Below are 115,343 nucleotides of genomic sequence, written 5' to 3'. Positions count from 1 at the left end.
AAAATCTACAATTGGCTCAAGGTTAATACTCTGGGTCATTATACTTTCAATTGCTTGGTTATTGCTTTGGGCTAATAATGCACAAATAGATGAATTAGCAAGAGGTAATGGTAAAGTTATACCAACACATAAAACACAAGTTGTTCAAAATCTTGAGGGTGGTATAGTTTCAAAAGTTTTTGTGAAAGAAGGTGATATTGTAAAAGTTGATCAGCCTTTACTTAAATTACAAGATATTCGTTTTTCAAGCTCTTTTGAAGAAAATCAAATAAAAATAAATGAATTACAAGCCAAAATGGTTAGACTAAGTGCTGAAGCACAAAATAAAAATTTTATTCTTCCAGAAAAATCTGATAAAAGATTTATGGCTCTTTTAAAAGATGAAGAGAGTTTATATTACTCTGACATGAAACAGTTAGAAAGCTCTTTAGATGTCATTTCATCTCAGTTAAATCAAAGAAAAAGCGAATTACTTGAAGCCAATGCTAAAAAAGCTCAATTACAAAGAAGTTTAAATCTTATTGAAGAAGAAATCACTATGAAAAAACCTCTTGTTAAAAGAGGTGTTGTCCCTGAAATAGACTTTATTACACTTAAAAGAGAAAAAAATGATATTGAAGGTAATCTTGAAGCAGTAACTCTCTCAATACCTAGAATAAAATCAACAATTAATGAAGCAAGAAAAAAATATACGGAAGTAAAACAAATTTTTCAAAATAAAGCAAAAAAAGAATTTAATGATGTAAAAGCAGAATATTCTAGGATAAAAGAATCTATAACAGCTTTAAGTGATAGAGTATATAGAACAGTTGTTCGCTCTCCAGTAGCTGGAACAATACAGCAATTGTTTATAAATACGAGAGGAGGGGTTATTAAACCAGGGATGGATATTGTAGAGATAATTCCAATGAAAGATAATCTCATAATAGAAGCAAAGATTAAACCTTCAGATATTGCTTTTTTACATGTAGGACAAAAAGCTATTATAAAATTTACAGCATATGATTTTTCAATTTATGGTGGATTAGATGGAGAAGTAAATCATATAAGTGCAGATACTATTACAGATGAAGAAGATAATACTTTTTATCTTGTACATGTAAAGGCTAATAAAGATTACTTAAATTATCAAGATGAAAAACTTTATGTCAAAGTTGGTATGGTAACTAGTGTAGATATTATTACTGGAAAAAAGACAGTTTTGGATTATATTTTAAAACCAATATTAAAAGCTAAAAATAGAGCTTTGAGGGAGAGATAATGAGAACAATACTCTTTTGTACAAAATCAAAAACTCTTTTAGAACATTGGAGAGAATCATTAATCAATACATATGCAAATTTTATACAAATTGATTCTGAAAAAGGGCTTCTTAAATGTTTAGATAATAACGTTGATGTTACACTTTTGTTAGATAGTAATTTTTTTATAAATAGCAAAGATTATATACGTTCTATTTTAGACTCTTATTCTAGTGTAAAAATCCTTTATATGGATGATTGTCCTTCTTTTAAAGTAGGTAAAGAGTTACTTCCTTTTGGTATAAAAGGTTATGCCAATAGTAGACTCTCGTCGATACATCTTACTCAAGCAATAGATGTCATAAATGATAATAGTGTATGGTTATATCCAGAGTTTATTCAACAACTTATTAAAGATGTTTCCTTTGCAAAAGAATCTAAAGAGAAAAAAGAGTTAGCAATTTTGACTTCAAAAGAAAAAGAGATTTCAAAACTTGTAGCTAAAGGATATAGTAATAAAATTATTGCAATAAAATGTAATGTTACTGAGGCTACTATTAAAGTACATTTACGCTCAATTTTTAGAAAGTTAAATTTAACAGATAGATTATCTTTAGCTCTCATCTTTAATTAATAGATTAATATAGTATGAAATTTTATTTTATACTATACTAAAGAAGTAATCCTCCAAATAACGCATATATAGCTTTTAATTAACGCATAAATTTCATACGTGACTAAAACGTGATTTATCTAAATTTTTACTATTATTTCTACTCCTAAAGTTGTATATAAATAAAGATATTCTCTTGATATTATGGCAGTAATGATTAAAAATAAAGGATATCTTATGGCAAAGGTCGGAACAATAAAAGAGTTATCAGGGGTAGCTAAAGCAGTATCAACAGATGGTACTACTAGAGTTTTAGTTGTAGGTGATTCTATTAATGAAGGTGATGTTGTATCAACTGTTGGTAGTACAAGTAGCGTTAAGTTGAGTTTTGACAATGGTAAAGAATTAATTCTTAGTGGGGATGAAAGAGCTCTTTTAGACCAATCAGTCATTTCGAGCGAAACAGTTTCAGATCCAGATATTCAAGCTGCACAACAAGCCATTTTAGCTGGAGGAGAGTTACCAGATGAGGCAACAGCAGCTGGAGATGGTGGTGCACAAGGAGAAGGTGGTTTTACAGAAGCATATACAGCTGATAGAAGCGATGCAAGAGGGGATGTAAGTACATATAATTTAGGTACAGATGGACCAGTCACTCCACCAATACAAAGTGATGATATTGGTGCTAATCAACCACCTGAAGCAACAGATGATTTTGCAGAAGCATTTGAAAATGTTTTATATACAGGTAATTTACTAGATAATGATTTTGATGATGGATTACCAAATCCTCCAGGTGGATTAGATGTATTTTCTGTAAATGGTATAGGTGACACTAATGGAGATGGATTTATAGTTATAACAACAGAATTTGGTGAGCTTAGTGTAAATGTAGATACTGGTGATTATGAGTATATAAGCAACTATGATCCTTTAGCATATGGTGAAAACGTTATAGAAACTTTTGAATACGTTGTAACTGATGGACAGTTGACAGATACAGCAACATTAGAAATAACTCTTAATGGAACTAATGACCAACCAGAAGCAGATACACTTTTAGATACTGGATGGTTACTAAGTGTAGTTGGTGGAGATGAAGAAGGTTCTGGTGATAATGATGGACCATCAACACTTTCAGTATTAGCTGTAGAAAATAGTGTAGATTTAAGTGAAATAAATAATTTTATTGGAGGAAGTGTAGGTGCACAAGATGCAATAGACCCTTCAGAAGATCCGACAAATGGTTCCGCATTAAAATTAACAGTTTTAGTGGAAGCTGGAGAAACAGTAAACTTTAATTGGACATTTTATGATGCAGAAGAAGAAGGACAAAATGAGTACAGTGATTTTTCTTTTGTAGTAATTGATGGTCAAGAGATACAACTTTTAGCAAGTGCTTTTGATGCAGGAGCTATTAACAATGGAGTATTTAGTCATACTTTTGCAGATGCAGGAAATCATGAAATTGTTTTTGGTGTTATGAATGAAGATGATACAGCGGTAAGTCCAGCTTTACAAGTTGTTCATACATCTGGAGGTACAATTGTTGGTGAAGATTCTATAGGTGTTGTAGAAACAACAGGTGATATTTATGAAACTAGTGATTTAGATGAAGTGGATACAAGCGAAGATAATATAGTAGCTAATGATGAAGATATAAATGTACTTTCAGGAAGTCTTTTAGCAAATGATTTAGATGCAAGTGATACTCATATTTTTAGATTGATTGATATGGATGCAGAAAATACAGTATTAGTTGCTTATGATAGTGGTAATGATGAGACAAATGAAAATAGTCAAATTCAAATGGAAGTTAGCTCTACTGATATTGATACGGAAGCACTTGATATACAAAGCATAACACTATTTACAAATGATCAAGAAGATAGGGTTAGTGATTTTGAAATAAAAGGTGATTTTGGAGCTCTTGGTGTTGGAGAAAGTGCCACTATAACTTTTCAATTTGTTGCAGATGATATGCATGGATTTGGTGAAGGAGAGTTACCAAATGAGCCTTCTATAAGTGAACCAATGACTGTAACAATGACTGTTTTAGGAACAAATGATCAACCAGTAGTTTCAGATGTGCAAATTAATGTTACAGAAGCATCTCTTGACGATATTATGCCACCATCTGAAGGAGAATATGATAATTTTACTGACCAAGATATGATTAGCATGGAAGATTATAGTTATACAGGACAGCTTCTAGTAAGTGATGATGATGTAAATGATATGGGACTACATACATTTGAATGGAATCCAGAATCATTTAGCCTCTCTTTAAGTACATCAAATGCAATAATTTTAAACTTGATAGCAGAACATGATGTTAGCCCAGAAAATGTTGAGGAATTTATAGAAAATATGACAGAAGGTTTTATAGATTTCAGTTATGAAGATAATAATCCTACAGATGGGGTTATGGAATCAGCAACTTTGAGTACAGTTGATTTATCACCAGAGCTTATTGGTTATCTTTTAGAGAGTGGATTTTTAAACATAGATGTACAAGAAGATGGACAATTTAGTGTTTCAAGTCTACTATTTAATTTGCTAGGAGCAAATGATAGTATTTCTATCTCTTTTGATTACAGAGCTGATGATACAAGAGGTCAAAATGGAACAGATGGATATAATGAAGACTCAGTAAGTGAATGGGCAACGCTCACACTAACAATTGATGGTACAAATGATCAACCAGTGGCACAGCCATTTACAACAACTTTAAATGAAAGTTCATTAATCGATATAGGGGATAATGAAGACGTTAGATTTGAAGGAACTTTAGCTGGAGGACAAGAAGGTCCACATGATTTTTATCCTCTAATGGGAAGATTGTTTGGAGAGATGGATGAAGATTTACTAGACATTGCTACAATGAAATATTTTCAAGGAGAAGCGGAGGTTCTTACCGTACAACCTGCTGAAGGAAGATATGACCATGTAGTCGATACAATACAAACAACAGTACATGTAAATGAAAATGGAACTTTTAGTATTGAAAACCCTACTTTTGATAATTTAGCATATGGGGAAAGTGTAACAGTAACGTTTGATTATTATATAGATGATATGTCAGATAATGATGTAGGTGAAGCACATGATACTTCAGAAAATCCACATGAATTAACGCATAGTGAGCCTCAAAGTATAACTGTTACTATCATGGGGACAAATGATCAACCAGTAATACAAAGTGTTGCAACAACACAAGATAATTACTATGAAGCGATGGGTGTTCCAAGTGATAGTGAAGATGCACGAGAAATAACAGGTAGTTTAACTCAAGATTTTTTAGATGATGATACTAATGACATACCAAATTTACATTATGTAAGTATAGATGATGGTGTATTTAATGCAGCAGATAATGATGAGTTAAATGCAAGTGTAAATCTACAAGTAGTAAATGAAATCTATAATGGGTCAAATCTTAATATAAATGCATCTGATATCAATATTGATCTTGATGAAGACGGGAACTTTACGCTAATAAGTGATAAGTTTAATGATCTTGGAGAAGGAGAGTCATTAGATGTTACATTCTATGTAAAAATCACAGATGAATCAAATAGTACAAATGGTGAATCAATAGAGAGTGAAACAAAAGTAGTAACAGTTCATATTGAAGGAACTAATGACCAGCCAGTTGTGACTGCTGTGAACGCTAATGGGGAATCTATAGTTTATGAAGAACATAATGGTTTAAATACTTTTGAAAACACACTTCCAGATGCAGTAGATAATGATGTAAATGATACACATGAGTACTTCGGTGTTGAAGGAGATAATTCTGGTATTGATTATGAAGTTGATTCACCTGTACCGGTGAGCATTACAAATATAGTTGTAAATACTGATGGAACATATTCTGTAGTTGGAGATTTTAATAATTTAGCATTTGGAGAAGAGGCTGTTGTTACATTTGAGTATTATGCAGTAGATAGTAGTACAACTCAGCTAAATGGTGAACCAAATATCTCTGAACCAGAAACAGTTACATTAACTATTACAGGAACAAATGATGCACCAGTCATTACAACAGATAGTGGAACAGATGTGTTTTTTACAAGTGAAAGTGCAGGTTTTGATAATACGCTTATAGCTTATACTTTAAATTCAAATGGAGAACCAGAAAATCCAGTTGTAGTTGTGGCATCCTCAAAAGGTGGACATAGTAATGGTGACTTGATGGCTGAACTTGATGCATCTATAGATGATGTACATTTTGCAATCATAGCACAAGGTCATAATGTTTATGAAACTATAACGAGTTTAGCATTTGATAACAGTGGAGCTTACCCAGTACTACAAGTAAATGGATCTACTTCAACTGCAAATGTTTACTATGATATAAATGAATTTAATGTTGGTGGAAATGATCACTTTGATGTAACTGACAATGGTGATGGAACTTTTACAATTAGTATGGAAGATCTTGACTTAGGTGATAACGATAGAGTTGATTTGGTTGTTAAACTTGTTGGAGATAGTACAGAAGGATATGTAAAAGAATTGCCAGATGGGGATGAATATGAAAATGTAGCAATATTAAAAACTACAGGTTCGTTAACTTTCGATGATGTTGATTTGTCTGACAGCCATACTATAAGAGTTTCTTCTGATGTTTCAGGATATTTGGGAACATTTATTCCTATTATATCTGAAGCAGCAACTGGTTCTGCAGTAGGTGAAATACAGTGGAGTTTTGAAGTAAATGATGCTGATGTTGATTACTTGGCAGAAGGTCAGACTTTAACACAAACATATACTATAGAAGTAGACGATGGACATGGTGGAACTGACACTCAAGATGTTGCAATTACGATTGAGGGAACTAATGATGCTCCAGAAGTTGTTGGAACATCCGCTACTGGACTTGAAGATAGTACTGGAATTGAAGTTGTGTTAAGTGGAAGTGATGTTGATGGATATATTGATTTTTTTACTATTAGTTCAGAACCAGCTAATGGAACTCTATGGTTAGGCACAACGCAACTTTATACAGGAGATACAGTTGATGCTTCTGCTGATAATGCTACAGTGATATTTGTTCCAAATGAAAATTGGAGTGGTGATACATCATTTAACTATACTGCAACTGATAATACTGGTAGTACAGATACAACACCAGCTGTAGCAAATATAAATGTTGATCCAGTAGCAGATGCTCCAGAATTAAGTATAAGTATAAGCGAGGGAGTTTATACTGAAGCAGTTATGAATGAATTGGGTTTATCTGATTTTAATATATATGCATATAAAGATATAGATGATGCAGATTATAGAATTGCACATGGCCCAGATAAAGGCATATATTTAGAAAATGATGCTTTAAATGATAACAAAGCAGTGATATATGAAAATGGTGGAAATGGTATTGGAGTTACAAGTAAATACTGGTTTTTTGGACCATCTTATGAAAGTACAAATCAGGGAGCTAAGGTAATTGACGAAGGTGAAGGCGTATTGATTGACTTGAGTGTTTCTACAACTTCTGCTGAGGTTAGTTTTAAACATGCATTAGATGATGTAATCGGTTGGAAAGCATATAATTCTGATAATAAATTAGTTGCTTCAGGTGTGACACCTAAATACTCTAGTAATGATTCAATTTTTGAATATACAATTGATCCTATAGGTGATGTTGAATTTCAATATATTACAATTTATGCTACTTGTAAAAGTGGTAGTGGAAAATATGGATTCAACATTAAAAATGTAACTGTTGAAAATGGTGTTGCAGAGGCTGGTTATTATACTTATGCTTTAGCTTTAAGTGCTCAACTAACAGATAGTAATGAACTACTTTCAGATATTAGCATTGAAAATATGCCTGATAGTGCTATTTTATATGTAAATGGAGTTGAAGCTACGGCAGTAGATGGTGTTTATACAGTAAGCCAAAATGATACTATAGAAGTACGTAGTGAAAGTGATATTGATTTAAGTAGTATTGTTACTAGTGTTACTTCAACAGAACAATATAATATTGGTACACCAAATGATGTAGCAGATGATAGTGCTATTACAACAGTTGTTAACAATGATCTTGATGGTGATACTGAGGTAGTTATGGGTTTAGGTAACGATCAATTGATAGTTGGCGATGATATCGAAGGTCATGCAAGTGTTGATATGGGTGCAGGGAATGATCAATTGATAGTAGGTGATGATATTCAAGGTCATGCAACTGTTGATATGGGAGCAGGAAATGATATTGTTGAGTTTACCGGAGAAGATGACTCAAGTGATACAAATGGTCGTATTGAATCAGGTGCACATGTAGACTTTGGATTTGGCGAAGACACACTGATATTAGATTCTGGAGCTACAATGCTTAATCTTGAAAATATTGAAAATCTTGAGATTGTTGAGCTTAAGGGGGCTACTTTATCAGATGATATTAAAATCTCAGATGTATTTTCTGCAACAGATGAAGACAATGAATTAGTAATAACAGGAGAAGGAGAGGTTACTGTAGATATTGAATGGGGAACGGGTACAGTTGATGGAGATGTAACAGTATACTCTTCTATGTATAATTCAAATGGAACTGATTATGCAGTAACACTACAAGTTGATACTGATTTAATTATTTAAATCTCTTTACATGTAAGCCTTTGGGCTTACATGTAATAATAAGTCAAATGTCATTGCCTAATTTTTGCATATTCTTTACATGTAAAGAGTGCTATTATTTCATAGTTTCGCTTGGAACATGAACTACGCCATCCATAATGATTCTAGCACTTCTACTCATGCTAGCTTTTTCAACTATATTGTTTTTACCAATAACAGCACCAACTTTTAAAGTTCCAGATGGATGACCAAAAGTAACAGTGTCTTTTTCACCACCACCGCTAGCAATATTTACTAGAGTTCCAGGGATACAAGCAGCACAACCAATAGCGACTGAAGCAGTTCCCATCATAGCATGATGAAGTTGTCCCATAGAAAGAGCTCTTACATTTAAATCTATGTCATTTGTCGTGATTTTTTTACCACTTGAAGTGGTGTAGTTCTGTGCTTTTGAAATAAAAGCAATTTTAGGAGTATGTGCCCTTGTTTTAGCCTCATTAATATCTGTAATGAGACCCATTTTAATAGCTCCATAAGCACGAATAGCTTCAAATTTTTTAAGAGCTTCAGTATCAGAATTAATATCTGATTGTAACTCTGTACCTTTATATCCAAGCGCATCAGCATTTAAAAATATAGTAGGAATTCCAGCCATAATCATGGTTGTTTTAAATGTACCAATTCCTGGAACTTCTAAGTCATCTACTAAATTTCCAGTTGGAAACAGAGCTTCACTTGGGTCTACTGGAGCAACAAATTCTAATTTTAACTCTGCAGCAGGAAAAGCTATACCATCTATCTCATAATCGCCTATTTCTTGAATACATCCATTTTTCATAGGAACATAACATAGTATAGTTTTTTGGATATTTGCTTGCCAGATTTTTACGCATTGGATACCGTCTGTGACAAGATTGTCAACATAACCACTTTTTATTGCAAATGGACCAACTGCGGAAGATAAGTTACCACAATTTCCACTCCAATCCATAAAGGCTTTGTCAATTGCAACTTGACCAAAATAGTAATCTACATCATGATTTGGTTGTGAACTTTTTTCAATTAAAACAGTTTTACTTGTGCTTGAAGTTGCACCACCCATACCATCAATTTGCTTTCCATAAGGATCAGGACTTCCAACCACTCTTAAAAGTAATTTATCTCTAGCATCTCCAGGAATTTGCGCTTCTTTAGGCAAATCTTCAATTCTAAAAAAAGTTCCCTTACTAGTCCCCCCACGCATATATGTAGCAGGTACTTTCATTTGTGTTTTATAACTCATCTTATGCTCCAGCTACAAAGTCTTTAGCAAACTTTTGTAAAATTCCACCAGCATTATATACTTCAACTTCTGCAGTTGTATCTAGTCTACATGTAACAGGTATATTCACAATTTCGCTATTTTTTCTAGTCATAATAACATTGAGTGTAGTCCTTGGACTAATTTGCCCTTGTATATCATAAGTTTCACTTCCATCAATTTTATAAGTATGCCTAGTTTCACCATCTTTGAATTGTAGTGGTAAAACACCCATACCCACTAAATTAGTTCTGTGAATTCTCTCAATACTTTCAGCTACAAGTACTTCAACACCAGCAAGCCTTACACCTTTTGCAGCCCAGTCACGTGAACTTCCTTGCCCATAATTTGTACCAGCAATAATAATAAGAGGCTGTTTTCTTTTTTGATAAGCTTCAATCGCTTCCCACATTCTTGTAACTCTACCTTCAGGCTCAATACGTGCAAGTGAACCTTGTTTTACAGATCCATTTTCATTGATAACCATTTCATTAAAAAGTTTTGGATTTGCTAGTGTGGCACGAACTGCAGTATTATGATCACCACGATGTGTTGCATACGAGTTTAAATCCTCAACGGGAAGACTCATTTTCAGACAATACTCTCCTGATGCACTTGTTGGCAAAATAGCATTTGAAGGAGAGAGGTGATCAGTCGTTATATTATCAGGAAATACCCCTAATGCTCTCATCCCTTTAAGGGCAGGTTTTCCCATATATTCATCTTCCCAATAAGGTGGTTTTTGAATATAGGTACTTTTTGGGTTCCAATTATAAAATGGAGATATTTTAATACCACTTAGAGCATTTTTAGCAAACATAGGGTCATAAATTTCACCAAACATTTCAGGTTTTACAGATTGAGCTACTACAGCATCAATTTCATTATCACTTGGCCATAAATCTTTTAAGGTAATAGGATTTCCATTGTTGTCAGTGCCTAATATATCTTTTTCAATATCAAACCTAATAGATCCAGCCAGTGCATAAGCCACTACTAATGGAGGTGAAGCTAAAAATGCCTCTTTTACATAAGGATGTATTCTTCCATCAAAGTTTCGATTACCTGATAATACGGCAGTTGTATAGATATCATTATCAACAGCTTCTGTTTGTATTGCAGGATCTAGTGCACCACTCATACCATTACATGTAGTACATGCAAATCCAACAATCCCAAATCCAAGTTTTTCAAGCTCATGAAGTAAGTTTGAGTCTTTTAGATATGCTTCAACTACTTTTGATCCAGGTGCGAGTGAAGATTTTACCCATGGTTTTCTTTTTAAACCCAATTCATTGGCTTTTTTTGCCAATAAACCAGCAGCTACGACATTTCTAGGATTTGAGGTATTGGTACACGAGGTAATCGCTGCTATTAAAACAGCACCATCTGGCATTTTATCTCCATCTATCATATACTCTTTTGTAATGCCTTCATCTTTTAGAGTTGAAGTTGGAACTAATTTATGTGGTTTTGAAGGGCCTGCTAAACTTCTGCTTACTGTTGATAAATCAAATGTTAACTTTCTTGCATAGCTTGCATTTGCTAAAGAGTTAGCCCACAAACCATTTGCTTTTGCATACGTTTCAACAAGATTTACTTGTTTTGATTCTCTTCCTGTTAATGTTAGGTATTCCAATGTTTGCTCATCAATTCCAAACATAGCAGCACTTGCCCCATATTCAGGTGTCATATTTGAAATAGTAGCACGATCACCTAAAGTCAAATAGGATAATCCTTCTCCATAAAATTCTAAAAAAGAAGAAATAACATTGTTTTGTCTTAAAAAACTGGTTAAAGATAAGGCAATATCAGTAGCTGTAATACCTTCTTTTCTTTTTCCAATTATATTGACACCAATAATCTCAGGAACTCTCATATAAGAAGGATTCCCAAGCATTACATTTTCAGCTTCTAACCCACCTACACCAATAGCAATAATACCAAGTGAATCAACATGAGGAGTATGACTATCTGTTCCAACTAGTGTATCAGGAAATGCTACACCATCAACATTATGGATAACAGGAGACATTTTTTCTAAGTTTATTTGATGCATAATTCCATTGCCTGGAGGAATAACATCTACATTATCAAATGCTTCTTTTGTCCAGTTAATAAAATGAAATCTATCAGCGTTTCTTCTGTCTTCTATAGCTCTATTTTTAGAAAATGCATCAGGATCAAATCCTCCACATTCAACAGCTAAAGAGTGATCTACTATGAGTTGTGTTGGCACTACAGGATTGACTTTTTCAGGGTCACCACCTTGTGCTGCAATTGCTTCTCTAAGACCTGCAAGATCAACTAAAGCAGTAAGCCCAAGTATATCATGAGTAACAACTCGACTAGGAAACCAAGGAAAATCTCTGTCATCTCTTTGTTCAATAAGCTGAATAAGTGAGTTTTTTAAATCTTCCTCTGGACATTTTCTGATTAAGTTTTCAGCTAGTACACGAGAAGTATAGTTAAGTTTTTCAAAAGAATTTTTTTGAATTTCCTCAACAGCCATTTTTACATCATAATAGCTTGTATTAAAACCTTCTAACTTTTTGAGATATTTATCTTTTTTCATATTATTCTCTTTTATCTAAAGGAATAAATTCTAAGTTATTAGGACCAATATATTGTGCAGAAGGGCGAATAATCTTACCATCTTCACGTTGTTCAATGACATGAGCTCCCCAGCCTGATGTACGAGCAATTACAAATAATGGAGTAAACATATCTGTAGGAACTCCCATTTGATTGTAAGAAACGGCTGAAAACCAATCTAGATTAGGAAACATTTTTTTAGTATCCCACATAATAGATTCTATACGTGAAGCTACATCGTACATAAGCATATTGTTATTTTCTTGCGATAATTGTTTTGCCACTTTTTTAATGACAACATTTCTAGGATCACTTAGCGTATAAACAGGATGACCAAAACCAATAATAATCTCTTTTTTTGCCATTCTCTCTTTTATATCAATTTGGGCTTCATCTGGTGAAGAGTATCTTTGTTGAATTTTGAAAGCTTCTTCATTAGCCCCACCATGTTTTGGTCCTCTTAAAGCACCAATTCCACCAGTGATAGCTGAGTACATATCTGAATTAGTTCCAGCAATCACACGTGAGGTAAATGTAGAAGCATTAAATTCGTGTTCAGCATAAAGAATAAGAGATATATGCATAGCTCTTACCCATGATTCTTTAGGTTTTTCTCCATGAAGTAAATGTAAAAAATGAGCGGCAATAGTATCATCATCTGTTTGTAAATCAATTTTTTTGTTGTTATGAGTATAGTGGTACCAATATAATAGCATTGAACCAAATGATGCCATAAGTCTATCAACAATATCTTGTGCTTTGTCTTTTTGATGTTTTAAGTCTTCAGGCTCAATACATCCTAGTGCTGAACAACCAGTTCTCATGACATCCATAGGATGTGTAGATTTTGGTAATTGTTCTAATACAATTTTAACTGTATCTGGAAGATTACGATATGACTTTAGTTTTGTTTTATAGGCTGTAAGTTCTGTTTTATTTGGTAGCTTTTCATGGACAATTAAATACGCGATTTCTTCAAATTCTGCTTCTGTAGCAAATTCTAATATATCATATCCTCTATAGTGTAAATCATTTCCAGTAAGACCTACTGTACAAATAGCTGTATTTCCTGCAGCTGTACCTGATAGGGCAACAGATTTTTTAGGTTTAAATCCTGTTTTTTCAGTACTCATAATCTACTCCTTTTATTTGTTTTTAGAAAAAAGTGCATCTAGTTTATCTTCATACGAATGATAATCTAACATGTCATATAGTTCCATTCTTGTTTGCATTATGTCCAATGTACTACTTTGTGTTCCTTTGTTTATGATTGCATCAAAAACACTTAGCGCAGCTTTGTTCATAGCACGAAAACCTGATAAAGGATAAAGCACCATGCTTATTCCTACACTTGCTAACTCTTCTACTGTAAACATGGGAGTTGCGCCAAATTCGGTAATATTTGCTAATACAGGTACTTTGATGACATTTGTGAAGTCTTCGTATTCTTTTAGTGTATGAATAGCTTCAGCAAATATCATATCAGCTCCTGCGTCAACATAAGCCTGGGCACGTTTAAGTGCAGCTGCTTGTCCTTCACTTGCGTGAGCATCAGTTCTAGCCATAATTACAAAATCAAGATCAGTTTTGGCATCTACTGCTGCCTTTATTCGATCACACATTTCTTCAATACTGACTAATTCTTTATTAGGTCTATGCCCACATCTTTTTTGAGCTACTTGGTCTTCTATATGACATCCTGCTGCTCCAGCTTTCGTCATTTCTCTAACAGTACGAGCGATATTAAAAGCTCCTCCCCAACCAGTATCTGCATCAACTAAAAGAGGCAAGTCACAACGTCCAGTAATTCTTCTTATATCAATACAAACATCTTCTAACATTGTCATACCAAGGTCTGGTAATCCATAACTTGCATTTGCAACACCTGCACCTGATAGGTAAAGTGCTTTTGCTCCAGCACGTTTAGCTTGAATAGCACTATATGCATTAATAACACCCAATATTTGTAAAGGACTTTGCTTTTGTAATGCTTCTCTAAATTTTTTTCCTGCGCTCATATATTATCCTTTATTATTTTGTTTTTGGGTAACCAAGAGCTTTAATTGACTCTTGTATTTCTGGAAGAACAGTAGCATCTTCTATTGTTGAAGGCATATTCCATTCTTTTCCATCTGCCATACTTCTCATAGTTCCACGTAAGATTTTTCCACTTCTTGTTTTAGGGAGTCTTTGAACCACTGTAGCAATTCTAAAACTTGCCACTGGCCCAATTTCATCTCGAACAAGTTGAATAACTCCCTCAGCAAGAGAGCGTGGATCTCTTTCTATACCTTCTTTTAAAACAACAAACCCCATTGGAACTTCACCTTTAAGTTCATCATCAACACCAATTACTGCACACTCAGCAACATCAGGATGTTTTGCTACTACTTCTTCCATCTCTCCAGTTGATAGTCTATGACCTGCAACATTTATAACACCATCCATACGTCCCATCACCCAAACATAACCATCTTTATCAATATATCCAGAATCTCCAGTTAAGTAGTATCCATCGTAAAAGTTTAAATAAGAGCGTTTATATCTTGCATCATCCTCCCAAATTCCCATCAAACAACTAGGGGGAAGAGGGAGTTTGATAACTAAGTTTCCAAGTTTATCAGCTTTACACTGTTTACCATTTTCATCAAGAACTTGAAGATTAAATCCTGGCATCGGTTTAGTAGGACTTCCAGGTTTTACTTTCATAGGATCAAGACCCATTGGATTTGAAGCAATTGCCCAACCAGTTTCTGTTTGCCACCAGTGATCAATTACATCTTTACCTGTTACTTTTTGTGTCCATTCTAAAGTAGGAGAATCACAACGTTCACCTGCCATAAAAATATTTTTTAGATTACTCAAATCATATTTTTTAGCCCATTTCCCATCAGGATCTTCTTTTCTAATTGCTCTAAATGCAGTTGGAGCTGAAAAAAGTATATTTACTTTATATTCTTCACAAACTCTCCAAAAAGCACCAGGATTTGGTGTGCGAACAGGTTTTCCTTCATATACAACAGTAGTACAACCATTCATGAGTGGAGCGTATACTATATAAGAGTGTCCAACAACCCAACCAACATCACTAGCTGCCCAAAATACACTGCCTGGTTTTGCATTGTAAACATTATCCATAGACCATTTCATAGCTACAGAATGTCCACCATTACTTCTAATAACACCTTTTGGTTTCCCTGTAGTTCCAGAAGTATAAAGTATATAAAGAGGGTCAATTGCATCTACAGGAACACAATCAACACCATTTGTTTTTTCTTCTTCTAAAGCCCAATCAACATCTCTCCAAGGAAGCATATCAGCTCTTTTTTGTGCTCGTTGGTAAATAAAACAAGTAGTTGGTTTATGAGATGATTTTTTAATAGCTTCATCTAAAAGAGGCTTATAGTGTATAACACGGTTTACTTCAATACCACAACTTGCACTCATAATAACTCTTGGTTTAGCATCTTCTATCCTAGTAGCAAGTTCATGTGCTGCAAAACCTCCAAAAACGACAGAGTGAACTGCACCAATCCTAGCACATGCAAGCATTGCAATTACAGCTTCAGGAATCATAGGCATATAAATAACAACACGGTCACCTTTTACAACACCCTTATTTACGAGCATTCCAGCTGTTTTTGCAACACGATCACGTAATTCTACATATGAGTAAGTTTTTTTAGTATCTGTTACAGGGGAATCATATATGAGTGCAGCTTGACTTCCTCGACCATGGTCTACATGTAAATCTAGTGCGTTGTAACAAGTATTCATACATCCACCGACAAACCATCTATAATGACCATCAACGACATCTAAAACTTTATCCCATTGATGATACCAGTGAACTTTTGTAGCAGCTTCTGCCCAAAATTTTTCAGGATCTTTTATAGATTCGGCATAAACTTTATCATAGATTGCTCCCATTGAATTCTCCTTTAGTTAATTACTTAATTATACTTTATGGACAAAAAATGTGGTTGTACTAAAGTTAGTTTTTAAAAACAATTTATGTACAAGAGTATAAAAAATGTCATAATTTGTATTTTTTGTACAATAACTGTACAATAATGATAACCTTTTTGTGAGAGTTTAATATGTATAAAAGTAGTATCGAAAAAATTATAGAAATCTATAAACGTTCAGAACTTAGTATTTCTAAGTTTGCTAGTATTATTGGAAAAGATAGAAGAACAGTGACTTCTTGGATAGATAAAACGGTAATAAAAAACCCAAGTGAAGAAGTTTTGAAAAAAATTTCAACATTTTTTAGGTATCCAGATTCTATATGGGAAGATGATTGTCAAAATGATGACTTTATGGCATTATTGACTCAAATTCCAAAAGAAGAAATTAAAATTATTGATGAAGGATATTTAGGTGGTTTAAAATATATATTAGAACATGAAGATAAAGAAAGATTTGTCATTCATCCTCAATTTCCTGGACCAATGTACAGAGACACAACAGTTCCTAGAGTATACAGAACAAAAAGTAGTTTAGAAATAGAAGGTTTTAAAAAACAAAGAATATCTAAGATGTTATCATACTCTTTTGAAACAACTGAATGGTATAGTATAAAATCATTATTGAATTTTTGTTTTTCTCCTATTGGAAATTTTTATACCAAAGTACAAAAAATTCAAATATTAGATCTTATATATGATAATTTTCATGAAAATTATAACAAAAGACTCTATTTTTTTGATTCATTTTCAAGAAAAATTTATGGTCTTGATACTGCGTATACGTCTATTAATATAAAAAATGGAGTTATGTTTTTTAAAGCTCCTTTAGAATCAGTTTTTATAGAAGTACGAAATAAAAAACTTATTGAACGTATTCATAGACACTTCACTTTTGGAAGTGAAGCTCCAACACATGTAAATCCAAATGATGCAACATATATATTAAAAATTTTAAAAAATTGTGTTGAACTAGAATTAGGACTAAGTGGTGCTTATGAAGAGTTAAATAGAAAGACTTTTTATGGAGAACTTTTTAAAAACAATATTAGTGTTTCTCTACAAGAGAAACTCTCTCATCCAAGAGATGGTCAAAAAACAAATTAAGTAGGAATAATATGAATAATACAAGTAAACAATTTGCAATATATGGGGCAGTATTTATGGCTTTGGCTGTTAGTTTAGGAGCATTTGGTGCTCATGGTTTAAAAGCTATTGTGAGTAAAGAAATGTTGGTTATTTATCATACCGGAGTTGAGTATCAGTTTTATCATGCCCTTGGACTTTTTGCTGTCTCATTTATAGCTAGTTTTCAAGAAAGTACATTGGTAAAAAGAGCTGGTTATTTTATGATAGCAGGTATAGTTATATTTTCAGGAAGTTTATATGCTATAACATTAAGTGGTATAAAAATACTTGGAGCTATTACACCTATAGGTGGAGTATCTTTTATAGTAGCTTGGATTTTATTAGTTTTTAGTATCAAAAAAATATAAATCTTCAAAATACTCATTAAATAAATATTATTTAAAACTATTGACTATTTGGTCAATGGTTTGTTATACTTTTACTTGACTGATTAGTCAAGGAGAATAAATGATGTTAAAATTAAAATCTTATGCTGTGCCATTTGTTTTTATTGTGCTTTCTGGTGCTGGTTTTGTATTTATAAAAATGGGGTTAGCTTATTCTAGCAGTATGGCTTTTTTAGAGTTGAGATATGTACTTGCGTTTGTAGTTTTACTATTAGTTGCATTAATATTTAGAGTAAAGTTTCCAAAAAGTTTAAATGAGATATTTCATATAAGTGTTGCTGGAATTTTATCTGTAGGACTTTTTTCTATAGGTTGTTTTAATGCAATAGAGTATGGCTTATCACCTGCACTTTGTTCGTTGATTGTTTCTTTGCAACCTATTATTATTTCATTTTTTGCTATGAAGTTTTTAGATGAATCTGTAAGTTTGAAAGCATGGTTTGGTTTAATACTTGGCTTAGTTGGAGTAGGGCTTGTATTAGGACTTAATGGTGAAATCAATAACAATGAGTTAATAGGCTTTTTATTTGCAATGTTGGGGTTGTTTAGTATGAGTTTTGGAAATTTATATCAAAAGAAATATTGCTCAAACATGAATTTGATTACAGGAGGAGTTATTCAGATTTTTGCTTCTGCAATTGTTGTATTGCCTTTATTATATTTTGAAGATGTGAGGGTTTCTTTTAATAGTGAATTTATAGTTGCTTTATCTTATATGTCTGTGGTTGCTAGTATAGGAGTAATGTCTTTGTTATACTACATGATTAGACATGGGGAAGTATCAAAAGTATCTTCTTTATTTTATCTTTTGCCTGTTGCTTCAGCTGTAATAGCGTATTTTATTTTAAATAAGGATATAGAGTTAAATGTATTTATTGGGATTGGAATTGTTCTTATTGCTATGAACTTGATAAATAAAAAACAGCAAGTTCAAGTTGTATTAAAAAAATAAAGAGTATTAGATAAACTAACTAATATTTTAAATCAAAAAAGAATTCGAAAGGCTTTAGAATTAATTAAAGGATATCTTCGAGTTCTTTGGATCTTGTTCTATTCAAATAATTTAAATGGAGCTTGTATAGTTCTTTTTATAATATTAATTGGAGATAGAACGGTATCTGTGATAACTTGAGTTGATATATCAGGTTTATCTAGTGTTCCTTCTACTTTCACTTTCGTATATATTTTTCCATCTTTTCCTAAGAAGATAAAATTTACTAAAGGGATTTGATTAACTGCATTACTGAGACTTTTTAACATAGCAATTTGTAAGGTCATATCTATTTTTTTTGTTTCTAAATTAATACTTCCTTGACCTATTATATCAGCACTTTTTCCATCGATAGTAAGTTTCTCAATTTTTAATATATTACCATTTCTAGAAAAATCTATATAGGCTTGGTTTATTTCATATCCATCATCATTAAAACCAGGGTTTTTAAGTGTCATTAATGAAGGAATAGTATTTATAAATGCCATCAAATTGTTATAAAATGCCATACCTTTAAGAGTAGTTTTTTCTGCTGAAAAATAACCTTTATAATTTTTACTATCATGACCGTCAAGATAAACTATAAATGAGCCATTTTTAAATAACTCTTTGCCTATTATATTATTTATATAGGTGTTTTGTAAGTTTTGAGTTAAGAGTTGAAAAGTTTTCTTTGTTTGTTTTATATATATATGCTGAGTGTCTAAATTTGTATGCATTAACATATTATTTCCATGAAGTTCATATGAAAAGTAATCACTCGGGATTTTAAGAGTAGAATTTTTGTCAATTAAATTGGAGTGTATTCCTTCTACTTTGATATCTTCAATAGCAATTTTCTCATCAAGTTTTGATGAATCAAATTCTATATCTATATTATTTATCTTTATATCTAGCCCATTTTTATAGTGAGCTTTTATATTGTTATCTACACTTACGACTTCAAATGCATTGTCATCAACCATAACATTTACATTGAGTGATTTTATTGGTTGGTTATTTTTTCTTAATGGTAAATCAATATCTTTAATGGCAGCATTAACCGAATATTGCTTAAAATTTTCAGTATTTATTTTGATTTGACCATCTTTTAATTTTAATTGTTGCATTAATTTTGAATCATCATATATATTAGATAATTTTTTAATTTCTATAATGTTGTTTTTCTCTGTAAAAGTTAAAATTGCGTTGAGTTTATTTATATTGATTGTCGTATTATTATCGTTGATATTTAAAGTGGCAGAACTATTTATATCCTTTACATGTAAAAGGTCGGCATTTCCAAAGGTTACATGTACAGATTCTAAGATATTAGTACTTTCATAAATACCTTTTTTTATATCAAATGTCCCACTGGTATTAATATCAAATATTTTTTTATATTGCAAGTTTGAATTATATATATGTACTATATCATTGTCTAGTTTTACCGTTGCTTTTTTTGAGAACATAGGAAGACCAGATACTGACAAATTAGCATCTTCAACTTCAAAAAGACCTGTGTAGCTTGCAACATCTAAGGGGTCAAATTCAATATCTAAAAGAACATTTGCTTTTGTTTTACCAGATGTTTGTACTATGGGTACATGTATATGAAAAACTTTAAGAGTTTTATGGATAGATTCATCAAGTAAAGCATGAGTTTTTATATCTAATATAATTCCCGGACCTTTAGTCATGAGATTGTAGATATAAACTTCAGAGTCACTTACATCTTTACCTTCATAATTTGCTTGTTTTATATTAAATATTAATTTATTATCTTTGAGTATAACATCTAAATCTTTGACCAAAACTTGTGGAGCATTTTTATGAAATTTTACAGTTACATTTTTTGCACTTGCTGAGCCTTTCATAAGTTTAGGATAAAATTCATATGTTTTTAAATCAAATAAGCCTTCTAACGTATGAATTTGATATTCATTTGCGACAATTCTTTTATATATCCAACCGCTTATAATTGGGTCTAAATCAATTTTAGCAGAGAAAAAATCCATAAAAGGTTTGAGTGAATTTAATTTTTTAGTGTTAAGTCTATAATATAATTTATTTTTTTCTACTTTAAACTCAGCTCCACCATTGATATTAAAAGTATGAAAAGTTCCTCTAAAATTAAATAAATTTTTTCCTAAATTTGCTTGCAAGTTACCTTTTAACTTGATTTTATAATCTTTTAATTCCATTTGATTGATTTGGAATTCTATACTTTCACCCCATGTCCTAATCTTAGTGTCAAGCGTGAGAAAATCACTATCAATATAAAAAATCTCATTTTTAAATAAAAAGTGTATAGTTTTGTTATCCAAAATTAGGTTTTGTATAGAGATAGTGTCAAAAAAAGCGTAGAAGAAAGGCAGTTTATTGAATATGTCTTGTACTTCTGCAAGTGAAGTAGTTTTTTTACTCTCTTTTTCTATATTTAGCGTGTGTGCATATACAATAAGTTTTTTATCTAATTTTATGTACAATTGAGAAATTTTAATCTTTGGTAGTTCTAGACTATCTATTCTAATGCCATTTTTTAAAACAACAAATAAAAGAGTAATAAAAAGAAATATGACTAAAAAAAATTTCCAAATGTTTTTCATAGCATGTGATGTTGCGTTGATTATCATGTATTCACTTATTTTTCACTTATCAAAGCCTATGAGTTCAACAAAAGTAACTTATGTTCCACAAGGTTCAATTTCCCAAATTATAACATATTTAGAACAAAAAAACTTCTCTTTATCTCCTGTTATAGATAAATATTTACTTTATTTTATAGGTCTTCCTCAATCTGGTTGGATAGATATAGGAGAAACGCATTTAACTAGAGGAGATTTTTTATATAAACTATCACATTCTAAAGCTGCTATGAATTCTATTATTTTAGTTCCTGGGGAAACAATAGATGTATTTTTATATAAAATATCAAAAAAATACTCTCTTTCATATAATAAATTAATGAAATATTATCTTAAAACAACACCAATACGAGATGGTTTAATAATACCTGAAACATATAATATTCCTATGGGAATTGGAGAAAGACATCTTATACTATATCTTATAAATTATGCTTGGAAAGAACATAAAAAAATTTCAATGAAGATTTTTGGTGAATTTAATAAAAATAGTTGGTACAGATATCTTAATATTGCTTCTATTATTCAAAAAGAAGCAGCCAATGCAGATGAAATGCCTACAATTTCTTCAGTTATATATAATAGACTTAAAAAGCGTATGAAACTTCAAATGGATGGTACTTTAAATTATGGCAAATATTCTCATATAAGAGTTACTCCTAAAAGAATAAAAGAGGATAATAGTAAGTATAATACTTATAAGTATGTAGGTTTACCACCTTATCCTGTAAGTAGTGTATCTAATGAAGCAATATTTGCAGCAATTTTTCCTAAAAAAACAGAGTATTTATACTTTGTTAAATCCCCTCATGGAGGACATACCTTTTCGAGGACATATAAAGAACATATAAAAAATATAAAAAGATTAAGGTAAATATTCTTAACAAATAAGTATAATTTTGCACATTTGAAATTATTTAATTAAAAACTTGATAGTATCAAAAAAAATATAAATTTTAAGGAGATTGAATGGCAGCGTCAGTATCAAAGATAATATATACGAAGGTAGATGAAGCACCAGCTCTTGCAACATATTCATTTTTACCTATAATCAAAGCATTTACAAAAAGTAGTGGTATCGAAATGATAACTAAAGATATATCATTGGCTGGTAGAATTATTGCTAATTTTCCAGATAATTTAACTGATGCACAAAAAATCTCTGATGATTTAGCAGAGCTTGGTAAACTTACACAAGATCCAAGTGTAAATATTATAAAACTACCCAATGTTTCAGCTTCAATTCCTCAACTAAAAGCAGCAATTTCAGAACTACAAAGTAAAGGATATAATATTCCTAATTATGATCAAAGTGATGAGATAACTGCAAGATATTCAAAAATCTTAGGCTCAGCAGTAAATCCTGTTTTAAGAGAAGGGAATTCAGATAGAAGGGCTCCAAAAGCTGTTAAAAATTATGCAAAAAACAATCCTCATAAGATGGGGGCATGGGATAAAAACTCAAAAACAGACATAGCTTCTATGCAGGCAAATGATTTTTACGGTTCTGAAGTCTCTACAACCATGCAAAGTACAAATGATGTAAAAATTTCTTTTTTTGATAAAAATGGGAAAGAAAGTATTTTAAAAGCTTCTACTCCTTTAGAAGCTGGTGAAATTATAGATGCAACTTGCATGAGTGCAAAAGCTCTTCAAAATTTTTATCAAGAATCAATTGATGAAGCTAAAAAAAGAGATGTTCTTTTATCTCTGCATTTAAAAGCAACTATGATGAAAATCTCTGATCCAATTATGTTTGGATTTGCAGTAAAAGTATATTTTAAAGATTTAATTGCTAAACATGCAAAACTTTTTGATGAATTAGGAGTTAATTTTAATAATGGATTAGGTGATTTATATTCTAAAATAGAAAATATAGATTCTTCTAAAAAAGCAGAAATACAAAAAGATATTGCTGATATTTATGCATCACAACCTAAGCTTGCTATGGTTAATTCAGATAAGGGCATTACAAATCTTCATGTACCTTCAGATGTCATCATTGATGCATCATTGCCTGCTATGATTAAAGGTGGTGGTAAGATGTGGAATGCACAAAATAAAGAAGAAGATACTCTTGCTATGATTCCTGATCGTTGTTATGCTACAACATACCAAGCAGTGATTGATGATTGTAAAGCAAATGGAGCATTAGATCCAAAAACAATGGGGACAGTTCCAAATGTTGGACTTATGGCCAAAAAAGCTGAAGAGTATGGTTCTCATGATAAAACTTTTCAAGCTAAAGAAGATGGAGAGATAAAAGTAATAGATAAAGATGGAAATATTGTGTTTAGTTTTCATGTTGAAAAAGGCGATATTTTTAGAATGTGTCAAACTAAAGATGCTCCTATTCAAGATTGGGTGAAACTTGCAGTCAATAGATCAAGACTTTCAAATACGCCAGCAATTTTTTGGTTAGATGATAAAAGAGCACATGATGCCCAAATTATTAAGAAAGTAAATAAGTATTTAAAAGACCATGATACAAATGGACTTGATATTTCTATAATGACTCCACTTGAAGCTACAAAAATTTCTTTACAAAGAATGAGAGAAGGAAAAGATACTATTTCTGTGACCGGAAATGTACTTAGAGATTATAATACAGATTTATTTCCTATTTTAGAAGTAGGAACGAGTGCTAAAATGCTTTCAATTGTACCACTTATGAAAGGTGGAGGATTATTTGAAACTGGTGCTGGTGGATCTGCACCAAAACATGTTCAACAATTTCATGAAGAAGGATATTTAAGATGGGATTCCTTAGGTGAATTTATGGCACTTGCTGCATCTTTTGATCATCTTTCAAATACACAAAATAATCCTAAAGCAGCTGTACTCGCTAAGACTTTAGATGCTGCAACAGAGACTTTTCTTTTAAATGATAAGTCACCTGCAAGAAAAATTGGACAGATAGATAATAGAGGAAGTCATTTTTATCTAGCTATGTACTGGGCCCAAGAATTAGCTAAACAAAATGATGATATTAGTTTAAAAGAAGAATTTAAAGCTGTTGCAAGGGATATGACAGAAAACGAAGATAAAATACTGCAAGAGTTAAATGGTGCCCAAGGACAAAAAGTTGAAACTCAAGGGTATTATTTAGCAAATGAAGCTCTGACAGCAAAAGCTATGAGACCAAGTAATACTTTAAATAGTATTATCGATAACATATAAAATAAAATAGGGAGATTTTCTCCCTATAATAAGGAGGCCTTTTTGTTACAAGCAAAAAAAGTTTCAATAATTGGAGCTGGAAATGTTGGGGCTACTGTTTGTTATTGGTTAGCAATGAGAAAAAGTTGTCGGGAAATAGTGATGATAGATTTAGTGGAAGGATTAGCTAAAGGTAAAGCTTTAGATATTTCTCAAGCTACTAGTCCAGAAGGAAGTCATACACAAATATCTGCTTCAAGTAATTATGAAGCTATTAAAAAGAGTGATGTAGTTGTAATCACTGCTGGGATTCCACGTAAACCTGGTATGAGTAGAGATGACTTACTTTTAATAAATGCAAAAATAATTGTACAAATAGTAGAAGAAGTGAAAAAAAATGCTCCAGATGCTATTATTATTACAGTTACTAATCCTTTAGATGCAACCACTTATACAGCATTAAAAGCTGGAGGTTATCCAAGCAATCAAGTAGTTGGTATGGCTGGAATATTAGATAGTTCTAGAATGGAAACTTTAATATCAGGGAAACTTGGTTTTGGTTATGGACAAGTAACGGCAAGTGTTATGGGAGGTCATGGTGATGATATGGTACCACTACCTAGATATTCTTCTGTAAATGGAGTTGCTTTGCATGATCTTTTAACGGATTTAGAAATAGAAGATATTATAGAAAAAACACGACATGGTGGTGCTGAAATAGTAAGTTATATGAATACTTCTGCTTATTATGCACCTGCTAATGGTACAGTAAAAATGATAGAAGCAATTCTAGGAGATAAACAAGCAATTTTTCCGTGCGCTACACTTTTAAATGGTGAATATGGTTATGAAGATACTGTTAATGGTGTCCCTGTAATTTTAGGTGCAAATGGAGTAGAAAAGATAGTGGAATTGCCACTAAATTTAGCAGAACAACAATTATTCGCCAAAAGTGTTGAGTCTGTCAATAGGCTTTTAGGTACGTTAAGAGAAAATAATTTTTTTAAATAATAAATAAAAATGAAGGAAATTTAGAGAAGTTACGTAATAAAGTAACACATATTAGTTTTTGATTTATATGAAACTTAAATTATAAGTAAGAAATATATATAGTTGGCAATTTTATCAATTTGATAGAAATAATACTATAGAGTTTTTATTAAATTTATTTTAGAATTAAAAAAGTAGGAGAATCTATGAACGTTCATGAGTATCAAGCAAAAGAAATTTTTGCTAAGTATGGTGTGCCGGTTCCTCGCGGTTATGTAGCGACAACGGTTGAAGAAGCAGTTGAAAATGCAAAGAAGCTAGGTGGAAAGATTTGGGTGGTAAAAGCTCAAATTCACGCAGGTGGACGTGGATTAGGTGGTGGTGTAAAACTTGCAAAAAGTTTAGATGAAGTCAAAGAGTTAGCCAATGAAATTCTTGGTATGACATTGGTTACTCATCAAACAGGACCTGAAGGTAAATTAGTACAAAAAGTTTATATAGAAGAGGGTGCAGATATAGCTGATGAGTTATATTTAGGCGTTGTTCTAGATCGTGCTCAAGAGATGCCTGTTATCATGGCTTCTACTGAAGGTGGTATGGCGATTGAAGATGTTGCTGCTGCTACTCCAGAAAAAATTATAAAAGTTGCTGTTGATCCTGCTATAGGTTTTAAAGGTTATCATGGACGTGAACTTGCTTTTGGTTTAGGTCTTCCAAAAGAGCAAATTGGTAAATTTGTTAAATTTGCTTCAGCTTTATATCAAGTATATATGGAAAATGATGCAGAAATGATAGAGATAAATCCACTTGTAAAAACAGGTGCAGGCGATTTTGTTGCACTTGATGGAAAAATGGGATTTGATGATAGTGCATTAGGCCGTCATCCTGATATAGAAGCAATGAGAGATTTGAGTGAAGAAGATGCAGATGAGAGAGAAGCTGGTGAATATGGATTAAGCTATATTGCACTTGACGGTGAAATTGGTTGTATGGTAAATGGTGCTGGACTTGCTATGGGCACTATGGATACGATTAATTATATGGGTGGAACTCCTGCAAACTTTCTTGATGTTGGTGGAAAAGCAAATGCAGAAACCGTAGCAAAAGGTTTTGAAATAATCTTAAAGAATAAAAATGTAAAAGCTATTTTTGTAAATATCTTTGGTGGTATTGTAAGATGTGATAGAATTGCCAATGGTATTTTAGAAGCTACAAAACTTGTAGATGTACATGTTCCAGTTGTGGTAAGACTTGATGGAACAAATGCACCAGAAGCAGCCCAAATATTAAAAAATGCAGGAATTGCAAATGTTATAGCAGCAACTGACTTAGGTGACGGCGCTAAAAAAGCAGTTGCTGCTGCGAAAGGAGAGTTATAATGAGTATATTAGTAAATAAAGATACAAAAGTAATAGTACAAGGTTTTACTGGTAAGGAAGGAACTTTCCATGCTGAGCAATGTTTAGATTATGGTACTAAAATTGTTGGTGGTGTTACACCAAATAAAGGTGGTACAACTCATTTAGGACAACCAGTTTTTAATACAGTAAAAGAAGCAGTACTTAGTACAGGTGCAACTGTAAGTATGATTTTTGTTCCACCTGCATTTGTAAGTGATGCTGTTTTAGAAGCAGCTGATGCTGGAATTGAACTTGCTGTAATTATTACAGAAGGTGCTCCTGTCCGTGATATGCAAGAAGCAAAAGCTTATGCCATTAAGAAAAATATGTTAACTATTGGACCAAATTGTCCAGGTATTATAACAGCGGAAGAGTGTAAGATAGGAATTATGCCTGGATCAGTGTTTAAAAAAGGTAATATTGGCCTTATTTCAAAATCAGGAACATTAACTTATGAAGGAGCAAATCAAGTTTGTAATGAGGGATTTGGTATAACAACAGCTGTTGGCATTGGTGGTGATCCTATTATTGGTTTAAGTTATAAACAACTTCTTCCTCTATTTGAAGCTGATCCTGAAACGGAAGCTATAGTTATGATAGGTGAAATTGGTGGTGATTTGGAAATCCAAGCTGCAGCATATATTAAAGAAAATATTACGAAACCTGTTGTTGCTTTTATTGCTGGTCAAACAGCTCCAGCTGGTAAAAGAATGGGACATGCAGGTGCTATTATTAGTGGAAGTGCTGGAACAGCAGCGGAAAAAATGGCTGCACTAGAAGCAGCAGGTGTTTCAGTAGTAAAATCACCAGCTGATATTGGTAAAAAAGTATCAGAAGTTTTAAAGAAATAAATATTATATTGTAATTAAATTAGATAAAGGAGAACCATATGAGTTTAGTTAAAGCCCCGCAAGATACTCCTGTTTGGGTGAATATAAGCAGATGTAAAGCTTGTGATGTTTGTGTGAGTATGTGTCCTGCTGGCGTATTAGCTATGGTAGCAGCTCCAAGTTCAACACTTGGATCAATGATTGAAGTAGTTGAACCAGACGCATGTATTGGATGTAGAGACTGTGAATTACACTGTCCAGATTTTGCTATATACGTAGCAGACAGAAAAGAGTATAAATTTTCAAAGCTTACTGATCAGGCAAAAGAACGTGCTGAAGCAGTTAAAAATAATAAATTTAGAAAATTAAGTGCATAGGGAGCTATGAATGTCAAGAGAAGTAATTTCAAGTGGTAATGCACTTGCAGCAAAAGCAGCTATAGATTGTGGCTGTGAATTTTTTGGTGGATATCCTATTACTCCATCATCTGAAATAGCACATGATTTAAGTGTAAGTCTACCAAAAGTTGGTGGAAAATTTATTCAGATGGAAGATGAAATAGCAGGTATCTGTGTCGCTTTAGGTGCATCTATGAGTGGTAAAAAAGCTATGACTGCAACAAGTGGTCCTGGGATATCACTTAAATCAGAGCAAATTGGACTGAGTTTTATTGCTGAAGTTCCATTGGTTATAGTAAATGTTATGCGTGGTGGTCCATCAACTGGTCTTCCTACTCGTGTATCTCAAGCTGATATTGGACAAGCAAAGTATCCAACACATGGAGATTTTGCATCTATTACTTTATGTCCGGGGTCGTTAGAAGAGGCTTATACTGAAACTATTAGAGCATTTAATCTTGCTGAAAAATATATGACACCAGTATTTTTACTTTTAGATGAAACTTTAGGTCATATGCACGGTAAGGCAATTTTACCTGATTTAGAAGAAATTCAAAAAATTATTGTTAATCGTAAAAAATTTGAGGGTGATGCAAAAGATTATGAACCTTATGGTGTTGCTATGGATGAACCAGCAGTATTAAATCCTTTCTTTGAAGGATATAATTATCATGTTACTGGTTTACATCATGGACCAAAAGGTCATCCTACAGAAGATGAAGATCTGTGTCAATTTAATATAGAAAGATTGATGGGTAAAATCAATAACAATAAAGAAGATATGGTTGATTATGAAGAGTTTATGTTAGATGATGCTGAAGTTTGCCTTATAGCTTATGGTAGTATATCTCGTGGAGCTAAAGAAGCTGTTTCAAAACTAAGAAGTGAAGGTATTAAAGCAGGATTATTTAGACCTATTACATTGTGGCCAAGCCCAGAAGCTAAACTGAAAGAAATAGGTAAAAAATTCGATAAAATTTTTGTTACAGAATTAAATATGGGTCAATACCTTGAAGAGATTCAAAGAGTTATGAAGAGAGATGATTTTGCTACACTTCATAAAGCGAACGGTAGACCAATCGCACCACTAGAAATGGTAGCAAAAGTTAAGGAGATGTTATAAAATGGCTTTTGATTACGATAAATATCTTAGAGTTGATAAGATGCCAACACTATGGTGTTGGGGATGTGGAGATGGTGTTATACTAAAAGCAGTTATCCGTGCTATTGATAAAATGGGATGGGATATGAAAGATGTTTGTGTTGTTTCTGGTATTGGTTGTAGTGGACGTTTTAGTTCATACATTAATTGTAATACTGTTCATACTACGCATGGACGTGCAGTTGCATATGCTACTGGTATTAAACTAGCAAATCCTGATAAACATGTCATTGTTGTAACTGGTGATGGTGATGGTCTTGCTATTGGTGGAAATCACACAATTCACGGTTGTAGAAGAAATATTGATTTAAATCATATTTTAATTAATAACTTTATTTATGGTTTGACTAATTCTCAAACAAGTCCTACAACACCTCAAGGTATGTGGACTGTTACAGCTCAGTTTGGAAATATTGATCCGACATTTAATGCAGCTAAACTTGCATTTGGTGCTGGTGCTACATTTGTTTCTCGTGAAAGTGTACTTGATCCACAAAAAATGGAAAAAGTATTTGTGGCAGGGTTTAAACATAAAGGTTACTCTTTTATGGAAACACTCTCAAATTGTCATATTAACCTTGGTAGAAAAAATAAAATGGGTGAAGCTGTTCAAAATCTAAAATGGATTGAAGATATAACAATGCCATTGAAAAAGTATGATGCTCTTCCTGATGAAGAAAAACATGCACTTTTACCAACAGGAATTTTGAAACAGTATGAGAACCCTGAGTATTGTGAAAGTTACGATAAAGTTATCGAAGCTGCACAAAATAATACAACAGTAAAAATGTAAGGAGTGGCCGGTGAGAAATCAATTAAGATTTGTTGGAGTTGGCGGTCAGGGTGTTATCTTAGCAGGTGAAATTCTAGCAGCTGCAAAGATAAAAGAAGGTGGTTATGGAGTTAAAGCTTCAACATATACATCCCAAGTAAGAGGTGGAGCAACGAAAGTTGATATTTTACTTGATGAGAATGAAATTTTATATCCTTATGCAAATGAAGGTGAAATAGAATTTATGATTGCAACGGCTCAAATTAGTTTTGACCAGTTTAAAGATGGTGTAAAACCAGGTGCAATTATAGTAGTTGAACCAAATCTTGTTACTGCTAGTGATGAAGATAGAAAAAAATGGAGAATTATTGAAATTCCTATTATTACTATTGCTAAAGAAGAAGTAGGAAATGTAATTACTCAATCTGTTGTTGCTTTATCAATTACAGTAGAGATGACGAAAGTTCTTGCTGCTGATTTAGTAGAAGAAGTGATGCTTTCAAAAGTGCCACCAAAGGTACATAGTGCAAATAAACTTGCATATGAACTTGGTGCAAAATATGCCAAAGAAGCGTTAGCTTAAAAATCTATAGAGAGGGTAACTCCTCTCTATAATCCTAAAAAGTTTTTAATTCCTGTAAACATTATTTGTGCTGAAAGAGCTGCTACGATTAGCCCTGTTATCTTCATAAGGACAATAAGTCCAGTCCCTCCAACAAGTTTTTTCATATGTCCAGACATGTAGAGTAAAATCCCTACACATAAAATTGAGCATATAAGTGCAAAAGAACCTATAGCCAGTGAAGAAAAGCTTTTCATGTCTGCACCCATGACCATGAGTGTTCCTATAGTTCCTGGTCCTACTGTTATTGGAATAGCAAGAGGAACTACTGCATTTTTTGATATATCAACAGGACAACTAATTTTTTCATTAACATCTTTTTTTATTAAATCAACTGCTGTTAAGAACAGAAGTGCTCCAGCACCTATTCTAAAAGCATCTAAAGTGATACCAAATAAATCAAATATGTATTTACCAAAGTGTAAAATAATCATACATGAAACTATAATAGCTACTGTAACTTTGATTGCTATATTTTTTGTTTCTTTATCATCTAGATCTTTTGTCATTGATAAAAACATTGATAGTACAAAAAATGGGGTCATTATAAAAAAGAATTTTATAAAAACTGCAAGAAAAAATGACATGAACACTCCTTAAAAAGCGAAATTATATCACTTTTTTTGTACAATAGCTATATGAATAAAGAGATTAATTACCTAATAGAATATTTAGCAAAATCCAATGAACATGAGAATTCAGATTTTTATAAATCAATCTTAAGTTTTTTTCAAGATCACTTGATTTATAGTAGTTCAAAATATGAAATTAAAACACTCAAAGTTCTAGCGATTAAAGGTGGAATTATATTTCCTGAAAGTTTTGAAGATGCACTCACTAAGTTAGATAAACTTCTTGAATCAAATACGAATAATGAAATAATAGAGGCAAAAAAACAGCTTTTAGATACTATTGTTAGCTCAAACTTCAAAAAGAAAAAAGAGCACTTCGATAAAGTAGAGACAAGTATTTATAAAACGCTTATTGCTTATATAGCAGGACTTACAAGAGCATTAGAGATCTTTTACATGTACACAAAAAATGATGTAAAAGAACCTGAAGTATATATAGAGTTTTCAAATAAAATCCATGCAGAACTTATTGAAATGATTTTTAATAAAGAAGAAAAAGCATTATTAGCAGATAAGTTAAAAGAGATTATGAGTGTTTATCTTTCAGTGTATGCTAGATATCTTTACATGTAAAGGTTTTAATGAATTATGATGTTATAGTTATAGGCTCAGGCGCTGCTGGTATGATGAGTGCTATAACTGCTTCAATGAATGGTAACAAAGTTCTTCTTTTAGAAAAACTCTCAAAAGTAGGTTCAAAGCTCAAAGCGACTGGTGGAGGGCGTTGTAACCTTACTAATACCTTGTCCAATGAAGATTTTGTGGAACGTTTTGGCAGAGATGGACGTTTTATGAGAGATGCTTTACATCTTTTTGATTATAAAAATCTAATGCAATTTTTTGAAGATATTGGAGTAAAAACTCATGCTCCTGATGGATATAGAGTTTTTCCAATCTCTCATCAATCCACTACAATCATAACAGCACTTGAAGAAAAAATGCATAGTTTAGGTGTAGATGTAAGATGTTCAGAAAATGTAGAAGAGATTGATTGCACTAAAGAGAGTATAAAAAGTATAAGTACCAAAGAAAATAGATATATTGCACCTAACATCATCATTGCAACAGGAGGATTAGGTTATCCAACACTTGGGGCTACAGGGGATGGCTATAAGTTTGCAAGCTCAGTAGGGCATAGTATAAAAGAGTTAAGTCCTGCTATGATGCCTTTACATGTAAAGGAGAGTTGGGTAGCAAATTGTAGGGCCGATACAATCCCTAAAGCTCAAATAACAGTTAATATACCAAAACATAAAAAACTAAAAGCTAGTGGAGATTTGATATTTACCAAAAATGGTATTAGAGGACCAGTGGTTTTAGATTTTGCTAGAGAACTTACACCACTTTTAAAAAAGTATGGTGAAGTACCTTTATATGTAAATCTCATAAATGGTAAAAATGAAGAAGATATTCGTTTACATGTAAAAAATAATAATGATAAAAATATCTTAGAAATTATGGCTATTTTACTCCCTGAATCGATTGTTACTTCTTTTTTAAATGAGTGTAAAATAGAGCCCACATGTAAATACAAAGAGATAGATGGAATTAAACGCGATGCGCTGATTAAAATGATGGTGAAAACACCTTTAACTGTAATCGGACATGATGGTTTTAAAATGGCAATGATAACAAGAGGTGGAGTAAATCTTAAAGAGATAAACCCCAAAACTATGCAAAGTAAGTTGGTAAAAGGACTCTATTTTTGTGGTGAAGTAGTTGACCTTGATGGACCTTGTGGAGGTTACAATCTCCAATGGTCATTTTCAAGTGGATATTTAGCAGGACTTTTAAAAATTTATCCATAGCTAGTACCTTTAATTTAAAACTGTACAACTTTATACTAGATGATTTTATATTAATAACTAAGTGATAAACCAACACCTATATCTATGATATTTGAAAATTTTGATAATTTGATTTTATATTCTAAACTTGTACAATGACATGGATGAATGTTTTTTATAGGGTTTTGAGTAAAATAATGAAGAGTACCTTTAGATTGGAGCTCACTTGGATTGATAAGATGAAAACCACCAATGACATCTAAGATCCTATCATCCTTACAAACTTTTTTTGCATACTCTATAATATTACAAATTCCCGCATGAGAACATCCAGTGATTATAACTAAACCTTTTGAAGACTTATATACGAGAGCAGAGTCATCTTTAAGATAATCATCTATCATTTTCTCTGATTTTTCACATTGACCAACAGGGTCAATATTTTCAAAATCATTGATTCTTTCTATCTCACCTAAAAAGACTAAATTTTTTGTTAACCATAATGGAGTATCAGTTAATTTAGTATTAAAATACCGATTGATTTTTTTAGAATCTAAAGTAGATCCAATTTCATCACCATTATACTCTTTATAGGAAAAAGCATCAGGATGGGCAATAATAGTTGGACGAATATAATTTATATTTTCTGTTTTTGCTTCAGTATAAAATTTCGTAAGAGGAATGAACCCTCCAGTATGATCATTGTGTCCGTGTGATATAACAATGTAATTAATATCCATAAGTGATTCATTCATTTTTAATGCATTTTTTATAAATACATCTGAATATCCAACATCAAATAAAACCTTAGTATCTTCATCACAAATTAGATATGAAACAGCAGGCTCACCTATGTAATAACGATCAATAATAGTGTTATTATCTACTAAAATTTTAAATTCTATAATGATTCCCTTATATTGAAATTTCTATTATTGTAACAAATTTGTTTTTAAATATTTATTTGTGGTTTATTTTCTTATGTCCAAGGTTTCCTTTGCTATCTATTTTGTAAGCAGCTCCAAAACCTAAAACAAGACTTTTTTCACCTGGTATTAGTTTGATAATTTTAAAATCTTTCATGGTTCTTAAAAACGAAAGTGCATCGCCATATCTTTTATCATAAAGTTTAAAAATTTTCTCTTCATCATTTTGGAGTTCACAACTTGCACTAAAATATAATCTTTGTCTAGCATAGATATGAGAGGCTTTGCTTTCATCTTCTATTATCATGACGTGAGCTTTTTTTGTCTCCATTATATTATGAAAATGAGGCATGTTAGAGCTAACACATATATAATAATCTTCTTCAAGTTTTACAAAAGGAGAGTAATTTGTAAGGGGATCATTTTGCTGGTTTGTAGTTCCTACAATCATACTATATTTATCTAAATCAAATGTTTTAAACTTTTCTATTATTTCTTCATCCGTATATTTACTCATAATGTTCCTATTTTATTAAATTTATAATTAGAGACTATTTTACTCTTATTTGTCCTATAAATCTATAAAATATTTAGAGTTTGCTTTTTCCAAACCATTTTTGATCTATTTGTTTAATAATTGATTCTATTGTCCCATTATCTTTCATCTTTAGCAATATTTGCGTAAGGGGTTCTACTAAGTGTCTATTTTTTTTGTGAAGATAATGAAATAATGGAAGAGTCATAAGTGGGGGCTCAAGAAGTTTAATGTCTTTGAGACCTAATTCTTTAAGCGTTACTAAAGCTCTTTGTCGAGGAGCTATTAATATATCACTACGTCCTAAATTAAGCATTAAAAATGCTTGTTTTGTTGTTTTTACTGCATCAGAAAATATATTATCAGGCATACGGTCTTCAATAGCTTTAACACCACGCATATATACAACATGATAAGGTAAAAGGCTTTCCCAGCCTTTGATATCAATTTTTTCATTTTTACTAAAAGCCACAAACTCCAATGATATGATACTTACAGGAACAATGATAAGATTTGGATAAGACTTGTCAATATCTTTTACTCTATATAATTCTCCATCAACTTGACCACTATTTGCAATTTTTAAAGATCTTCTTGCTGGAAATTTTTTTATTTTCATAGTTAATTCAAGTTGTTTATAGGCTTCACTCATAATTTTTTCTGTTTTTTCTAGGATTATAGTTTGTGTATCAAGAGTTGTAATTTGTACCTCTTTAGTATATGATATATTAAAAGTTATAAATAGAAAGAAAACTATTTTGATGAGTAAATTTATTTTTTTCATTAAATACACCTTTTTATTAGGCTAGTTAATGTATTATACCTCAATTTTGATTTTTCAAAAATTAGGTTTAGTTACAATTTAATTATATAAAATATTTTTGGAGTATTGAATTGGCTGAATTATTCAAGGATTTATACAATAAAACTTACATAGAGTTACTCTGTAAAGAATTATCTTTATATGTAAATGAAAAAGAGTTTACATGTAAAGTTTTTAATGAGTCTTGGAGTCAATTAGAACTCAAATCGAGGATGAGACATATTTCTACTATTTTAGGGGAATTCTTACCCAAAGAGTATGAAAAAGCTATAGATATACTAAAAAGTGTTTTTTCAAAAATGCCTTCAAGTATGGGATTGGAAAATATGATATTTCAAGATTTTGTAGAAGTACATGGACTTGAGTATTTTGAAAAATCCATGGAAGCTTTAGAGTATTTTACAAAAAGTTCTAGTTCAGAGTTTGCCGTACGTAGATTTATCATAAAGTATCCACAAAAAAGTATGGAACAGATGCAGCTTTGGGCAACCTCTAATGATTTACATGTAAGAAGATTAGCAAGTGAGGGGTGTAGACCTCGTTTACCTTGGGCAGTGGCTATACCTCAGTTTAAAAAGAATCCTCAAAAAGTTTTAGAAATATTAGACACATTAAAAGATGATGAAAGTGAGTATGTACGAAAAAGTGTTGCAAATAATCTCAATGACATTTCAAAAGATAACCCTGAACTTGTAAAAGAGATAACAAAAGAATGGCTAGGCCAAAATGAAAAAAGAGATAAACTTTTGAAGCATGGGTGTAGAACTTTACTTAAAAAGAGTGATAGCAAGGTTTTAGAACTGTTTGGTTTTAGCAGAGTCAAAAATATTACAATTGATAATTTTAAAATAACTGAAAACGTAGAAAAAGACAGATCGTTAGAATTTTCTTTTTGTATTTGTGCACAAGAGAATCTAGGAAAACTTAGAATAGAATATGCTATAACTTTTGTAAGGCAAAACAATAAGTTATCAAAAAAAGTTTTTAAGATTTCAGAAGGTAATTGCAATAGTAAGAGAAAACAAGTTAGTAAAAAATACTCTTTTAGACCTATTAGTACAAGAAAGTATTATAGGGGAAAACATAAGTTAGAAATTATCGTAAATGGAGAGTATATTTTAGAGGAGGAGTTCTTTTACATGTAAGGAAAAATCCTTACATGTAAAGATATTATAAAACGCTTGATTTAATAACCATCATTTTTTCTTTTGACATCTCTTCCATGCCATTATGAATTCCACCCATGCCAAGACCTGAAGCATTCGCTCCACCAAATGGCATCCAATCAACTCTAAATGCAGTATGATCGTTTACCATAACAGCAGTACCGTTAAGTCTCTTCACTGCTCTTAACGCTGTATTTAGATTTTTTGTAAATACAGCTGCTTGAAAAGAGACTTCTAAAGCATTAGCTCTATCAAATGCTTCTTCAATATCACTATATGAATAAATGATTACTACTGGTCCAAAAACCTCTTTAGTAGATACTAAAGCATCATCAGAAGGGTTTAAAATAACTGTTGGTTCATAACAAGAATTTGAGATTCTTTTACCACCAGTTAAAATTTTTCCACCTTTGGTTACAGCTTCATTTACCCACTCTTCAACTCTATCTACTTCAGCATTGTTAATAAGTGGACCAACTTCAGTTTTTGGATCCATTTGATCACCAACTACCAATTTTGATGCATATTTAGAAAGCTTTGATGCTACTTCATCACAAATTGACTCATGAACATAAACTCTTTGAACCGATACACAAACTTGACCAGCATGGTAAAATCCACCTTTTCCTAAGTCGGGGATCATTGTATCAATATCTGCGTCAGCTTCTACAATCACTGGAGCAACACCACCATGTTCTAATGCAACCCTAGTTCCATCTGCTACTTTAGAGTTTAAGTACCAACCTACAGCACCCGAACCAATAAAAGTTAAGAAGTTGATTTTTGGAGATGTAGCAAGTAATTCACCACCTTTTCTATCACATACAACTGCTTGTGCCCAACCATGAGGAAGACCAGCCTCAGCTAAAATCTCAACTAATTTAATAGCTGACATTGGAGTTTGAGTAGCTGGTTTAATTATAACAGGACAGCCAACAGCAATTGCAGGAATAACCTGATGAATTGCAAGATTAAATGGATGGTTAAATGCAGAAATCGCAGCAACAACACCAATAGGTTCTTTAAAAGTATATGCCATTCTATTTGCACTTGTTGTAGTGTGCCCCATAGCAATCTCTTTACCTTCAAAAGCACCTAAATGCTCAATTGCTAATTTAACACCATTGATAGCTCTATTAACTTCTACTTTTGAATCAATATATGGTTTTCCACCTTCACTTGCACAAAGAAGAGTTAATTCTTCTACTTGTGAACTCATAATTTCCATAACTTTTTCTAAAATTTCAATACGCTTGTATTTTGGAAGTGCATTTGCGTGATCTAAAAAAGTAGCTTGTGCTAAGTCAATTGCTTTTTGAACTTGCTCTGTTGAGCTAAATGGAACTTTACCAACTACTTTTCCATCAAACGGTGATGTGACTTCTATTGTACTCATTTTTTTCCTTGTGTCTCTATTTATATATAAAAATTAATCTTCATCCAAACGTATAACAAATACTGAACATTCAGCATGACGAATTACTCTCTCAGCAGTGCTACTAATAAAATAGCTACCCATGCCAGGTTTTGTTGCCATCATAACAATTGCATCAGCTTTCATTTTTTCTGCTTGTTTTAGAATTTCTTGATGAACAGCACCATATTTTATTATAAATGATACTTTGTCCATTGGCACTAAATATTTATCAGAAATTTCTTTTAACTTTTCTAATGCACCATGTTTATATTCATGTTGATTATTCTCATCTATTGTAGGATATATTCCTGGATGAGCACTATTTTCATCTACATTGAACAAAGAAATTTTTCCATTTTCTTTTTCTAATACTTTTAATGCACCTTCAAAGAGTTTCTCATGATTTTTTTTGTATTCTAAGTGAATAGGTACTAAAATATTTTTAAACATTATATATCCCTTTTATCCCATTAGTAAGTTTGGTAGCCAAAGCACAATGTTAGGAAAAACCATACAAGTAATGAGAACTACTAAGTTGATCAATATAAAAGGTGTAACTGATTTATAAATTTCTCCCATTCCTACATCCGGAGGAGTAATACCTTTTAGATAAAATAGGGCAAAACCATAGGGAGGTGTTTGCACAGCAATCAAAATATTAATAATCATCAATACTCCAAACCAAATTGGATCATAACCTAATGTAACTGCTATTGGAGTAAACAGTGGTGCACACATCAATACAATTACATAATCATCAAGTATAAAACCTAATAACAACATAATAAATTGAAACATTAAAATAATTGCAAGTGGAGGTAAATCTAAATTGTGTATAAAACCCGCAATCATACTTTGGATTCCCATAAGTAACTGAAAATTACTAAATAATGAAGCACCTAAAATAATCCACATAGCAACACTGATTAATGAAGCTGCTTGAAAACCTGCTAGTTTAAATATTTCAAATTTAAAGCGTTTAAAGAGCATAGCAAGGAGCATAGCACCAGCAACACCTAAAGCACCAGATTCAGTTGGAGTAGCAATACCTGCGATAATACTTCCTAAAACAACAAAAATTAAACCTATAGATAAAAAACCATCTCTACCTATTTTAAATTTTTCCTTTTTTGTAAGAACTGGTAACCCTATAGTTTCACTTAATAAAGGAGCTCGTTTAGGATTTAACTTAGTACTTATTATTACATATAAAATAATAAGAGATATAGTTAATAAAGCTGGCATGAGAGCACCTATAAACATACGACCAACAGAATTATGTGTTGAAGCTGCAAACATTACCATAGGAATACTTGGAGGAATTAAAATACCTAAGGCACCACCAGCCATAATAGTCCCTAAAGCTAGTTTACGATCATATCCTGCTTCTAACATTGGTTTTAAAGCAATACTTCCAGAGCTCATAATACCAGCGCCAATAATTCCAACCATAGCACCAATCATAGAACAAATAAAAACAACACTAATTGCTAACGAACCACGAACTCTCCCAATCATCAGTTGGCTAGCTTTAAACATAGCATCACCAATACCAGTGTGAGAGAGAAGCTGCCCCATATATATGTATAAAGGAATAGCAAGTAAAATATAATTAAAAAATGTTCCTTCAATAGTAGTTGGAATAACATTGTAGATTCCAGTGCCCCAGCTAAAATAGCCAACTAACATGGCAATTCCACCGAGGGCTAATCCAACAGGAGAGCCGATGATAAAAAACGATAAAAGACAAATTAATAAAACAATAGAGAGTACTTCAATTCCCATTTTCATTCTCACTTTCAATTAGATCATGGCCTGTAATCAAAGTATAAAGTTCCATAATCTCATCTCTAATTAATTGAAGCGTAAAAAATACACCCGAGATGCTAAACATAAGCCAAAAATGCCACATAGGTGGAGCCCATTCACTTTGACGACGATAATTTAAATTTAAAGCTTCACGAAATTTAGTAACGCTTAAATAAACAACAAGAATAAGAAAGAAAATACCTAATGCGTAAGAAATAAGATCAAAAATAATTTTAACTTTAGGTGATACTCTTATATAAAAGATATCAACACTTATATGAGCTCTTCTTTTTTGGGCGTATGCGCCTCCTAGTGCTGCGATATAACCAAATAAAAACAAGGAAGTATCATAAGTCCAAATAGGAGGGGCATTAAATATATATCTAGCTACAGTTCCAAAAAAAACTACTGCTGCAAGAAGAGGCACCAATACAGATGCCCCTTTTCCTAACCAGATAACAATCTTATCTATAAATATACAATATAATTGTAAAACTTTTTTAAACATGATTAATCCTTAATTTACAACATTCCTTACTCAGCTGTTTTTCTAAGAATATCAATTAGTTGTTTAGAGTATTTATCTTTTGATGAGTATTCATCCCATAGTCCTGCACCTGCTTTTTTCCAAGCTTTTTTATCAGCTTCTGATGGTTCTGGACTCCATTTTAAACCTTTTTTTACCATTTCATCAATAGCTTCTTGTTCCCATTTTCTAGATTTTTCTAGTTGCTCTTTTGCATGATCTACAGTAGCTGCATAAACTGCTTTTTTTAGATCATCTGGTAATTTATTCCATGAGTTAGTATTAAAAAGAATTGGTAATACTTGTGCACCAGCTAGTGGTAATTTATACATATATTTTGCAACTTCAACATGATTACCATCTCTATGATCAATCATGTTACTACCAATTGAGCCATCAATAACACCTGTCGCTAAACTTGTATAAATTTCACTCCAAGCTAAAGATACTGGAGATGCACCTAAGTTTCTTAAGAATTTACCATAAGCACCAGGAGCTCTAATTTTAAGTCCTTGAAAATCTTTAATAGATTTAATTGGTTTTTTAGTGATAATATAAACAGCTGGTTGAATATATGGCTCTAACCATGTTAAACCTTGTGCTGCATAAGCTTTTTTAAGAATATCACCCCAACCTTGTTCATGAAAAAGTTTTTCTAATTTAACTGGGTCATTAGTTCCACCAGGTAGTCCAATTTCAACAATTCCAGCAGGCATTTCACCAGCATTCATTGCTTGAAAAGGTGCTATCATGTCAATTAATCCTGATTTTGCAGCTCCAAATAAACCTCCTGATCCAACACCTTCACCAGAGAATAGTACTTGAACTTTTATTTTACCATTACTTCTTTTTTCTATACCTTTTGCAAGATTCTCATATACTGCTCCAAATGCAGTTCCTCTTCCATAAAGATTTGCAAATCTCAAATTGTAATCAGCTGCCGAAGCAGTTTCTACCATTGTCATAACGCCTAGCAATGCAATTATAGCTGTTGCTATCATATTTTTCTTCATATTAAACATTTTTTTCCTTTGTTTATTTTTGATTTTTGTTTCATTCTAATTAAAATTTTGATCAAATAAATTACTTAAAAAGTAAAATAATTTATATCAAAAATTAATTACTTTAGACCTAATCTTATTAACAAGTATCTCCTTTAATAATTTAATTTTTTACTACACTTTCAAATAGTTTACTAAATTTATCTAGACCTTCATTAGCTAATTCATCACTGATTGTTAAAGCTGGTAAAAATCTAATAACATTACTGTTAAACCCACAAGATAATAGTATTAATCCATATTGAGCTGCATTTGCAATAATACTTTTAGTTAATACTGGATTTGGTTTTTCTGAATCACCATCACACATTAACTCAATTGCAATCATAGCTCCCTTGTTTCTAACATCACTAATTAAAGTTGGAAATTGTGATTGGAGTTTAGTAAGTCTTGTATTAAATATTTCACCAATTTTATTGGCACGATTAAGTAAATCTTCGTCTTCAATAATATCTAAGACTGTTAAAGCAGCAGCACAAGCAACCGGTGAACCTCCATAAGTTCCACCTAAGCCTCCAGGGACAGGAGCATCCATAATTTCTTGCTTACCTACAACTCCAGAAAGTGGATATCCTCCAGCAATACCTTTTGCCATAGTCATTAAATCTGGCTCAATTCCTGAATATTCGATATTGAACATTTTCCCAGTTCTACCAAATCCTGTTTGAATTTCATCTACAATCAATACAATTTTATGTTTATCACAAAGTCTACGTAATTCTTTTAATAATTCTACTGGAGCAGAATAAAATCCACCTTCACCTTGAACAGGTTCAATGATAATTGCGGCAACATCTTCCGGTGCAATATCATATTTGAATAAATTATTTATTGCTTTTAATGAATCTTCAACTGTGTATCCGTAAGAAACACCAGGAAAAGGAACATGATATATTTCACCTGGGAATGGTCCAAATGCAACCTTATACGGAGCAATTTTTCCTGTAAGTCCCATTGTTAAGTTAGTACGTCCATGAAAACCACCATTAAATGCAATTACACCACGTTTACCAGTATAAGCTCTAGCAATCTTTACACAATTTTCTACAGCTTCTGCACCAGTAGATACAAAAATAGCTTTTTTATCACTATCACCTGGAGCTAATTTGGTTAATTTTTCAGCTAATTCAACAGCAACTTCATATGGGTTAACCATTACACATGTATGGCTAAATTTTTCTACTTGTGCTTTTACAGTTTCAACAATTTTAGGATGACTATGTCCTGTATTACATACGGCAATTCCCATACCAAAATCTATATACCTGTTGCCTTCAACATCCCATACTTCAGAATTTTTTGCTTCTTTTACGAAAGCAGGGTAAACATTGCCTTGACCTCTAGCAAATACTTTGTCCTTACGGTCTTGCAAATCTTTATTTTTCATTCTTTCACCTCACATTATTTTGTATAAACTACCTAATAATTAACTAGTTAGACTTATTAATCATTGCATTATAGTCTATGTTTTTAGCAGAAATACACAATCCTGTAAAAATTTAAAATATTATACCCTTAACTTAGTTCATATTTTTAAAGTTACTGTATATTTTTTAATCACAAGTGTCGATATATTAAGCCGATAAAATTGTAGTAAATTATTGTTTAATAGTATTTAAATATATACTATTAAATCTTAAAATAAGAAGAGAACTAATCAAAGAAAAATTCTTAAAAAATAAAAAAGAAAAGCAGTACTTATTTAAAAAAAGTACTACCAATACGGAGCATATTTGAGCCACATTCAACTGCAAGCTCATAATCACTACTCATTCCCATGGAACAATATTTTGCCCCTTGAGTTTGTAGTTGAGTAAATATATTATGAGTTATTTTAAAACTTTTTCTTATAAGTGCTTTATCATCTGAGTGAGCGCCAATACTCATGACACCTTTTAGTTTAATATTTTTACATGTAGATAGTATTTCATCATAAACTTTAATGGCATCTTCAGGAAGTACACCAGCTTTTTGATCTTCATATGCACTATTTATTTGTAAAAGAACACTCATAGTTTTGCCTTTTACTTCCAAACGTTTATCTATCTCTTGAGCCATTTTTAAAGAACTACAACTGTGCATAAGGCTAGGGTTTAAATCTATAAGAGCATTGATTTTATTTGTTTGAAGTCTTCCTATAAAGTGCCATTCAATTGGAAGTTTATTGAGTGTTTCTACTTTTGATTTTAAATCTTGGATTCTATTTTCACCAAAAGCTCGCTGCCCAATATCATACATATTGGATATTTCACTAGAGCCAACACTTTTACTCACAGCAATTATTTTAATAATCTGATGTTGGTTTACTCTTAATCTAACTTTTTCTATATTTGTTAAAACTTCATCAAATTTACATTCGTATAAAGATATACTCATTAGTATCCTCCAGCAATTCTATATAAATCATTAAAAATGGTAAAAGCCATTAGTGAAAGTAACAATACCCATCCAGCTAAAGTTAAACGATAGAGCACTTTTTCACTAGGTCTTTTTTTCGTTATTATTTCATATATATTAAACATAATATGACCACCATCAAGTGCAGGAATAGGGAGTAAGTTTAAAACACCTAAATTCACTGAAATAAGAGCAGTAAGTGCAAAAAGAGCAATAATACCAGCTTCACTTGCTTGCGCTGTTACTTGTACTATAGAAACTACGCCACCTAAATCTTTTGCAGGAATTACACCTTGGACTAATTTTTTTAGACTGGTTAGTATAAGTGTAGTTGCTTGTAGTGTTTCTTCGTAGGCAAATACCAAAGAATCCAAAGGTGTATAATGAACAACCATGGTTTCTCCAAGAGGAGAGATACCTAAAATTCTTTTTTTAGTAGGCTCACCAAACATATTTTTTAATTCTTTTATATCGGGAGTAACTCTAAATTTTTTTATACTTCTATCTCTTTGTATACGTAAAAGAAGAGGGCCTTCACTTTTTTTTATAAGAATACTTAAATCGTTCCATGTTTGTACAGCGGTTTCATTTATTTGAATAACTTTGTCTTTTTTCATAAGACCTATTTTTTGAGCAGGAGAGTTTTCACTGACATTACCTATAATAGGAGAAAGTTTTGTTACACCTATATTAGCAATGAAAAAATAGAGTATAAATGCTAAAAGAAAGTTAGCAAAAGGACCTGCAAAAAGTATAATAACTCTTTGCCAAGGATTTTTTGTAGTATAGCTATCTTCATCATAACTTATTTTTGTAGGATCACTATCGTCTTGACCCTTCATTTGCACATAACCACCAAGTGGAATCATACTAAAACAATATTCTGTTTTTCCAATAATTTTGCTAAATACTTTTTTACCAAATCCAATACTAAATACTTCTACATGTACACCAAAAAAACGTGCAGCTAAAAAATGTCCAAGTTCATGGAAAAAAATTAAAAATGAAAGAACTAGTAGTGATGTTACAATCCCCATTATTTATCTTCCTTTTTTGTATAACCAATAATATATTCAAATCCTGAGTAAAGTGTCATACCTACAGCTAACCATAAAAGAAGAGTGGCATAAGGCCAATCCATAGTTAAAAAACCAATTGCTATCATTTGAAGAAAAGTTTTTATCTTTCCCCAAATAGAAGCAGCTATATCTTTGCCTTTACTCATAGCAGCAACTCTAAGCCCTGTTATAAAAAATTCTCTTGTTAAAATTAAATAAATTGCCCAAACATTAGCACGGTCTAACATCATAAGACCTAAAAAAGCACTTAGCATTAACATTTTATCAGCTAAGGGGTCTAGTATCGCTCCAAGAGTTGTTTGTTGTTTCCAAGCACGAGCTATGAAACCATCAAATCCATCAGTAAGACTAGCAATAACAAATACTAAAGCAGCACTATAGTCTAGCCAGCTTACATGTATACCTTCAAATAAGGAATTACTTCTATCTACAAGTAACCATAACATTAAAGGAGCTAGTAGTATCCTTAAAAGCGCCAAAAGATTTGGTACATTTAGTATCATCTAAAAGTAGTTCCGCCATCAATTAGAAGAGTATGTCCTGTCATCCAACTTGCCTTTGCTGAACAAACAAATAAACATGCTCCAGCAATATCCGTTGGTTGACCCATACGATTGAGTGGAGAAAGTTGCGCTGTTGTATCTCTGACTTCTTCATAGTTTGTAAAAGCTCTTAATGCATCAGTTTCAATTGGACCACCACTTACAACATTTACTCTAATACCTTTTTCACCAAGTTCAGTTGCAGCATATCTAGCCATCGCTTCAACAGCAGCTTTTGCAGTACCATGTCCTGAATAATGTTCTATATATTTTAAGTTACCAGTTGATGATAAAGAAACGATACTCCCACCACCAACTTTTTCCATACGTTTTGCAGCTTCTTGAGCTCCTACAACAAATGCATTTACAGTTGCTGTAAAAATATTGTTGATTCCTCTTGGTTTTAATTTCATAAATTTTGTATAGCCACCAACAACAGGACGACCTGAAATGATTGCATTTGAAATAAAATAATCGATTCTATCAAAATCTTCATCAATTAATTTGAATAAATCTTTATATGTTTCTGGTTCTAGAATGTTGAGTGGATATGCTTTTGCTTTAATGTTATAATTTTTTTCTAAATCTTTAACCTGTTCTTTTGCCATCTCTTCATTTGAATTATATGTAAAAGCAATATTAACACCTTGTTTTGCAAAATCATAAACAATTGCTTTTCCAATTCCTCTAGTTCCTCCACTTATAACAAGTGTTTTACCTTTCATTTCACTATAGCCCATTCTTAAAATCCCTTTATGTTGTATTGATTAATAACGTTTTCAATTTTTTTCATATTTTCTTTACTTGGTTCAGTTAGAGGAAGTCTGTACTCTAGCGTTTCAAGTAGGCCAGCTATATACATAGCAGCTTTTATTGGTATTGGATTACTCTCACAAAAGAGAATTTTATTTATAGTATAAAGTTCATCATTAATTCTTTTTGCTTCATGGTAATCACCATTAAGTGCAGCATGTGTTAAATCTGCTGTTTTATTTGGTAATATATTCGAAGTAACTGAAATTACACCACTTCCTCCATTAGAAAGAATAGGGTAATTTATAGCATCTTCTCCACTAATTACGCTAAGTTTTGGTTCATGTGCTAGTAAATCAACGCATCTCTCTATAGAACCAGTTGCTTCTTTTACACCAAATATATTTGAACAATCATTGAATAATCTATAAATTGTTTCAGGAAGCAAATCACATGCTGTACGACCTGGTACGTTATATAAAAGAACAGGAATTTCAACAGCATTAGCTATTGCTTTATAGTGTTGATATAATCCTTCTTGCATTGGTTTGTTGTAATACGGAGTTACTGAGAGAATACCATCAGCTCCATGTGATTGAGCAAATTCTGCAATACCCACAGCTTCCCATGTTGCATTACTTCCTGCTCCAGCCATAACTTTTGCATTAGTACCTTTACAAACATCAACAGCTATTTCTATACAACGTCTATGTTCTTCATGACTCAGCGTTGCACTCTCTCCAGTTGTACCAACAGGTACTACAACATCTATTTTATTATCTATTTGTCTTTTTACTAGTTTTGAAAAAGTTTCTTCATCTAATTTTCCATTTTTAAATGGTGTTATAAGAGCGGTCATTGCTCCTTTTAAATCTGCACTCATTTGTAGTCCTTTCTTAGTATAACTGTAGTTGAATGTTCTGCAACCAAATATTTTTTTGCAACGCTTATTATATCTTCTTTTTTTAATTTATTAATATTGTCTTCATAATGTAATAAAGGAGTGATATCACCTTTTGCATAATAACTTCCAAAAAGATTAGTTAAGCTTGATGCACTCTCTAAGGAAAAAATAAAATCAGTTTTTGTATTGGTTTTTATTTTTTCAACATCTTCGTCACTTACATCACCATTTTGAATACTTTTAATGATTTTAAGAAGTTCTTTTTCTATTGCTTCTGCTTTTATACCAGGATTTCCAACTGCTAAAAACATAAAAATAGAAGGGTCACGGTTTTCCATATTGTAGCCATAAATCTGGTTTACCATTTTTTTATCATCTACAAGTACTTTTTGCAGTTTAGAACTTTTTCCACTACTTAATAGTTCACTAAGTCCAGAAAGTGCAGTTTGGTCAATATGCAAAAAATTAGGTATTTTATAAGCTATTGCAACCATTTCTACTTCACTTTCTTTTTTAATATAAATTCTTTTTGCTCCATCTTGAATTGGTTCAACCTGATGTGCACTTGGGTATTTTACTTTTTTACCTTTAATTTTTCCAAAATATTTTTCTGTTTTTTGGAAAACTTCATCAGCGCTTATGTCACCAGCAACTACCACTATAGCATTAGATGGTTGATAATAGTTTGCATGAAACCTTTTTATATCTTTTATTGACCAGTTTTTTATATCATCTATAAAACCAATTGGTGTCCAGTGATAAGGATGATATGTAAAGGCATTGTTAAATAATCTAAAATAGAGATAACCAATAGGAGAGTTGTCTGTTCTCCAGCGTCTCTCTTCAAGAACTACATTACGTTCAGGTTGAAATTCTTTATCAGTGAGTTTTAGATTTTGCATAAGTTCTGCAAAAAGTTCTAATGATTTTGATAAATTTTTAGATGAACTTTTTATAAAATAATGAGTGAAATCAAATCCAGTAGAAGCATTATTTACGCCACCAAACCCTTTTACTATTTCATCAAATTCCCCACTTTTTAGGTTTTTAGTTGATTTAAAGTTAAGGTGCTCTAACATATGAGCTATTCCACTTTTACCCATAACTTCATTACCACTACCTACTTTATAGTAGATATCTGTAGATATAACATTGCTTTTATTATCCATAGGGATAACAACAATTTGTAGTCCATTTTCTAGCGTTTTTGTTTTATACTCAGGTAGTGAGTTTGCCATAAGGCCTCCTAAAAATATACATATAATTATTAAACATTTCATATTATTTTCTATCCGCACCGATTGCTTCACTGATATGGTGAAAACCATCAGCATCCATTAATTTCAATATACCTTTTGATATATCTGCGTTTAATCCTGGTCCTTTAAATATAAAAGCACTATAAATCTGAATTAAACTAGCACCTGCACGAATTCTTTTGTAGGCTATCTCAGCACTATCAATTCCACCTTCACTTATAAGTATAGTTTTTCCATAAAATTCACGTGCAAGCTCTTCGAAAAGTGCTGAACTTTTTGGTTCTAATACTTTGCCACTTATACCACCAAAATTTTGAGGGTTAGGAAGAAGAGAATAATCTATAGTTGTATTAGTAGCCATGATACCATCAGCACCATTTTCTAAAGCAACATTACAAATGTTGATAGCATCTTTGACTTCTAAATCAGGTGCAATTTTTAAAATAACAGCTTTATTTGTTTTACTTTTAGCCATAGTAAAAAGTTCTTTTATAAACTCTTCATTTTGTAAATCTCTTAGTCCTGGAGTATTTGGAGAAGAAATGTTTATAACAAGATAATCACTAATATCTTTAAAAGTATCAATAAGTTTTTCATAGTCACTCAGTGCATCTTCAACACTTGTTGTTTTATTTTTGCCAATATTTGCCCCAAGAGGTGTAGCAAATGGATAAAGTCTACTAACTCTTTTTTGAACTTTTTCCATACCGTCATTGTTAAACCCCATAGCGTTTTGAATACTTTCAAATTCAGGATAACGAAAAAGTCTTGGTTTAGGATTTCCTGGTTGTGCTTTTGGAGTAATTGTTCCAAATTCTATATGACCAAATCCAAGTGCAGTAAGCGTTTCAATCATAGTTGCATTTTTATCAAAACCAGCAGCAAGTCCAACAGGGTTTAAAAATTTTGCACCAAAGAGATTTTGTTCTAATCTTTTATCGGTTACAAAATATCTCTTAGCAAGTTCAGATGCAATAAAAGGAAAAAACTTTGCTCCATATTTAAATGAAAATTCAGATACTTTATGCGCATTTTCAGGGCTTAATAGAAAAAATATTTTTTTAATATGATCATATTTCAACATGGTGTATAATGTCCTTTTATATTTTGTATTCGCGATTATACTAAAAGTTTGATAAATATTTGTATAATCGAGTTAATCAAGGAGATTTTTTGGAAATAGTTTTAAATATATCAGTTTTAGTAGTTTTCGTTCCTACTTTCTTTTTTGTATCTTTGACTCCAGGTATGTGTATGACTCTTGCTATGAGTTTAGGTATGAGTATTGGTTTGAAAAGAACTTTTAATATGATGGCTGGAGAACTTATTGGTGTTGGTCTTGTTGCATGTGCTTCAGTAGTTGGTGTAGCTACAATTATGCTAAAGCATCCAGAAATATTTGCTATATTTAAATATATAGGAGGAGCATATTTGGGTTATCTTGGGGTACAAATGTGGTTAAGTCGTGGAAAAATGGCAGTCTCTACTTCAAGTGATACAAATGCTTTTAATGTTTCAAATTTTTCTTTAGCTTTTCAAGGGTTTATAACGGCAATTGCAAATCCAAAGGGATGGGCATTTTTTATAGCATTGTTACCACCATTTATAAATCAATCACAACCTCTTATTCCTCAAATATCTGTTTTACTTTTTATAATTTTATTTTTAGAATTTATTTGTTTGGTTATTTATGCAAGTGGTGGTAGTACTCTACGAAAGTTTTTGCAAAAAAAAGATAATGTTAAATTAATGAATAAAGTAGCTGGAACTCTTATGATAGGAGTTGGTATTTGGTTAGCATTTGGATAAAAGTTACATGTAAAGAAAATATCTTTACATGTAAATCTTTTTAGGCTTGTAAACCTTTTAGTTTGAGATACTCTTCACTACTAATTTTAAGTTCTTCATCTGTTCCAATAGCTGAAACTTTTCCGTGTTTTAATACTATAATTTTATCTGCTTTTTTTACAGTACTTAAACGATGAGCTATCACAAAAGTGATTTTGTCTTTAATTAAGTTTTCCATAGCTTCTGTAATTTTTTTCTCACTTTTACTATCTAAAGCACTTGTTGCTTCATCCATTATGAGAATTTTAGGATTTATATATATAGCTCTTGCTATTGCAATACGTTGTCTTTGTCCCCCTGAGAGATTTGTTCCAGACTCATCAAGTTTAGTATAAATACCTTCTGGTAATTCTTTTATAAACTCATAAGCATTGGCTCTTTTTAGTGCATCGATTACTTTTTCTTCATCAATTTCTTTTCCATAAGCAACATTCGCAGCTACACTTTCATTAAAAATATAGACTCTTTGGGTAACAATAGCAATAGAATCTCGAAGACTTTTAAGTGAAAATTCATTTATATTAGTACCATTTATACTAATAGTTCCTTCATTTGGATCAAAAAATCTTATTATCATATTTACTAAAGAACTTTTTCCACCACCACTATCTCCTACTAAAGCCATAAATTCACCATGGTTTGCTTTGAAACTTATCCCGTTAAGTGCTTTCTTCTCACCATATTGAAGTTTAACATTTGTAAATTCTAGATTTTTTATATATTGAGGAATTTCTTTTTCACCACCAGTTATAGTAGGTTTATAATCAAGTAAAAAGAAAATTCTTTCACTAGCTGCAATTGCTTCTTGGAGTTTATTATAGAGTGTTGAGAGTTTTTTAATTGGAGTATAAAGCATAAAAAGAGCCGTTAAAAATGAGAAAAAAGCTCCCATCGTCATAGTATCATTGATAACTTGTCTTCCACCAATTATAATAACAGTAGCAACACCAATAGAACCAAAAATTTCCATCATAGGGCTCACTAGTTGAGAAACTTTCACTGATTTCATAGTTAAATTAAAATAATTTTTATTTTCATTTGCAAAAATATCAGTTTCATATTTCATAGCTGAGTTTGCTTGAATAACTTCTATATTATTAAATATTTCACTTAATTTTGCTGTTATATCAGAAATTTTTTCTTGCGATTTTTTTGAAATATTTTTCATTTTTTTTGCTAGTTTACCAAGAGGAAGAATAGCCAATGGCAAAACGACAAGTGCATAAAAAGCTAAGGTAGAGTTTTGATAAATTACTACAGAGACAAGGCCTACAATGGTAAATGTATCTCGAAAAAACTCAGGAATTATATTTGAAACAACAGTTCTTACTCTTTCTACATCATTTGTATTTCTACTTATAAGCTCACCTGTTCTATATTTGTGGAAAAAAGATATATCTTGAATAAGTAAATTATTTAAAATTTTATTTCTAAATCTTCTAATAATATCATGCCCAATATAGCTAGTACAATAAGATTGCATGTATCTACCAGATTCCTTTGCAACATAAACAGCTATAATCGCATAAGGAAGGAGATTTAACATATCCATATCTTTAGCAACAAAAATATCGTCTAAAAGAGGTTTGACGAGATATGCAGAAGCAGCAGTTCCACTTGAAGCTAAAATCATACCTATAATTGCCAGGATAAAGTATGAAATATAATCTTTAAAATAAGGAGAAAATCGTTTAAGTACTAATTTAAGACCTTCCATACTATTGAACCTTTTCCCATTGAGTTCCACTTACTGTGTCCATGAGTTGAATTCCTTTACATGTAAGGATATCTCGTAGTTCATCTGCTTTGGCAAAATCTTTTGTTTTTTTAGCTTCAGCTCTTTGATTTATTAAGTCATTTATCTCTTCTTTTTCATTTTCACTAATGCCTATTTGAAAATACTCATAAGGGTCTTTATATCCTATGCCAAGTATCCCTTCAATCCATACTAAATTAGAATTTGTTTCAAATTTTGTAGGTTTGTCCTTAGGATTTAAATCAAGTTTTTCATTTGCATTTGCAACCATTTCATCAACTAGTGAAAGAGTTTTTGAGATATTTAAATCTTCACTCAATGAATCTAAAACAGCTTTTTTAAACTCTTTATTTACAGCAGATTTTTTACCTTCATAAACTCTTTTTTTAAGACGATAGAGTTTATCTAAACGCTTTTTACTCACAAGTAAATCTTCTTCAGAAAAGTTAAAATTTGCTCTATAGTGGCTTGAGAGAAGATAAAAACGAAGGATTTCTCCATCATAAACTTTTAATGCATCTTTGAGGAAAAAACTATTTCCCAAAGACTTACTCATTTTTTCGCCATTGATAGTTACAAAACCATTGTGCATCCAGTATTTTGACAACTCTTGTCCACTTTTGCATCTTGTTTGACTTGCTTCATTTTCATGGTGAGGAAAGAGTAAATCTGCTCCACCTGCATGAATATCTATTTGAAAATCTCCATCATAACTCATATGCTTTTCAATCATACAAGAACACTCTATATGCCAACCAGGACGACCATCTCCAAATGGAGCAGGATAGGTAGGTTCACCCTGTTTTGAAAACTTCCATAATGCAAAATCTTTTTGATCTCTTTTTTCACTATTTGCTTCAACTCTTGCTCTTGTATCATCCATTTTCATATGAGAAAGACCAAGATATTTACTATCTTTTGTTGTATCAAAATAGATACTATCACTTGTAATATATGCTTTATCTTCTTTTAAAAGAGCTTCAATAAAACTAACAATTTCTTCAATACTCTCAGTTGCTTTAGGCTCGATATCAGCATCACTTACCCCAAGTGTACGCATCTCATCTTTGTATCTTTGAATATAAAAAGAAGTTATTTCTTCAAGACTTTTTCCACTTTCATTCATCTTTTTAATGATTTTATCATCAATATCAGTGAAGTTTTTTACAAAAGTTACATCATAATTTAAGCCAATAAAAGTACGTCTAAGCAAATCAAATGCTAAAGCACTTCTTGCATGTCCTAAATGGGCATCATCATAAACAGTTGGTCCACAAACATATATTTTTACTTGATTCTCTTTAATTGGGATAAACGGTACTTTTTCCCTTTGTACCGAATCATAAATATTCATTAATTATTTCCTTGAAATATAGAAGTGTTGGTATGTAAAATAAGATCAATCCAACAAATATAGCTAATTTTTTGTCTATTATTATATCTAAAAACTTTTTTATACTAAATGAACGTATAGTAAAAATGAGTAAAACAAAGCCTGCACACGAGCTTGCAAGTGCCAAACCTTTTACTCCGAGTGGTTGCACAAACACTGCATATAAAATGACATTTGCACTTAATGCAAATAGGGATATTTTGGCAGCTTCTTTTTGTTTATGAGAAGCATATAACCAAAGTGAAAAGAGTTTTGAAAGGCCATAAGGCACTAATCCAATAAGATACATCTGTAAAACTTCTGCACTATTTTTTGTATCTTCTAAACTAAATGCACCTCTTTGAAATAAAATTTTGATAATCTCTTCACTAAGTATAAATCCACCAATAGCAGATAAAGAGAGTAAAAAAAATAAGAACCAAAAACCATTTTTAAAAAGTATTTGAGCATCATCAATATCATTGTTTTTGATTAATCGAGCGATTTTTGGAAAAATTCCTACACTCAGTGCTATTGCAAAAAGTGCTAAGGGAAGTTGAAATACCCTATTTGCATAATAGAGATAACTTATACTCCCAGTAAGTAAAAAACTCGCTATCCACGTATCCAAAAAAGCAGATATTTGTGGAGTTGAATTTCCTAGAATAGCATGAGAAAATGATTTAAAAAACAGTTTTTCTTCATCTTTTATTTTGTCTTGTTTTTTGGAACGACTTGTATAACCATATTGAAAAAGTTTCAATAAATTTCTATTTTTAATTGCAATGATATGAGTAAAAAGTTGCAAACAACCTCCAATGATAACGGCATAACTCATCGCATATACAATAGTTTTTTTGTCCATTCCATTTGTAAGTAGTAAAGAGCTAATTAAAGCAATATTTAATAGTGCAGTCGAAAATGCAGTTGTAGCAAAATGATTTTTGTACTGTAAAAGTGAACCTAAGAATGTTACAGAAAAAATAAGTGGTAAATAGTAGAAATTTATTGCAACCAGAGGAGATGCAAGTTTTAAAGTTTCATCATCAAATCCAAGAGCAATAAGTTTTGCAAAAAAACCGCTAAATATTGTCACTATAAATGACAAAAAGAGAAGAAAAAAGAGAAATTTTATAAACGTTTTATATGTAAATATTGATTTATTTGACGATTTGATAAAAGAGGGAATAAAACTTTGCGTAAAAGCTCCTTCTGCAAAAATACGTCTAAAAAGATTTGGTAGTTTAAAGGCAACAAAAAAAATATCACTATATATATTTGCTCCCAGTACAGATGCTGTGAGTAAATCTCGAATAAGACCGAAGATACGAGAAATGAGTATGCCTATGCTGTTAGTAAAAAAGTTTTTAAAAATCATGTCAAAATTTTAGCAAAATAACTGTTAAATAGGGCTGTTTTTGTCTAGATTAATATTTTTTTTGTATAATACAATTAATTCTTATATATCTAAAGGTTAAAGTGATGGGTTTATTTGACAAAATAATGGGTAATAATTCTGATGAAGAAAAAAGTAAGGATAATCAAGAAGAATTTAAATCTATGATAGTAGAGAGTGAAAATATACCTAGAGAAATTAAAGGTATAGCCATCGCACATAACCTTCCACTTCGTGAACTAGATTTTAAAATTATCAAAATTAAAACATCTTATATTTTAGGAAAAGAAGAAGGTTGGATTGAAGCTGACAAAGCAAAACTTGATCAATTTAAAGATAAAGATTTTTTACTTGATAGTAACCTAAAAATCAAACAAATTTATAAGGTTGATATTTTTAAGATACAAAAAGATGAACATACTCCTGTACTTCCTGAAATAGTATTAAGTGGTAATAAATCACTTACTAAAATAATAGTGACTATAAAAAAAGATTTAGAAGTTAAATATTTTTCAAAAATAGAAAATAGAATCATAGAAGAGATAAATAAAAAGAAAATAAGAGCAGGTATCCTTATTAGTTTACATGATGAAAAAATGTATAAAGAAGTTAAAAAAGTAGTTTCAGAGATAAGAGTAAATGGTATATTAGATAAAGACAGTGTTTTTGTTGCTTGTCAAGGTATAGATATCGTACCTCCAATTAATGATAAATTTGAATTTCACTACAAAAAGAATTTAAGTAAAGAAGATGAACATGGTAGGGTTGATTACTCAAAACGAGGTTATATTTTAGCGGTATCTAAGGGTGATTGTATTATTGAGTATACTAAACCTCAATTTGGAGTTGCCGGAAGAAACTGTAAAGGTAAATACTTAGCAGTAGAAGAGCCTGAATCAGATCATGAAATGCTTATTAATCATACAGAAAGTATAATTAAAAAAGAAGATGATGAAAGAATAAAATATGTTGCAAATAAAAATGGATATGTTACAGAAGATACTCCAGGTTCATATGATATAAAAGAAGATATGGACGTAGATGAAGTAAGTTTTAAAACTACTGGATCTATTGAAACAGAGATGAGTGCAAATGTAAAAATAAATATAAAAGAAGACGATGCTTTAAAAGACGCTATTGGTCCTGGTATGAGTGTTGAGACATATGAGCTTAATATTCAAGGGAACGTGGCAAGTGGAGCAAAGTTAAAAACAGAAATATTGATAGTAGGTGGACAAACGCATCAAACGTCAATTATGGAATCTAAAAAGGCTACTATTGCTACCCATAGAGGAACTATTACTGCTGATGAAGTAGAAATTGGAAGACTTGAAGGGGGAACAATAATAGGAAATACTGTTAATATAAAACAAGCTAGTGGTGGTGAAGTGATAGGAAAAAATGTTATTATTGAAGAGTTGTCTTCAAATGTAAGTATTACGGCTTCTGATACTATTGAAATAAAAAATTTAAAAGGAAGCAATAATAAATTTTTGATTGATCCTACTATGACAAAAGAGTTTAATGAAAACATTTCTAAGATAAATGGAGAAATAAAAGATTTAACTTTAAAGTTAAAAATAATACCAAAACAACTAGAAGAGAGACAAAGAGTTGTTAGAAAAAATAAGCCAACAGTTAATTTAGTAAAAGAAAAAATTATAGAACTTAAAAATGAGGGCAAAGAAGCTCCCTCAACACTTTTAGCAAAAGTAAAAGAGTTTCAAAAAAGTGTTGTTGATTATAATGAGTTTTTGAAAAAGTATAAAGATGATAAATTGAAATTGAAAAACTTGAAAGAAGATTTAGATCAAGTACAAATGAAAGTTTTTTCAGCAAAAATTATAAATCACTCTCCATGGAAAGAATATAATGAAATAAAATTTAAACTCATTTCCCCTGATATTGAAAAAGTTTATAATACGAAAGAACATGAAATTATAAGAGAAATATCTTTAAAAGAGACAAGTGAAGGTACGTATGAAATTAATAGATCAAGTGAGTATAGTAGTTAAATGATAATAGCAATAGAAGGTAAAATAGTAAAAAAAGAACCCACTTTTTTACATGTAAAAACAAATTCAGGGTTTACTTATAAAGTCCATGTATCTCTATTTTGTTCAAGTGAAGTAGAGTTAGGTGACATATCTTTATATGTAACACAAATTATCAGAGAAGATGCAAATAATCTGTATGGTTTTAAACATAGTAGTGAGAAAAAAGTTTTTGATACTTTAGTTAAAGTAAATGGAGTAGGGCCATCAACAGCACTTGCAGTTTGTTCTACTTTATCTCCTAGTGAGTTTGCAAATGCTTTAACATCAAATAGTATTGAAGCTTTTAAAAAAGTACCAGGTATTGGACCAAAGAGTGCTAAAAGAATTTTAGTAGAACTTAGTGACTTCTCACTCGAAAGTGATGATTTGGGTAGTACGAATGGTGCAGTTAATGAAACTATAATGGCATTAGAAAGTTTAGGATTCAAAAAGGATAGAATTAAAAAAGTACTTTCTACATGTATAGGTAGTGATACAAGTTCTCTTATTAAAGAAGCATTAAAAAAATTAGGATAAATGTTTATGAAAATTGGTATATTATTTGGGGCAAGTAGTTTTGAACATGAAATAAGTGTTGTAAGTGCAATAGCGTTAAAAAAAGTCTTAACAGCAGAAATAGTTTATATATTTTGTGATTATGATAGAAATTTTTATCATATACCAACTGATAAAATAAATTCAAAAAGATTTAGTAGTGGTGAGTATAAAAAAGATAAAAAATTAGAACTTAAAAATGGTGGTTTTTTTCAAAAAACACTTATGAGTGAAAAAAAATTAGATTTTGATGTGACTTTAAATGTTATTCATGGAAAAGATGGTGAAGATGGAAAAATAGCTTCTTTGCTTGATTTTTTTGGAGTACCGTATATTGGGCCAAGAGTAGAAGCTAGTGCTATTAGTTACAACAAGCTTTTTACTAAGATGTATGCGAAAGAGTTTGGAGTCAATACTTTAGATTATAAAACTCTTGAAAAAAGTTCATCTCGTGATATTGAGTTAGAGTATCCAGTGATTATAAAACCAACAAGACTTGGAAGTTCTATTGGAATCAGTATTGTTAAAAGTCAAAAAGAGTTAGATTATGCACTTGATGTTGCTTTTGAGTTTGATACACAAGTGATTATTGAACCTTTTATAGATGGTATCAAAGAGTACAATTTAGCAGGTTGTAAAACAGATAAATATAATTTTTCTATAGTAGAAGAGCCACAAAAAGAAGAATTTTTAGATTTTGATAAAAAATATTTAGACTTTTCAAGAACCAAAAGAGTTAATGAGGCAGAACTAAGTAACGAAGTTGTAAAAAAATTACAAGAAGCTTTTATAAAACTTTATGAGCCACTTTTTGCTGGTGCTCTGATAAGATGTGATTTTTTTATTTTAAATAATGAAATATATATAAATGAAATTAATCCAGTACCAGGAAGTATGGCAAACTATCTTTTTGATGATTTTAATACATGTATATTAGATTTATCAAAATTTTTACCTACAAGTGTTAATGTAAATAAAGAGTATAAGTATATAAATTCTATTCAAGCTGCAAAAGGTAAATAAATGACTACATTTACTCAAGATGAAATAGTTTCCGCTACAGAGGTAGTACGTAATTTTAGTCAAGAGTTAAAGAGCCTAACGAGTGGAGAAAAAGAAAAACTTGTGATTGTAAAAAATAATCGTTTTGAAGCAGTTATGATTCCCTTGGAAAAGTATGAAAAAATGAGTGAAGCTGTAAAAATTTTAGAAAAAATATATGAAAAAACAAAGATAAAACCTGATGGCAATTAGAAATGTTTTATATAACAACCAAAATTATTCTATTAGTTATGAAATCTCAAATCAAGATATGTCAGAAAGTATAGTTTTTTTACATGGTTGGGGAAGTAATAAAGAAATAATGAAACAAGCTTTTGGAAATGAATTTGAGAATTATAAGCATATTTACATAGATTTACCTGGTTTTGGCAGTTCGTCTATAAATACTCCTATTACAACGCAAGATTATGCAGATATAATAGGTGTTTTTTTAGATTCTTTACATGTAAAGCCTTTAATAATAGCTGGACACTCCTATGGTGGCAAAGTTGCAGCACTTTTAAATCCAAAAAATCTAATACTTTTAAGTAGTGCTGGAATTGTTGTTCCAAAAGCATTTAAAATAAAAATGAAAATAAAAATATTTAAAATGTTTAAAAATATTGTTCCAAAATGTATGTATAAGTTGTTTGCTTCTGATGATGTAAAGGGAATGAGCCAAACAATGTATGAAATATTTAAAAGTGTTGTTGACGAAGATTATAGATCAGTTTTTGCACAAGTTACATCTAATACATTTATTTTTTGGGGAAAAGAAGATAGTGCTACACCTCTGAGTAGTGGTGTTCAGATTTCTCAAATTATAAAAGGAAGTAAGTTTTATCCACTAGAGGGTGATCATTTCTTTTTTATAAAAAATGCAAAATTTATTTCAAAGAGTATAAATGAACAGTTATAAATTTATCATTTTTGGTAAAGTTCAGGGTGTTTGGTATAGAAAATATGTTATGCAAATTGCTAAAGCACTTGGCTATGTAGGATATGTTAAAAACTTAAAAGATGGAAGTGTTGAAGTAGTTGTTAATTTAGATTTACAAAGTGAATTGGAATCTTTTATAAGTAAGTTATATGAAGGAAGTACATTTTCAAAAGTAACTGATATAGAGTGTCAAAAAATTGATTTTGTAGATTTTGAAAATTTTGAAAAGAGAGTTTAATGGAGATATTTGAATTTATATCGCATCTGTTTTTTGTTTTAGTAGTTGGATATTATGTTATTAGTGCATTACAGTGGTATAGTTATAAGTTAGAGAGAGTAGTTTTTCACTATAAAAGATATGATTGGCATCTCTTTTTCTTTATTATTCCTATTTTTGTTTATTATCTTGCACAAAACTTTTTTTGGATTTATTTATATTTAATTTTGGTGCCTACTCTGTATCTTTGGTATAGAAAGTTAGATAAAAAACTTGTTTTTACAGGTAGAGTAAAAAGATTTTTTCTTTTTCTTTTTTTAGCAACAATTTTTCAAAATTTACTCTGTTTAGCCTCATCAGTATGTATGATATTTGGTGTTATTTTACCTATTTTTGCAACTCTATTTTTAAGTATGCTATTTGAGAAACTTCTTTTTATAGGTTTTAAAAAAAGTGCAAAGAAAAATCTTGAAGACAGAAAAGATTTAACTATTATTGCTATTACTGCAAGTTTTGGAAAAACAAGTATCAAAAACTACCTTTACCAGATACTCACTCAAAAATATAATTGTTATATGACACCACGAAGTGTAAATACTCTTGGTGGTATTATGAAAGATATAAATGATGATTTACCTAGTGATGCTCAAATCTATATAGTTGAAGCAGGAGCAAGATTAAAGGGTGATATAAATGAGATAGTGGAGTTAATAAACCCACATTATGCAATAGTTGGAAAAATCGGTGAACAACATATTGAATATTTTAAAACTTTAGAAAATATTAGGAATACTAAAATGGAACTGCTAAACTCTAATAGACTTAAGCAAGCTTATGTTCATGTGAGTGCAAATATCAAAGCAGATGAAAAAACAGTAGAGTTTGGAAATGAGCTTAGTAATGTAAAATCGACTTTAGATGGATTGTATTTTGATGTAAAGCTAGATGGAAAGATTGAGAGTTTTTATACACCTTTGCTTGGTGAATTTAATGCTATGAACTTACTGGCTTGTATTTATGCTGCAAAATCACATATGAGTTTAGAGGAGATAAAAAATGCAATTGCAAATTTAAAAGGAGTTGATCATAGGCTACAAAAACTTGAAGTGGGTGGTAAACTTATTTTAGATGATAGTTTTAATGGCAACCTTGAAGGCATGGTGGCTTCTTATGATTTAGCTTCAACCTATGAGGGTAGAAAAGTTATCATTACTCCTGGTATCGTTGAGAGTACTGAATCTGCAAACGAAGAATTAGCAAAAAAGATAGATGAAGTTTTTGATGTAGTTATTTTAACTGGAAAAAGTAACCTTGAAATACTTTCAAAAAATATAACTAAAGCAGAAAAAGTAATAGTTGAAGATAAAACTACCATAGAGGATGTTTTAAAAGAGTTTACATGTAAGGGAGATTTGATACTTTTTTCAAATGATACACCAAGCTTTATGTAAGCTTATTTTGACTCAAAAGTATAAAGATTTAAATTTTGTTATATATTTTTTATACACTTGTATTATAATATTTATATATAGAAAATATCTAGGGCATTTAGAAAAGGGAGAAAAGTATAGTGGAAACAAAAAGTTTATATATTTCATCGTTAGAACCATCGGCAGGCAGTCTCATAGTTACTATGGGCTTGATGGAGCTTTTAAAAAGAAAACTTGGAAATGTAGCATTTTTCAGACCGATTATTGCAGATTCAGAAGAGAAAGACCATGATATTGATTTTGTACTAGAAAAGTATGATTTAGATATGAGGTATTCTCAATCATATGGCTATACCGTTCATGAAGTAGAAACCATGATAGCAGACAATAGGCTAAATGAACTCATAGAAAGTTTAATTGTACAATTTAAGGCATTAGAAAAAAACTATGATTTTGTTTTAATTGAAGGTTTAAATCAGGCTTCTTTTACGCAAAGTCTTGATTTTGATATAAATCTTATTATTGCAAAAAATATTGGAAGTCCTTTAGCTGTTGTTCTTAAAGGTAAAGACAAAAGTTTAAAAGAGGTAGTTGATGAAATTGCAATAGAAACAGATGTTATTAAAAATGCAGGTTGTAGTCATTTTGCAAATTTTGTAAATAGAGTAGATGAAAAAGTACTGAATGAACTCTCAAAAATTAAACAGATAATTCCTACTTATTATTTACCAGAAGTACCAGAACTTGACACTCCAACTGTTAATGAAATAATGAATAAATTAAATTGTATGTTAGTACTTGGAGAACAAAAAGATTTAAAAAGAGTTGTAAAACATAGTAAAATTGCAGCGATGAAATTAGAAAATTTTTTAGAGCATATTGAAGATGGAGATTTGATAATAGTTCCTGGTGATCGTGCAGATATTGTTGTAGGTGCTATTGCTACAGTTCAATCAAGAAATCATCCTAATATTGCATGTCTTCTTTTAACAGGAGGAATGACTCCAAGTAAGGTGATAAAAGATTTATTTACTGGATATAATGAATTTCCAATGCCTATTTTAAGTGTCAATGAAGACACTTATCAAACAGCTGTTAGAGTAAGTGATGTTCCTGCGACAATTAATGTAAATAGTGAAAGAAAAATAGCACTTGCTATGGGGCTTTTTTCAAAAAATGTTGATGTAAAAAATATAGAAGAAAAAATTACTTCTGTATCGTCTTCTACAATAACTCCAATGATGTTCGAATATGGACTGTTTGAGAGAGCTCGCTCAAACAGAAAAAAGATTGTTTTACCAGAAAGTAATGATGAAAGGATTTTAAGAGCAACGGAAATACTTTTAAGAAGAAATGTAGTAGACATAGTTTTACTTGGTGATAAAGATGAAATTGAACATAAAGTGGCATCTTTAGGTTTAGATCTTAGTAACGTAGAAATAATTAATCCACAAAAATCAGAATTGACAAATATATTTATTAACGAATTTTATGAGTTAAGACGTAAAAAAGGATTGACACTAGAAGCAGCAAAAGATGCAATGACGCATGTATCTTATTTTGGAACGATGATGGTTCATATGGGTTATGCTGATGGTATGGTTTCAGGTGCTATTCATACAACAGGCGACACAATTAGACCAGCACTTCAAATAATAAAAACAAAACCTGGTATATCTACTGTTTCAAGTCTGTTTTTTATGTGTTTAGATACAAAAGTACTTGTTTATGGAGATTGTGCAGTAAACCAAGATCCTAATGCAAATGAATTAGCACAAATTGCTATATCTTCTGCAGATACAGCAAAAATGTTTGGAATTGATCCAAAAGTTGCAATGCTCTCTTATTCAACAGGAAGTTCTGGACATGGAGAAGATGTAGAAAAAGTAAGAGAAGCTACAAAAGTAGTAATTGAAAAACGTCCAGATATTCTTATTGAAGGACCAATTCAATATGATGCGGCAATTGATGAAAAAGTTGGAAAAAAGAAATTGCCTAATTCTGAAATAGCTGGTAAAGCAAATATTTTTATTTTTCCTGATTTAAATACAGGTAATAATACATATAAAGCAGTGCAAAGAAGTTCAAATGCAGTTGCAATAGGACCAGTATTGCAAGGATTAAATAAACCAGTAAATGATTTAAGTCGAGGTTGTCTTGTAGCTGATATTATAAATACAGTTGCAATTACTGTTATTCAAGCACAAGAAAATAATAAGGGATAAAAATGAAGATTTTAGTATTAAATTCTGGAAGTTCTTCTATAAAATTTCAACTTTTTAAAATGGAAGAAAATAAATCTATTGCTAGTGGTGTAATAGAACAAATTGGAGAATTAGACTCTTCTATTAAAATAAAATTTATTGATCTAAATGGTGAAGTATCAGAGCTTAAAAGAAAATCTGAAATAAAGAATCATTTAGAAGCACTCGAAATTATGAATTCTCTTTTAATCGAGTCTAAAACAATTACAGATTTAAATGAATTAGATGGTATAGGACATAGAGTTGTTCATGGTGGAACTTTCTCAAAACCTGAAATAATAGACGAAAATGTAGAACACGAAATTGAAAGAATTATACCTTTAGCACCTCTTCATAATAAAGCACATTTAGATGGTATAAGAGTGATAAAAAAATTATGTCCAAATGTAAAACAAGTGGCAGTATTTGATACAGCATTTCATTCTACAATGCCTGAATATGCTTACATGTATGCACTCCCTTATGAAGCTTATGAAAAAGATGGTGTAAGAAAGTATGGTTTTCATGGAACTTCGCATCAATTTGTATCAAAAGAGGCTGCAAAGTATTTAGGGCAAGATATTAACACTTTTAATGCTATTACTTTACATTTGGGAAATGGTGCTAGTATGGCTGCAATTAAAAATGGTAAATGTATTGATACTTCTATGGGATTAACTCCACTTGAAGGCTTGGTTATGGGTACAAGAAGTGGGGATCTAGATCCTGCAATTTTATTTTATTTGGCAAGAAAAAATAATTTGAGTATTGAAGACTTAGATATTATGCTCAATAAAAAAAGTGGATTAAAAGGCATATGTGGATCCAATGATATGCGTGAAGTTGAAAAAATGGCTGAAGAAGGTGATGAAAAAGCACAGCTAGCACTTGATATGTTTGCATATCGGATAAAAAAATATATAGGTTCTTATAGCGCTATTATTGGTAAACTTGATTGTATTATTTTTACTGGAGGTATTGGTGAAAATGATATTGATACAAGACTAAGATGTTGTGCTGATTTGGAAAATTTAGGTATTAATTTAGATTTTCAAAAAAACAACTATAAAGCAACTGAAATATTAAATATAGGAAAGAAAGATAGCAATGTAAAAATTCTTGTTATTCCTACAAATGAAGAATTAGAAATTGCGATTCAAACTAAAAAACTATTGAAATAGATAAAAAATATTTACCTAATTTTTAGGAACCTTATTTGCTTAAGAATAGTTAATATAAATTATAATGGAGAGTAGATGAGATTACCTTTTTCTGTCGTTCTAGTAAGTATTTTATTTGTAGGATGTTCAACACATCCTACTGATCCTACAATTGAGATGAAACCACCTGTATACGTACAGCAAATTCCACCTAAAACAAAACAACAAATTGCCATCAATCCAGGAAGTATTTTTGGACAAGGAGATAATCCTCTTTTTTCTGATTTAAAAGCAATGCATCCAAATGACATTGTAACTGTTGTTATAAGCGAATCGATAGTGCAAAGCTCAGATGGTTCGAAAAGTATTTCAGAAGAAAATAAAGATAGTTTAGGTGCTGGATTAATGACAAATAATGGTGGCAGTGGAACTCTTAATAAAATTACAGATACTTTTAACAAGTATGGGAATATAGGTTTTGAAGCAGGTTCAACAAATACATATACTGGAACAGGAAGCAATACTAGAAATGAATCTTTCACAACAACTATATCAGCAAGAATTATAAAAATATTGGGAAATGGTAATTACTTTATAGAGGGAAGTCGTGAACTTCTTGTCAATGGTGAAAAACAAATAGTTCAAATAAGTGGTGTAATAAGACCTTATGATATTGATCAAAAAAATACAATAGATTCAAAATATATTGCAGATGCAAAAATACTTTATAAAACAGAAGGTGAAATAGATAGGGCAACACAAAAACCATGGGGTTCTAAATTGGTAGAATCGTTATGGCCATTTTAAAGTGTCGGTAATAACCGACACTTATTAGTTTTTAACAGCTTGTGCCATATCCCACATTGGCATAAAGATACCAAGAGCCATTAAAAGAACCATTCCAGCAATAAATGCAAGTAAAATAGGTTCAATATAACTAGCAATGTTGTCAATAATATCATTAAATTTAGATTTAAAATAATCTGTTACTTTTTCAAGCATTTTATCTAGTGTACCACTTTGCTCACCAGCATGAATCATTTGGATAAGCATACCTTCAAAAAGGTTAGTATCTCGAAATGCTTCAGTTAAAGATATACCTCGACTAACAGACGTTTTAACAGCTGCTAATTGTTTTTTTAAATAAGTATTTTCAAGTGTTAAAAGTGCAGTGTCTAGTGCATCTGATATAGGAATACCAGCACGAATCAGTTCAGTAAAAACTAGGGTAAACCTACTTAATGTTGCATAAAATGTAATATTGCCAATAAGATAAACTTTTAGTATATATTGGTCGTATTTGTCTTTAAATTCTTCATTATTTTTTAAAAGGTACTTAAAAGTAACAATAGTAACAATAAGAGCTAATAGTAAAAGATGACCATAATTATTTACAGCATGTTCCATAACAAGTAAGATTTTTGTAGGAAGAGGAAGATCGGCTTTTAATTTTGCAAAAATATCTTTAAATTTAGGTACAACGTAAACCATTAAAATAGTAAAAGCAATACCAATAGCAATAATTACTGTAATAGGATAACGAAGTGCTTTTTTAAATTTTTGACGGTTTTCTTCTATTTCTTCTAATATTTCTGATAATTTTTCAAGAGATTCAGCCATATTACCAGTACTTTCCCCAAGTTCTACCATAGCAATAGTAACATCGCCTAATTCATATCTAAAAGTCATCATTGCTTCAGTTAGACTAAGTCCAGAGTTTAAATCATCATCAATTTTTTGAAATATATTTTTTAAAGTTTTATCAACTGTCGCACTTGATACTTCTTTAATACTATCATGAATAGATATACCAGCATCAGTCATAACACTTAATTGTCTTATAGCTGCGATAAGATCTTTCATTTTAATAGTTTTTTTTGTAATAGCTGCTAATATATTTTCCTTTAAGTCTTGTAATTGATCCTCAACAGGGGCAGAAGTTTCTTTAATATTAATAATAATACCAGAGGCCTTAGATTTTGCCATACTAATAGCATCATTTTTATTTGGGGCTTTAATAACTTTGATAACTTTTTTCCCTTTAAAGAGAGAATGTATTTCATAATATTTCATGATTTTGCAACCCTTATAATTTCATCTAAGGTTGTTATACCTTTTGCTGCTCGTATAACACCATCTTGGAACATATCGGTAAAGCCTTCACTTATAGCTTGGTCATGTATCTCTTTTTTACCTTGTCCTTGAGCAATCATACTTGAAATTTTTTCACTAACGGGAAGAATTTCTGATAGCATTTCTCTACCTTTGTATCCAGTTTGTGAACATTTTTCACAGCCATTATGTTTATAGAATTGATAATTTTCAGGAACATATTTTTTGATATCATCAAAGGTACTTCTAGGAAGTGTAGTTTTTGTTTTACAATGTGGACAAAGTTTTCTTACTAGTCTCTGGGCTTCAATAGCAACAAGTGAGCCACTTAGTAAATAAGGTTCAATCCCCATATCCATTACTCTTGTAATTGCACTTACTGAATCATTGGTATGTAAAGTTGAAAATACTAAGTGCCCAGTAAGTGCTGCTTGTACAGCGATTCTAAGTGTTTCTTGATCCCTAACCTCACCAATCATAATAATATCTGGATCTTGTCTAAGGATAGATTTTAGAGCACTTGCAAAAGTTAAACCAGCTTTTTGATTTACTTGGACTTGTTGCGTTAAGTTTAATTGATACTCCACAGGATCTTCTACTGTAATAATTTTTGTTTGTATACTTTTAATTGCATTTAACGCAGCATAAAGTGTTGTTGTTTTACCACTTCCTGTTGGGCCTGTTACAAATATAATACCATAAGGAGCACGCATAGCTTTACTAAATTTACTATAGTTATCTGGACGCATTCCTAATTCTTCTATTTTAATCATTACTTTAGATTTATCGAGTATACGAATAACAATAGATTCCCCATTTAAAATAGGAAGTGTTGATATTCTAAAATCAAATTCTTTACCTAAAATCGTTGCAGAAAAACGACCATCTTGAGGTTTTCTTTTTTCCGCAATATCCATATTAGATAATAGTTTCATTCTTGAAGCGAGAGGAGGGTATATATCTTTATCAAAGATAAATGTTTCGTTTAACATACCATCAATTCTACCTCTAACGATACAGTTGTTTTCAGTAGGTTCAATGTGAATATCACTAGCACCTGAAAGAATAGTTGATTTTAAAATCATTTCAATAAGTTTCAAGATACCTGAAGATTCTTGTGGATTTTCTGCCGCACTTGAAGTAATTTCTTTTCTTATTTCTAAAATAAGCCCTTTAATACTCTCACTCATTTCAACTTTATTGATATATTTTTCAATTTGAGTAGGCTCTGAAATAACATATTTTACAAGTTTTCTTGGAAATATACGTTGAACACCTTCTTGAGCATTCATATCCATTGGATCTCTTAGGGCAATAAAAACGTTAATTTCATCTTCTTTAATAGGCAGAGCATTAAATTTTTTGAGTTGAGCAAAAGGTAGTTTTGTAGACATTCTATAATCTATATCTATAGAATCTAAATCTATATATTCAAGTTTAAGATTTTTTGCAAGTGATTGAAGAAAAAATTCAATATCTATTGCAAAATTACTATTGACTTCTTCTAAAGTTAAATAGCCTTTTTTGTAAAATTCAATTACTAAAATTAGCATATCTTCTTTAGCAAAGAAGTTGTTTTTTATAAGAATATCACCTAATATATCATTAGAATTTTCTAGTTGTTGAGAAATTTGGCTTGCACTATTTTCATCAACAATTCTATTGTGTATAAGATACTTTAAAAGATTATTTGTTACATCACTCATTTTATTATCACCAATATGTACGAACTTTAATTATTTCACCATTTTCATAGGTTCTTAAAAATATTTTTTTTGCTTGTTGATGTTCTTCTGCCGATAATTTATATGTTATATCATTGTTATTATCATCATTGAACCAATATGCACCATTTTTATAGTTATAATCACCACTTACAAATTTATTAAAAATAATAGAAAGTATATATTTTGTTTTAGGTAAATTAATATACGAAATATCCACATCATCAATCAGTGCATAGTATAATAATTTTTTTTGATAAAGAATAGTAGCAAAATATGCTGCATTTTCTCGTGCTTCTTTCGTTTTATAAAGTTTAACAATAGGCAATATTGTCCTATTAATCATATCTTCTTCTAAACAAGAATGAGCGTATATATTTAAAAATTCTTCATCACTTTTATATTTTTGATATAAATCACCAGCTTTTAAACAAGCTTTTCTATAATTTTTATTTTTATATAATTCTATAATATCTTCTTTAGTAGCTGCATTGAGTATTGTTATAAAAAATATAGAAAATATAAATATTTTTTTAATCATCAGTATCTCCAAGTTCAATTTTTTGTAATAGTGTTTTAAGCCTTTTTGATTCATTATTTGCCAAGTAAGCTTTTAATGCTTTAATTGCATCCTCTTTTTGGTTAAGTTTTACTTTTGACTTTGCAAACCAATACCAAGTCTTAGTATTTTGTGAGTCAATATCATTTGCCGTTAACGCCCACTTTAAAGAATCTTCATAATTTGCTGCATAATAGTACTCTTCAGAAAGCATTAATGCAAACACTATACTTGAAGTAGAGTAATATTTTTCTTTGAGATAAGCAATAGTATCCATTTCTTTCATATCAATTGATATATTATGCTTTTGAGTTTTTTCTAGAGTAGAAATTTTTTCTTTTTCTATATTTCTTATTGGCTCAATAACTTTGTATGTATTGTTTTCTTGTTCTATATTATCTTCTTTAAAAGGTGAATTATAAACTAAAAATCCATTTGAAGAAAAAAGTTCATTTACTTGATCTCTTGGTTCTAGTTGAAAGTGATATGGCTTTGTTTTTTCTTTTTTTATAGTAATATTTTTCTCTTTTTGTGTATTGTTTTTTTCATTTTTTGTTGAAACTAGAGTTAGTGTAGTATTGTTTTCTTTAGAAGATTTTAGTGTAGCGTTATTTTCTTCTATAATAGGCTGTTTTACTATTTTTTCTAATTTTGGTTTAACTATTTGTGCCGGAGCTTTAATTGGTTTGGGTTTTATAAAGTTATATACAATAACACTTAATATAAAAAGTAATAAAATTAAAAGAATATAAAACTTACTTTTTTGTTTTATTTTATATTTTAACCATTTATTTTCTAATTCTATTATATCATCTGTGCTAAACATTAATCATTCCTAAATTTATTGCAGCCATTTCTAAAAATTTGGATTTTAGTGATTTTCTTTGTATAACAGAGGGTTTATTAAGATCATAATATTCTAGTATTTCAAATAATTTATATAAAAGCTTATTTATAGTTCTTAAATTTCCATCAGTAATTTTCATAAGAAGTTTATAGTGCGAATCTTTAAAAAGTACTAAATGTTCAAACTTATTATGAAAAAGCATTTTTTTCTCTATATAGGTTTTAATTTCATTTAATGAAGAATTATGTAATTCAATAGTTTCCCAAATTCTAGTTTGAAAATAGTCTTTGGCTAATAAATCTTCTTTCTCAGTTTTATGTACAGTAAAAAGAAATTTAAATTTTCTTGAGTCTGCCATAAGACGAATTTTTTCTATTAATTCTTGTGGATAGAGTTGTGCTTCATCTATTAACACTGTAATAGAACGCTCATCTCCTAGCTTTTGAATAGCAGTTGTTAAAAAAATATCATAATTTGTAAATTCTGGTGACTTCTCTTCAAATACTTCTTCATAAAGAGCTTTAAGAAAGCCTTTTTCTTCAAAATGTGGTCTTGGAAAAAATACTATATTTTTTTTATTTTTAAAATCATTATAAATTTTTTGTAAAAGAAAAGTTTTACCAGTTCCTGGTTTGCCATAAAAAAGAATTAGTTTTAGAGGCTTGTCAAGTGTTTGTACAAGCCTTTCATAAGCTAATGTTGATTTATCTAAATTGATATAATCAAAAACTTCTCCATCAACAAAAATATTTTTAAGTTCGGTATAATTACTGTTCATATATTCTCTTAGAAAAACCTAAGTCTTTTAAAGTTGCTTTAGTATGATCTTTAGGCCCAATTATTCTTGGTGTAATTACAAAAATCAATTCTTTCGTTGTTTTTGAGATACCTTCATGTTTAAAGGCTTCACCTAAAAGTGGAATACTACTTAAAATAGGTACACTTGAATTATCAGAATTTTCTGAATTAGTAATTAATCCACCTAAAATGATAGTATTTCCATTTTTGACTTTAACTACAGTAGAAAGTTTTTTTTCTGATGTATCAGGAGCGATTTCTCTTGCATTAGTTTGTTTTCCATCATCTTCTGTATATTTGAAATTACTAACAGATGGATTAATTCTTAATATAATTTCACTGTTTTCTGTTATCTGTGGAGTTATATTTAAAAGAACGCCAATAAAAATCGAATAGTTCTTATATGTTGTAGAAGTATCACCTGTATCACCATCACTAGTGTCTTCTGGAATTCTATAATTTATATTATCACCAATAGTAATTAATGCTTGCTGATTATTCATACTTAAAACTTTTGGATTTGATATGACTTTAGTATCTCCATTTGTATTTAAAAAATCAATTAAACCAGTCATTGTAAACACAGCGTCATTAACAACGGCTAATTTATTATTAGCAAATGACAATCCACTATCTATAGGATTGGTATAAGTATTATGTGAACCACTAGAATTTCTACTACTATTATTAAATTTTGCTGTACTTCTTAACTCTAATTGTAATTTAGACCAATCAATCCCTGTGTTTTTATTTTTTTCTAAATCAACAGATATGATACTTACATCAATAAGAACTTGTTTATGTAGTTTTTCCTCTAATTCTTTTAAGTATTTTTCAACTCGATCAAGTTGTTTTTTTGTTCCTGTAACAGTTATAAGTCCTGCATTAGCATTGATAATAGGTGCTTTTGCAACATAATCTTCTTCTCCTGTATTCAAAATAGCAGTAACTTCTGCTAACATAGTTGACCAAAAATCAAACGTATCATTTGAATTAATAGAGTTATCACCATTTGCAGTTGTGGTTCCCCCTGTATCACCTTCTGTAATTTTTATATCAACTGAAGCTGAAAGATTAGCTGTTCCTTGTCTAATTGAAGTTATATAGTCCACTTTAAAAGTTTTTGTTTTTAAAGCAGATATCTTTAAAAAGTTTTTAGTGTATTCATAATATAAATCATTATCAGCAATTAGAACTTCAAAAATTTCATTTAATGATAAGTTTTTAATATTAATACCATATAGTTCTTTTTGCAACAATGTTGCAGCAACATTATCTTTAACTACAATACTAAAATCACAACTATCTGCTATTTGTGTTAAAAGTTCAATACTAGCCACTTTTTCTACAGTTTTTATGTTAAAAACTCTATAATTACAACTCTTTGTTTTGGCTGCACTTAGAGGTTGTACTAAAATAGTAATAAGTGCTATAAGTACTATGTAATATTTACTTTGAAGAAAATTTAATTTTGCTAACATCGCTCTTCCTTATAAAAAGTTCTTTTTGAGAGTGTTCATTTTTTATAATAACACTATTGTTTTTAATTTTTACTAATTTAAAATCACCAATTTCACTATCTAACTGATACCATTTGTTATTTATTTTAACTTTATTACCTAAAATAGCATTTAAAAACAAAGTATGTTTTTGTGTATTTGTTATATTAGCATCTGTTAAAATAATATCGTTTTTCTTTTCCATAATAAAAGGGCTACTAAGCATATTGATTTTTTCGCTTGAAACACCCACTCTTTTTTGACTAATTTGAGTAAATAGTTTATCATACTCTTTAATTTTGTCATTTTGAACAGCAAATAAATTAGCTGAAAAAGATAGAAGTAGTATTAGTGTTAATTTATTTTTCAATATCTCATCCCCCATACAGCAATATCAAGAGTACCATTTATTGTATCAGTACTTTGTAATTCTAGATTATGAACATCTACTACAAGTTCACTTTCTTCAAGTTTATTTATGAATTTAATAATATTTTTAAATTCACCATTAAAGTTTATTTGAACAGTTAAAACTTGTTTTATCTCTTGCAAATTTGGCTCAAAAAATTCATTACTTATAAGAGAAAGTTCCACACCATATTCTTGTGCAACAAATGCAATTGAATCAAGAAAGTTTGCCCAGTTTTTATCATTAAAAAGAATATTTGACAATTCTTTTAGTTTTGTATCAACATAAGCATTAGTATATTTTGTATCAGCTAGGATGATTTTTTGCTGTTTTATTTTTTTTGTCATCATTTTAATTACAAAATTTTTATCCCCAGCTCTTGTTACTGAATTAAGATACGACTTTTCTTGGTTGAGTTTTGTTTTCATATTTTTATGTGACTTTTGAGCTGTTTTTAACATTTTTTCTGTAACAGGAAAAAGTAATGAATACACTACAAACCCAATAGTAACAAAAACCATTAAAAAGATAAGTGACAACTCACTACTTTTTTTCTCTTTGAGATAATTATCTATTCTATCTAATCTATTAGTTTCACCCATATTAAAGTCCTACTGTTATTTGACTAAGATAAAGATTGTCTTTTTCTACTCTTTCAATCTTATCAGTAGTTATTTTATATTTTTTGAGCATTGTCAACTCTTTAATAAACTCAGTAATCTTTTTTTCACTTCTATTTTGAATAGACAATTTCATGTCATTTTTATTATAATTGATAATGTCAATTTTGGATTTATATTTATTAGAAATTTCAATTAACTCAACTAAAATAGAAGCTTTCATGGAATATGCAGTTTTTTTCTTATTTATTTGAGTTAAAAGTTTTTTTCTAAATTGTAGTTTTTGAGATTCTTTTTTTAATAAAGAATCAATTTTCTCTTTGTCTTTTTTTAATTTAGCTATTTTGCTTCTTATTTTATTCGCTTCAATATTAAGTTTTTTATAATCACTTGTAGCTATACTAGTTTTTACTCGTAAGAATTGTGTATATCCATACTGGTAAGCAGGATATGCAGCAGTTAGTATTAAACTTGCAGCCATTATACCAAAAAGTTTACCTACAGGTCTTTTAGTAAAGGCCGGAGGTCTTTTAAACATAGAAAAGTTTAATGCATCATCTTGGTTTTCAAAATATACTTGTGAAGTTAAGGCCATTAATATATGAATTTGATCAACATACCACTCTTGTGAATTAATCGCAATGCTAAAGTTAAACTCAAATGAGTCAAGTCCCAGATAACTCTTTGCATATTCATCAACACCTACAAGCATACCAACTTCAGAACCTATATATATTTTGTCAATATTTTCTATTTCATATGAACGTTTTGCAAAAACAATGACATCGTTAATATATAAAAATAGTTCACCAAACAGTTGCATGAGAAAAGATTGATATGAAATATTAGTACTTTTTAAACCTTCAGTTGTTAATAACTTGTAAAAGTCTTTTTCATCTATTCTTTCACCAATTAATTCACAAAATTTTTCTGTTAATTCTGTGAGGGAGTAATGAAGAGATTTTGAATAAAGATATTCACCACCTTTATATATTGCTAAAAAAGCATCATTTTTTTGAAAATAAACAAAACAATCTGTTCCATCAGATTCTAATAAAGCTTTTTTGTATAAGGATGCAATTAAAAATGGAGCAGTAGTTACATAATCTATGTAGCTTGTTTTTTTTCTTATTTCTGAGAGTTGAGACCCCACTATTGAGGTATCAATAACAAAAACATTAAAAACTCTATTTTTTGTATCTTGAGTATCTGTTTCTAAATATGTGATAGTGTATTCAACAGCAGAATCAAGCCCTAAATCATCATATGCTTTTATTTCTATTGCATCTTGTAAATCACTTTCAGGAATATTTCTACTAATATCTACTGTAGCACTAATTACATCTTTACTTCTTATATAAGATATAAAAAAAGAGTTCTTTTTACTCTTTTCCAGCTTAAATGGTTGAATTTCATTTTTCGCATATTTATAAGATTCTAAAGATACCGGGTCAATTGAAATAATCTCAGAAAAACTATTTTTTACATTTTTATCAGCCATATCTCCACCTAAATTTGTATTAAAACTTATTGTATATTTATTTCGTTAAACACTTATTCCACAATGTAACCTATTTTTTTTAACAAATCTTTGTCTTGACTCCACCCTTGCTTCACCACGACAAATAATTTTAAGAAAATCTTTTTGCCCATTAACTTTTCTATAGATTTTCTAGCTTCAAAGCCAATTCTTTGTAAAGTTCTACCCTCTTTACCTATTACAATACCTTTTTGACTTTTTTTATCTACTATTATAGTAGCATAAATATTGTCAATTTCATCATTTTCTTCCACTTTTTCTACCAATACATCGGCAAAGTAAGGAATTTCTTCACTTGTATTATTAAAAATTGCTTCTCTTATGTACTCTTTGTATAAATCTTTAACTGGATCTGTTGTTAATATTTCTGTATCGTAGAGAAAAGGGTGAATTGGAAGTTCTTTTGAAATTTCATCTAAAAGATAGGATTGAGATATCCCTTTTTTTATTGAAACTGGGATTAGTGCTGTAAATTTATCTTGGTATTGCGAGTATTCTTCTATTTTTTTAAAAAGAGTTTGTTTATTAATATTGTCTACTTTTGTTAATAAAAGGATATGAGGAATATTTTTGCTGTTTCTTTCTAAAAACTTTTCATAATCTTTTAAATTATCAGAAGCTGGAGCCAAAAATAGAATTAAGTCACAATCACCCATAGCTTTAAGAGCTTCATCCATCATGAATTTATTTAAAAGTCTCTCTTTTTCATGAATACCTGGGGTATCTACAAATATAATTTGTGCATTTTTATGCATAGCTATAATGTTTGACCGTTTTCTTGTTGCATTTGCTTTGTGAGAAACCATAGCTATTTTTTCACCTATTAACCAATTAAGTAGGGAACTTTTACCTGCATTTGGTCTTCCTATTACTGAAACAAAGCCAGCTTTTGTATCTATTTTATCCAATATGTACCTTTATAATATATATCTGCTGACATCTTCATCTTCAGCTATTTCATCAAGTCTCTCATGGACTAACTCTTTAGTTACAATTATTTTCTCATTTGCATGTTCATCTGCACTATAACTTATCTCTTCTATTACTTTTTCAATAACGGTATGAAGTCTTCTCGCTCCAATATCTTCCATCTTTTCATTTGACATTTGTGAAATTTTTGCTATTGCTTTGATTGCATCATCTTCAAATACTAATTCTACTTTTTCTGTTTTTAACAATGCTTCATACTGACGTAATAGTGAATTTTTAGCTTGAGTCAATATTTGGTATAAAACATCTTCTGTTAGTGAGTCAAGCTCAACTCTTAAAGGAAATCTTCCTTGAAGCTCAGGTATCAAATCGCTTGGTTTACTAAGATGAAATGCACCAGCTGCAATAAAAAGAATATGATCAGTTTTAACCATACCATGTTTTGTATTTACATCGCTTCCTTCTACAATAGGAAGTAAATCTCTCTGAACTCCTTCTTTACTAGGGTCACTTCTATGACTTGCACTTGCACTCACCGCAACTTTATCTATCTCATCTAAAAAGATAATACCACCATTTTGAGCTCTATCTAATGCTTCTACTTTAATAGCTTCAAAATCAAGAAGTTTTTCACTAGCATCATGTTTTAATGCCTCTTTTGCATCTTTAACTTTTAACTCTTTTTTTATGCTATCTTTTCCAGTACCAAGTATTTTTATAAATGATTCTTGTACTTTTATCATTTCAGGTGGTAGTGAAGAATCTGACATATCAGTTCCTCCCCCAGTTATTTCAACTTCAATACTAAGTTCGTTTAACTCTCCATTTTTTAGTTTTTCTTCCATGCGATGATAGCTTTTTTTATAGTCTTCTTTTTTCTCGTCACTTGCACCTTTTGGTAAAGGTGGTAAAAGTTTTTCTATAATAGTTTTTTCAACATGAGCATCAATAGAATCTATGTTTTTTTCTCTATGTTCATTTCTAACTAAGTTGATTGATGCCATAACTAAATCTCTTACCATCGATTCAACATCACGACCAACAAAACCAACTTCGGTATATTTACTAGCTTCAACTTTTACAAAAGGTAGATTCATCATCTTAGCTAATCTTCTTGCTATTTCAGTTTTTCCAACACCAGTACTACCAATCATTAAAATATTTTTAGGCATTACTTCATCTTGCATTTCATCATTTAATTTCAATCTTCTATAACGATTACGAAGTGCGATTGCGATTGCTTTTTTAGCGTTAAATTGACCTATGATATATTCATCTAAATAAGATACAATCTCTTTTGGTGTCATATTCATTCTTTATTTTTCCTCTTCTAAAACAAAAGTTTTTATATTAGTATTTGTATATATGCAAAGTTCACCTGCTATTTGAAGACTCTCTTTTACTAAATCTTCTGGGTCAAGATTTGCATGTTTGTCTAGTGCCCTAGCTGCAGAAATAGCAAAGTTTCCACCACTTCCAATTGCAGCTAACTTTCCATCTTCAGGCTCAACAACATCACCAGTTCCACTAAGAATATAGATGTGTTCACAATCAAGTACAATCATCATAGCTTCTAAACGTCTAAGCATCTTATCTTTGCGCCACTCTTTTGAAAATTCTATAACTGATTTAAAAAGATCACCTTTTTTTTGCTCTAAAATTCCTTCAAACATATCAAAAAGATTAAATGCATCAGCGGTACTTCCAGCAAATCCAGCAAGAATTTTACCATGGTAAAGTTTTCTTATTTTTGTAGCATTCCCTTTTAATATGGCATTTCCAAACGTAACTTGTCCATCTCCACCAATGATAGCTTTACCATCACCTTTATATCCAAGTATGGTTGTTGCATCAAACATCTATTCTCCAATAATTTCTAGCTTTAATGGAGCATGAATACCATGTCCTAGCTTGATAGTTATATCAAAAACACCAGTTGCTTTAATAGCATTTTTTATTTCTATTGTTTTTTTATCAATCTCTATTTTATGTTGCTCTAGTAATTCATGCGCAATTTCATCTTTAGTTACTGCTCCAAAAAGACTACCATTTGCACCAAGTTTTCTTTTAACTTTTAATTCAATTTTTCCAAGTTGTTTTTCAACTTCTTTTAGTCTTTCCATCTCAGCAGCTTCATCTTCAGCTTTTTTCTTTTGATTTGCTTCATATTTTCTCATTACTTCATTCGTGGCATGCAGTGCTAAACCTTTTCCAATTAAAAAGTTTTTACCATAACCATCTTTTACTTCTTTTACTTCACCAGCTTTTCCTAAACCTTTTACATCTTTTGTTAATAATACTTTCATTTTTATTTCTCCTTTTTACTGAACAAAGTCCAGCAAAAATTCCTCTCACTGAAGCTTTTGCTTCACAAAGAACTTTTACTGTTTTTGTTTTCGGGAATAGGGGCATTTTTTAATTTTTCCCCACTATATTGAACAATTCCTTCAGTTAAATGTGATATCTTTTTAAATCCCATTCTTCTTAATATAAAAAGCATTTGATCAGTCCGATTACCAGTTCGGCAGTAAAGAACTATAAACTTGTCTTTTATATTGTCCAATTTATCCATATTCATATGAATACTGCTAGTAGGAAGTAACATATCACATCCTTTTATACTAGCATCACTATATTCAAACATCTCTCTTATATCAATGAGTATAAAATCAAACTCACCATTTGCTCTACATGTAAGTAAACTTTTAAGCTCAGCATCACTGGTTTGACCAGTTTTAGCTATACGCTTTATGTTTTGTTCTAAAAACTCTTTACATGTAAAGCTTTTGTCCATTTATTTATTTCCATAAAACTTTTTATTTTTTCCACTAATAATAAATCTTAAAGCATTGAGTTTGATAAAACCTTCAGCATCTTTTTGGTTATAAACTTCATCTTCTTCAAATGTACAATACTCTTCACTAAAAAGATTGTTTTTTTCAGAATTACGTCCAACAACCATAACATTACCTTTGTAAAGTTTTAGTTTAACTGTCCCATTAACGCTTTCTTGTGATTTATCAATTGCTGCTTGCATCATTTCTCTCTCTGGTGCAAACCAAAAACCGTTATAAATAGCTTTTGCATATTTTGGCATTAATTCATCTTTAAAATGAGCAGCTTCACGGTCAAGTGTTATACTCTCAATTGCACGGTGCGCTTTGAGCATAATTGTACCACCTGGAGTTTCATAACATCCACGACTTTTCATACCAACAAAACGATTTTCAACAATATCAATACGACCAATACCATGTTTATTACCAAGAGCATTAAGTGTTTCTAGCATTTTAGCTGGGCTCAATTTTTCGCCATTTAACGCAATAGGGTCTCCATTTTTATATTCTAATTCAATTTTTTCAGCCTCATCAGGTGCATCTTCTGGACTTACTGACCATCTCCACATATCATTTTCTGGTTCAGCATTTGGATCTTCCAATACTAATCCCTCGTAAGAGATATGAAGTAAATTTGCATCCATAGAGTATGGAGATTTTCCAACTTTCTTTTCGATGCTTATTCCATGTTTTTCTGCATAAGCAAGTAGTTTTTCTCTAGAGTTTAAATCCCATTCTCTCCATGGAGCAATAATTGTTAAATCAGAGTTTATTCCTAAGTACCCAAGTTCAAATCTTACTTGGTCATTTCCTTTTCCTGTAGCTCCATGACTAACAGCATCTGCTCCTGTAAGTGCAGCAATTTCAGCTTGACGTTTTGCTATAAGTGGACGTGCGATTGAAGTTCCTAATAAATATTCACCTTCGTAAATAGCATTTGCTCGAAACATTGGGAAAACATAATCTCTAACGAATTCTTCTCTTAAATCTTCGATGAAAATATTTTCAGGTTTTATACCAAGTTCAATTGCTTTTTTTCTTGCAGGTTCTAGCTCTTCACCTTGTCCAATATCGGCTGTAAAAGTAACAACTTCACAATTAAACTCATCTTGTAACCATTTTAAAATTATACTTGTATCTAGTCCACCAGAGTATGCTAGCACTACTTTTTTTACGTTTTGTTTCATATTTATTGCTCCTTTTTACTGAGTCAAAGCACAGTAAAAATTTCTCTTACTAAAGTACGAAGCTTAACTTCTGTAATCTTTACATGTAAAGAGAAATCATTAGTTTAGTTTATTAAATTTGATTATTCTAACAAAAGTAACTAAAATATTTGCTTATTTTAGGAAAAAGTTTTTTTAACCGCAAAAAGTGTTCCATAAAAAGTATATTTAAAAAAGATTTTGTTAGAATACTTACAAAGTTAAAAGGATTATTTTGAGAATAGATAAATTTTTAAATTCTGTAAATATTACAAAACGTCGAGCAATATCTGAAGATATGTGTAAAAATGGTGTTGTTACGATTAATGGAAAAGTTGTAAAACCAGCTAAGGATGTAAAAGTTGGTGATAAAATAGAAATAAATTATCTTCAAAAAACTGTTAGTTATGAAGTACTGCAGATTCCTGAGACAAAAACAATTCCAAAAACAAAACAAGATGAATACGTCAAGGAAGTATCATGAATTTTAAAGAAACACAAGAGATATTTGAATCGTTATTTCAACATGAAATGAGTGATGAGCAAATTAGAGATTTTTTGATGGCATTACCTTTAGATGAAACAACATCTGTAGAATCTATTGCAGCTGCAGCAAGTGTTATGCGCTCTCATGCAATTTTGTTACCTGTAAGTGATGAATTAAGACCAAAACTATTAGATATTGTAGGAACAGGTGGGGATAAAATAGGGAGTTTTAATATATCTTCAACAGTTTCTCTTCTATGTGCAGCAGCAGGGTGTTTTGTGGCAAAACATGGAAGTCGTTCAGTTACTAGTAAATCAGGTAGTGCTGATATGTTTGAAAAACTTGGTGTGAGATTAGATTTAAGTATAGAAAATTCAGCTAAACTTTTAGAAGAGACTGGATTTACTTTTATGTTTGCAAGAAATCATCATCCTGCTATGAAGTTTATTATGCCTGTTAGAAAGTCAATTAGCACAAAAACAATTTTTAATATTTTAGGTCCTTTAACTAATCCAGCACACGTAAGTAAAACTATGTTAGGTGTTTTTCATAAAGCTTTTGTGCCTAAAATTGCGGAAGCTTTAGTTATTAATAACACAAAATCTGCACTTGTAGTAAGTTCAGAGGAAAATATGGATGAAATAAGTATTAGTGATGTTACATATGCTGCGAGAGTTTTACATAATCATATTGAAGAGTTTGTAATTGATCCTGAAGTATTTGGTATAAAAAAAGCACCCCTTGAATCGGTAATTGGTGGAGATGCTGAATTTAATGCATCTTTAGTTCATAACATATTTTCTAACACGGCAAGTGATGCTCAAAGAGATATTGTTCTAATAAATACAGCTGCTGCACTAGTAGTAGATGGTATAGCAAGAGATTTCCAAGATGGTTTAGAGATTGCAAGGGATACTATAAATAGCAATAAAGCAAAAGAGAAACTAAAAGATATTATAAAGGTATCCAATAGTTTATGAAAATTTGTAAAGTTGAAGAGATAAAGGATTTAATAAAAGAGATTTTAAAAGAAGTTGGCAGTCATGGTATTATTCTTTTAAAAGGAGATTTAGCAGCGGGTAAAACTACCTTTGTAAAAGAGTTTGTGAAAGTATTAGGAATACAAGTTAAAGTCTCTTCTCCTACATTTTCAATAATGAATGAATATGAAGATAGTGTTTGCCATTATGATATATATCAAAATGGAATAGATGGTTTTTTACAAAGTGGTTTATTTGAAAAGTTAGATGAACCAAAGTACCATTTGATAGAGTGGGCTGATGAAAAATTAGAAAAAATTTTACAAAAAATGGGATATGATTATATGAAGATTGAAATAAAAACAGTGAATGATAAAAGAGGGTATATATGCACACACTCAAAGTAGAAAAACTGGTAAAAACGATAAAAAAAACGACAATTATTACAGATATATCTTTACATGTAAAGAGTGGAGAAATAATAGGATTACTTGGCCCTAATGGTGCTGGTAAAACGACTACTTTTTATATGATATGTGGTCTTATTCAACCTACAAAAGGTGAAGTGTATCTTGATAACCAAAAAATAACAAGTATGCCTTTACATAAACGCTCAAAACTTGGTATTGGTTATCTTCCTCAAGAATCAAGTATCTTTAAAGAGCTAAGTGTTGAAGAAAATTTAATGCTAGCTGCTGAGATAATTTATGATAAACAAGAAGATAGAGAAAGAAGGGTTGAAGAGCTTTTAAACCTTCTAAATATTGAGCCAATTCGTCAAAGAAAAGGTTTAAGTTTAAGTGGTGGAGAAAGACGTAGATGTGAAATAGCACGTTCACTTGCAATCCAGCCAAAATTTTTATTACTAGATGAGCCTTTTGCTGGTGTTGATCCTATTGCTGTTGCTGATATACAAAATATAGTAAGAGATTTAATAAAACTTAATATTGGAGTTTTAATAACAGATCATAATGTAAGAGAGACATTAGATATATGTGATAGAGCATATGTTATTAAAAATGGTTCACTTCTTGCAAGTGGTACAAGTGCACAAGTAGCTCAAGATAAATCAGTAAGAACTTATTATCTTGGTGAAGATTTCAAGCTTTAAGATAATGAAATTAAGAGCTTCTCAGAGTCAAAAGCAGAAACTTTCATCAACCCTTCGTGGTTGGTTACCAATTTTACAATCTGATTTGGACTCGTTGCCTGAAGCTATTGAACCTTTTGTTCAAGCAAATCCATTTATACAGGTTCGTGCTGGAAATGAAAAAGTAGATAAAAGATTTGCAAAAAAAGGTTTTTTTTCTGAACTTAGCAAAAATAGTGTCTCAAGCACTATTGAAGCTTTAACAATAAATAAAAAATCTTTATATCAAACTTTATATGAGCAGATAAATCCTCCACTGTTTCCCACAAAAAAATCTCAAGATATAGCTTATGAAATTATAGAAAATATAAATCACGAAGGTTATTTTGATAAAAATTCTATTTTAGAAATAGTGAAAAAAATGCATATTGAATCTGAGCAAGTAGAAAAGATCAGGCAAAGATTTTCATATCTTGAGCCAGTTGGTATTGGAGCTATTGATTTTAAAGAAGCATTTTTATTTCAACTTGATAATACTGAAGTAGAAGAAGACTTATGTAAGTATGTAAGAAAATTGATTCTAAATTTCGAATTGATAGAGAATTATAATAAAGAAGAACAATTTAACGAAGCACTAAAAGTTATAAAAAAGTTTAGAAATCCCCCTGCAATTGACTTTTTAGAAGATGAAATACAAGTCATACCTGATATTTTTGTATATGATTCAAAAGGAACAATTGAAGTTGCCTTAAACGATGCATACTATCCAGAAATTATTATAGAGACTGATAACTTAGATGAAGGACACTCTTTTGTTGCAGAAAAAATTAAGGATGCAAAAGATTTAGTTGACGCGTTAGAAATGAGAAAAGCAACACTTTATAAAATAGGTTTAATGATAGTAGAGTATCAATATGATTTTTTCTTTGGACATGCAATTAAACCTATGAAATTAAAAGATTTAGCCGATGATTTACAAAGAAATCCTTCAACAATTTCTCGGGCTATTTCAGGTAAATATCTCTCTTGCAGTCGGGGTATAATTCCGCTAAAACAGTTTTTTGCAACTGCTGTAGAAGAAAATATTTCAAATAGTGCAATAAAAGAGTATATGTGTGAGCTTATTAAAAATGAAGAGCATAAAAAACCACTTAGTGATGTGAAGATTTTAAATTTAATTGAGCAAAAATTTGCTGTAAAAATGGTACGTAGAACTATTACAAAATATAGGAAAGAGTTTAATATAGCTGGTTCAAGTGAAAGAAAAAAGCTTTATGCCCTCATGTGTTCCTACTAAGCAGTTTTTTCATGTTCATAATGTATTTTTATCATCTCATAAGCATTTTGTATGGTTTGGAATTTATTACTATAATGAGAGGCAAGTGAAGGGTCAGTATATGAAATAGTATCTGGATGATACTGTTTTACTAGTTTAAGATAATTTTTTCTAATTGTATCAAAGCTATCTTCAGCCTTACACTCAAGAACTTCATAATACTCTTCAAGTAGGGAAAAAAGAGCATTATACTTTCTTTTTCTTTCCATTTTTTTAGTTAAAATATTTTGATATGTTAAAAATTCATCGATGTCATAAACAAAATCAACATAACACCCAATAATTTCTTTTCTAGTAAGAAGCTTTTCTAATAGTTTTGAAGTTATTTCAGATACTGGATAAATAACAACAGTATCAGTTTTTAGTTTATATTTTACAAGATGGTCTTTAAAATAGTTTCTAAGATAACTCACTAAAATAGAATTTTTTGAGCCTAAATTAAAATTAATAGCATAGTTGTCTTCAATTTTCATTATAATTTTAAGTTGTTGTTGTAGTTGATTTGATTTTAAGTGTGTGATTTTTATAGATTTGTCAATTGATGTTTTAATTTGTTTTGCGATATTTTTATCTGGAATTTCATTTTTCCTTTTGTATATTTTACTAATAAGTTTTAAAAAATATCTTCTTTGTACATTTTCATTCTCTTGTTTAAATACAATAGTTTTATTTTTTCTACCAATACGTTTTGAGAAATTTTTTTCTATAATATTTTGTATATGATAAAACGTTTTTGCATCGTCTTCGATAGTAATAGCAAGCATATCATGAGAAAATGAGATTTGCATAGAAACTCCTAAAACTAAAATTTATAATACATAAGCAAGAAAAGTTCCAACTTATATATCAATATATCTTGATATATAATATATATTATGATACAATTCATAAAAGGAAAAAAATGGAAATATTTTTAGCAACAATTAGTGCAATAAATGATGAGACAAGAGTCAAGATTCTTAGGTTTATAGATAAAAACGGTGAAGTCTGTGTATGTGATATTGAAAAGAGTTTTGAGATGATCCAATCTCGAATTTCAAGACACCTTAAAATCTTAAAAGATGCTGGTTTTTTACGAGTAGAGAGGCGAGGGCGTTGGGCATATTACTCTATTCGTTCTCCTTTAGATAAATTTAGGCAAAATATTTTAGAAGAAATATCATATTTAGATATCAAATTACCAATATTGGATAAAGGTTGTAAAAATGAATAAAAAAGTATTGGTTATGTGTACAGGTAATAGTTGTCGAAGTATCATAGGTGAAGCGTTGATAAATAAGTATGTAGATGAAGTAACAGCATATAGTTGTGGTGTTAAACCAAGTGGTAAAGTCCATGAAAGTGCAAAAAATATTTTGATGCAAAATGATGCTTGGAGTGAAGAATATCACTCAAAACACTTAGATGAGATTTTACATGTAGAGTTTGATTTGGTTGTGACTGTATGTGATCATGCAAATGAAACTTGTCCTATGTTTCCTAAAAAAACAAAAATTTTACATGTAGGTTTTGAAGATCCTGATGGACAACCGTATGAAGCTTTTGAGAAAACATATAAAGAGATAAAAGAAGTTTTATTATCAAAAGTTAAAAAGACATTGTCATGATACTTCCTTCAGTCATATTTCTTATAACATTAGTTTTTGTTATTTGGCAGCCAAAAGGTTTACAGATAGGAACAACAGCTCTTATAGGTGCTGTTATGGCACTTGTTGTTGGTGTTGTTAGTTTTTCTGATGTTTTGATTGTTACAAATATTGTTTGGGATGCAACTTTGGCTTTTATCGGGATTATAATTCTTTCTATGATTTTGGATGAAGTAGGATTTTTTGAATGGGCAGCTATAAAAATGGCAAAATTAAGTGGTGGAAATGGAAGGCTAATGTTTGTTTATGTTATGCTTTTAGGTGCTTTTGTTGCAGCTTTGTTTGCAAATGATGGAGCAGCATTGATACTTACGCCTATACTTTTAGCAAAGATGAAACATTTAAAGATGGATAAGTTAGCTATCTTTGCATTTTTGATGGCAGGAGGTTTTATAGGTGATAGTGCTTCAAATCCTTTAGTTATCTCAAATCTTACGAATATAGTTACGGCGAATTATTTTGATATTGGATTTTTAGAGTATGCAAAAAATATGTTTTTACCAAATCTGCTTTCTATCATCGCTTCTATAGTAGTTTTATTTATTTATTTTAGAAAATCAATTCCCTTACATGTAAACGTAGATGAATTACCTGAAGCAAAGAGTGTAATCAAAAATGAAGGTATGTTTAAACTCTCTTGGTTTTTCTTAGTATTTTTAATGATTGGTTATTTTGTAGGGGATTATTATGATTTGCCAATTTCAGTGTTTGCACTTGGTGGAGCTTTGGTATTTTTAGCGATTGCTACTTACTTTAAGGCTGTAAAACCTATGCATGTTATAAAAACTGCTCCATGGCAAGTTGTATGGTTTAGTATAGGGCTTTATGTAATTGTATATGGACTTAAAAATGGAGGTTTGACAGATTCTATTGCTGAGCTTTTACTCTCAATCAAACCTATGGGTGAGCAAACTTATATCATTGCAACAGGATTTATAAGTGCTATTTTGAGTTCTGTTATGAACAATATGCCAACAATTATGATAATGGATATAGCTATAGATAAAACGGGAGATGTTTTCTTAGCTTATGCAAATATTTTAGGAAGTAATCTTGGACCAAAAATGACTCCGATAGGCTCACTTGCAACACTTCTTTGGTTACATGTACTAGCTAAAAAAGGTGTAAAAATAGGTTGGGGCGAGTATATGAAAGTTGGTGTAGTAGTAACAATTCCAGTGCTTTTTATAGCACTTATAGGACTTTAAAATGTGGAAAAATAGTGTAGATTATCTCATTTATGATTTATTTGGGATGAGTGGACGTTTTGCAGATGCATTACACTTTTTTATTTATGACACGATTAAAATTTGGTTTTTACTTTTGCTTATTATTTATGTAGTCTCTTTTTTAAGAACTTATTTTAATACGGAGTATGTAAGGGACTATTTACAAGGAAAGTCAAAATTAACTGGTAATGTTTTAGCCGCCTTATTTGGAGTTATAACTCCTTTTTGTAGTTGTTCTGCTATACCTTTGTTTTTAGGTTTTATGCAAGCTAGAATTCCCAAAGGAGTGACATTTTCATTTTTGATAAGTAGTCCAATGAACAATGAGATAGCCATAGCTCTTCTTTTTAGTTTGTTTGGTTGGAAAATAGCACTTTTATATATAACTTTTGGTTTGCTTACAGCTATCATTGGAGGGTATGCTATTGGTGAAATTGGAAGAGATGAAGATATACTCATACTAGTTGTACCAAGTAATTGTTGTGGGAATACTGAGCTTGTAAAAGACTCCTTACATGTAAAGAGTATAGAAGCATGGAATAACACTTGGGATATTTATAAAAAGATTTATCTCTATGTACTTTTAGGCGTTGGTGTTGGAGCTCTATTTCATGGATATATACCAGCAGATTTTGTAGCTAAATATACAGGAGAAGGAAATCCTTTTTCTGTTTTAATTGCAGTTTTAATGGGTGTTCCTATGTATGCTAGTGCAGCAGCGATGATGCCTTTAGTAGAAGTGTTAACTTCAAAAGGGATGCTATTAGGCACAGCTTTAAGCTTTATGATGGCAGTTACAGCTCTTAGCCTCCCTGAAGCTATGATACTCAAAAAGATTTTACATGTAAGGCTTATCGGGATGTTTTTTGGTATAGTGGGACTTGGTATAGTTGTTGTTGGATATGTATTTAATGCTATCTTGTAAAGGGTAAAAGATGAAAAGATATTTGTTGGTTATTTTAGTTTTAGTTTGTTTCTTAAATGCACAAACTTTTGAAAATTATCTGAAGAGTTTTGATTATAAAGCTAGAACAGATATGAAAATCAATACTGTTGAAATGCTTACTATGGTTGAAGAGGGTGAAGCAGTTTTAATAGATATTCGATTTGCAGAAGAGTATGAAGCTTGGCATATGGGATTTTCAAAAAATATCCCTTTAAATGAGTTAGCAAATAGATTACATGAACTTCCCAAAGATAAACTTATAATCACTGCTTGCCCTCATAATGATAGGGCAAATATAGCTAGAATGTTTTTAGTGCTAAATGGTTACAATGCAAGATACTTAAATGATGGGCTTTTAAAAACGGCTGATTTTTTAAGAGGTGATAATGCAAAAGAATTTTTAGAAGAATATAAAGGAGTAAAAAAATGAAAATAGAAGTACTAGGAACAGGGTGTGCAAAGTGTAAAGCACTTGAAGAGTTAGTAAAAAAGGCAGTAGCAAAAAAAGGTATTTTTGCTCAAGTTGAAAAAGTGGAAGATATAACGAAAATTATGGAATATGGAGTTATGAATACACCAGGTCTAGTTGTAAATGGTATAGTGAAATCTACAGGAAAGCTTTTAAATGAAGAAGAAATTATTGCTCTTCTGGATTAAGCCATATAGGCAAATCTGTTAGAGAAGGTTCTCCTTGCATAATTTCGTGAGGTTTATAATCAGCTTTATAGTTTAATGAAGGGCATTTTTCTACATAATAACCAAGATAAACCCATGGTAAATTATAGGTTTGAGCTATGATGATTTGTTGATACATAGAAAACCTACCAAGTGAAAGGTGTGCAAAGTTAGGATCATAAAAGAAGTATATAGATGATAATCCATCACTTAAGATATCTACTAAATCAACACCTACAAGTTTATCATCTACGAAATAAAGTATTTCTTTACCAAAATTCATAGAACCACTAGCATAAAGTTCATAGTAGCTATTAGGATTTAGGGAGTAGTGCTTCCAACCTTTTTTTTCTTCCATATATTTATGATACTTTTCATAAAGGTTTAAATGGTCAATTGATAAAGTTGGTTTTTGAATAATGAATTGTGTATTTTGATTTTTTCTTATAGTTTTTTTTGCACTTTTTGAAAATGTATAATTCATAGTATCAATACGAAGAGATAAACAGTCTTTACAATCAACACAATTAGGTCTAGAATAATACTCCCCAAAACGTCTCCAGCCTCTTTCTACAAGCTTTTGATTTAAACTCTCAGGACATTTTTCAATAAATTTATATTCCATACGCATAAGTTTATTATCAAGGTATGCACATTTTGCTGGAAGTGTTGAAAACTCTATTACTCTAAATGGTTCCAATTATTTTATCTTTGTAATTCCTGATTTTTCCATAAAAGAAATAAAGTCATTTTGTAATTTTTTTTCTTTCTCTTCTTTTAATGTTTTCTCTTGTTTTTGATTTGCTTCTTTTTGCGTTTGAGCTAAGTCTTTTTTTAAATCTTTTAATTCATCAAATAGTGAATTTTCCATAATTATCCTTAATAATTTTCATATTCTTCTAAAAGGTTATCTCTTAACTCATCAGCTAAAAGTTCCCCATTTTCACAATTTTCTTTTATAAATGTATCGAGTTGACTCAAGATTCCAAAAAGTTCACTTTCTATCTCAGATGAAGTTTTGCTTTTTGCCAAAAGTGTTTCAAAAAAGACTAGTTTTCGTAAAAAGTCAGATAATAGTTCTATTAAATCTTCTTCTTTTTCTTTATTTAATAATATGTATCTTGGATTTTCAATTTTTTTTGTGCTATCAATATCTAATTTTATAGCTCTTATATGATTTTGAATAGCAATTGAAAATGTTGAATATTGTTCAAACTCACTAACATCACCTCGTTCATCTAAGTTACCTGTTATATGTTTAATTTGTTTCATAAGTATAAATGCTATCAATACTGATACAAAAAGTACAGGAAATAGTTGATCCATTGCAAAGCCTTTTAGTTTTTGTCAAATTATAGCGAGATAAAGTAAAGGGCTAATTAATAATAACCCTTTACATGTAAAGATTTTAGTGAGAAAGTATTTGATCTAAAAATAGTTTTAATCTATCTGATTCTGGATTTTCAAAAAATTTATCAGGAGTGTTTTCTTCAACAATTTGACCAGCATCCATAAAAATAACTCTATCAGCTACTTTTTTTGCAAAACCCATTTCATGAGTAACACAAATCATCGTACGACCTTCTTTTGCAAGTTCAACCATAACATCGAGAACTTCTGAAACCATTTCAGGATCAAGTGCACTTGTAGGTTCATCAAAAAGCATAACATTAGGGTCTTTACAAAGGCTTCTTGCAATTGCAACACGTTGTTGCTGACCACCACTTAACTGATTTGGATATTTATCTGCCTGATCTGCAATGCCAACTCTATCAAGAAATTTCATAGCTGTAGCTGCAGCTATTTTTTTAGGTTGCTTTTTTACCCAAATAGGAGCTAATGTGAGATTATCTTTAATTGAAAGATGTGGAAAAAGATTAAAATGTTGGAATACCATAGCAACATCTTCACGAAGTGCTCTAATTTGTTTAATATCATCAATTACTTGAATACCATCTACTGTAATTGAGCCTTCTTGAAACTGTTCAAGGTAGTTTATACACCGTATCATTGTAGATTTTCCACTTCCAGAAGGCCCACATACAACAATGATTTCACCTTTTTTGACATTTAAATTGATGTCTTTTAAAACGTGAAAATCACCATACCATTTATTTAAATTTTTAATTTCTATTATATTTTCATTTTCCATCTTTTTTCCTATTTCAAGTTTGTATTATATTGTTCTTCTAAGCTTTGAGAATATCTACTCATTCCATAACAAAATGCCCAAAATACAAAAGTTACAAAAACATAACCTTCTGTTTCCATCCCAAGCCAAGTTGAATCAGCTGCTGTGATACGTACCATAGCAAGTAAGTCAAATAATCCAATAATAAGAACGAGTGTTGTATCTTGGAAAAGTGAGATAAATGCACCAACAAGATTTGGAATAGCAACTTTAAGTGCTTGTGGCAATATTACAAGTAGCATTTTTTGCCAATATGACAATCCAACTGCATCAGCGGCTTCATATTGTCCTGTAGGGATTGATTGAAGACCACCTCTAATAATCTCTGCTACATATGCTGCTTGGAAAAGTGTTATACCTATAAGCGCACGTAGTAGTTTATCAAAAGTCATTCCTTCAGGGAAAAATAGAGGTAAAATAACAGATGACATAAAAAGAATTGTAATGAGAGGAACACCTCTAATAAATTCTACATATGTAATACAAATACTTCTAATAATTGGTAAATTTGAGGCTCTACCAAATGCAATTACTATACCAATAGGAAATGAAAAAATAATACCAGCTGCCGCAACAACGATAGTAAGCATCAATCCACCCCACTTATCTGTAGGTATTATATCTAAACCAAGTAAGCCACCATTTACTAAGATAAAAGCTGCAAGTAAATAGATGAAAAAAGCTATAATTTTTAATTTTGAGCTTTTTAAAAATTTAAAAGCTGCTATAAGAACTATAAATAAACCCAATCCCGTATTTAATCTCCATACTTGATCTTCTGGATAAAATCCATACATAAACATATCCATTTTCATCTTTACAAAGACCCAACATGCACCATCACCAGTACATTGTGCTCTTGAATCACCTACAAAGTTTGCATCAGTGTATGCCCATTGCACAAATGGAGGTATAATTATATAAAGAAGATATAAACCCAAAAGTGTCATAATTACATTAGATGGCGTTGAAAATAGATTATCTTTCAACCAGTGAATAACCCCTTTAGAAGAACTAGGAGCTTCTCTTACGGATTTTTGTTCGTATACTGCCATCTTATCTTTCCTTAATTTTCATTTTGTGATTAAACCAGTTTAGTATTGCTGAGACAACTAAACTAATTGTTAAATAAACAAGCATAGTCATAGCAATAATTTCTATAGCTTGACCTACTTGATTAAGGGATGTTCCTGAAAAAACAGTTACAATTTCTGGGTAACCAATAGCAGTTGCCAGTGAAGAGTTTTTTATAAGATTTAAGTACTGATTTATTGTTGGAGGAATTGCTATTCTAATTGCTTGAGGTAACACTACAAGTTTTAAAGCTTGATATTGACTTAAGCCAATCGAAGCAGCAGCTTCTTTTTGACCTTTACTCACAGCTTCTATACCACTTCTCACAGCTTCTGCTATAAATGTAGCAGTATAGATTACTAAAGCAAAAGTAAGTGCTAAGAATTCTGGTGATATAGATTTACCACCTCTAAAGTTAAAACCTTGTAAAGAAGGATAATCAAAATTGAAATTTGCTCCGCCAATGAAGTAAGCAATAATTGGTAGAATAATAAAAAGAGCAAAGCCAATTATAATAATAGGAAAATCTTTTCCTGTCTCTTCTTGTTTTTTATTTCCCCATATATTTAGAAAAAATATACTTACAATAGCAACAACAAAACTAGCTAAAATAGTTAAGGTTGTTGAATTTATATCTGGTTGGGGTATATATAAACCACGGTTATTCATAAATATATCACCAGCAAATTCCAAGCTTTTTCTTGGTGCTGGTAATGATTTGAGAACCACGTTATACCAAAATAAAATTTGAAGAAGTATAGGAATATTTCTAAATATGTCTATATAAGCCGCAGACATTTTTCTAATAAGCCAGTTATTTGAAAGTCTTAAAACACCAATAATAAGACCTAATATTGTAGAAAAAATGATACCAACAAATCCAATAATAAGTGTATTTGAAAGACCAACAAAAAAGACTCTACCATGAGTATCTGTTTCTTGATATGAAATTGGAGCTTCATCAATTCCAAAACCAGCTGTACTATTTAAAAATTCAAAACCAGTTTTAATGCCTCTTTGTTCTATATTGGACATAGTATTTGAGCCAATATACCACAAAAAAGCAACTAAACCTATAACAGTTAATAACTGAAATAGTATTCCTCTAACCTTTTGATTTCTTAAAGCATGCATCATAGCTTAGCTTCTCCGAAAAGTGCTAACATCTGAATCCTTTTTTTAGAGGTAAGATTTTAAAATCTTACCTCGAGATTGTTTTTTATTTTTATTGTGTTGAGTGATTATTATCTAAATGGAGGAGAGTATTGTAATCCACCTTTTGTCCATAAAGCATTAATACCTCTTTTAATATTTAAAGGAGTATTAACACCAACATTTCTCTCAAATACTTCACCATAATTACCAACTTGTTTAACAATTTGATATGCCCAATCAGCACTTAAGCCAAGATTTGCACCCATTTTACCTTCTGTTCCTAGGATTCTTTTTACAGTAGGATTAGTTGAAGTTTTCATTTTGTCAGCATTTTTGCTAGTGATTCCTGATTCTTCAGCTGCTACCATAGCATTAAAAGACCATTTTACAATGTTAAACCAAGCATCATCACCTTGTCTTACAACAGGTCCTAAAGGCTCTTTAGAAATTATTTCAGGAAGAACTATATGGTTAGATTTATCTTTTAGTTTTGTTCTTAGGCCATAAAGTTGAGAAGCATCAGATGTAAGAATATCACATCTACCATTTTCATAACTAGCAACAACTTGATCATTTGTATCATATGCTACAGTTTTATATTTCATACCATTTGCTCTGAAGTAATCCGCAACATTTAATTCTGTTGTAGTACCAGTTTGGATACAAACAGAAGCACCATCTAATTCTTTAGCACTTTTAACACCTAAGCTTTTTCTTACCATAAAGCCTTGACCATCATAGTAGTTTACACCAGCAAAGTTAAGACCTAAAGATGTATCTCTACTTTCTGTCCAAGTTGTATTTCTTACTAAAACATCAATTTCACCTGATTGAAGAGCAGCTAATCTTTCTTTAGCATTTAAAGAAATATACTTAACTTTTGTAGCATCACCTAAAGTTGCAGCAGCGATTGCACGACAACCATCAACATCCATACCTTTATATACACCACCACTTAAAACTTCTGAAAAACCTGGTAGACCACCGTCAATACCACATTTTACAAATCCTTGTTTTTTTACATCTTCCAATGTACCAGCAGTCGCACTTATACCTATAAGAGCAATCGCAGCTAATGATAACTTAGCTAATTTAGTCATGTGAATCCTTTTAAAGTTTGATATCTACGATTTATAAAAATTTATTAATCGCTAAAATGTCATTGTACTAGAAAATGACTCGTATAAGTTAAAATGTATGTATAAAAAATAGGCAGAGATTAAAAATATTAAATCTGTTTCATCAAGTAACATTCTTTAACTATTTATAACTTTTTCTTTTAATTGAAAATAGAAATAGTGCAAACCATATCATAATGAACGTTATAAGTTTATCTGTATTTAGTGGTTCATTATATACAAAAATAGCAAGTAAAAAAGAGATACTAGGGCCAATGTATTGTAAAAACCCAAGTTTCATCATAGATATTTTTGTTGCAGCAGAATTAAACCAGATAAGTGGGATAATTGTAATGAGTCCTGCGGCAATTAAAAGGTAAGAAGTTATATCTAAAGGAATAACAAAAGCATTTTGATTAATTGTAAACAAATAGATAAGATAAAAAAGTGCAAAAGGTGATACTAAAAAAGTTTCAACAAGTAAACCAGAAATTGATTCTACATGTACTTTTTTTCTTGCTAATCCATATAAAGCAAAACTAAAAGCAAGCATTAAAGAGATTATTGGTAACTGCCCTAAAGCGTATACTTGGTAAACAATTGCCATAAAAGCAATGAAAATAGCACAAGTTTGTAGTTTAGTCATTCTTTCTTTAAAAAAAATATATCCCAAAAGTACACTTAATAAAGGGTTGATATAGTAACCTAAACTAGCTTCTACAATTTTATTATTTGAAATTGCCCATATAAATGTAAGCCAATTGAGTGAAACAAGTAGTGCTGAAATAAAAAGTATTTTTAATTTTTTAGTATCTTTTAAAATAATAATTAAGTTTTTAAAAGATTTTGTTATGAAAAGTAAAACAATCAAAAATATTACTGACCATAAAATTCTATGAACTAAAACTTCAGAAGGATTAACATGACTTACCATCTTAAAATAGATAGGAACAAGACCCCAAAATGAGAATGCCATAATTGCGTATATTGTACCTTGTATCTCTTGTGAGAAGTTTTTCAAACGATATTCCTTGATTTAGTTATATAAGAGTAGCATTGTATCTTAAAAAATATGCAATATATAGAGTATTTTTGGTATAATGATAAAATTTTTTAAAAAAGGTATAAAAATGAGTAAGTGGACAAGAACTTCTTGGAGAAATTTTAATATAAAGCAACAACCAACTTATAACGACATCAACAAACTGAATGAAGTTGAAAAAGAGTTAAATAATTTTCCACCACTTGTTTTTGCAGGTGAAGTTAGAAAGCTAAAAGAAGAGTTATCTAAAGTAAACCGTGGAGAAGCATTCTTACTTCAAGGTGGTGATTGTGCAGAAAGTTTTAGTGAATTTAATGCTGATAATATAAGAGATATGTTTAAAGTCATGATGCAAATGGCAGTTGTATTGACATTTGCTGGTGGTTGTCCTATTGTAAAAGTTGGACGTTTGGCTGGACAATTTGCAAAACCTCGTTCTTCTGATTTTGAAGAGTTCAATGGCGTATCACTTCCAAGTTATAGGGGTGATATTATAAATGATAATGATTTTACTGAAAGCTCACGAATACCAGATCCAGATAGAATGGTAAAAGCATATAATCAATCAAGTGCAACAATGAATTTACTGCGTGCGTTTGCTCGTGGTGGTTTGGCAGATCTTCATAAGGTACACAAATGGAATTTAGATTTTATAAAAGATGGCTCACTTGGTGAAAAATATCAAAACCTTGCAGACAAGATTACTGAAACATTAGATTTTATGGAAGCGTGTGGTATTACATCAGTAAACACTCCTACTATTAATGAAACGACACTATATACTTCGCATGAAGCATTATTAATGAATTATGAAGAGGCACTTACAAGAGAAGATAGTTTAACGGGTGGTTGGTATGATTGTTCCGCTCATATGCTTTGGATTGGCGATAGAACTAGAGATGTAAATGATGCTCATGTTGAGTTTTTAAGAGGTGTTAAAAACCCTATTGGTATAAAAGCGGGACCGACAATGACTCCTGAAAATCTTCTTGAACTTATTGAAAAAGTGAATCCTGAGAATGAAGAAGGAAGATTAAATATTATAGTAAGAATGGGTGCTCAAAAAATAGAAGAAGAGTTTCCAAAACTTCTTCGAGCAGTAAAAGCAGCTGGTAAAAATGTTATTTGGAGTATAGATCCAATGCATGGCAATACTATTAAAACATCTAATAATTATAAAACAAGAGACTTTGAAGAAGTATTAAGAGAAGTAAAAGGCTTTTTTAAAGTACATAAAGAAGAGGGAACTTTTCCTGGTGGTGTTCACTTAGAAATGACAGGACAAGACGTAACAGAGTGTATAGGTGGCTCTGGAGATATAACAGAAAAAGATTTAGAGGCTCGTTATCATACTCATTGTGATCCAAGACTTAATGCTGATCAAGCACTTGAACTTGCATTTTTAATTGCAGAGTCTTTAAAAGAAGCTAGAAATAATCATAGAGAAGATAGATAAGCCCTTTCTTCAGTCTACATGTAAAGAAAATCTCTTTACATGTAGATTAATTTATATACTACAAATTTTCTAAATATACTTCTATAATTTTTATTCCTTAATAATTAAATATCTTAATAATTATTATCAAACATTTTAATAATTATAATTAAACAATAAAATATACTAATTAGTTTGTTGTATTAATAAAATATAAAGATTACTATTCGTAACTTTATAAAATAACTATAAGTAGATAAGTTACTATATTCAATAGTAAAATGACATTTTTGTGATAGTATAATCTTACAAGGAGGATATGATGAGTATAAAAGTAAAGTTCATACTTGCATTTGTAAGTATTGGGGTTCTTGTTGGAGGTTTAGTTGTTTTTGTAATCAGTAGTATGGGTAAATCTGATGATGGCTTTACAAAGTATAGAGCAATGGCAAAAGATACAGTTTTAGCTAGTCGGGTACAAGCAAATATGCTTATGGTTAGGATGAATGTAAAAGATTATTTAAAAACGAATTCAAAAAAAGATATTGATGAATTCAAACACTATTATGATATTACAATGAAGTATATAGATGAAGCATTAATTGAAATAAAAAAACCATCAAGAGTACCAAAAGTTAAAAAGATGGATAAAGATTTAGAGGAGTACAAAAAATATTTTTTTCAAGTTGTACAATACATTAAACAAAGAAATTCTTTAGTTAGCGGTCCTTTAGACATTAATGGTAAAAAAATAGAGCAATTATTAACATCTGTAATGAAAAGTGCAGATTTAGATGGAGATGCTAAATCAGCATTAGATACGGCCAAAAGCATAAGAATACTACTCCTTGCAAGGCTTTATACAGCTAAATTTCTTATTTCAAATTCACAAAATGATTTTGATAGAGTTCATAAAGAGTTTATTTACTTAAGTGAAGAGTTAATTAAAACGAAGAATAGTTTAGAAAATAAAACACGAATAGAAAACTTAGAAAATGCAATAAGTTTGATTAAAACATATGAAGATGGAGTCAAACAAATTGGCTCTATCATTAAAAAAAGAAATGCTCTTATAAATAACAAATTAAATGTACTTGGTCCAGAAATAGCTAAACTTGCTGAAGAGGTAAAACTCTCTATTAAAAAAGACCAAGATACTATTGGACCTATGGTTGCTAGTCAAAATGCATCAATCAAAAAACTTTCAATTATAGTTGGTATTGCTATACTGTTACTTATAATTTTTGTAAGTGTTTTTATGATAAAAAATATTTTAGCTCTTATGAAACCCACAAATTTTTTAGAAGGTATTGCTAAAAGTTTAACTAATGGAGAAGGAGATTTAACAAAAAGGTTGGTAGTAGAAGGTAAGGATGAGATTGCTACAGTCTCAAATTATATAAACTTATTTTTACAAGAAATTCAAGCTACCCTCAATTCAGTAAAACAAACAAGTAATGAAAATGCATCTATATCGCATGAGCTTTCAACAACGGCATTGTCTGTTGGTAAAAATGTTGAAAATTCTGTAACTATGGTAGCAGAAACAACTAAACAAGCAAATTCAATTAAAGATGAAATTTCTACTTCAATTTCAGCTTCACTAGAATCAAAAGAAAATATTCGTAGCGCAAATGAAAACTTAGGAATTGCACGAGAAGAGATTATTTCTTTAAGTTCCAAAGTTCATGAAACAGCTGCAACAGAATCTGAACTTGCTCAAAATATGGAGTTAGTTTCAAAAGATACCAATGAAGTTAAAAACGTTTTAGTAATCATTGGAGATATTGCTGATCAGACCAATCTTTTAGCTTTAAATGCAGCAATTGAAGCAGCACGTGCGGGAGAGCATGGTAGAGGGTTTGCTGTTGTTGCAGATGAAGTTAGAAAATTAGCAGAGAGAACACAAAAGACATTAACAGAGATAAATGCGACTATTAATGTTGTTGTTCAGTCTATTAATAATGCTTCAACACAAATGAGTAGCAATTCTGCTGAAATTCAAAAACTAGTAGATATTGCACAAGGGGTAGAAGATAGAATTAATTCTACTGTAAAAATAGTAGATAAAGCAGTACATGCAAATGATAGAACTGTAAAAGACTTTGAAAATACGGGAGAAAATGTAGAAAATATTGTAGGCAAAGTAGAAGAAATAAATGAAATTTCATCTACTAATGCAAGAAGTGTAGAAGAGATTGCAGGAGCTGCTGAGCATTTAAATACTTTAACAAATGAGTTAAACATAAAACTTGCAACTTTCCGCACATAATTTCTAAATATCTACATGTAAAGAAATTTATCTTTACATGTAGGTAGAGTCTAGTGCATCTAAATATATAATCCTATCGCTACACCAGTTTGCAAGGTGTTCATCATGAGTGATAAGAAGGATTCCAACTCTATCTAAAAACTTTACTAAGAGTTTCATGACTTCAAGTTGGGTAACATTATCAAGAGCACTTGTAGGCTCGTCTGCTAAAAGTAGTTTAGGCTTCATGAGAAGTGCTCTTAAAATAGAACAACGTTGCAGTTGACCTCCACTAAGTTCATGAGGTTTTTTCTCAAGTAGTTTAACGTCAAGTTCTAAATCTTTACAAATTTCTTTATATCCCTCCAATGTAGTTATATCTTCTATTTGATTTTTAATGCTATATGTAGGATGAAATGATGTATAAGGATCTTGAAAAATTTGTGAGATTTTACTACTTTGAATGGAGCCTTTAGTTGGAGCCAAGTTTTTAGTAATGAGTTCAAATAAAGTACTTTTTCCTGATCCACTTGCTCCAAGGATACATAGAACTTCACCAATATCTACATGTAAAGATAAATTTTCATATAAAGTTTTAGAGTTTTTGTATCCAAAGGAAAGATTTTCTATATGTAAAACTCTATTGTTATGCTCTTGCATTACCTTTCCCATAAATTTTAAATTTATATGTAGTCAAGTCATTGATACCCATAGGTCCACGAGAATGAAGTTTATTAGTACTTATGCCAACTTCAGCACCAAATCCAAACTCCGCGCCATCAGTAAATCTTGTACTAGCATTTATGTATACACACGCAGAATCAACACTATTTAAAAAATGCTCACCTGTTGTATAGTTTTCAGTAATTATCGCTTCAGAATGACCTGAACCATAATCATTTATATGCTCAATTGCTTCATTAACATCTTTAACTATTTTTATAGAAAGTATATTATCAAGATATTCAGTATTAAAATCTTCTTCATTTGCTAATTTAATATCTATAACTTCTATAGTGTTTTGACATCCTCTAAGCTCCGTCCCATGAGAATCATAGACCTCTTTTAAACGTTTTAAAACTTCATCTGCTATATCTACATGTACAAGCAATGTTTCCATTGCATTACATACTCCTGTTCTTTGACACTTTGCATTTACAGCTATTTTTATAGCATCTTTTATATTTGCATCTTTATCTATATATGTGTGACACAATCCTTTATCATGTTTAATAACAGGTACACTAGAATTTGCACTTATATATTTTATAAGTCCTTCACCCCCACGAGGGATAACTAAATCTATATATTTATCCATTTTTATAAGTTTAGCTACTGCTTCTCTTGAATTATCTGGAATAAGTGAAATTATCTCTTTTGGTAAATTGTTTTTAGTTAAAACTTCTTGTAAAATTTCAGCAATAATTTTATTACTATGAGCTGCTTCTTTTCCACCTTTTAGAACACAGACATTACCACTTTTAAAACACAGTGCTGCAGTATCACTTGTAACATTTGGACGACTTTCATAAATAATAGCAATAACGCCAATTGGAATAGAGACTTTTTCTATACGAAGTCCACTTGGAACTACCCAACCATCAAGTATCCTTCCTACTGGTTCTTTTAATATAGCTATTTCATTTATAGCCGTTGCCATAGCTTCTACTCTAGATTTATCTAAAAGAAGTCTATCTAGTAAAGCGGAACTTAAATTACTGCTTTTCCCTTCAATTAAATCTTTTTTATTTTCATTGATTATTATTTGGAAATTTTTTCTTAGTGCTTTTGCCATTTGGTTAAGAATATCAGTTTTAACACTTGGTTCTAATAAAGCAATTGTTTTTGTTGAATTTTTTAAGTTTTTTAGAAATTGTTCCACTCATTAGCTCCATTTTTTAATTATATTAGTGTACATTTTTTTCTCTTAATATACTATATTTTAGGAAAAAAGAACAGAACGCATAGAAAATGAACCAGATTGAAAACCTTGAGCATAGTAGTTAGCTTTTTCTTCCTCTTTTACACTGCCTAATACATATAAAAGAGGTAAAAAATGCTCTGGTGTTGGTACTGACATCTTAGCATCTTTACCCATTTTTTCATAGTTTGCTAAAGCTTTAAAGTCACCACTATTTATTTTAGAAACAACACTATCATCAAAATTTTGAGCCCATTCATGAACAATATTTCTCGTACCTAGTTGGCTATCTTGTCTTGCACTTGGAATATTATGTGTGATATTTCCTGAACCAATAATCATAACTCCTTCATCTCTTAAATGACGTATTTCTTGAGCCAATAAATAATGATCCATCGGTGTAAGAGAACGTGCTAAACTAAATTGGAAAACAGGAACATCTGCTTTTGGAAATAGTCTTGATAAAACACTCCATGCTCCATGGTCTAATCCTTGATTATTATCCATCAATATTTTGTCATTTAAGTTATGACTTAAATTTTGTGCAATTATAGGAGCACCTGGAGCTGGATATTTTTTTTCATACATATAATCTGGAAAACCATAAAAATCATAAATCATAGGCGGTTGGATACTTGTTGATACTGTTGGAAATATAGTTTCCCAATGTGCAGAAACAACTAAAATTGCTTTTGGTTTATGAATATTTTTTGCTAAGATATCCCACTCTTTAGTAAATTCATTTGTAGTAAATGCATTCATTGGTGTTCCATGTCCTATAAATAATGCAGGAGCTCGATTTTTTTCTTTTGTATTTGTTGCCCATGAAGGTAGAGCCGTTAGAATTGTGGCTAGTCCTGCTAAGTAAGTGAATTTTCTTCTATTAATTTTCATTTATTTTTACCTTGAATATTTAGTCTTAAAGTATGCAGTATAATATATTTTTGTAAATTTTAAATTAATAATAAAAAAGTAGATATAAAAAGAGTGATTTTTCTAAAAGTATTATAATTTGTATATAAAATAGGCTTTATTTAAAAGATAATTTATGACAACAAGGTATAATGCTTATAAATATTAAAATAATGGAAAAACAATGCAAGAAATTTATGACATGGTTATCATTGGTGGAGGACCTGGCGGTATTGGTGCAGCTGTAGAATCTAAAATTTTAGGTTTGGATAAAATTTTGATGATTGAAAAAGGGGATAACCATTCTCAAACCATTAGAAGATTTTATAAAGATAATAAACGAGTTGATAAAGATTATAAAGGACAAGTAATTGAACTTGCAGGTCATGTTGATTTTAAAGATGGAACAAAAGAGAGTACATTAAATTATTTTGACTCACTTTTAGATAATGATGAGCTTGATGCTGTATTTAATTCTGAAGTTGAAAAAATAAAAAAAGATGGTGATATATTTCAAATCATCACTACAACAGCTGGTTATGCATCTAAAAATGTTATTGTTGCTATAGGGACTATGGGAAAACCTAATAAACCTAGCTATAAAATACCTCTTTCATTAAAAAGCAGAGTAAATTTCAACCTAGATAAATGTTCTGAGGGTGAAAAACTTTTACTTGTCGGTGGTGGAAATTCTGCTGCAGAATATGCTATAGAGCTTTCAAAAACAAATACAGTTACTCTTAATTATAGAAGAGATAAATTTACAAGATTGAATGATATTAATGAAAAAATGATTTTAGAATTTAATGGTGAAGAAAAATTACGTTTAAGAATGGGTGTAGATATAGAATCTTTAGAAAATGAGAATGGATTAGTTAAAGTGAATTATACAGATGGTTATCACACTGTTTATGATCGGGTTATTTATGCAATAGGTGGTACTACTCCTATTGATTTTTTAAGAAATTGTGGAATAACTTTTGATGAAAATAATAAAGCAGAGTTTGATGAAAACTATGAAACTAAAACTAAAGGTCTTTATTTAGCAGGGGATATCGCTGTTAGAAGTGGTGGTTCAATCGCATTAGCACTTAATCATGCACATCATATAATTGAACATATTCTAAGTACAAAGAAGTAAATATATAAATGAATAATACAAACAATTCTTTTTCTATTTTTTTAAATATAGTGTTGGGTTTACTTTTTTTAGGTAGCCTGGTATTTACCTACTTTTTTGGGAATTTTGATGGTATTAGTTTAAAAGATCTTAATGCTAATTATCGGTTAAAAAGTGAATTAAGTTTTGCTGATTTACCAAAAAATATTCAAACAAAATATATAAGTAGAAATAAAATAGAAAATAGAAGTGTTTCAAATGCTAGTATTACAAAAGCTTTTGATAATGAGGGCAATCCTTTAGTTATAGAAGCTGAAGATATAGATGATTTTAGGGAAATTGTTAAATCTTTACAAGATAGAGTAGTTTTTTTAGAAAAAGAGAATATATTTCTTTCTAATGATAAAGAAGAACTTTTAAAAATTGTTCAACATGAAAAAGCAAAAAACAATACTGATCAAAAGACTTTATTAACAAATAACTTAGAAAAAATAAATGAAGCGGAACAACAGCATTATAAAAATATTAGTGAATTAACTCAAAAGATTAATGATTTACAACGAGAAAATATTAGATTATCGCAACAAATTAATGGAAAGAATGATCTTTCAAAATTAGAAATTGATAAATTAAAAACAAAAATTGAAGATGAAAAAAAATTAGCAAAAAAGCATGAATTAGAAGTTATTGAAGCGAATAAATTAAAATTTTCTGCTATTAGTAATGAAAATAAACTCTTACATGTAAAATTAAAAGAAATTAACAATACTTTAAAAGAGCAAAGAAGCAGTAGAATTGTAGATATTGGAAAAAAAGATCAGCAAATTACATTATTGCAAAATAAAATTAATGAACTTATGGTAGAAAAAAATGTAATTTTAACAAAAAAGAGTCAAGCTATTTTAGAATTGGAAAAGGCCAATAGTAAAAAACTTGAAGAATTTGATGATATCATTAAAAATAGTGGTGCTCAAAAAGAGGCTATTAAAGAAGAGTACAAAAAAACTATAAAAAAATTAGAATTAAAATATAAAAAAATAATAGAAGATCAAAAAGTTGCAATAGCTACAATTGAGCAAAAACTTGAAAAGCAAAAAGAAAATACATCAATGATACTTGAAAATGCAGAAAAAGAAATATTGCTTCAAGGTAAAAAATTCAATGAAGAATCAAAAAAAATAATTCAAACATATGGAACAAAATTAGAAAAAATTAAAAATGATAATAGTAATTTATCCAATCAAGTAAATCAACTTTTAAGTGAAAATAAAAATTTATTATCTACATTAGAAACTCAAAAAGTTGCAACTTATAAGAGTAATGATACGATTTTACAATTACAAGACAAGATAAATGTTTTAGAAAACAAAGAAAAAAATGTAGATACTGAAGTTAATGAACTTGTAAAAATAAATGAAGAAAAACATAATAAAAATTATAAAATCTTAAATCAAAGAATTGCTAATTTAGAAAAAGATATAAAATTTAAACAAAAAGAAAATAATAGTCTTCTTAAAAAACTGACTAACGAAAAAACAGATTTACATACGCAGCTAAATGATTTGATTAGTGAAAACAATAAAAAAAGTGAAAATATAAGTGATTTGCAAAATACTATAGCGAGTATAACAAAGAAAAAAAATGAACTTGAATTAAATGAACATGAAAAACTATTAAAAATAAGGAAATCTTTTGATGAATTGCAAACAAGTGTTCTTAAAAGAGAAAAAGAATATGAAATCCTTATTCAAGAGTTAAAAGAAAAAGTTGTTGCTAAAGATAATGAAGTTATATCAAAAGATAAAAATAAATTAGATGAGTATGTAAGAGAAATTACTTCACTAAAAAATACTATTAAAACATTAAGTGAAAAAGGCAAAACAACTGTTCCTATCTCGGATAAAAAGAGGAAACTAGAGAGAATAGGAAAAGTTGAGTGTGATGATATGAATTCTGGTAACTTTAAAATATCTTCTACATGTAAAGCTAAGGTAAGTAAGTTTTTAAGTAATTATGATACTTCAAATTACTTTGAAGTTATTCCAATAGTTGGAACGGGTGGTTTTGCATCTTTAAATCTTATTAAAAGAAAAAGTAAATTAGGTATTGAAGATAAAGAAATTGAAAGATTAACAAAATTAGCAAATTTAGGGTTAGGAAAACACCGTGCAAAAGAGGGCGGTTGGTTAATTCGTGAAAAATTTGGTGATAATGCAAAAATCAGTTATACAGTTTATAATATAGAAGCTAAGAATAAGCGAGGTTTTGTAATACGTGTCTATAGATAATACTTTATATCTTTTTCAGTATAAAGAAGGATATAGGTACAATAGTGATTCTTTGTTGTTATATGATTTTATAATAAAGCTAAAACCAAATGGCTCAGTTTTAGATGTTGGAAGTGGGAGTGGAATTTTAGGGTTATTAATTAAACGTGATTTTCCTCATATTGAATTATCTCAAATAGATGTTCAAGATACTCATGTTAGTCTTACTTCTAAAAGTGCTCAGCACAATAGCTTAGATACAGAGGTTTTTTTAGGAGACATTAGAACTCATGCTTTTGATAAAAAGTTTGATATGATAATTTCTAATCCACCATTTTATCATACGGGCACCCAAAAGAGTGAAAATGAATCTCTAAAGATAAGTAGACACAGTGATGCGCTTCCTTTTGAAGAACTGGTAAAAGCAGTATCGTCAAATTTGAAACCTAGAGGGGCATTTGTATTTTGTTATGACGCAAAACAGATTGATACTTTAATGGCTATCTTATTTCAATCAAAATTTAAAGTAAATGATTTACGCTTTGTACATACAAAAGAGACTAATGATGCTTCATTGGTATTGATACATGCTAAAAAAAGTTCAAAATCTTTATGTAAAATTTTACCACCACTTTATATGGGTAGTAAAGAAGTGAAAAGTATTTATGATAAATCAAAAACGAAGAGTATTTTATGGGAGAATTAATAACGCAAGAGGGTTTCCCTTACTCTTTTGACTCTAGTGCTTGTTCTGAGTGTAAAGGTCGCTGTTGCATTGGTGAGAGTGGTTATATTTGGCTGAACCCAAAAGAGATAACAAGATTGGCAGAAAAATTAAATATAAATAGAGATGAGTTTATCAATAAGTATTTATTAAAAATAGGGTATCGTTATAGTATTAAAGAATTAGTTTTTAATGATGGTTTTAAATGTATATTTTTTGATACTAAAAAGCAAATGTGTAGTGTTTATGAAGCGAGACCAGCGCAATGTCGCACATTTCCTTTTTGGGATTATTTTAAAAACAATATAAGAGAGGTAGAAAAAGAGTGTCCAGGTATTTGCAAGTTATAGTAATTTTTATAGTTTTTTTATTGGCCGGATGTTCACTCCAAGGACCAAATGAAGTAGGGAAAAAATCTTTTGACAATGAAGACTATATGATTCTTGTTGCATTAGAACAGCAAAGAGTAGGAAATAAACAAAGTGCTATGGAAATGTACAAGATACTATATGAAAAAAGTAAAAAATTAAATTACCTCATAGAAGCAACAAAAATATCTTATTCTTTAAAAAATAGTAATGAAATGAAAAATCTTCTTGAAGAAGGACTTAAAGAAGCTCCAAATAATAAAATATTAAAACGTTTAGAAATAGTTTATTTAGTAAAAGAAGAAAAATATAAAGATGCAGAAAATAAGATATTAGAACTTTTAAAAGTAGATAAAAGTGTAAAAAACCTCAAAATAGCAGGTTCAATATATTTTCAAAAAAAATCTTATGATTTGGCTTTAAAATATTTTGAAAGTGCTTATAAAGAAGACAATGATGAAAATTCACTTTTAAATGTAATTGATATTGAGTATAACTATGTGGATAAAAAAGATGAAGCAATAGCTTTATTAGAAACACATATTAGAATGCAGTCTTGTGAGATTAATACGTGCTTTAAACTTATAGAGATTTATGGTAAAGAAAAAAATATTAATGGAATTATTTCTACTTATAAAAAATTATATTCAAGATTTAAAAGTGAAGAGTATGCTAAAAAAGTGATAGAGTTACTTGTGTACACTAAAAATAAAAAAGGTGCTATAAAATTTTTAGATGAAAGTGGTTATAGTCAAGAGATGCTACTAAATATTTATGTCTCTTCTCATGATTTTAAAGGAGCTTTTAAAATCGCTGAAAGACTTTATAAAAAAACTAAAAATATTAATTATTTAGGCAAAATGGCAATATATGAGTATGAATTAAATAAAAATAAAATAAGTAAAAAAGTTTTAAAATCAGTCTCAAAGAAATTTGAAAAAGTTGTTTCAAAACTACATGATCCTTTGTATCTCAATTATTATGGTTATCTTTTAATTGAACATGATATAAATATAAAAAAAGGAATAGGGCTTGTACAAGAAGCACTTTTAAAAGAACCTAATTCGCCATTTTATTTAGATTCATTGGCTTGGGGTTATTATAAATTAGGACGTTGCAAAAAAGCAAAAGTGATTATGGATAAGCTTATAAAAAATAGTACAGAAAAAGAGTTGATAGAACATTCGATAAAAATAGATAAATGTGTTAAGGGTAAAAGTAAATGATATTAGATGAGATAATTTTAAAAACAAAAGATGACTTAGAAAAAAGAAAAAAAGAGTTTACTATGGACTGGTTAGGTCGTAGTTTAGCTTTTAATCCTTATGCCCCAAGAGATATTAAACCATATTTAACGGCTACAAAAGAAGATCCTTATAGAATTATTGCAGAAGTCAAAAAAGCAAGTCCTAGTAAGGGTATTATAAAAGAAGATTTTGATCCCCTTCTAATTGCAAAAGAGTATGAAAATGGTGGTGCAAGTGCAATTTCTGTTTTAACTGAACCTCATTATTTTAAAGGTAATATTGAGTATTTGACACAAATAAGAAGGTATGTAGCAACTCCACTGTTAAGAAAAGATTTTATAGTTGATGAGTATCAGATTCTTGAAGCAGTTGTTTATGGAGCAGATTTTGTTTTACTTATTGCAAAAGCTTTGAGTAAAAAAGAATTAAAGGCTTTATTGGAGTATACTTGGAGGCTTGGTATGGAAGCGTTAGTGGAAATCCATGATAAAGAAGATTTAACTAAAGCTATTTTTGCAGGAGCAAATATAATAGGTGTGAATCACAGAAATCTTGATACTTTTGAAATGGATATGGATTTGACTGAAAAACTTATGCCTTTAATTCCAAATGGAAAGATTATAGTAGCAGAGAGTGGACTTAATAATAAGGCAGTCATTGAGCATTTAAGTAAAGTTGGAGCAGATGCCTTTTTGATTGGTGAACATTTTATGAGAGAAGAGAATATTAGCGAGTCATTAAAAGAAATAAAAAAAGTTTAAAGGAAAAAATAGCATGGATTATCTTTATGCCCCTTGGAGAGATGAGTATATTAAAAAAGAACAAAAAGGGTGTCCTTTTTGTTATATCGTTGATAATCCTGAAAAAGATGAAGAGTGTCAAGTCCTATATCGCTCAGAAAATTGTTTTTTAGTTATGAATAAATATCCATATACATCTGGACATTTTATGGTTATCCCTAATATACATGTAGAGTCAATTGAACTTCTTGATGGTGATATTTGGTTAGAGATGAGTAATCTTGTGCAAAAATCTGTAAAAATATTAAAAGAAGACTTGGGGGCACATGGCATAAATATTGGCATGAATTTAGGTGAATGTGGAGGTGCAGGAATCCCTGATCATGTACATTATCATTTAGTACCTCGTTGGCCAAGAGACACAAACTTTATAACTACTATTGGTGAAACGAGAGTCTTTTCTACTGATTCTAACAAAATTTATAAAAAGCTTAAAGATATTATAAACGAAAAGTTTTAATTCATGAGTAATAGGCATAAATCTTTATGTTAATAGAACAAAATATTGATGAATTTTGTAATGATATCAATACTTATGAATTAATTATTGATGCAAGAAGTCCTAAAGAGTTTAAAGAATCTCATTTACCAACAGCAATCAATTTTTACGCGCTTAGTGATAAAGAGCATCATGAAATAGGTGAGATGTATGTACAAAAGTCTAAACCTGATGCAAAAGTATTAGGAGCTAGTTATATCTGTCATAATGCAGCAGAGCACTTAAAAACAATATATCAAAAATGTCAAATTGGAAGTAAAATAGGCATATATTGTGCAAAAGGTGGTTTACGTTCAACTTCATTAGCTACAATTCTTTCTTTTACAGGGTATCGTGTATATAAAATTGAGCGGGGTTATAAAGATTATAGATCATATGTTTTAAAATATTTAGAAAATTTTAGGCATAAAAATTTTTTAGTTCTTGGAGGCAATACGGGTTGTGGTAAAAGTGAACTTATTCAGAAGTTAACTCCTTCTATTGATTTAGAAAATTTAGCAAATCATTTTGGCTCAACTTTTGGATTGATGAATGGTGCACAGCCAAGTCAAAAAGCTTTTGAAAATGAACTAGTTTATAAACTAGGAAATATAGATGAAAATTCTTGGATTTTTATAGAAGGGGAAAGTAAAAGAATAGGCTCAATTATTCAGCCTGATTTACTCTATAAAAGATTTCAAGAAAGTATACGCATTGAGGTAACTGCTCCATTAGAACAAAGAGTGCAAAGAATACTTAAAGATTATATAAATATTGATGATGAATACTTTTTTAACTCAATGAATATTATAACTCCCTATATAAGAAAAAGTTCAAAAAAAGAGGCTATTAAAAGTTATGAAAATAGAGATCTAGCAAAAGTTGCTGAAATCTTATTAGTTGATTATTATGATCAAGTTTATAGAAAACCAAAGAATATAAAGTATATAGTGGACAATACTAATGAGAGTGAGGCTTTATCCTGTCTGAAAGAGATTCAATTAGAACTAAACCATTTGGGGTAATTTCATAAATTTTATCAACAATTGAGTCTATAAATTCTCTATTATGAGATACAATAATGATACTTTTATCTATTTTTTTTAAAATTTCAACAAGTTTTAGTTGCATTTTATAATCTAGTCCATTTGTAGGCTCATCTAGTAGCATAAGACGAGGTTCAGTGACAAGAACACCTGCAAGTGCAACAAGTTTTTTTTCACCACCAGAGAGATTATAAACTATCTTTTCTTTTAAGTGAATAATTCCTAAATCATCTAACATCATATTGGCTTTTAAAAGAGCTTTTTCTTTTTTAATACCAGCACTCAGTAAAGAAAAGGCAACATCATCTATAACGATTGGTGCTAAAAATTGGTTATCTGAGTTTTGAAAAAGGTAGCCTATTAAATCTCTCATAGGTTTAAAATCTTTTTCATTTTCTATTTTGTTATGAAAGAGCTCAAGTAAACCAGAGTCTTTTTGTTTAAGACCTGCAATAATATCAAGAAGAGTTGTTTTACCACAGCCATTAGGACCAATAATAGCAATTTTTTCTTTATGAGACACATTTAAATTTATATCTTTACAAAGATTATTTCCTCCATTTTCATATGAAAGTTTTTTTAGTGTTACGGAACAACTCATAGTTTAATTTCTCCTACATGTAAAGATAATGATATGATAACAAAAATAAATATAATAAAATCAATTCTTGTAAACTTATCAACTTTACTCTGATAAACTTTACCTTGAAAATTTCTTAGCAACATAGTATTTTTCAATTTATCTGCTTTATCAAAACATTTTACAATCATCATCCCAATTACATTTGCATATATTTTATAACTAAATACATTACTTTTTGCTTGAAAATTTCTTATTTTCATTACTTTTTTAGTTATTTCAAATTCTTCTTTTATTATAGTTATAAATTTAGCAACAAAAAAGAAAAGGCTAGAGAGTTTATTGGGGACTCTTAGTGTTTGTAATGATATAGCGATATCAAATATACTTTTATTCCAAAAAATAAGTAATGTAAAAAGTAGAAGGGCATTTGAGCGAAGAAAAACTAAAAGAGCTAATTCATAGTCTTGATTTAATAGGGCACTAGCACTTACCATAACAATGAAAACATTTAATAATAATAATCTTTTTAATGTTTCAAAAATAGCTTTTCGTTGAAGTAACATTAATAACAAAGATGGCAAAAACATACTTATATAAATCGTATCAAAAAAAGATAATCCAAAACTATATATTGTAGTTGTTATAAGTCCAAATGAGGCTGATATCACTTTTTGATTACTTTTAAAAATAAAAACATTAAAAGAATGATTCCTAACGCTAGGAACATTTTCATAAAAGTTACATTTTTCTCTTCAGTGATTTCATTATCACTTTCATAAGAAATTTTATTTTTATGTCCCATTGAAGCGGTAACTTCAATATTAACTTTTTTTGAAGTAAATGGAAAACTGATGGTTCCATTGGAATCCGTTTTTCCGCTATTAATCACTACATTGTTTGCATTCATAACTTTGACTTCACAATTTTGACATGTATCACTTTTATTAAAATAACTTTTAACATGCAAGAGTTTTCCATCATCATCTGCAAGTATATAAAGCCTATGCCCAAAAACAGATGAAAGTAATAGAATACTTAAAAATAGTATTTTCATTTTATCTGCTTTAAAATTTTAGGATAAACTTTTTCTAAAAAAAGTAGGGCAAACATAGTAATAAAACCTTCTAAAAACATAATAGGAACATGTGCCATAAATGCTATCTCTGCTGCTACCATAAAGGATTCTCCATTTAAAGCTAAAGTAGTAGATAAAAATAGAGCCGATAAAGATATAGGTAAAAATCCTATTAAAAAATATTGTATCTTTTTCAAAATTGCATTATCAACATGTAAAGATATTATAGCAAAACCAAGTAGCGAAGGTAAAGCAAGGTTTAAAGTATTGATGCCAAGGGTGCTTACTCCACCATAGCCAAAAAGCAAACCTTGCAAAAGAAGGGCTATAAGTATAGCAATAAAGGCTCTCGTACCTAATATAGCACCAATGATACCGTTAAGTATAAGATGAACAGAAGTTGGACCAATGGGAACATGTATAAATGAAGCTAAAAAGAAAAGAGCAGAAAAGACCGCTACTAAAGGAATTTCTTCGTTTTTTAGTTTTTTAAGAGCATATATACTAACAACTAGAGATACGATAGCTCCTGCTATCAGTATCTCTGGCTTTAATACACCTTCACTAATGTGCATTATTTCATCTCGTAGGTTTTTACCCAGATTAAGGCCCCAAGCTCAACAGGATATTCTTTACCATCTTTATTAATAGTCACATCATCATCAATCAAAGCAGCAAATCCCCACCATCCTGTTTTTGGCATAGCAAAATGAAATACTCCATTAGCATCAGCTTTAATAACCTGTGTTATATGACCATCTGTTGGTGCTTCTTTCTTGTTTGTATTTAAATATTCAACTTCTATATATGCATAAGGAACAGGTTTTCCTTTATATAAAACTGTTGCTGAAAAGATGTTACTTGTATATAAACTATAAGGACGAGTTAGTGGAACAATTTCAGCTTTTACCCCTATTGGTTGGTCCCAACCTTCACCTGCATTGTGTACATCAATGATAGTTTTTGTTAAGTGGCGGATAAATTTACCTTCACTTGGTTCAAAATATGGCTTAGGATCAACAAAAAATTGATAATCCCCCATCTCTTTAAATTTTTGTGTATAAGACCATGTCTTAAAATCTTTAACCTTAGAAGCTTTTAATTTGTTTGTTAAATCTATTTTTTTACCATCTAAAAAATAACCAAAAAAGTTTGGTTTTTCCATTTGCATATAAGTTTGTTCAAAAGGATGCATAAATGCTAAATCAATAGTTTGTTTTTTACTAGTAGTGACTACATCATTTTTTGGTATTAATATTTGAAAATGTGCATTTAAGACTGTAGTAAGAAAGACAAGAAGTGGTAGTATTAATTTCATGAGATTAACCTTATTTAGTAATATTTTATTTGAAATCATATTATGTCACTTATTTTCTTAGAGAAAGTTTAACTGCTTCTTGTATGGCATTTATATAACTTTTGCAAGATGGATGAGCATCTTCATAAGCTATATCAAAAGCAGTACCATGATCAACAGAAGTTCTTATAATACCAGCATCTAAGCTTACATTTATACTTTCATCAAAGTATAAAGCTTTTAAGGGAATCAGACCTTGATCATGGTACATACAGGCAAAATATTTGTATTTTTCACGATTTGCCTTGGTAAAAGCAGTATCAGGAACAAGAGGTCCTATAAAAACTTTTTTATCTAATTTTTTATTTGCTTTTTTTATTGCTTTTTTGATGACAAAGTCTTCATCGCCTATAACTCCACCATCTCCAGCATGGGGATTAAACCCTAATACAGCAATTTTATCTACATGTAAAGATTCGTAGATTTTTATAAGAAACTTTTTTAATTTATGAGTATCAAGAGTTTCACTTACACTTTTTAGTGGAATGTGGTGCGTATAGAGTATCGTAAACATTTCTTCACAGCCAAGCATCATTATGGCATTTGAGTCAAGTAAATCACTTAAAGCATCAGTATGTCCTTTGTACTTTATACCAGCTTTAGACCATGATTCTTTGTTTATAGGAAGTGTAACAATCCCTTCAACTTCTTTTTTTTGTGCAAGCGTAATGGCTGTAGTAAATGAATCATAAGAGAGTTGTCCTGCTTCTTTATTACTTATTCCAGGTTTTATATCAAATACATCTCCACACTCTTTACATGTAAAGTCATAAGGAACATCTAAGCCGAGCCAAGCTGCACCCCATGTAAGCATATTTTTGTTTATGCAATAGATTGGAATACAAAATTCTTTTATAAGCTCATGTGAACGTAGGGCTATTTCAAGTCCTATACCGTTAATATCACCAATGCTAATCGCTAATTTTTTCATCTCTCTTCTTTAATTGATTTTATCTATCATCTCTTTTACTGCACACTCAAATCCAGTAAAAACACTACGAGCGATGATACTTTGTCCGATATTAAGTTCTATAATCTCTTTTATATCAGCAATAGGTTTTACATTTTGATAATTCAGTCCATGTCCAGCAGCTACTTTTAAACCAAGATCATTTGCTTGTTGTGCTGCATTTTGTATCTCTTTTGTTGCATCATCAAGTTTTTGACGTAACTGCTCTCTTGATAACTCTAAATCTTTGATTGAGTGATGTGTATTTTTAAGGTTTGAATAAAGCATTGCATATACATTTGCATAGTGACCAGTATGGAGTTCTATCCACTGCGCATTGATGCTTTTTGCCATTTTGATTTGAAGTATATCTGGGTCAATAAAAACAGATAACTCTATATTAGCTTTTTCTAACCTAGTAGAAATATCTTTAATAGCTTGAAAGTTTTTAATAACATCAAGACCACCTTCAGTAGTAACTTCTTCTCTTTTTTCAGGAACAAGTGTAACTCTATGAGGATTCATTTCTATAACAGTATCAATAATATCAGCTGCAATTGCACACTCCATGTTTATCGGAAGTTGTGAGTTTTCTATAATACGAACAGCATCCATATCGTTGATATGGCGTCTATCTTCTCTTAAGTGTATAGTTATTTGGTCTGCTCCAGCTCTTTTTACTAATGATACTGCATCAAGAGGATCAGGATCATTGATTTTTCTTGCTTCTCTTAAAACAGCAATATGGTCTATATTTACACCTAAAAGCATAGTTATCCTTTTTTTGAGTTATTTTATCCAAAATATTTATAAAGTAAGTTTTATGTATATAAAGTAGAAATTTTAGGTGTATAGGGTTTAAGTTATATAGGAATAAGATATATTTGATAAGTAATGAAAGGATGTGTGATGAATTTCAAAACTAAGATTATCGGCTCGTATGTTGTTATTGTGTTTGTTTTAGTTGTTACTAACGTATTTTTATACTCAAATTTAACTAAAATTGAAAGTCATGTCTCTGAGTTAAATAGTAAAATATTTAATGGTATTACACTTTTACTTGAGGCAGATAGGGATGCGTATCAATCAAATGTTGCTCTATTAGCATCTACTAATGAAGGACAAGAAAAAAATAGAGCTAAGCTGATTAAGAGTGCATATGATAATTTGCAACAAACTAAAGATAGGTTTGGCAAATTTCAAAAAAATATTGCTAGTTTTTTGCCAAATGAAAAACAAAGGTTTGAAAATTTTAAAAAAATGCATGATGCTACTAAAAAAGATACAGATACACTCGTAGCATTAGTAAAAAAAGACGCATTAAATGATGCTTCAAATCTCTATTATAGCTCATACGCTAAAAATTTTGAGTCAATGAGAGATAAGTTAGATGAATTTACTGAGCTTACTTATAAAGTAATGGAAGTGGAAAATACAGATGTAAATGATTTAATAATATCATCTGAACAGAAGTTTTTAATTTCTGCTTCTATTAGTGTATTGTTAGCTTTTGTATTTTCACTCCTACTAGGACGTTCTGTTACAAAATCAACAGGTATCTTAAATGATACATTTGAAAACCTAGCAAGTGCTGAGGCAGATTTGTCGATGCGTTTAGAAAAAAATGGTTTAGAAAAAGAGTTTGCACTTATCGTTGATAATGCAAATAAGTTTATAGAAAAGCTTCAAGTCATTATCAATAATGCAAAAGAAGTTTCAAGTGAAAACTCAGCCATAGCAAGTGAACTTTCTTCTACTGCTGTACATGTAGGAAATAATTCTGAAAAACAGAGTCAATATGTAAGTAAAACTGCACAAAATGGTAAAGAATTGAGTGAACAATTAAAAGATTCCGTAGAAGAAGCAAAACAATCACAAAAAGAGTTATTAGGAACAAATGAGCAAATGTCAGAAATGACAAGTAAAGTTGATACCTTACAAAATGCTATGACAGAGACTATGCAGAGTGAATTATCTTTACAAACAAAATTATCTCAAGCTTCTGATAATGCAAATGAAGTTAAAAATGTCTTAGATGTCATTAGAGATATAGCAGACCAAACAAATTTACTTGCACTCAATGCTGCTATTGAAGCTGCTCGTGCAGGTGAACATGGACGAGGATTTGCAGTTGTTGCTGATGAAGTTAGAGCTTTGGCTGAGCGTACACAAAAATCTTTAGGTGAGATTGATGCTACAACAAATTTAGTTGTTCAAAGTGTTATGGAAAGTACAGATGAGATAAATACTAATGCAAAAAAAGTAGAAGAGTTAACAAATATATCAGCAGAACTACAAATTGTTATTCAAAATGTAGTTGGAGTATTAGAATCAGCAGTAGGATCAGCAGGAAAATCAGT

At 30.3% G+C, this 115,343-nt stretch carries 110 protein-coding genes and 1 pseudogene (1 of these 111 running past the window's edge); 51 read left to right on the top strand and 60 right to left on the bottom strand.

Translation table 11 applies throughout. The features are described from left to right. The 3 genes from K354_RS0106475 to K354_RS0106465 form a co-directional block, all read left to right on the top strand. Positions 1–1,261, top strand: the 3' portion of a protein-coding gene (locus K354_RS0106475; RefSeq protein WP_024954690.1) for an HlyD family type I secretion periplasmic adaptor subunit. Its footprint begins 116 nt before the window's first position; the window shows 1,261 of its 1,377 coding nt (coding positions 117–1,377); its start codon lies off the left edge, out of view; the stop codon is at positions 1,259–1,261. Beyond that, positions 1,261–1,875: a response regulator transcription factor gene (locus tag K354_RS14045; protein ID WP_024954689.1), complete on the top strand. Its 615-nt coding sequence runs from the start codon at positions 1,261–1,263 to the stop codon at positions 1,873–1,875. The genes K354_RS0106475 and K354_RS14045 overlap by 1 nt, the downstream gene beginning before the upstream one ends. Before the next feature lie 216 nt (positions 1,876–2,091). Beyond that, positions 2,092–8,463 carry a retention module-containing protein gene (locus K354_RS0106465; RefSeq protein WP_024954688.1) on the top strand — a complete coding sequence of 2,124 codons (6,372 nt, stop codon included), beginning with the start codon at positions 2,092–2,094 and terminating at the stop codon, positions 8,461–8,463. A 94-nt stretch (positions 8,464–8,557) separates the two neighbouring features. On the opposite strand, the gene prpF is transcribed toward K354_RS0106465, so the two are convergent. The 5 genes from prpF to K354_RS0106440 are packed head-to-tail and all read right to left on the bottom strand — an operon-like array spanning position 8,558 to position 16,267. Next, on the bottom strand, positions 8,558–9,724 hold the full coding sequence (prpF, locus tag K354_RS0106460) for a 2-methylaconitate cis-trans isomerase PrpF (protein ID WP_024954687.1): 1,167 nt from the start codon (positions 9,722–9,724) through the stop codon (positions 8,558–8,560). Between the two features lies 1 nt (position 9,725). Continuing rightward, positions 9,726–12,317 (bottom strand): Fe/S-dependent 2-methylisocitrate dehydratase AcnD, encoded by a 2,592-nt coding sequence (gene acnD / locus K354_RS0106455; RefSeq protein WP_024954686.1) that lies wholly within the window; start codon positions 12,315–12,317, stop codon positions 9,726–9,728. 1 nt (position 12,318) lies between these two features. Further along, positions 12,319–13,470, bottom strand: coding sequence for a bifunctional 2-methylcitrate synthase/citrate synthase (gene prpC, locus K354_RS0106450; RefSeq protein WP_024954685.1), 1,152 nt, complete (start codon positions 13,468–13,470; stop codon positions 12,319–12,321). A gap of 12 nt (positions 13,471–13,482) precedes the next feature. Further along, a complete protein-coding gene (gene prpB, locus K354_RS0106445; protein ID WP_024954684.1) occupies positions 13,483–14,355 on the bottom strand; it encodes a methylisocitrate lyase in 873 nt (290 codons plus the stop codon). Positions 14,356–14,368: 13 nt separating this feature from the next. Next, positions 14,369–16,267 carry a propionyl-CoA synthetase gene (locus K354_RS0106440; RefSeq protein WP_024954683.1) on the bottom strand — a complete coding sequence of 633 codons (1,899 nt, stop codon included), beginning with the start codon at positions 16,265–16,267 and terminating at the stop codon, positions 14,369–14,371. A gap of 170 nt (positions 16,268–16,437) precedes the next feature. Between K354_RS0106440 and K354_RS0106435 the strand changes: the two genes are divergently transcribed. The 3 genes from K354_RS0106435 (at position 16,438) to K354_RS0106425 (ending at position 18,792) form a co-directional block, all read left to right on the top strand. After that, positions 16,438–17,412 carry a helix-turn-helix domain-containing protein gene (locus tag K354_RS0106435; protein WP_024954682.1) on the top strand — a complete coding sequence of 325 codons (975 nt, stop codon included), beginning with the start codon at positions 16,438–16,440 and terminating at the stop codon, positions 17,410–17,412. Positions 17,413–17,423: 11 nt separating this feature from the next. Then, positions 17,424–17,801: a DUF423 domain-containing protein gene (locus tag K354_RS0106430; RefSeq protein ID WP_024954681.1), complete on the top strand. Its 378-nt coding sequence runs from the start codon at positions 17,424–17,426 to the stop codon at positions 17,799–17,801. Between the two features lie 100 nt (positions 17,802–17,901). Then, entirely contained in the window at positions 17,902–18,792 is an 891-nt protein-coding gene (locus K354_RS0106425; RefSeq protein ID WP_024954680.1) for a DMT family transporter, read from the top strand. Positions 18,793–18,890: 98 nt separating this feature from the next. Here the strand turns inward: K354_RS0106425 and K354_RS0106420 are convergent, their stop codons facing one another. Continuing rightward, positions 18,891–21,446 carry a YhdP family protein gene (locus K354_RS0106420; RefSeq protein WP_156928214.1) on the bottom strand — a complete coding sequence of 852 codons (2,556 nt, stop codon included), beginning with the start codon at positions 21,444–21,446 and terminating at the stop codon, positions 18,891–18,893. On the opposite strand from K354_RS0106420, the gene mltG reads away from it, so the two are divergent. The 9 genes from mltG (at position 21,337) to K354_RS0106375 (ending at position 30,752) form a co-directional block, all read left to right on the top strand. Next, complete coding sequence (mltG, locus tag K354_RS0106415; RefSeq protein WP_425426670.1) at positions 21,337–22,332, top strand: endolytic transglycosylase MltG; 996 nt, start codon at positions 21,337–21,339, stop codon at positions 22,330–22,332. The two genes, K354_RS0106420 and mltG, sit on opposite strands and share 110 nt — an antisense overlap. A 95-nt stretch (positions 22,333–22,427) precedes the next feature. Continuing rightward, a complete protein-coding gene (locus K354_RS0106410) occupies positions 22,428–24,638 on the top strand; it encodes an NADP-dependent isocitrate dehydrogenase (RefSeq protein ID WP_024954677.1) in 2,211 nt (736 codons plus the stop codon). Between the two features lie 42 nt (positions 24,639–24,680). Then, entirely contained in the window at positions 24,681–25,628 is a 948-nt protein-coding gene (gene mdh / locus K354_RS0106405; protein WP_024954676.1) for a malate dehydrogenase, read from the top strand. Positions 25,629–25,813: 185 nt separating this feature from the next. After that, entirely contained in the window at positions 25,814–26,986 is a 1,173-nt protein-coding gene (sucC, locus tag K354_RS0106400) for an ADP-forming succinate--CoA ligase subunit beta (RefSeq protein ID WP_024954675.1), read from the top strand. Next, the gene (gene sucD / locus K354_RS0106395; RefSeq protein WP_024954674.1) at positions 26,986–27,858 is read left to right on the top strand and encodes a succinate--CoA ligase subunit alpha; all 873 of its coding nucleotides are present in this window, start codon (positions 26,986–26,988) and stop codon (positions 27,856–27,858) included. Before sucC ends, sucD begins: the two co-directional genes overlap by 1 nt. Positions 27,859–27,896: 38 nt before the next feature. Then, positions 27,897–28,214 (top strand): 4Fe-4S dicluster domain-containing protein, encoded by a 318-nt coding sequence (locus K354_RS0106390; protein WP_024954673.1) that lies wholly within the window; start codon positions 27,897–27,899, stop codon positions 28,212–28,214. 10 nt (positions 28,215–28,224) lie between these two features. Next, on the top strand, positions 28,225–29,358 hold the full coding sequence (locus K354_RS0106385) for a 2-oxoglutarate synthase subunit alpha (RefSeq protein ID WP_024954672.1): 1,134 nt from the start codon (positions 28,225–28,227) through the stop codon (positions 29,356–29,358). Position 29,359: 1 nt separating this feature from the next. After that, a complete protein-coding gene (locus K354_RS0106380; RefSeq protein WP_024954671.1) occupies positions 29,360–30,190 on the top strand; it encodes a 2-oxoglutarate ferredoxin oxidoreductase subunit beta in 831 nt (276 codons plus the stop codon). A gap of 10 nt (positions 30,191–30,200) precedes the next feature. Beyond that, the gene (locus K354_RS0106375) at positions 30,201–30,752 is read left to right on the top strand and encodes a 2-oxoacid:acceptor oxidoreductase family protein (RefSeq protein ID WP_024954670.1); all 552 of its coding nucleotides are present in this window, start codon (positions 30,201–30,203) and stop codon (positions 30,750–30,752) included. Positions 30,753–30,778: 26 nt separating this feature from the next. Here the strand turns inward: K354_RS0106375 and K354_RS0106370 are convergent, their stop codons facing one another. Beyond that, on the bottom strand, positions 30,779–31,378 hold the full coding sequence (locus K354_RS0106370) for a MarC family protein (protein WP_024954669.1): 600 nt from the start codon (positions 31,376–31,378) through the stop codon (positions 30,779–30,781). Positions 31,379–31,429: 51 nt separating this feature from the next. Between K354_RS0106370 and K354_RS0106365 the strand changes: the two genes are divergently transcribed. Both K354_RS0106365 and K354_RS0106360 read left to right on the top strand, forming a co-directional pair. Continuing rightward, on the top strand, positions 31,430–31,996 hold the full coding sequence (locus tag K354_RS0106365; protein WP_024954668.1) for a hypothetical protein: 567 nt from the start codon (positions 31,430–31,432) through the stop codon (positions 31,994–31,996). An 8-nt stretch (positions 31,997–32,004) separates the two neighbouring features. Continuing rightward, on the top strand, positions 32,005–33,231 hold the full coding sequence (locus K354_RS0106360) for a BaiN/RdsA family NAD(P)/FAD-dependent oxidoreductase (RefSeq protein WP_024954667.1): 1,227 nt from the start codon (positions 32,005–32,007) through the stop codon (positions 33,229–33,231). Between the two features lie 50 nt (positions 33,232–33,281). On the opposite strand, the gene K354_RS0106355 is transcribed toward K354_RS0106360, so the two are convergent. The 3 genes from K354_RS0106355 to K354_RS0106345 all read right to left on the bottom strand — a co-directional run bounded on the left by K354_RS0106355 (position 33,282) and on the right by K354_RS0106345 (position 35,455). After that, entirely contained in the window at positions 33,282–34,064 is a 783-nt protein-coding gene (locus tag K354_RS0106355; RefSeq protein WP_245600582.1) for an MBL fold metallo-hydrolase, read from the bottom strand. Between the two features lie 106 nt (positions 34,065–34,170). After that, on the bottom strand, positions 34,171–34,653 hold the full coding sequence (locus tag K354_RS0106350) for a pyridoxamine 5'-phosphate oxidase family protein (protein ID WP_024954665.1): 483 nt from the start codon (positions 34,651–34,653) through the stop codon (positions 34,171–34,173). 73 nt (positions 34,654–34,726) lie between these two features. Beyond that, positions 34,727–35,455, bottom strand: a complete 729-nt coding sequence (locus K354_RS0106345; RefSeq protein WP_024954664.1) for a substrate-binding periplasmic protein — start codon at positions 35,453–35,455, stop codon at positions 34,727–34,729. A 110-nt stretch (positions 35,456–35,565) separates the two neighbouring features. Here K354_RS0106345 and K354_RS0106340 point away from each other — a divergent pair, with 110 nt between their 5' ends. After that, the gene (locus K354_RS0106340; RefSeq protein WP_024954663.1) at positions 35,566–36,639 is read left to right on the top strand and encodes a DNA alkylation repair protein; all 1,074 of its coding nucleotides are present in this window, start codon (positions 35,566–35,568) and stop codon (positions 36,637–36,639) included. 25 nt (positions 36,640–36,664) lie between these two features. On the opposite strand, the gene K354_RS0106335 is transcribed toward K354_RS0106340, so the two are convergent. The 13 genes from K354_RS0106335 to K354_RS0106275 form a co-directional block, all read right to left on the bottom strand. After that, positions 36,665–38,056, bottom strand: a complete 1,392-nt coding sequence (locus tag K354_RS0106335) for an aldehyde dehydrogenase family protein (protein ID WP_024954662.1) — start codon at positions 38,054–38,056, stop codon at positions 36,665–36,667. A 33-nt stretch (positions 38,057–38,089) separates the two neighbouring features. Beyond that, on the bottom strand, positions 38,090–38,527 hold the full coding sequence (locus K354_RS14655; protein ID WP_024954661.1) for a universal stress protein: 438 nt from the start codon (positions 38,525–38,527) through the stop codon (positions 38,090–38,092). Positions 38,528–38,539: 12 nt separating this feature from the next. After that, positions 38,540–39,862 carry a TRAP transporter large permease gene (locus K354_RS0106325; protein WP_024954660.1) on the bottom strand — a complete coding sequence of 441 codons (1,323 nt, stop codon included), beginning with the start codon at positions 39,860–39,862 and terminating at the stop codon, positions 38,540–38,542. Then, positions 39,852–40,394 carry a TRAP transporter small permease subunit gene (locus tag K354_RS0106320; RefSeq protein ID WP_024954659.1) on the bottom strand — a complete coding sequence of 181 codons (543 nt, stop codon included), beginning with the start codon at positions 40,392–40,394 and terminating at the stop codon, positions 39,852–39,854. The genes K354_RS0106325 and K354_RS0106320 overlap by 11 nt, the downstream gene beginning before the upstream one ends. A gap of 26 nt (positions 40,395–40,420) precedes the next feature. After that, on the bottom strand, positions 40,421–41,434 hold the full coding sequence (locus K354_RS0106315) for a TRAP transporter substrate-binding protein (protein ID WP_024954658.1): 1,014 nt from the start codon (positions 41,432–41,434) through the stop codon (positions 40,421–40,423). Positions 41,435–41,576: 142 nt separating this feature from the next. Beyond that, the gene (gene gabT, locus K354_RS0106310) at positions 41,577–42,860 is read right to left on the bottom strand and encodes a 4-aminobutyrate--2-oxoglutarate transaminase (RefSeq protein WP_024954657.1); all 1,284 of its coding nucleotides are present in this window, start codon (positions 42,858–42,860) and stop codon (positions 41,577–41,579) included. Between the two features lie 311 nt (positions 42,861–43,171). Continuing rightward, complete coding sequence (locus tag K354_RS0106305; protein ID WP_024954656.1) at positions 43,172–43,843, bottom strand: YggS family pyridoxal phosphate-dependent enzyme; 672 nt, start codon at positions 43,841–43,843, stop codon at positions 43,172–43,174. A 5-nt stretch (positions 43,844–43,848) separates the two neighbouring features. Then, positions 43,849–44,907 (bottom strand): RIP metalloprotease RseP, encoded by a 1,059-nt coding sequence (gene rseP, locus K354_RS0106300; protein WP_024954655.1) that lies wholly within the window; start codon positions 44,905–44,907, stop codon positions 43,849–43,851. Then, positions 44,907–45,452: a CDP-diacylglycerol--glycerol-3-phosphate 3-phosphatidyltransferase gene (gene pgsA / locus K354_RS0106295; protein WP_024954654.1), complete on the bottom strand. Its 546-nt coding sequence runs from the start codon at positions 45,450–45,452 to the stop codon at positions 44,907–44,909. Before pgsA ends, rseP begins: the two co-directional genes overlap by 1 nt. Continuing rightward, the gene (locus tag K354_RS0106290) at positions 45,449–46,231 is read right to left on the bottom strand and encodes an enoyl-ACP reductase (protein WP_024954653.1); all 783 of its coding nucleotides are present in this window, start codon (positions 46,229–46,231) and stop codon (positions 45,449–45,451) included. The genes pgsA and K354_RS0106290 overlap by 4 nt, the downstream gene beginning before the upstream one ends. A 2-nt stretch (positions 46,232–46,233) precedes the next feature. Then, positions 46,234–47,127, bottom strand: coding sequence for a 4-hydroxy-tetrahydrodipicolinate synthase (dapA, locus tag K354_RS0106285; RefSeq protein WP_024954652.1), 894 nt, complete (start codon positions 47,125–47,127; stop codon positions 46,234–46,236). Beyond that, positions 47,124–48,428: a M16 family metallopeptidase gene (locus K354_RS0106280; RefSeq protein WP_024954651.1), complete on the bottom strand. Its 1,305-nt coding sequence runs from the start codon at positions 48,426–48,428 to the stop codon at positions 47,124–47,126. The genes dapA and K354_RS0106280 overlap by 4 nt, the downstream gene beginning before the upstream one ends. Position 48,429: 1 nt before the next feature. Continuing rightward, positions 48,430–49,491, bottom strand: coding sequence for a quinone-dependent dihydroorotate dehydrogenase (locus K354_RS0106275; protein WP_024954650.1), 1,062 nt, complete (start codon positions 49,489–49,491; stop codon positions 48,430–48,432). An 89-nt stretch (positions 49,492–49,580) separates the two neighbouring features. Here K354_RS0106275 and K354_RS0106270 point away from each other — a divergent pair, with 89 nt between their 5' ends. Next, positions 49,581–50,216: a LysE family translocator gene (locus K354_RS0106270; RefSeq protein ID WP_024954649.1), complete on the top strand. Its 636-nt coding sequence runs from the start codon at positions 49,581–49,583 to the stop codon at positions 50,214–50,216. Between the two features lie 40 nt (positions 50,217–50,256). On the opposite strand, the gene K354_RS0106265 is transcribed toward K354_RS0106270, so the two are convergent. The 3 genes from K354_RS0106265 to murJ are packed head-to-tail and all read right to left on the bottom strand — an operon-like array spanning position 50,257 to position 54,761. Next, complete coding sequence (locus tag K354_RS0106265; RefSeq protein WP_024954648.1) at positions 50,257–51,972, bottom strand: ABC transporter ATP-binding protein; 1,716 nt, start codon at positions 51,970–51,972, stop codon at positions 50,257–50,259. Position 51,973: 1 nt separating this feature from the next. Further along, positions 51,974–53,365 (bottom strand): cysteine--tRNA ligase, encoded by a 1,392-nt coding sequence (gene cysS / locus K354_RS0106260; protein ID WP_024954647.1) that lies wholly within the window; start codon positions 53,363–53,365, stop codon positions 51,974–51,976. Further along, positions 53,352–54,761: a murein biosynthesis integral membrane protein MurJ gene (gene murJ / locus K354_RS0106255; RefSeq protein ID WP_024954646.1), complete on the bottom strand. Its 1,410-nt coding sequence runs from the start codon at positions 54,759–54,761 to the stop codon at positions 53,352–53,354. Before murJ ends, cysS begins: the two co-directional genes overlap by 14 nt. 104 nt (positions 54,762–54,865) lie before the next feature. On the opposite strand from murJ, the gene K354_RS0106250 reads away from it, so the two are divergent. From K354_RS0106250 to flgH, 10 genes are all read left to right on the top strand, one after another. Beyond that, positions 54,866–56,794 carry a flagellar assembly protein A gene (locus K354_RS0106250; protein ID WP_024954645.1) on the top strand — a complete coding sequence of 643 codons (1,929 nt, stop codon included), beginning with the start codon at positions 54,866–54,868 and terminating at the stop codon, positions 56,792–56,794. Then, on the top strand, positions 56,795–57,352 hold the full coding sequence (gene ruvA, locus K354_RS0106245) for a Holliday junction branch migration protein RuvA (RefSeq protein WP_024954644.1): 558 nt from the start codon (positions 56,795–56,797) through the stop codon (positions 57,350–57,352). It abuts the gene before it with no gap. 6 nt (positions 57,353–57,358) lie between these two features. Then, complete coding sequence (locus K354_RS0106240; RefSeq protein WP_024954643.1) at positions 57,359–58,393, top strand: D-alanine--D-alanine ligase; 1,035 nt, start codon at positions 57,359–57,361, stop codon at positions 58,391–58,393. Continuing rightward, positions 58,394–58,624 (top strand): type II toxin-antitoxin system Phd/YefM family antitoxin, encoded by a 231-nt coding sequence (locus K354_RS0106235; protein WP_024954642.1) that lies wholly within the window; start codon positions 58,394–58,396, stop codon positions 58,622–58,624. It begins immediately after the preceding gene. After that, entirely contained in the window at positions 58,614–59,330 is a 717-nt protein-coding gene (locus K354_RS0106230; RefSeq protein WP_024954641.1) for an alpha/beta fold hydrolase, read from the top strand. The genes K354_RS0106235 and K354_RS0106230 overlap by 11 nt, the downstream gene beginning before the upstream one ends. Continuing rightward, positions 59,317–59,589, top strand: a complete 273-nt coding sequence (locus tag K354_RS0106225) for an acylphosphatase (protein WP_024954640.1) — start codon at positions 59,317–59,319, stop codon at positions 59,587–59,589. Before K354_RS0106230 ends, K354_RS0106225 begins: the two co-directional genes overlap by 14 nt. Then, positions 59,589–61,019, top strand: coding sequence for a Mur ligase family protein (locus K354_RS0106220; protein ID WP_024954639.1), 1,431 nt, complete (start codon positions 59,589–59,591; stop codon positions 61,017–61,019). The genes K354_RS0106225 and K354_RS0106220 overlap by 1 nt, the downstream gene beginning before the upstream one ends. A 119-nt stretch (positions 61,020–61,138) precedes the next feature. Beyond that, positions 61,139–63,223 carry a phosphate acetyltransferase gene (gene pta / locus K354_RS0106215; RefSeq protein ID WP_024954638.1) on the top strand — a complete coding sequence of 695 codons (2,085 nt, stop codon included), beginning with the start codon at positions 61,139–61,141 and terminating at the stop codon, positions 63,221–63,223. 2 nt (positions 63,224–63,225) lie between these two features. Further along, positions 63,226–64,422, top strand: a complete 1,197-nt coding sequence (locus tag K354_RS14035; RefSeq protein ID WP_037940366.1) for an acetate/propionate family kinase — start codon at positions 63,226–63,228, stop codon at positions 64,420–64,422. Positions 64,423–64,497: 75 nt separating this feature from the next. Then, the gene (gene flgH, locus K354_RS0106205; RefSeq protein WP_024954637.1) at positions 64,498–65,208 is read left to right on the top strand and encodes a flagellar basal body L-ring protein FlgH; all 711 of its coding nucleotides are present in this window, start codon (positions 64,498–64,500) and stop codon (positions 65,206–65,208) included. 24 nt (positions 65,209–65,232) lie between these two features. Here flgH and K354_RS0106200 read toward each other — a convergent pair whose 3' ends face one another. The 15 genes from K354_RS0106200 to K354_RS0106130 form a co-directional block, all read right to left on the bottom strand. Then, a complete protein-coding gene (locus K354_RS0106200; protein ID WP_024954636.1) occupies positions 65,233–66,474 on the bottom strand; it encodes a type II secretion system F family protein in 1,242 nt (413 codons plus the stop codon). Then, a complete protein-coding gene (locus K354_RS0106195) occupies positions 66,471–68,219 on the bottom strand; it encodes a GspE/PulE family protein (RefSeq protein WP_024954635.1) in 1,749 nt (582 codons plus the stop codon). Before K354_RS0106195 ends, K354_RS0106200 begins: the two co-directional genes overlap by 4 nt. A 7-nt stretch (positions 68,220–68,226) precedes the next feature. Beyond that, the gene (locus tag K354_RS0106190) at positions 68,227–68,778 is read right to left on the bottom strand and encodes a hypothetical protein (RefSeq protein ID WP_024954634.1); all 552 of its coding nucleotides are present in this window, start codon (positions 68,776–68,778) and stop codon (positions 68,227–68,229) included. Beyond that, positions 68,771–69,622: a hypothetical protein gene (locus K354_RS0106185; protein WP_024954633.1), complete on the bottom strand. Its 852-nt coding sequence runs from the start codon at positions 69,620–69,622 to the stop codon at positions 68,771–68,773. The genes K354_RS0106190 and K354_RS0106185 overlap by 8 nt, the downstream gene beginning before the upstream one ends. Then, positions 69,615–70,421, bottom strand: coding sequence for an ATP-binding protein (locus tag K354_RS0106180; protein WP_024954632.1), 807 nt, complete (start codon positions 70,419–70,421; stop codon positions 69,615–69,617). The genes K354_RS0106185 and K354_RS0106180 overlap by 8 nt, the downstream gene beginning before the upstream one ends. Further along, on the bottom strand, positions 70,411–71,922 hold the full coding sequence (gene mshL, locus K354_RS0106175) for a pilus (MSHA type) biogenesis protein MshL (RefSeq protein ID WP_024954631.1): 1,512 nt from the start codon (positions 71,920–71,922) through the stop codon (positions 70,411–70,413). Before mshL ends, K354_RS0106180 begins: the two co-directional genes overlap by 11 nt. Continuing rightward, the gene (locus tag K354_RS0106170; RefSeq protein ID WP_024954630.1) at positions 71,891–72,310 is read right to left on the bottom strand and encodes a hypothetical protein; all 420 of its coding nucleotides are present in this window, start codon (positions 72,308–72,310) and stop codon (positions 71,891–71,893) included. Before K354_RS0106170 ends, mshL begins: the two co-directional genes overlap by 32 nt. Continuing rightward, positions 72,307–72,951, bottom strand: a complete 645-nt coding sequence (pilO, locus tag K354_RS0106165) for a type 4a pilus biogenesis protein PilO (protein ID WP_024954629.1) — start codon at positions 72,949–72,951, stop codon at positions 72,307–72,309. The genes K354_RS0106170 and pilO overlap by 4 nt, the downstream gene beginning before the upstream one ends. A gap of 1 nt (position 72,952) precedes the next feature. Further along, complete coding sequence (locus K354_RS14030; RefSeq protein ID WP_037940362.1) at positions 72,953–74,470, bottom strand: hypothetical protein; 1,518 nt, start codon at positions 74,468–74,470, stop codon at positions 72,953–72,955. 53 nt (positions 74,471–74,523) lie between these two features. After that, positions 74,524–75,417, bottom strand: a complete 894-nt coding sequence (gene era, locus K354_RS0106155) for a GTPase Era (protein ID WP_245600577.1) — start codon at positions 75,415–75,417, stop codon at positions 74,524–74,526. Positions 75,418–75,426: 9 nt separating this feature from the next. Then, positions 75,427–76,752 (bottom strand): ATP-dependent protease ATPase subunit HslU, encoded by a 1,326-nt coding sequence (gene hslU, locus K354_RS0106150; protein WP_024954627.1) that lies wholly within the window; start codon positions 76,750–76,752, stop codon positions 75,427–75,429. A gap of 3 nt (positions 76,753–76,755) precedes the next feature. Next, positions 76,756–77,298, bottom strand: coding sequence for an ATP-dependent protease subunit HslV (gene hslV / locus K354_RS0106145; RefSeq protein ID WP_024954626.1), 543 nt, complete (start codon positions 77,296–77,298; stop codon positions 76,756–76,758). Next, positions 77,299–77,745 carry a 50S ribosomal protein L9 gene (gene rplI, locus K354_RS0106140; protein WP_024954625.1) on the bottom strand — a complete coding sequence of 149 codons (447 nt, stop codon included), beginning with the start codon at positions 77,743–77,745 and terminating at the stop codon, positions 77,299–77,301. It abuts the gene before it with no gap. A 62-nt stretch (positions 77,746–77,807) separates the two neighbouring features. Beyond that, positions 77,808–78,233, bottom strand: a complete 426-nt coding sequence (locus tag K354_RS0106135) for a rhodanese-like domain-containing protein (protein ID WP_024954624.1) — start codon at positions 78,231–78,233, stop codon at positions 77,808–77,810. Further along, positions 78,234–79,463: an argininosuccinate synthase gene (locus tag K354_RS0106130; RefSeq protein WP_024954623.1), complete on the bottom strand. Its 1,230-nt coding sequence runs from the start codon at positions 79,461–79,463 to the stop codon at positions 78,234–78,236. It lies immediately after the preceding gene. 253 nt (positions 79,464–79,716) lie between these two features. On the opposite strand from K354_RS0106130, the gene K354_RS0106125 reads away from it, so the two are divergent. The 5 genes from K354_RS0106125 to K354_RS0106105 are packed head-to-tail and all read left to right on the top strand — an operon-like array spanning position 79,717 to position 83,335. Beyond that, a complete protein-coding gene (locus K354_RS0106125) occupies positions 79,717–79,965 on the top strand; it encodes an RNA-binding S4 domain-containing protein (protein WP_024954622.1) in 249 nt (82 codons plus the stop codon). After that, on the top strand, positions 79,962–80,948 hold the full coding sequence (trpD, locus tag K354_RS0106120) for an anthranilate phosphoribosyltransferase (RefSeq protein ID WP_024954621.1): 987 nt from the start codon (positions 79,962–79,964) through the stop codon (positions 80,946–80,948). Before K354_RS0106125 ends, trpD begins: the two co-directional genes overlap by 4 nt. Further along, positions 80,945–81,355, top strand: coding sequence for a tRNA (adenosine(37)-N6)-threonylcarbamoyltransferase complex ATPase subunit type 1 TsaE (gene tsaE / locus K354_RS0106115; protein WP_037940360.1), 411 nt, complete (start codon positions 80,945–80,947; stop codon positions 81,353–81,355). Before trpD ends, tsaE begins: the two co-directional genes overlap by 4 nt. Then, positions 81,337–82,059 carry an LPS export ABC transporter ATP-binding protein gene (lptB, locus tag K354_RS0106110; protein WP_024954619.1) on the top strand — a complete coding sequence of 241 codons (723 nt, stop codon included), beginning with the start codon at positions 81,337–81,339 and terminating at the stop codon, positions 82,057–82,059. The genes tsaE and lptB overlap by 19 nt, the downstream gene beginning before the upstream one ends. Before the next feature lie 4 nt (positions 82,060–82,063). After that, positions 82,064–83,335 (top strand): RNA polymerase factor sigma-54, encoded by a 1,272-nt coding sequence (locus tag K354_RS0106105; protein ID WP_024954618.1) that lies wholly within the window; start codon positions 82,064–82,066, stop codon positions 83,333–83,335. On the opposite strand, the gene K354_RS0106100 is transcribed toward K354_RS0106105, so the two are convergent. Beyond that, complete coding sequence (locus K354_RS0106100) at positions 83,332–84,162, bottom strand: J domain-containing protein (RefSeq protein WP_024954617.1); 831 nt, start codon at positions 84,160–84,162, stop codon at positions 83,332–83,334. The genes K354_RS0106105 and K354_RS0106100 overlap by 4 nt on opposite strands. A gap of 113 nt (positions 84,163–84,275) precedes the next feature. Between K354_RS0106100 and K354_RS0106095 the strand changes: the two genes are divergently transcribed. The 6 genes from K354_RS0106095 to K354_RS0106070 are packed head-to-tail and all read left to right on the top strand — an operon-like array spanning position 84,276 to position 87,852. Continuing rightward, entirely contained in the window at positions 84,276–84,587 is a 312-nt protein-coding gene (locus K354_RS0106095; RefSeq protein ID WP_024954616.1) for an ArsR/SmtB family transcription factor, read from the top strand. Then, on the top strand, positions 84,580–84,981 hold the full coding sequence (locus tag K354_RS0106090) for an arsenate reductase ArsC (RefSeq protein ID WP_024954615.1): 402 nt from the start codon (positions 84,580–84,582) through the stop codon (positions 84,979–84,981). Before K354_RS0106095 ends, K354_RS0106090 begins: the two co-directional genes overlap by 8 nt. Further along, positions 84,978–86,228, top strand: coding sequence for an arsenic transporter (locus tag K354_RS0106085; RefSeq protein ID WP_024954614.1), 1,251 nt, complete (start codon positions 84,978–84,980; stop codon positions 86,226–86,228). The genes K354_RS0106090 and K354_RS0106085 overlap by 4 nt, the downstream gene beginning before the upstream one ends. Before the next feature lies 1 nt (position 86,229). After that, the gene (locus tag K354_RS0106080; protein ID WP_024954613.1) at positions 86,230–87,174 is read left to right on the top strand and encodes a permease; all 945 of its coding nucleotides are present in this window, start codon (positions 86,230–86,232) and stop codon (positions 87,172–87,174) included. A gap of 10 nt (positions 87,175–87,184) precedes the next feature. Then, positions 87,185–87,625, top strand: a complete 441-nt coding sequence (locus K354_RS0106075) for a rhodanese-like domain-containing protein (protein WP_024954612.1) — start codon at positions 87,185–87,187, stop codon at positions 87,623–87,625. Further along, complete coding sequence (locus K354_RS0106070) at positions 87,622–87,852, top strand: thioredoxin family protein (RefSeq protein ID WP_024954611.1); 231 nt, start codon at positions 87,622–87,624, stop codon at positions 87,850–87,852. The genes K354_RS0106075 and K354_RS0106070 overlap by 4 nt, the downstream gene beginning before the upstream one ends. Here the strand turns inward: K354_RS0106070 and K354_RS0106065 are convergent. The 8 genes from K354_RS0106065 to rarD form a co-directional block, all read right to left on the bottom strand. Next, the gene (locus K354_RS0106065) at positions 87,833–88,570 is read right to left on the bottom strand and encodes an arginyltransferase (protein ID WP_037940357.1); all 738 of its coding nucleotides are present in this window, start codon (positions 88,568–88,570) and stop codon (positions 87,833–87,835) included. The genes K354_RS0106070 and K354_RS0106065 overlap by 20 nt on opposite strands. Next, positions 88,571–88,741, bottom strand: coding sequence for a hypothetical protein (locus K354_RS14985; RefSeq protein WP_156928213.1), 171 nt, complete (start codon positions 88,739–88,741; stop codon positions 88,571–88,573). 8 nt (positions 88,742–88,749) lie between these two features. Continuing rightward, a complete protein-coding gene (locus K354_RS0106055) occupies positions 88,750–89,196 on the bottom strand; it encodes a hypothetical protein (RefSeq protein WP_024954609.1) in 447 nt (148 codons plus the stop codon). An 82-nt stretch (positions 89,197–89,278) separates the two neighbouring features. After that, positions 89,279–90,022, bottom strand: a complete 744-nt coding sequence (locus tag K354_RS0106050; protein WP_024954608.1) for an amino acid ABC transporter ATP-binding protein — start codon at positions 90,020–90,022, stop codon at positions 89,279–89,281. A gap of 8 nt (positions 90,023–90,030) precedes the next feature. Then, positions 90,031–91,116 (bottom strand): amino acid ABC transporter permease, encoded by a 1,086-nt coding sequence (locus K354_RS0106045; RefSeq protein WP_024954607.1) that lies wholly within the window; start codon positions 91,114–91,116, stop codon positions 90,031–90,033. A 1-nt stretch (position 91,117) separates the two neighbouring features. After that, positions 91,118–92,272, bottom strand: a complete 1,155-nt coding sequence (locus K354_RS0106040; RefSeq protein ID WP_024954606.1) for an amino acid ABC transporter permease — start codon at positions 92,270–92,272, stop codon at positions 91,118–91,120. A 107-nt stretch (positions 92,273–92,379) separates the two neighbouring features. Continuing rightward, a complete protein-coding gene (locus tag K354_RS0106035) occupies positions 92,380–93,390 on the bottom strand; it encodes an amino acid ABC transporter substrate-binding protein (protein ID WP_024954605.1) in 1,011 nt (336 codons plus the stop codon). Between the two features lie 160 nt (positions 93,391–93,550). Beyond that, a complete protein-coding gene (gene rarD / locus K354_RS14025; RefSeq protein WP_037940355.1) occupies positions 93,551–94,429 on the bottom strand; it encodes an EamA family transporter RarD in 879 nt (292 codons plus the stop codon). Between the two features lie 109 nt (positions 94,430–94,538). Here rarD and K354_RS0106025 point away from each other — a divergent pair, with 109 nt between their 5' ends. Together K354_RS0106025 and K354_RS14650 are read left to right on the top strand one after the other, a co-directional pair. Next, positions 94,539–95,906: a class II 3-deoxy-7-phosphoheptulonate synthase gene (locus K354_RS0106025; protein WP_024954604.1), complete on the top strand. Its 1,368-nt coding sequence runs from the start codon at positions 94,539–94,541 to the stop codon at positions 95,904–95,906. Positions 95,907–96,207: 301 nt separating this feature from the next. Then, positions 96,208–98,157, top strand: coding sequence for a methyl-accepting chemotaxis protein (locus K354_RS14650; RefSeq protein WP_024954603.1), 1,950 nt, complete (start codon positions 96,208–96,210; stop codon positions 98,155–98,157). A gap of 33 nt (positions 98,158–98,190) precedes the next feature. On the opposite strand, the gene K354_RS0106015 is transcribed toward K354_RS14650, so the two are convergent. Genes K354_RS0106015 through ygiD form a run of 3 tightly spaced genes read right to left on the bottom strand, consistent with a single transcriptional unit; the run spans position 98,191 to position 100,951 of the window. Then, on the bottom strand, positions 98,191–98,796 hold the full coding sequence (locus K354_RS0106015) for an ATP-binding cassette domain-containing protein (protein ID WP_024954602.1): 606 nt from the start codon (positions 98,794–98,796) through the stop codon (positions 98,191–98,193). Beyond that, positions 98,783–100,018 carry a glutamate-5-semialdehyde dehydrogenase gene (locus K354_RS0106010; RefSeq protein WP_024954601.1) on the bottom strand — a complete coding sequence of 412 codons (1,236 nt, stop codon included), beginning with the start codon at positions 100,016–100,018 and terminating at the stop codon, positions 98,783–98,785. Before K354_RS0106010 ends, K354_RS0106015 begins: the two co-directional genes overlap by 14 nt. A 60-nt stretch (positions 100,019–100,078) precedes the next feature. Then, positions 100,079–100,951 (bottom strand): 4,5-DOPA-extradiol-dioxygenase, encoded by an 873-nt coding sequence (gene ygiD / locus K354_RS0106005; protein WP_024954600.1) that lies wholly within the window; start codon positions 100,949–100,951, stop codon positions 100,079–100,081. A 202-nt stretch (positions 100,952–101,153) separates the two neighbouring features. On the opposite strand from ygiD, the gene K354_RS0106000 reads away from it, so the two are divergent. From K354_RS0106000 to mnmH, 8 genes are read left to right on the top strand one after another with little or no spacing between them, the layout of a single operon-like run. Then, on the top strand, positions 101,154–102,110 hold the full coding sequence (locus K354_RS0106000; protein ID WP_024954599.1) for an NAD(P)-binding domain-containing protein: 957 nt from the start codon (positions 101,154–101,156) through the stop codon (positions 102,108–102,110). 8 nt (positions 102,111–102,118) lie between these two features. Continuing rightward, on the top strand, positions 102,119–104,377 hold the full coding sequence (locus tag K354_RS0105995; RefSeq protein ID WP_024954598.1) for a coiled-coil domain-containing protein: 2,259 nt from the start codon (positions 102,119–102,121) through the stop codon (positions 104,375–104,377). Further along, on the top strand, positions 104,364–105,062 hold the full coding sequence (locus K354_RS0105990) for a tRNA1(Val) (adenine(37)-N6)-methyltransferase (RefSeq protein WP_024954597.1): 699 nt from the start codon (positions 104,364–104,366) through the stop codon (positions 105,060–105,062). The genes K354_RS0105995 and K354_RS0105990 overlap by 14 nt, the downstream gene beginning before the upstream one ends. Then, a complete protein-coding gene (locus tag K354_RS0105985) occupies positions 105,050–105,430 on the top strand; it encodes a YkgJ family cysteine cluster protein (protein ID WP_024954596.1) in 381 nt (126 codons plus the stop codon). The genes K354_RS0105990 and K354_RS0105985 overlap by 13 nt, the downstream gene beginning before the upstream one ends. Next, the gene (locus K354_RS0105980) at positions 105,418–106,674 is read left to right on the top strand and encodes a tetratricopeptide repeat protein (RefSeq protein WP_245600576.1); all 1,257 of its coding nucleotides are present in this window, start codon (positions 105,418–105,420) and stop codon (positions 106,672–106,674) included. Before K354_RS0105985 ends, K354_RS0105980 begins: the two co-directional genes overlap by 13 nt. After that, a complete protein-coding gene (gene trpC, locus K354_RS0105975) occupies positions 106,671–107,456 on the top strand; it encodes an indole-3-glycerol phosphate synthase TrpC (protein WP_024954594.1) in 786 nt (261 codons plus the stop codon). Before K354_RS0105980 ends, trpC begins: the two co-directional genes overlap by 4 nt. A 13-nt stretch (positions 107,457–107,469) precedes the next feature. Next, complete coding sequence (locus tag K354_RS0105970; RefSeq protein WP_024954593.1) at positions 107,470–107,955, top strand: HIT family protein; 486 nt, start codon at positions 107,470–107,472, stop codon at positions 107,953–107,955. Positions 107,956–107,981: 26 nt separating this feature from the next. Further along, positions 107,982–108,998, top strand: coding sequence for a tRNA 2-selenouridine(34) synthase MnmH (mnmH, locus tag K354_RS0105965; RefSeq protein WP_024954592.1), 1,017 nt, complete (start codon positions 107,982–107,984; stop codon positions 108,996–108,998). Here mnmH and K354_RS0105960 read toward each other — a convergent pair. Genes K354_RS0105960 through K354_RS0105930 form a run of 7 tightly spaced genes read right to left on the bottom strand, consistent with a single transcriptional unit; the run spans position 108,934 to position 113,754 of the window. Next, complete coding sequence (locus K354_RS0105960) at positions 108,934–109,620, bottom strand: energy-coupling factor ABC transporter ATP-binding protein (RefSeq protein ID WP_024954591.1); 687 nt, start codon at positions 109,618–109,620, stop codon at positions 108,934–108,936. The two genes, mnmH and K354_RS0105960, sit on opposite strands and share 65 nt — an antisense overlap. After that, positions 109,617–110,270, bottom strand: coding sequence for an energy-coupling factor transporter transmembrane component T family protein (locus K354_RS14015; protein WP_024954590.1), 654 nt, complete (start codon positions 110,268–110,270; stop codon positions 109,617–109,619). The genes K354_RS0105960 and K354_RS14015 overlap by 4 nt, the downstream gene beginning before the upstream one ends. Further along, on the bottom strand, positions 110,267–110,656 hold the full coding sequence (locus K354_RS0105950; RefSeq protein WP_024954589.1) for an Ig-like domain-containing protein: 390 nt from the start codon (positions 110,654–110,656) through the stop codon (positions 110,267–110,269). Before K354_RS0105950 ends, K354_RS14015 begins: the two co-directional genes overlap by 4 nt. After that, entirely contained in the window at positions 110,653–111,252 is a 600-nt protein-coding gene (gene cbiM, locus K354_RS0105945) for a cobalt transporter CbiM (protein WP_024954588.1), read from the bottom strand. The genes K354_RS0105950 and cbiM overlap by 4 nt, the downstream gene beginning before the upstream one ends. Continuing rightward, entirely contained in the window at positions 111,252–111,995 is a 744-nt protein-coding gene (locus tag K354_RS0105940; RefSeq protein ID WP_024954587.1) for a DUF4198 domain-containing protein, read from the bottom strand. The genes cbiM and K354_RS0105940 overlap by 1 nt, the downstream gene beginning before the upstream one ends. 49 nt (positions 111,996–112,044) lie before the next feature. Continuing rightward, positions 112,045–112,965 carry a 4-hydroxythreonine-4-phosphate dehydrogenase gene (gene pdxA, locus K354_RS0105935; protein ID WP_024954586.1) on the bottom strand — a complete coding sequence of 307 codons (921 nt, stop codon included), beginning with the start codon at positions 112,963–112,965 and terminating at the stop codon, positions 112,045–112,047. A gap of 9 nt (positions 112,966–112,974) precedes the next feature. Next, entirely contained in the window at positions 112,975–113,754 is a 780-nt protein-coding gene (locus K354_RS0105930; protein ID WP_024954585.1) for a pyridoxine 5'-phosphate synthase, read from the bottom strand. 201 nt (positions 113,755–113,955) lie between these two features. Here K354_RS0105930 and K354_RS14645 point away from each other — a divergent pair. Then, positions 113,956–115,343, top strand: a pseudogene (locus K354_RS14645) (methyl-accepting chemotaxis protein); the annotation flags it as partial.

It is taken from the genome of Sulfurospirillum arcachonense DSM 9755 (assembly GCF_000597725.1).
Lineage (GTDB): Bacteria > Campylobacterota > Campylobacteria > Campylobacterales > Sulfurospirillaceae > Sulfurospirillum_A > Sulfurospirillum_A arcachonense.
This window is presented reverse-complemented; position numbering and strand designations above follow the sequence as displayed.

Coding starts and splice junctions, on each gene's coding strand:
- ygiD (WP_024954600.1), bottom strand. CDS start 100,951: ATGAAAATTAATAGAAGAAAATTCACTTACTTAGCAGGACTAGCCACA.
- pdxA (WP_024954586.1), bottom strand. CDS start 112,965: ATGAAAAAATTAGCGATTAGCATTGGTGATATTAACGGTATAGGACTT.
- K354_RS0106190 (WP_024954634.1), bottom strand. CDS start 68,778: ATGATTAAAAAAATATTTATATTTTCTATATTTTTTATAACAATACTC.
- K354_RS0106315 (WP_024954658.1), bottom strand. CDS start 41,434: ATGTTTAATATGAAGAAAAATATGATAGCAACAGCTATAATTGCATTG.
- K354_RS0106085 (WP_024954614.1), top strand. CDS start 84,978: ATGATACTTCCTTCAGTCATATTTCTTATAACATTAGTTTTTGTTATT.
- ruvA (WP_024954644.1), top strand. CDS start 56,795: ATGATAATAGCAATAGAAGGTAAAATAGTAAAAAAAGAACCCACTTTT.
- K354_RS0106275 (WP_024954650.1), bottom strand. CDS start 49,491: ATGTTGAAATATGATCATATTAAAAAAATATTTTTTCTATTAAGCCCT.
- K354_RS0106130 (WP_024954623.1), bottom strand. CDS start 79,463: ATGAAACAAAACGTAAAAAAAGTAGTGCTAGCATACTCTGGTGGACTA.
- K354_RS0105950 (WP_024954589.1), bottom strand. CDS start 110,656: ATGAAAATACTATTTTTAAGTATTCTATTACTTTCATCTGTTTTTGGG.
- K354_RS0105970 (WP_024954593.1), top strand. CDS start 107,470: ATGGATTATCTTTATGCCCCTTGGAGAGATGAGTATATTAAAAAAGAA.
- pilO (WP_024954629.1), bottom strand. CDS start 72,951: ATGGGTGAAACTAATAGATTAGATAGAATAGATAATTATCTCAAAGAG.
- K354_RS0106465 (WP_024954688.1), top strand. CDS start 2,092: ATGGCAAAGGTCGGAACAATAAAAGAGTTATCAGGGGTAGCTAAAGCA.
- K354_RS0106200 (WP_024954636.1), bottom strand. CDS start 66,474: ATGAAATATTATGAAATACATTCTCTCTTTAAAGGGAAAAAAGTTATC.
- K354_RS0106180 (WP_024954632.1), bottom strand. CDS start 70,421: ATGAACAGTAATTATACCGAACTTAAAAATATTTTTGTTGATGGAGAA.
- prpF (WP_024954687.1), bottom strand. CDS start 9,724: ATGAGTTATAAAACACAAATGAAAGTACCTGCTACATATATGCGTGGG.
- prpB (WP_024954684.1), bottom strand. CDS start 14,355: ATGAGCGCAGGAAAAAAATTTAGAGAAGCATTACAAAAGCAAAGTCCT.
- K354_RS0106225 (WP_024954640.1), top strand. CDS start 59,317: ATGAACAGTTATAAATTTATCATTTTTGGTAAAGTTCAGGGTGTTTGG.
- K354_RS14035 (WP_037940366.1), top strand. CDS start 63,226: ATGAAGATTTTAGTATTAAATTCTGGAAGTTCTTCTATAAAATTTCAA.
- K354_RS0106430 (WP_024954681.1), top strand. CDS start 17,424: ATGAATAATACAAGTAAACAATTTGCAATATATGGGGCAGTATTTATG.
- K354_RS0106345 (WP_024954664.1), bottom strand. CDS start 35,455: ATGAAAAAAATAAATTTACTCATCAAAATAGTTTTCTTTCTATTTATA.
- K354_RS0106280 (WP_024954651.1), bottom strand. CDS start 48,428: ATGAAATGTTTAATAATTATATGTATATTTTTAGGAGGCCTTATGGCA.
- tsaE (WP_037940360.1), top strand. CDS start 80,945: ATGAAAATTTGTAAAGTTGAAGAGATAAAGGATTTAATAAAAGAGATT.
- K354_RS0106385 (WP_024954672.1), top strand. CDS start 28,225: ATGTCAAGAGAAGTAATTTCAAGTGGTAATGCACTTGCAGCAAAAGCA.
- prpC (WP_024954685.1), bottom strand. CDS start 13,470: ATGAGTACTGAAAAAACAGGATTTAAACCTAAAAAATCTGTTGCCCTA.
- K354_RS0106440 (WP_024954683.1), bottom strand. CDS start 16,267: ATGGGAGCAATCTATGATAAAGTTTATGCCGAATCTATAAAAGATCCT.
- K354_RS0106025 (WP_024954604.1), top strand. CDS start 94,539: ATGAGTAAGTGGACAAGAACTTCTTGGAGAAATTTTAATATAAAGCAA.
- K354_RS0106425 (WP_024954680.1), top strand. CDS start 17,902: ATGATGTTAAAATTAAAATCTTATGCTGTGCCATTTGTTTTTATTGTG.
- cysS (WP_024954647.1), bottom strand. CDS start 53,365: ATGAATATTTATGATTCGGTACAAAGGGAAAAAGTACCGTTTATCCCA.
- K354_RS0106000 (WP_024954599.1), top strand. CDS start 101,154: ATGCAAGAAATTTATGACATGGTTATCATTGGTGGAGGACCTGGCGGT.
- K354_RS0106075 (WP_024954612.1), top strand. CDS start 87,185: ATGAAAAGATATTTGTTGGTTATTTTAGTTTTAGTTTGTTTCTTAAAT.
- gabT (WP_024954657.1), bottom strand. CDS start 42,860: ATGAAAAATAAAGATTTGCAAGACCGTAAGGACAAAGTATTTGCTAGA.
- flgH (WP_024954637.1), top strand. CDS start 64,498: ATGAGATTACCTTTTTCTGTCGTTCTAGTAAGTATTTTATTTGTAGGA.
- K354_RS0106435 (WP_024954682.1), top strand. CDS start 16,438: ATGTATAAAAGTAGTATCGAAAAAATTATAGAAATCTATAAACGTTCA.
- K354_RS0106015 (WP_024954602.1), bottom strand. CDS start 98,796: ATGCAAGAGCATAACAATAGAGTTTTACATATAGAAAATCTTTCCTTT.
- K354_RS0106325 (WP_024954660.1), bottom strand. CDS start 39,862: ATGGGAATTGAAGTACTCTCTATTGTTTTATTAATTTGTCTTTTATCG.
- K354_RS0106290 (WP_024954653.1), bottom strand. CDS start 46,231: ATGGGCTATAGTGAAATGAAAGGTAAAACACTTGTTATAAGTGGAGGA.
- K354_RS0106335 (WP_024954662.1), bottom strand. CDS start 38,056: ATGAGTACAATAGAAGTCACATCACCGTTTGATGGAAAAGTAGTTGGT.
- K354_RS0106390 (WP_024954673.1), top strand. CDS start 27,897: ATGAGTTTAGTTAAAGCCCCGCAAGATACTCCTGTTTGGGTGAATATA.
- hslU (WP_024954627.1), bottom strand. CDS start 76,752: ATGAATATGACACCAAAAGAGATTGTATCTTATTTAGATGAATATATC.
- K354_RS14045 (WP_024954689.1), top strand. CDS start 1,261: ATGAGAACAATACTCTTTTGTACAAAATCAAAAACTCTTTTAGAACAT.
- K354_RS0106045 (WP_024954607.1), bottom strand. CDS start 91,116: ATGGCAGTATACGAACAAAAATCCGTAAGAGAAGCTCCTAGTTCTTCT.
- sucC (WP_024954675.1), top strand. CDS start 25,814: ATGAACGTTCATGAGTATCAAGCAAAAGAAATTTTTGCTAAGTATGGT.
- K354_RS14655 (WP_024954661.1), bottom strand. CDS start 38,527: ATGTTTAAAAATATTTTAGTACCTATTCACTTAGAATACAAAAAAAAT.
- K354_RS0106050 (WP_024954608.1), bottom strand. CDS start 90,022: ATGGAAAATGAAAATATAATAGAAATTAAAAATTTAAATAAATGGTAT.
- K354_RS0106070 (WP_024954611.1), top strand. CDS start 87,622: ATGAAAATAGAAGTACTAGGAACAGGGTGTGCAAAGTGTAAAGCACTT.
- K354_RS0106250 (WP_024954645.1), top strand. CDS start 54,866: ATGGGTTTATTTGACAAAATAATGGGTAATAATTCTGATGAAGAAAAA.
- dapA (WP_024954652.1), bottom strand. CDS start 47,127: ATGAGTGCAGATTTAAAAGGAGCAATGACCGCTCTTATAACACCATTT.
- K354_RS0106365 (WP_024954668.1), top strand. CDS start 31,430: ATGAATAAAGAGATTAATTACCTAATAGAATATTTAGCAAAATCCAAT.
- K354_RS0106090 (WP_024954615.1), top strand. CDS start 84,580: ATGAATAAAAAAGTATTGGTTATGTGTACAGGTAATAGTTGTCGAAGT.
- K354_RS0106350 (WP_024954665.1), bottom strand. CDS start 34,653: ATGAGTAAATATACGGATGAAGAAATAATAGAAAAGTTTAAAACATTT.
- K354_RS0106185 (WP_024954633.1), bottom strand. CDS start 69,622: ATGTTTAGCACAGATGATATAATAGAATTAGAAAATAAATGGTTAAAA.
- K354_RS0106220 (WP_024954639.1), top strand. CDS start 59,589: ATGGAGATATTTGAATTTATATCGCATCTGTTTTTTGTTTTAGTAGTT.
- K354_RS0106360 (WP_024954667.1), top strand. CDS start 32,005: ATGAATTATGATGTTATAGTTATAGGCTCAGGCGCTGCTGGTATGATG.
- K354_RS0106100 (WP_024954617.1), bottom strand. CDS start 84,162: ATGCAAATCTCATTTTCTCATGATATGCTTGCTATTACTATCGAAGAC.
- rseP (WP_024954655.1), bottom strand. CDS start 44,907: ATGGGGATTGTAACATCACTACTAGTTCTTTCATTTTTAATTTTTTTC.
- murJ (WP_024954646.1), bottom strand. CDS start 54,761: ATGATTTTTAAAAACTTTTTTACTAACAGCATAGGCATACTCATTTCT.
- K354_RS0105930 (WP_024954585.1), bottom strand. CDS start 113,754: ATGCTTTTAGGTGTAAATATAGACCATATTGCTGTTTTAAGAGAAGCA.
- K354_RS0106195 (WP_024954635.1), bottom strand. CDS start 68,219: ATGAGTGATGTAACAAATAATCTTTTAAAGTATCTTATACACAATAGA.
- lptB (WP_024954619.1), top strand. CDS start 81,337: ATGCACACACTCAAAGTAGAAAAACTGGTAAAAACGATAAAAAAAACG.
- mshL (WP_024954631.1), bottom strand. CDS start 71,922: ATGTTAGCAAAATTAAATTTTCTTCAAAGTAAATATTACATAGTACTT.
- trpC (WP_024954594.1), top strand. CDS start 106,671: ATGATATTAGATGAGATAATTTTAAAAACAAAAGATGACTTAGAAAAA.
- mnmH (WP_024954592.1), top strand. CDS start 107,982: ATGTTAATAGAACAAAATATTGATGAATTTTGTAATGATATCAATACT.
- K354_RS0106240 (WP_024954643.1), top strand. CDS start 57,359: ATGAAAATTGGTATATTATTTGGGGCAAGTAGTTTTGAACATGAAATA.
- K354_RS0106230 (WP_024954641.1), top strand. CDS start 58,614: ATGGCAATTAGAAATGTTTTATATAACAACCAAAATTATTCTATTAGT.
- rplI (WP_024954625.1), bottom strand. CDS start 77,745: ATGAAAGTATTATTAACAAAAGATGTAAAAGGTTTAGGAAAAGCTGGT.
- K354_RS14030 (WP_037940362.1), bottom strand. CDS start 74,470: ATGGCTGATAAAAATGTAAAAAATAGTTTTTCTGAGATTATTTCAATT.
- acnD (WP_024954686.1), bottom strand. CDS start 12,317: ATGAAAAAAGATAAATATCTCAAAAAGTTAGAAGGTTTTAATACAAGC.
- cbiM (WP_024954588.1), bottom strand. CDS start 111,252: ATGCACATTAGTGAAGGTGTATTAAAGCCAGAGATACTGATAGCAGGA.
- K354_RS0106265 (WP_024954648.1), bottom strand. CDS start 51,972: ATGGAAGGTCTTAAATTAGTACTTAAACGATTTTCTCCTTATTTTAAA.
- K354_RS0106035 (WP_024954605.1), bottom strand. CDS start 93,390: ATGACTAAATTAGCTAAGTTATCATTAGCTGCGATTGCTCTTATAGGT.
- K354_RS0106095 (WP_024954616.1), top strand. CDS start 84,276: ATGGAAATATTTTTAGCAACAATTAGTGCAATAAATGATGAGACAAGA.
- K354_RS0106410 (WP_024954677.1), top strand. CDS start 22,428: ATGGCAGCGTCAGTATCAAAGATAATATATACGAAGGTAGATGAAGCA.
- K354_RS0106320 (WP_024954659.1), bottom strand. CDS start 40,394: ATGTTTAAAAAAGTTTTACAATTATATTGTATATTTATAGATAAGATT.
- K354_RS0106040 (WP_024954606.1), bottom strand. CDS start 92,272: ATGATGCATGCTTTAAGAAATCAAAAGGTTAGAGGAATACTATTTCAG.
- hslV (WP_024954626.1), bottom strand. CDS start 77,298: ATGTTTGATGCAACAACCATACTTGGATATAAAGGTGATGGTAAAGCT.
- K354_RS0105985 (WP_024954596.1), top strand. CDS start 105,050: ATGGGAGAATTAATAACGCAAGAGGGTTTCCCTTACTCTTTTGACTCT.
- sucD (WP_024954674.1), top strand. CDS start 26,986: ATGAGTATATTAGTAAATAAAGATACAAAAGTAATAGTACAAGGTTTT.
- K354_RS0105960 (WP_024954591.1), bottom strand. CDS start 109,620: ATGAGTTGTTCCGTAACACTAAAAAAACTTTCATATGAAAATGGAGGA.
- K354_RS0106235 (WP_024954642.1), top strand. CDS start 58,394: ATGACTACATTTACTCAAGATGAAATAGTTTCCGCTACAGAGGTAGTA.
- pgsA (WP_024954654.1), bottom strand. CDS start 45,452: ATGATACTAAATGTACCAAATCTTTTGGCGCTTTTAAGGATACTACTA.
- K354_RS14650 (WP_024954603.1), top strand. CDS start 96,208: ATGAGTATAAAAGTAAAGTTCATACTTGCATTTGTAAGTATTGGGGTT.
- K354_RS0106135 (WP_024954624.1), bottom strand. CDS start 78,233: ATGGACAAAAGCTTTACATGTAAAGAGTTTTTAGAACAAAACATAAAG.
- K354_RS0106105 (WP_024954618.1), top strand. CDS start 82,064: ATGAAATTAAGAGCTTCTCAGAGTCAAAAGCAGAAACTTTCATCAACC.
- trpD (WP_024954621.1), top strand. CDS start 79,962: ATGAATTTTAAAGAAACACAAGAGATATTTGAATCGTTATTTCAACAT.
- K354_RS0106370 (WP_024954669.1), bottom strand. CDS start 31,378: ATGTCATTTTTTCTTGCAGTTTTTATAAAATTCTTTTTTATAATGACC.
- K354_RS0106420 (WP_156928214.1), bottom strand. CDS start 21,446: ATGATAATCAACGCAACATCACATGCTATGAAAAACATTTGGAAATTT.
- K354_RS0106080 (WP_024954613.1), top strand. CDS start 86,230: ATGTGGAAAAATAGTGTAGATTATCTCATTTATGATTTATTTGGGATG.
- K354_RS0106055 (WP_024954609.1), bottom strand. CDS start 89,196: ATGGATCAACTATTTCCTGTACTTTTTGTATCAGTATTGATAGCATTT.
- K354_RS14985 (WP_156928213.1), bottom strand. CDS start 88,741: ATGGAAAATTCACTATTTGATGAATTAAAAGATTTAAAAAAAGACTTA.
- K354_RS0105995 (WP_024954598.1), top strand. CDS start 102,119: ATGAATAATACAAACAATTCTTTTTCTATTTTTTTAAATATAGTGTTG.
- K354_RS0105940 (WP_024954587.1), bottom strand. CDS start 111,995: ATGAAATTAATACTACCACTTCTTGTCTTTCTTACTACAGTCTTAAAT.
- K354_RS0106380 (WP_024954671.1), top strand. CDS start 29,360: ATGGCTTTTGATTACGATAAATATCTTAGAGTTGATAAGATGCCAACA.